We start from the raw sequence: 115343 nt of genomic DNA on the forward strand, positions 1-115343 counted from the left end.
CTTTACAGCAGGAGCAGGGATCATATCCGCGGGTGGACAAAGCGGAGAGATTCAAACTCGAAATAATAAAACAGACTGGAGCAATTATGATGAAACAAATGATTACTCTTTTGATGCTAGTAAAACACAGTTTACGAATTGGGATCGAGTGACACTTTATCATCATAGTCAATTAGTCTGGGGGATTGAACCTTAAGTTAATTAGATTAGTTAATTGGCGTCCAACTCGTTTGGACGCCTTTTAAATTTAGGATAATATAAGCTTTATTTTTACTAGATCATATTAAAAGTCTATCTTTTCATATTTAATGTTATATTATATAACATTAAATATGTGAGAGGTGTATGTATGTGTTAATTACATTTAAAAAATATCATTTATTAAAAGAGCAGGAAAAGTTTATGATAAATCTATAAAAAAAATTAGAATAGAAGGGGATAAAGATGATCAGGAACAGTTAATATCAAACCCTTATGGATTTTTTTATTTTGTTATTGAAAATGAAAATGCAGAAGTAATCCCAGTATATTCAAATTAATTTTAATTTCATTGTTGATATCTCTAGTGAGGCATTATTTCATCTTTTGTTTTATTTATCATATTTGGGATATGAAGCCTACAGCTATTTATGAATTGATTGATCAACTTCACCAGAAACATCAGCAAAAGTAACTTATTTAAATTATGATAAAATAATAGAAATGAAACCTCCAACAGAGTATCAGAATTCAAAGAACTATCTTCTAAGCATCAGATAGGTGGAATTTATAAATTAAATAAAAGAAAAAAAATGAGGCAATCTTTAAATTGGATAAGAAGTAGTTGAATAGGATTGAAGATTATATGACATCTTAACTTCTCTTTTAAGCATAATACCAAAAAAAGGTGGTTGAATAATGAAGTGTCACTTAAATGATATATCAGTTCATTATGAAGTTTACGGAACAGGAAAACCAATCATTATGCTTCACGGATATTCATTAGACTCACAAGTCATGAAAGGATGTATGGAACCTATTTTTAAAGATCATTCTAATGATTATCAAAGAATTTATTTAGATTTTCCAGGTATGGGGCAAACAGAAGCAAAGGACTGGATTAAAAATTCAGATCAGATGTTAGAGATTGTACTAGAGTTCATTGATAAGGTTATACCTAATCAAAATTTTCTAATAGTTGGTCAATCTTATGGTGGTTACATATCCAGAGGTGTTTTGAAAGAGAGAACAACGATGATAGATGGAATGATGCTGATCTGTCCACTGATTATTCCTGACAAAGACAAAAGAAATTTACCAGAACATAAAGTGATATACAAAAATAAGAAATTCATTGAGGAGTTTAAAACGAATAAATACTTTGAAGAGTTTCAAACTTTAGCTGTAGTGCAAGATACATATCATTTTGAAAGATTTAAGAATGAAATTTTAGCAGGAGTTCACCTAGCAAATACAGAGTTTATTGAAAAACTAAAAGATGAAGGATATGGATTTTCATTTGAAGTAGATCATTTGGTTGAATCTTACGAAAAACCTGTTTTAATTTTGTTGGGAAAGCAAGATTCTTTTACTGGATACCGAGATGCATTTCATTTAATGGAAAATTACCCAAGAGGTAGTTTTGTCGTATTAGATCGTGCTGGTCACAATTTACAAATAGAACAAAATAAATTATTCAACTCATTTGTGGAAGAATGGCTTAATAGAGTAAATGAAGGTTAAATGTTTTTCAAATGATAAATGATGCTAAAGTATATTTATATGATACTAGCTTAGAATGAATGAAGACATTGAACAGAATAAATCAAAGGAGTGGGATTATGAAACCAACAAAGTTGCCAAAGGAACAAAAGGATCAAATGATATCAAACATACAACACTATTTTTCGATGGAACGGTCTGAGGAGATAGGGAATCTAGCTGCAGAAAATTTTCTTGATTTTATTATGAAAGAGCTAGGTCCATACATATATAATCAAGCCATTAGTGATGCAAGAATGTTAATAAATGAAAAGATGGTACATATAGAAGATGATTTATATTCCTTAGAAAAGCAACTTAGATAAACTTCATTTTTTGAATGCTATTGGCTGTCATACCACGTTATGTGCTAATTCCACAACTTTAGATAAAGTACTCTTTGTTGCTCATAAAATTGAATGGGATCAAACAGGAACACCACCGTATATTCAGCATCTTTTAACTCAAATGGAGAAATCACTAGAACATGATGCATTTTCATATATTACATATTTGTGGGATCAAAGAAATTCACTAAAGGTTGTGCATCCTTGGTTAGCCGATGCATATTTTGAGTTAAAAGAAACACTCAAAAATCATCATGATCATTAGTTTTCTTTTTTTTATGAAAAGGAGATTTTTTGTTTTTTGAAGTAACTCTTATTTCAATTATGATGGCAACAATAAAAAATAATAATACAAGTATCCACAAATAAAATAAATATTCCATAATGACTCCTTATATTGAAAAAATTTCTATAAACAAAGTGTAACTTGAAATTAATTCAAAATCAAGTGTTTATTTGAATTTTTTTCAATTTTATTTTGAAGTTAGTACAATTCCTTTATACTTAATGTCAGAGGTGATTTATTCATGACTTTCGGTGCTAGATTAAAAAAAGCACGTAAAAATAAACAATTGATTCAAAGCCAAGTAGCAGAACTATTAGGCATCGATTTTACAACAATCTCAAAGTATGAGAACGATAAATCTGAACCAGATAATGAAATACTACAAAAATTAGCAGACTTATATGAGGTTTCCATTGATTGGCTTCTCACAGGAGAAACCAAAACAAAAGGAAATTTGGATAATAAAATTTATTTTAATGGTGAATATGTAAAGTTAACTGATGATGAGGCACAACATCTAAAAGATACACTTGAGATGTATCGTTTGTGGAAACAAAGTAAAACAGAAAAGTAACATTTATCAAATGAAACTTTTTTTGTTTTTGACCGTAAAATTAACAATCTAATCATTATTGAACATCTAAAAATAGGTAACTATTCATTAGGTGTTTTTTTCATCTATTGGAGGTAGATTTATGTATAAGCAAATCAATAAACAGATTGTTCAAACAAAAGAACGACTTCGAAAAAGAAGAAAACTTAAATTAAAATTAGATCAACTTGAACTTACGTTGCAAGATGAACATAGTAAATTAAAAAAGTATAAAAAGATATTAGAAAATGAAGAGCAGGACGTCAGTAAACTAGAATCCTTTAGTTTAACTTCTTTATTTTATACAGTATTGGGAACAAAAGATAAAAAGCTGCAGAAGGAAAAAGAAGAATATTTAGCTGCGAAGCTAAAATATGATGAATCTTATGAAACTGTTTCAGATGTAAAACAAGAAAAAATAGAACTACAAAAGTTATTAAGAAATTATAAAGATGTAGAAGCAGAATATGAGAGTATATTAAAATTAAAAAAACAATTGATACTTCAATCTGAAGATGAAAATACAAAAAAGCTTATTCACTTAACTGAGGCAAAATCTGAACTTCAAGAAGATCTCAGAGAATTAGAGGAAGCCATTCATGCGGGAAATAATGCAAAAAATAATTTGAATACTATGATTGAAGCGCTTAGAAGTGCTAAAAATTGGGGTACTTATGATATGATTGGTGGCGGATTAATTTCTACAGCAGCTAAACACTCTAAGATTGATAAAGCGAATCAGTATGCTCATCAAGTACAAAAATCTCTTCGGCTTTTTAAAAATGAGTTATTGGATGTAAAAATGGATCATCATTTAAATTTACAAATTCATTCGTTTGAGAAGTTTGCTGATTATTTTTTTGATGGGCTCATATTTGACTGGATTGTACAATCAAAAATTAATAATTCATTAAATAATGTAATGAAAATATCCAGACAAGTTTCTGATATTATACTGCAATTAAATAAACAGTCTACCAAAGTACAAAATGAGATCCAAACATTAAGTGAAAATATATTGGAAATTGTTACTGATATGGAATAAACATATATAAAGAATGGAAGTGAACAATGGATCATTTAGAAGTATTCAAAGACATTGTAGCCTCGGAAGAAGAGTTAAGAGAAATGATAGGATACCCTAGTGAAAGAGCAATAAAAAAGGTGATTTCTAAACTTGATTCACATTGTCGTCATTATTTAAGCTTATCTCCTTTTGCTTTATTATCGACTTCAGATATAAATGGAATATGTGATGTTTCTCCACGTGGTGATGCCCCTGGTTTTATTCATATCTTAGATGACAAACATATTGTTTTACCTGAACGGCAAGGGAACAAAAGAATAGATTCCATCAAGAATATCTTATCAAATCAACACGTTGGGCTAATATTTTTAATACCTGGATTAAAGGAAACACTAAGAATTAATGGGAAGGCGTGTGTGATTAAAGATCAAGAGATACTGAAACACATGGCAGTAAATGAACGAGTTCCGTTGATAGGGATTGGAATTGAAATAGAAGAATGTTTTGTGCATTGTGCTAAATCTTTGATCAGGTCTCAGTTATGGGATCAGAAAACATGGATTGATAAAGAGAATCTGCCTTCTATCCCACATATGATGGCTGCTCATGTGAATAAAAGCAGTATGACTCCTAAAATAATAGAAGAATCACTTCATGAGAGTTATACTAAACGTCTCTATTAATGATGAGTCAAGGTACATAGAAAATTGTTGACATAAGAGTAGGTATTGTAGTACTATGATAAACCCTAAAAAAGGAGGTTTAATCAATATGTATGACTACCAAAAGAAATTTACTACGAATAGACTAATTTTAAAAGTAATAGATGAATCCTATGCTGAAAAAGTAGTAGAGTACATAAATAAAAACAAAGATTTCTTAACTCCATGGAGTCCTCTAGTAAATGAAGAATTTTTTGCTGTACAGTTTCAAGCTCAGAAACTGAATGAGGACATCAAAAAAATGAATGATGGATCTATGTTGAAAGTATGGATCTTTAAAAAAGAAGATGAAAAAGAGGAAATTATAGGTTCAATTTCATTAAATAATATCGTTCGGGGTGTTTTTCAATCATGTCATTTAGGTTATCAATTGAGCCATAAAGAAATAAATCAAGGTTATATAACAGAAGCTATTAACAGAGTGATCGAGTACGCTTTTGACGAATTACAATTACATCGGATTGAAGCAAATATTATGCCTAGAAATGGAGCATCATTAAAAGTAGTTGAGAAACTAGGTTTTGAATCAGAAGGTTTAGCTAAGAAATATTTGAAAATCAATGGAAAATGGGAAGATCATATTCATATGGTAATTTTAAATGAAAAAATGGAGTGATCAAGTAAAAAGATTTTCAAACAGAGTTGAGAATTATGTAAAATATCGCCCTAGTTATCCCAAAAAAGTAATAGATTTTTTGTATAATGAACTAGGATTGAAGCAAATTTCAAAAATAGCAGATGTTGGTTCGGGAACAGGGATTTTTTCCAATCTTTTATTATATAGAGGATCAAAAGTATTTTCTATTGAACCTAATCAAGAGATGAGAGAGTCAGCCGAGAACGCTTTAGAAAATTACGATAATTATTTCTCTATCAATGGATCAGCAGAATTCACAACTTTACCTGATGATTCTGTTGATTTTATTGTTTCAGCTCAAGCTTTCCATTGGTTTGATTTGCAAAAAACGAAAGAAGAATTTAAAAGAATATTAAAACCGAACGGAAAAGTAGTTTTAATTTGGAATAATCGTTTAACAGAGGAAAGTGAATTTTCAATAGCGTACGAACGCATTTTGAAAAAATATGCAAATGATTACAATGAAGTGAATCATCAAAATATAGGACATCGAGAATTGAATTCTTTTTTCAATAACAGAGGGCATAAAACATTCACCTGTTCAAATTATCAGGTATTTAATTTTGAACAATTAAAGGGCAGACTTTTATCGTCTTCTTATTCACCAGTCCCAGGAGAAAGTAACTACGAAACTATTATGGAACAATTACGAGATGTTTTTCATTTATATAATCAAAATGGACAAGTGACTTTTCATTATAATACAGAAGTTTTATTACGGTGATGTCTAAGTCCTAAAATTTAACGCAAAAAAGCGGATAAAGGATATATCGTAGTATACCCTTCATCCACTTTTGTATTCTTATCTCACAAGTGATTATTCAGTTTTGCTTGTATCTACTATACGTCCTTCAACTTGTGGATTAATGCTGTCTTGAGCCATAAAGTATTCTTCAACTACAGAGTAAATCGTTAATCCTGTGTTGAAAGAATCATTATCTTCAAACATTGCATATCCGTCTCCACCTACTGCAAGAAAATCATTTGTAGCAAGCTTGTACGTTTTTGTTACATCAATATCTTCTCCGGCTACTTTTATATTTATTACACGTTCGCCAGCAGGTTTACTTGAATCATAAGTGAATGACATACCACTGATTTGTGGGAATTGTCCTTTTTGATCTTCAACCGCACTTACACCGTGTTCTAAAGCAGCAACAAGCTCTTCACCTGTAACATCTAATACAGCTAATGTGTTAGGGAAAGGAAGAAGTGTATTTAAATCTAATTTAGTAATTTCTCCAGCTGATAACTGAGTACGAATTCCCCCAGCATTCATAATTGCAACATCCGCTTCGTAACCAGCAATGGATTGTGTTTTTTCAACTAAAATATCTGTGATTAAGTTACCGATGTTTGTTTCACCAGCTCTTACTAAAGCTCGATCTCCATCTAAATCTACTTCTGAATTTGTAATCACAACATTCATAATTTCTTTGATTTCCTCAGAAATTTCTGTAACCATCTGTTCAATTTCTGGATCTGCTTCAACTGTTTCATCATATTCTTTTAACCCGCCGCTAAAAGCAACAAGTTCATCGTTATAATAATATAAATCAGCTCTACCTAAAGATTTTCCATACTCCCAATCTTGCACGATATATGTCCCATTCACAACTTCAGGAGTTTTAAGAGGTGTATGTGAATGTCCACCAATGATTAGGTCGATACCGTCAACTGCTTCAGCAATTTCTTTGTCTACCTCTAGACCCACATGGGAAACTGCAATAACATGATCTACTTCTTCTTTTAATTGTGGTACCATTTCTTTTGCAACTTCAACAGGCGATTTAAACGTTAGTCCTTCAACATTATCTGGATGAGTGACAATTGGTGTATCTTCAGTAACAAAACCGATAAATGCAAATTTCTTTCCACCAATTTCAGTATAGTAAACAGGATCAAGTAATTCAGATCCATCATCCGTAAATACATTTGAAGAAATAACAGGATATTCTAATTGTCCGGCTAAGTTTAATAGTTGTTCAAAACCAAAATCAAATTCATGATTTCCTGCTGCCATCGTTTCATAATCTAATTGATTCAATATTGGAAGAATAGATTCACCTTCGGTTTGGTTAACAAAGATTGTACCTTGGAATGTATCTCCAGCATCAATTAATAAGAAGTTTTCACTTTCTTCTCTCCACTCATTAATAAGTGTAGCCATTTTTGCATAACCAAATTCTTTGTTATAACCATCTTCCTCAATATGACCATGAACGTCATTTGTGTGACCAATCGTAATTTGTACAGTTGCTGCTTCACCTAAAGCATCAAAAAATACTTCACGAGTGACTGTATTGCTTTCATCTAATTCTAGCTCTAATCCAGCAGAATTTCCTAAAGCAATAAGTTCAGAACTGCTTAATTTTTTGTTAGGGTTTTTTACATCTGTAACGATGCCTTCATCTAACGCCCACTTTAAAGACGCTGAAGCCCAATGTTTGATTTTAGGGTCTGCCTCCAAATCACTAGCACCCTGAACTCTTGAGAATAAAGTGACTGCTTCTGCAAGAGATACTTTCTTGTTTAACCCAAGATTTCCATCTTTATATCCCTGAATGATTTCTTTATCCTTCATCCAGTCCATGTGAGGGATAGGTTGTAATGGCTCTGCATTAACACTTCCCATCATTAATGATAAAGATACAGCACCTGTTACGGCTAAAGTTCCTACTTTTTTAAACATTTCCATTCTCCTTTTTAGTAGATTTTTTGTAAAGCTATGGAAATTTGGTTCAAAAAATTAACCCCTAAAAAAATCTATAAAAAATATGATTTTTATATTTCCCATGAATATTATAACGCTAAATGGAAAGAATAAAAACATCTAAAATATTGGAAAAATACGTGATATAGTAAGGAATGCAAACGCAACCAATCTCATCTAAAAACGGAAATTAAGGGTAATAATTTTGATCATCAGAAAAGATGGTATATAGTTTATAAGTTGTTTTTAAAAAGTAAGTTGACAAAAGTAAGTTAGTTAATGTATTCTAAACTTAGTAGTGATTAGTTTAATATTTTTTTTAAATTAATATATATAGTTAAAAGGAGGTTGTGATCATATAATTTATATAGCTTTTGTATATAATTATCTTTAGTTCGAGATAATTGAAAGGTATGATTTAGAATGGAACATGATCGTAAATTATCTTTAAAACTTTTTATAGTTTTATCCCGTGCGACTAGAACAATAAGTGATTTAACGCATCAGGATATACAAAGTTATGGATTAAATCCAACAGAGTTTGCTGTACTAGACCTTTTGTATCACAAAGGCGAACAGCCTCTACAAAAAATTGGTGAGAAAATATTAATTGCGAGTGGAAGTATAACTTATGTCGTTGATAAATTGGAAGAAAAAGGATATTTAACTAGAAATCCAAATCCAAATGATAGAAGAATTATTTATGCGATCATAAGTGAAAATGGAAAGAAGCTCTTTGATGAGATTTTTCCAAAACATGAAAGTAAAATTGATGAAATCGTTAATGGTTTATCAGATGAGGAAAAAAAACAAGCCATTTATTTGTTAAAAAAATTAGGAATTTATGCAAAACACATAGAATAAAAATATACAATTATCTATTAAAATGAAGATTACTTTGAATTAAGTTCTATTACTTTTGAAGGGGAAAAAGTCCAATGGGAAGATGGAATGTTATTTATTAAAAAAATATCTCGAATTCGAGATAAATTTGAAGGGAGAAAATATTTATGAGAGAAAATAGAATTGGGATTGGATTATTAATCATTCGTTTAGTAGTTGGCCTGTTATTCATTGGCCATGGTTCACAAAAATTATTTGGTTTCTTTGGGGGGGCTGGTTTACAAGGCACTGGAGGTTTTTTTGAATCTATCGGATTATCGCCAGGAACTTTAATGGCTTTTATTGCTGGAGCAGGTGAATTGGTCGGTGGAATTCTTCTAGTATTAGGTTTTATAACACCTCTTGCTTCCGCAATGATTTTAGTCATTATGTTAGGTGCTATTGTTAAAGTACATGCTCCTGGTGGTTTATGGGCAACTCAAGGTGGAATAGAATATCCATTAGTTCTTTTAGCAACAGTAATAGGTATAGCATTCATTGGTTCAGGGAAGTATTCTCTTGACCATTACTTTTTCAAAAAAACGAAGAGGGTGACTTCTAATGATCAAAGTTTATCCTAAGGAATCTAGATTTTCTCGAGACCATGGTTGGTTACAATCAAATTTTAGTTTTTCATTTGCAGATTTTTATGATCCAGATAACTTGCAATTTGGTTCATTAAGAGTATTTAATGATGATTTCGTACGTCCTTCTCAAGGTTTTGGCAAACACCCTCATGAAGAAATGGAAATCGTTTCGATCGTATTGGACGGGGAGTTGAAACATGAAGACAGTGAAGGAAATTCAGCAGTCACTACTTTTGGTGGTATTCAAAGAATGAGTGCGGGAACTGGGATCTATCACTCTGAATTCAATCCTTCTTCAACACAAGAAGTAAACTTCTTTCAGTTATGGTTTTTGCCAAATAAAAAAGGTGTAGAACCAGAATATCAAAAAACAACTTATGAACCTTCAAAAATGAAAAACAATTTACTTCCTGTAGTTTCTAGTCAAGCTTCTGAGAATGTGGCTTACATCAATCAAGATGTAACAATTTACATGTCTGACTTGAATACTGGTAAGGAATTGACACATACACAGGAAGCTGGCAGAAAAATGTTCCTCTTTGTCATTGAAGGAGACGTAACATTAAATGATAACATTCATTTATCGAAACGTGACTCAGCTCGTATGACAGACGAGACATCAGTTGTGATTCAAGCAAATTCAGATGCAAGGTTCTTATTAATAGATTTAGTATAAATTGAATAAAAATGATATAGGACAGCAGATGTATTGCTGTCCTTTAGAATATTATTATTTGGAAGTTTTCCAGTATATGTATTTTGATTAGGGTTTGATCGATGATAAGTGCCAAAGTTGGTAGAAGAAGTGTATTAGTTTAATAACAATCCCAGTTTTTGAAAAAAGATTGATCAAACATAAAAAGTTTGATCATTTTAATTTCTTGAAATGTATAAGGGTGATTGAAAGAAATTGCGACTTCCTCAGGTGTTCAGTCAGAAAAAATAATTTTTGTGAATCTATTTCTGATGTTTATTGGATTTTCTTCTTAACACTTCATCCACAACCCAAAAAAGAATGGAATAAAAACCAGACAAGAAGTAAAAAGCCTTGTACAAACCTAAACTATTAAAGCTATGTCCTAGTCCAAAAATAATCGTAATAAAACCCCAAGCAAATAATAAATGGATAAACAACCCTGACAAAAGCCGTTTAAGACCACTGAATCTTTTTGTCACATAATCAGATAAGATTGAAACAGGAATCCCGTAAAATAAAAGTATAGATACGGTATAAATACTAATTACATAAAATCTCTAGAAAATCGTTTCCAAGAGTTAGTAGAGTATGCATTACTATAAACAAAACAGACAGTATAGATGTGATCAAGAAGGTCTTGGCTTTTCTTTTTAACATATTCTCCCCTCATTTCCATTATCCAGCTCAAACTGCTTAGCTGTTTAGTGAAGTAATCAGATTGATTTAAGAGTCTCTCCATAAAATGAATAACCAACCCCTTAAGGGTTTATTTATACAAGTATTTTCTAGAAATATTCATTAACATAGACATAAAAATCAAAAGGATACCAACTGCAGAAGAAATCCAAGGATAAATGATTGGAAAAAATATAGTAGGCCAACCTTTTAAAATGTCAGAGTAGTAACCCATGGACATAAGAGCTGTATTTGAAAAGTTAACTAATTTTACTCCTAATTTGTATTCAGAGCGATCTTGGTATCCAAATACTTCTTCACGCCACTCCCCTTTTTCATTAACATGAATAATACGCCATTGTCTATCCTCCATTTTTTCATTATTATCCGTTAACCTTTGTACAATTGCAGTTTTAATTTCATTTGATTTTAGATTTTTGACTGTTAAAATATCAATCCAAGAGAAATATCGACTACCCCGGTTTCGATTGGATAACCATATTTCAGACGAATCAGTGATTAACTTCCCATTGAGTTCAATTTGTAATTTTATTATTTCACCTGCTTCAACATGTTCATCTATATCCCAAGGTGTTAACGGAGCTAATCGCCCTGTATTTTCTTCTATTAACTTAATGTGATGATTATTAATAATTAATTCATTCGTTTGAATAATTGTAGGAAACCCTTGGACGTTGTCAGCATGTTTAATAACATAAGTACGATTTATGTCGTTATCGATATACATTTCTCGAAGCATTAAAAATATTGGATTAATAGATATAGTAATTAATAATAATCCTATAAGAAAGACGTAACGTGTCTTCATGTTTTATACTCCTTAATCCCTAAGCTAGGATTATTCATAGATAATTTGTTTTAAAGCTTTTTCTAGATTGTCGTGTTTAAAAGAAAATCCGTTGTTCAAAAATCGTTTAGGAATACACTTCCGACCAGTTAGTGCAAGTTCAGGAGCTGTTTTCAATACAAAAAATGAACCAAATTTCACCATTGGAGCTGGAACAGTTGGAGACCATCCTTTCCCTAATCCTTTTCGTAAGGTTTTCATAAATTCTTTATTTGTGACAGGATTAGGTCCAGTAACATTATATACTCCACAATATTGATTACTTTCAATAGCATGTAAGAACATTTCATTTAAATCATCAATATGAATCCAGCTTATATATTGTTTACCAGAACCTATGGTACCTCCTAGATTTAATTTCGTTAACTTAATGAGAGGTTCTAATGCACCTCCACCTTTTCCTAGAGCGAATCCAATACGAAAACAAATCTGCCGAGTTTTTTCATGATTAATTTCAAAAAAAGTCTCTTCCCATTTTTCGCAAACCTCAACTGAAAATCCTGTACCATGAGCTCCTCTTTCATCACATTCTTCTATCGTATCTCCATAAATAGCTAAAGAAGCAGCTTGTATAAACACATTGGGTGGATTACTGCATTTTTCTATGCTTTTATGCAAGATTTTTACTGAGTTAATTCTAGAAGATAATATACTTTCTTTATTTTTTTTAGTATAAATACAATCCACACTTTTTCCTGCTAAATTAATAATTGCGTAACTTCCTTCAATTTCTTTTTGCCAATCCTCTAGAGTTTGACCATCCCAATGAACATATTTAATATGACTATTAGTTTTTGAAGGCTGTCTAGTTAAAATAACAACTTCATACCCTTGCTTAACTAAATAATTTGCTAATGAAGTTCCTAAAAAACCAGATCCGCCAGGGATTACAATTTTTCGACTCATTAATTTCACCCCTTAAGCAACTATTCTAAAAATTTTTCTCTATTTTCCTTACTTGGAATCAAACACTGCTCACTCTTGCCAAACCATCGATATCTATTTTTTGCAATCCAATCATACACAACATCTCTTATTGATTTTGGTATAATGATGAAAGCAAAGAGGATGGGCCATAAGTTTTTTAATAGTAAACACAAGCGTAACGCTGCAGATGATTTGGTATATGTTTTGTTGCCTTGAATAAGGACAATGGTACTAATTTCTTTTGTGTTTAAGTTATATTGTTTAAGTAACTTTTGCCCAATATTAGATTGCAATGAAGCAAATTTGATGTTTCCTCTTACTCTTGGAAGAATAAATTGAACAACACCGTTACATAAATTGCAAACACCGTCAAAGAGTAAAATGGATGTTTTATTCATTGTAATTAGCTCCTTACTGTTCTAAGTATAGCTTGACGTTTTGATTTTGGTTAGTTCTAAATATTATAGTACTTGAAATAGGAGATTTTCACATGTATACTCGTTATTCAAATTCAATTGAAGTGGTTATTTTACTTCATGAAATATACGGAATAAATAAACATATTCAAGATACAGCCAATTTAATTGAAGAGTTAGGGTTTGATGTCATTTGTCCCAACCTGCTTAACTGTGGAAAAGTTTACAATTATGACGAAGAAATTGAAGCCTACCAAAACTTTAAAATGAATATTGGTTTTGAAAGAAGTACTGCTAAAGTGAAAGGTTTAATCAGTGAATCTTCATTAATATATGATAAAATTTATTTAGTTGGTTATAGTGTGGGGGGACAATTGCCTGGTTATGTAGTGAAAATCACTTGTGTGATCGAGTAGTTTGTTATTACGGCTCTCGTATTAGAGAATATTTGAACATAAAACCACAAATGCCAACCTTGCTATTTTTGCCTGAAACAGAAAAATCATTCCATGTAAGTGATCTTTACAATAAGCTCATTCAAAATGAAAGCGAACAAATTGAATTACGTACTTATAAAGCAAATCATGGTTTCGCAGATCCTTACTCAAAATATTATAACAAAGAAGCTTATAAACATTCATTTCATCGAATGGGTAACTTTTTAAAAGGAAGTGATAATTTTTTTTAAAAAAATAATAGATTACAATACAATCTAGGGTCATAGAAAATATCATAAAAAAATATATTCACTAATGAAAATGACATTCACAACTTTTTAAAAAGGGGAAATTAAACATGACAATTGAATTAATATCTATGTCCGCAGTTGATTATGAAAAATTTATCTCACATAGTATCAATCATTTTGCGAATGAAAAAGTCAGAGCGGGTACATGGCTTAAAGAGGAAGCAATGAATAAATCAAAAGAGGCTTTTGAGCGTTTACTACCTCAAGGATTAAATACAAATTTGCACTATTTACTTTCTATTGTAGATGAAGAACAAACGATAGGATGGTTATGGTATTTTTATGATGATAAAAATTTACAGAAAGAAGCATTTATTTATGACTTTTTTATATATGAAGAGTATCAAGGAAAAGGGTTTGGAAAGTCCTCACTTTTAGCGTTAGATATGCTAGCAAAAGATAAGGGTATAAAAAAGATCTCACTTCATGTTTTTGCTCATAATAAACGTGCAATACAACTATATGAAAAAATGGATTTCGAAGCTACAGATATCAGCATGTCAAAAATATTGTAGCCATGCATGAATGATTTTTTTAAGTTTATATAATTGAATTAAGCAGCAACATGGCAATGTTGACTGCTTTTTTGGAATATGCAAATGTTTACATTGAAAACGATACCAATAAGTGTTACTATGTACTATATTTACTCTTTTAAAACGATTACATTTATCAGCTACTATGAAAAGGGGAGAGGACTAGTATGGGGAAATTTAAGGGGAGAAGTTTATATTTATTCATGACGTTATCATTAGTTTTGATGCTTACTTTTAGCAATATGAATCTCAGTTTTGCAAACGCTAACAATAATAGAGTACAAGTATGGGTGACAACCGTGGATGAGCAAAAACTATTAGAACAGCAAGCAGATGTGTTTTTTGAAACAGATACAACCTTTAATCCAATAAATATTCAAGTCGATGAAAATATAAAATATCAAGAAATGGATGGTTTTGGAGCAGCAGTTTCTGGTTCAGCTGCGTATTTAATTAATCAATTAGATTCAGCTAAACAATATGAGCTTTTAAATGATTTATTCGGAAAAGATGGTGTGAATTTCAGTTTTGTTCGCCATACGATTGGAGCTTCAGATTTTTCATTATCTTCTTATACTTATGATGATATGTCACAAGGTCAAACGGATTTAAATTTAGATCAATTTTCAATTTTCCAAGAACAGGTTAATGTAATCCCTGTGCTGCAGGACATTAAAGGGATCAATCCACAAGTGAAAATCTTAGGTACTCCTTGGAGTGCACCAGCATGGATGAAGAATAATGAGCAGCTAAACGGAGGAACATTAAACCCTGAATATTACCAAGTTTATGCTGAATACTTAGCCAAATATGTACAGAGTTATGAGAATGAAGGTTTACCAATTTACGCGATAACAGTACAAAATGAACCGCATCATGAAACAAGTGGTTATCCAAGCATGTATATGAGTGCTCAAGAGCAAATCCATTTTATTAAAAATAATTTAGGTCCAACATTTGAAGCACAAAATTTGGAGACAAAAATATTAAGCTGGGATCACAACTGGAATGAATATGAGTATCCAATTCAAGTACTAGATGATCCAGTTGCGAAGGATTATGTAGATGGTAGTGCATTTCATTGTTATGGTGGAACGCCAGATAAGCAATCAGAAGTATACAATGCTCACCCTGACAAAGGAATTTGGTTTACGGAATGTTCTGGCGGTGAGTGGGATACTGATTTTGATGTGAATATGAAATGGAATATGTCCAATGTAGTGATTGGATCTATACGAAATTGGTCAAAATCCGTTCTGTTATGGAATCTCGCTTTAGATGAAAACTTTGGACCCATGAATGGTGGTTGTACGGATTGTCGTGGTGTCGTTACAATAGATTCAAATTCAGGAGAAGTCACCAAAAATGTTGAGTATTATGTACTAGGTCATGTTAGTAAATTTGTAGAACCAGGTGCTGTAAGAATAGAATCTAATTATGACGAAAGAATAGAGACAGTAGCTTTTAAAAATCCCGATGGATCAAAAGTTTTACTTGCACATAATAATTCAGATAATGAACAAACATTTAAAGTAAAGGCTGGAAGTAAAGGTTTTGAATATACGCTTCCTGTTGGTGCTGTAGCGACATTTGTTTGGGAAGGTAGTTACGATGTCAGCAAGATCAATGCCTTTGATAAAATTGAAGCAGAAGATTTTAATGCAATGAGAGGAATTGAAACTGAAACAAATGGCAATGTTGTAAATGTGGGTTGGACGGATCATGAAGATTTCATTATGTTTGAAAATGTGGACTTTGGTAATGGAGCCATAAGTGTTGATACAAGAGTAGCTTCTGCATCTGCAGGTGGAATATTAGAATTAAGAATTGGGAGTTTAACTGGAACGTTAATTAGCGAAGTCAATGTCAATAATACAGGTGGTTGGCAATCGTATGAGCTAGTTAATGGGGATCTATCTACTGCAATCGGAATCAATGATTTATATGTTATATTCAAAGGTGGAAATGGAATTGCAAATATTGATTGGATTCAGTTTCAACCATTCACTCAGCAAAATTTAATCAATGACAGTGGATTTGAAACAGGTGATTTATTCAACTGGAATGAGTGGCACCCAGACAATCAGCAGTTAGCCCATAGTATAGATAATGACGATCCATTAAACGGAAATTATAAATTAGTTCATTGGTCACCTGCAGATTATCAACAATTAACGAGTCAAATTTTAAATGTACCGAATGGCACCTATAAAGCATCGGTTTGGGTCAAATCAGGTGGAGGTCAAAACGAACTTCATTTATTTGCTAAAGGATATGGTGGGGAAGAGTTGCAAGCCGTTATTGGTTCTGAACCTGTAGGAACTTGGACTCAATATCTTATTGAAGACATTCAAGTAATTAATGGGGAAATCGAAATTGGAATTTGGTCAAATTCCCCAGGAAATAATTGGGCAGTATTTGATGATGTTGAGTTGATTCAGGAGTACAGATAGTGATTTAAAATTAAAAATAACTCCCTTCTTAACATACTAAGAAGGGAGTTTTTGGATGACATTTGGTTGCGCACATTATAATCCCTTTCTTTTCACTTTTTTTACGGCTTCCTTACTGCTTTTTACACCTAGTTTTTTTAAAATTTTATTCACTTGATTCTTTAATGTACTCTCTGATTTATATAATTTTTTTCCTATTTCCGTTTGTGTCATGCCTTTTTCTATATGTTGAAACACTTCTTTTTCTGCAGGTGTTAGTTTTTGAAGTTGTTCTTCTCTTTTTAAACGATGGAATTCTAGTTTGAATACTTCCATTGGATGTGAATGAGAAAAGGCAAAACGTATGACATGTGGGAGTTGTTCAAAGTCTGGTTTTGCTACATAATTAATTGCCCCTGCTGTAAATGCTTTTTTTATAATTTCCTCGTCATTTAATGAAGTGAGCATGATGATTTTAGCATCTGGATTTGACTCAGAGATCTCAACAGCTGTATAAATCCCGTCTAATTGATTTTTAGTTAAGTTAATATCTAATAAAACAATGTCAAATTCAGTATTAGTTACAAGCTGCAAAGCTTCATAATGTGATGTTGCTTTACCAGTCACTTGAAAATCTTTTTCATGGTTTAAAAATTCTGAGATCATTTGCAGCCAATCTATATCGTCCTCAACTAATAATATTTTAATTTTATTCATATCCAAAAACTCCATTCTCATTTTCAAACGATCATCTTATCTGGAAACATCAGCTTAACTTCTGTCCCCATATTTTCTTCACTTTGTAGTTCAATTGAACCACCACACTGCTGCATGACATTATAACAGTATGATAAACCTAGCCCATAATTATGTCTTTTATTTTTTGTAGTGAAGAACGGATCTAATACATATTTTAAATTTTCACTAGAAATGCCCTTACCGTTATCCTTTATAGAGACAACAATGTGTTTTCTGGTCTTGTAGCTGACTACAGTTAATGCCCCGCCTATAGGCATGGATTCTATGGCATTTTTCAAAATATTGTTAAATACTTCTTTGATATGTGTTCGATCACAAAAAAAATGGATACTTTTGATGAGTGATACATTTATTTTGATCTCTTTTTTTTCTAAATCCGACTTTAAATTCTCTAAACACTCTACGATTAATTCTTCCATAGAATTCTCTGTTTCTTTAAATTGTATGTCCTTCATTTGATCTTGGATGCGGTCAACCATTTCCTGCATATGATTTGATGCTCTATTAATGATGTTAAAATAAGTATCGATATCTTGGTTGGTTTCTTTTAATGATTTTTTTAAGTTTCTCGTAGTTAATGTGATTTTTCCTATTTCATTTTTTAACGTATGATTTAAAATAGCTGTACCGGAACTTACAGATTTTATAGTTGTATTTAAGTGATCTTTCTCAATGCTCACTTTCATACCTAGCACTCCATAACGGAAACTGAAAAAAAGAGCAGTGACTAATGAAAATATAATAAAAACACTAACATATGGAAAAAAATAAAAATTAGGATCATACACTCTCATGATGTTTATAAAGAAAAGAATTGACAATATTGTAGGTACTATGATGATAAAAGTGATGAATTTATTTTTGCTCTTTAATGGATGATTTTCATTTATAAATGTGAAGGTTAATAAAAAACATGAAATGATATAATAAGGTGCAACCCAGTACAATAACAATAATTGATTTAGCTTCAGTATAGGGAAGTCTGAAATCGTAAATAACGTCATTACAACGGGAAGTAAAAGAACAACCTTAAAAATAGAACGCCACTTTTTATTAAAAACTTCAGAGTAAACAATTGAAAAAATAAGTACGCCATATGGTGTTAATGTTTGATTAATAAAATCTAAAATATATTGAAAAACATTCAGGAAAATATAAAGGTTAGATGAATTACCTATTACGAGTGAGGGAAAAACCAAAGATCTTATCGTATCTGCTAGGCCACCTAAACTGGCAAATAACAAAAAGGCTGATGCCCAACGATTAGACTCATTCTTTGGGTTGATGATGACTAAAAATAAAGCAATGATAAATAATACAATAAAATAAAAAAACATTCAAATCACCCTTGGTTCATGAGTAATATACTTAGATTTATCATAACATGTTTTAGGTGAAAAAAAGAAAAGATCGGGTATCCCCGATCAAATTTTACAATGAATAATTTAAATTTCGCTTTGTTTTTTTCATGAGCATATTTACATATAAAAATAGAGGAAACCCAACAGCACTAATTAAGGCCAAGATACCAAATACAATTTCTGGTGACTCATAACCAAATGCTCCTAATAATACTCCACCTATTAAAGGTCCTACTGAGCTACCAAGTGAGCTGAATCCCATCGCTCCAAAATATGTTCCCTTCATAGAAGGATCAGCAATTTGATCAACAAACAGGTCTAACATCGTAAACATCATTACTTCACCAATCGTAAAGATGATCATTGATAATCCGATCAAATAGATAGACTCAAATAGTCCTACTCCAAACAATCCGATAGAAGTTGTCAGTGCGCCTAACATGATTGAAATAAGCGGTGAGAACTTTTTACCTATACGAGTAACTGGATATTGGACAACCAGCACTGTAATCGCATTTAAAACAATGAGAGAAGTATATAAGGCTACTCCATTTTCAAAATAAGTAGCATTTTTAAAAAATTGTGGCATGGTGGATCCAAATTGAGAATAACCCATAACTCCAAATATGAAGGCAATAACTGCCACTAGAAAGACTAGGTCTTGTCGTAATGTTTTTAAAGCTTTCATCATTGTTACTTTTTCTTTTCTTTCTATTTCTACTTTTTTATTTAAGTCTCTATGTTTTGGTAAAATATATAATAAGGAGATTGCATACAAGAAATATACGATCGCAGTGATGACAAAGGGTATGGTGGATTTAGAGCTTCCTATTAACAATCCTACTAGTGGTCCCAATGCTGCACCAACGTTAATCGCAGCATATCTTAAATTAAAAACAAGCAGTTTATTTTTCTGTTTTGTCACATCAGACAATAATGCCCTTGAGGATGGTTCAAAAAAGGAACTGCATAATCCATTAAGTGCGTTTAATATAAAAAACATAAATACATGTGTGGCTAAAGCAAAACCTAAAAATACAAAGGCCCATACTAAAATGGAGATGAGCATTACATTTTCTCGTCCGTATCGATCCGATAAATTTCCGCCTATGAAACTACCAGGAATTCTTGTAAATGCACTAACTCCTATGATTAGTCCTATCATTACAGGGCTTATACCATGAACCTCCGATAAATAAATAGCAAGAAAAGGCATGGTCATAAAGGTAGCTGCACGAGTAAAAAGAGTTCCAAATATAATACTTTTACTTACTGGGTTAATTGATTTAAATCTTTCTATCATGTAGTCGCCTTCTTCCGTTTTTAGATATTGAGAAATTATACATGAATCCGATCATTTAATCAAACAAATGTTCTTATAAACTAGTTAGATAATATTCTTGTTTATATTCTAACAACAAATGTTTCACTAGATAAAACTTAGTTTCATTTAGTGGATTGTTTATATTATACTGGATGTTAACAAATAAAACCACACTTTTTTAATGTAGTCATTATTTTTTGATAATTTCTCTGTTTACAATGCTTATAATAAAATTTTATCTAATGTATGTCGTTATAACATCGGCTCATAGATTTAACTAATCCTACAACTTTAGACTGAGTTAAAAAGTACATAACTGATGGATAAACTATATTTTTTTCAATTGGGAATTAATTTTTAGGAGGAGAATTTTAAATGAAACCAATTTTTGTGTATGGTTCATTAATGAAAAAAGCTATGTATGGTGCATACGAACATTTTTTAAAAGGAAATACGGAAAAAGAGGTAAGTGGGACAATAAAAGGAAAGATGTATGTGGTTACTGAATACCCTGCTGTCATTGAAGGGCAAAATGAAATTGTAGGAGAGTTAATGTATATAAATCCTCAAAAGTATTGGGCAGTATTAAAAAGTTTGGATATTTTTGAAGAGTATGTAGAAAGTAGACCTGATATAAGTTTATATTTACGAAAATCTAAAATAGTGAATACAGAACGAAATGAAAAAGTAGAAGCGTGGGTATATATTTGGAATCATAGTGTTGAAGATTTAATAAGAGTTGAAGATGGGGACTGGATTAAATATACAAGTCTTTAATAACCATCTCTTTACATTAAATAAAAAGAACCTTCTATAGTTGTATGTTGCCAAAAAATTTAATCGGTATTATAATCATGTACGAATAAATGAGATGATATAAATGAAAATATTTCTTACGATTGCCACAGGTATAATCTTGAAACAAGCATTACAAAGTTTATGTCTTCAATCACCATCAAAAATATAGATCATTAACAAATAGATGAAATTACTCACACAAGTGAGAGTGTTTTACATTCTGATAACATTTATAATTTAAAATAAAATATCATACAGAAAAAACTAAAGGAGTATAACAATGGCTGAAAAAAAGTTAGTATATTTTTTATGTACAGGCAATTCATGCAGATCTCAGATGGCAGATGGGTTTTTAAAAGCACTTGGAAGTGAAAAGTATGAGGTGAAAAGTGCTGGTTTGGAAGCACACGGATTAAATCCACGTGCTGTTCAAGTAATGAAAGATGCAGGCGTTGACATTAGCAGCAATAGTTCGGATGTCATTGATCCTGATATATTAAATAGAGCAGATTATGTCATCACATTGTGCGGACATGCAGATGAACATTGCCCTGTCATTTCAAGCAAAGATGTGATCAAATGGCACTGGGGATTTGATGATCCAGCAAAAGCAACCGGAACAGAAGAAGAAATTATGAATCAATTTAAAGAAGTAAGAGATGCGATTAAAAATAGAATCGCATCATTTGTGGAAACAGGCAAATAAAAATTGTAATCATATAAAATAGAGGAAATGATGTGAATATTGATCCAGAATAGGAACATCCTCCTCTATTTTTAAGAATTACAATATAGTGAGAATCTTATAATTCCGTTAAAATGAATGGACCATTTTTTGTTATCGCTAAGGTATGTTCATATTGTGTGGATAAGGAGCCGTCTGTTGTTCGGGCCGTCCATCCATCATCATCTAATTTACAATATGGATCCCCTATATTTAACATCGGTTCAATAGTTATAACCATGCCTTCCTCTAGATAGGCTCCTTGACCAGAGGGACCATAGTGTGGAATAAATGGATCTTCATGCATTTTTCTACCAATTCCATGTCCCGCAAATTCTTTCACAACACTATAGTTTTTTGATTCTGAAAATGTTTGAATAGCGTGAGATATGTCCCCAACACGATTTCCTACTTGAGATTGTTCAATACCTATATGAAGTGCTTCTAATGTTGTATCTAACAATTTTTGTGCATCTTCTGAAATATTGCCCACTGAATAACTCCAGGCTGAATCCGCTAACCATCCATTTAAATTAACAACAAAATCAATCGTTACAATATCTCCTTCTTTAAGAGGTGTTTCATTAGGAAATCCATGACAAATGACATCATTTACTGAACCACAAGTAGCATATGGATAACCTTGAAAACCTTTTTGCTCTGGTGTGGCTCCGTGATCATGCAAATATTTTTCAACAAAAGCATCTATTTCTAAGGTTGAAATACCAGGTTTAATTAATTTACTAACTTGTTGATGGCACTCCGCTAATAAGATCCCTGACTCCCTCATCAATAATATTTCATTTTTGTTCTTTAATCGAATCATCTTCAAAACTCCTTATCAAATTTTGGTTTTTGCATGAAGTTTGATTATATTATGAAAGGTTTGAATGAGATGTTCCATCATTGTGAAATACTTAACTTATTTAAATGGTTATCTATTTTATATTTAAATTAGAACTTATTTTTGAGATAAATATAAAATATGGTATGTTTAATAAATATAGGGGTGGTGTTAAAGATGAATATAACGATTTACATCAGTGATCATTGCATTGCCTGTGAAGAAGTGATCGACTTTTTTAATAAAAGGAAAATAAAATATGAGTTGATTAACGTAACACACGACCAAGACAGATTTGATGAAGTGCTCCGATTAGGGGGAATTGCCACACCTTTTATTCTATGGGATGAAAAAGTTATATACACGTTTGACCCGAATAAGTTTGAAACCATTTTGGAGGGAAAAGATGGATAAGTTATCGTATTTATCTCAAATAAGTGTATTTGATGAATTACCGAGGGAAGACTTGATGGAGCTTGATAAAATGGCTCCGATGTCCACCATTAAAAAAAATACAATTATACAAACACCTGAGAAATATCGTGAAGGTATGTATTTTATTAAGGAAGGTAAATTAAGGCTCTATAAAATTAATACTGAAGGGAAACAGTTTACTCTAGGTATTTTAGGTAAAGGAAATGTATTTGGAGAAATTGATTCTTTTTCTTTTGGTACAAAGGATGTTTTTATAGAAACAATAGAGGATACATTATTATGTTCTTTAAGTAAAACTCATTTCGAACAATTTATTGAGAAACATCCAAAATTGGCTTTAAGATTTTTAAGAGCTTTAAGTGATCGTTTAAGAGATCGAGATGCAATGCTGGAAAAACTCGCTTTTGGAGATATTCGTACTCGTATTTTACATTTATTGATTAAACTTTCAGAACAGTTTGGCATCAAAGATGGAGATTATTATAAAATTGATTTGCCTTTAACTCATCAAGAGTTAGCAAACATGATTGGGGCAACAAGAGAATCCGTCAGTGTATTATTAAAAGATTTAGTGAATGAAGAAATCATACGTACAGGAAGGAAATCTATTCATCTTAAAATGGAATTAGCAAAAGAACATTTAGAATTAAGTGGATAGTTCATTTATGTAAAGTATCTTACAGAATTTAATTGAAATACTCAATATAATATCAATATAAAATAAATTCACTTTAAAGGAGTGAGAGAAGTGGGAGCAGTCGTTTTAAATAAAGAAAACTTTGATCAAACCATTTCACAGGGAGTTACTTTAGTTGATTTTTGGGCTCCTTGGTGTGGTCCTTGTAAAATTCAATTACCTATAGTAGAACAATTAGCTGAAGAGCTCGAAGGGAAAGTAACTATAGGTAAAGTGAATGTGGATGAAAATTCTGAATTAGCTGCGTTATATTCAGTACAAAGCATCCCTACATTGTTAGTTTTCCAAAATGGTGAGGTCGTTGATAAAATGATCGGGTTACAGAGTAAGGATGTTTTAACTGAAAAACTTACTCAATCCATTGGTTAATATGAATAGAAATGAAGAGATTGTTGTATAAGTTATTATTTACACTTATAAAATAGCTCTTCATTTTTTTTTGAAACTAGATTTATTATAATTAAAATTCCAAATCTAAAGTTTCTTTTAACTTGATTGTTCCTTCTTTAGTAAGACGGACAGATCGATTAGTTGTTGATTTGACTATCCAATTTTGTTCTATGAAATGAGTGGCAATGGCTGCTCCTAACCATCCTGATATATGGTATCTTCTCTCGCTCCAATCTAAACAGGGCTTTGCAAAAACTCTACGACTTTTACCCACATTATGAATCATAATTCCTAGGTTTTTAAACCATTTTTCTCCTTCTGTTGTAACTTCATATTGATCATTTTTTAGAATGATTAAACTTTGATTTAACAGTGCTTCAGTGATACTCACTCCTAATTCACCAGCAAGATGATCATAACAGGTTCGAGCTGAACGTATTTGTTTTAAATGATCAGATTGCTTTAATGAACGGACTTGAACTGGAGGTGCTATGGCTCCTAACTTTTCAATAATCTCAGCAACTTGTTCATTTGCTAATTTATAATAGCGATGTCTTCCAAATTGTTCAACTTTTAATAGATTTCCTTCCACTAGTTTAGATAGATGAGAACTTATTGTAGGATGTGATACCTTTGCCTTATAAGCTAATTCACCTGCTGGAAGTGCTTGTCCTCCCATTAATGACTCTAAAATGATCGCTCTAGTTGGTTCTGAAATAAGTTTAGCAATATATGAGATATTCGGATATGCATTCATATTTCGATGATACCCTAAATAATGATGCGTTACAATACGATTATAAAAGAAAGGGAGGAAATTAGATGAATACGATTGATCTTGCAGTCATGAATTTACTAGAAACAAGAAGACGTTCTATCAAATTGTGGAATGCTCTTCCAAATGAATGGATAGATTGGAAACCAGATTATAAAGCCATGTCTTTTGGTGAAATGATCCGCCATGTTTGGGGTGGTAGTTATGGGTATCATATGATATTAAAAAATAATGGATCATTAAAAGAAGAACTGTCTAGACCTTATGATCAAGAACCAATTGTTTCTGTTCAAAAAGAAGTTGAGTTATCAATACCATATTTTGATGATTTTATTGACTATGTAAAGTCACTATCAACTGAAGAACTATCCACTAGAGTAATTGATCGTAGTGATGTAAATTATAAGCGATATTTAGGGGATATGCTCTTAAGGATAGCTTATCATGATTCAGTTCATGCTGGTCAATTTTTGCAATATTTAAGAATGTTAGGTTTAGAAAGACCATTAATATGGGACTGATGTTTTTTTAATATGCGCTCTTTCTAATTTGTTTACATTTATATAATTGTGTACGTTGTTTTTCAATTTCTTGATTCATTTCTTCAAACTCAAATACACCTTTATATTCATAGAAAATCTGATCTAAAATAGTATGAAATTGCAACTTGGTTTGTACATAGGTTCCTGTTAGGGAATCATGTTGTCTACTCAGATTACGAAGGTTTAGTGTTTGAATACTTTTCTTTTTGAAATAACACCTTCATGTGTAAAAAATAAGGGGAATGAATGGCAATTGTCAAATGATTTTATTGAACCAATCGAAGTAGGAAATCTCTCGGTTAGGTTGGGAGTTATAAGTATTAATGGAATTATTTGATGACTTACTGAAATGTTTAAATAGTGTTATTATAATTACGTTAAACGCGCGTTAATGAAAGTTTTTACAACTAAAATGTCCTTTTTTTATGAAAAAATATTTGAGGAGGGAATATTGTGAGTAATTTAAAGAAAATATTACTAGCATTAATGTTAGTATTAGGAACTGTATCTGTAACAACTATATTAAGTCAACCAGAACTAATTGATGCTAAGTCAGAAAAAAATGTATATCATTTCAATTCCAAATTAAATGAAAATATTATGAAAAAGCTCCCTGATTATGCAGTAAACTCTGCCAAGGAGAAGTTTAATACTGATAAACTAAATAAAGATAACACTATGATTCAAATGACATTAAAACTTACAGATGGTGAAAATGAAGAGTATAACGGAAATGCAAATGGGGCATTTAAGATTGATAAAAGAGCTTATGGTTTTAAATTTTCTGGTCCAGTAAAAGGAGTTACAAATCCTGAGACAAACCAAACATACTATTATGGTCATTTAACAGGAGAAGTACAAGGTGTAAATGTTAAAAAGAATGAGCCAACATATGATGAAATAGATGGTCAGAACGGAGGATTTATTGTTGTCTTTAATGCAGAAAATCCTGAAACTGAATTTTATATAGCCTCAACTGTAGGTATTGAAGAGAATGGTGGAACAACAATTTATGGTGACTTTGACGTTCATATGAAATGGGAAGAAGCAGTAAAAGCTTCAGGAGGTGTAATAAATTGGAACTAAAAAAAATAACATTAGTTTTAGTGATTGCATTTTTAACAATTAGCCTGAATTTCCCAACAGAAACATTTGCTTCACCATCAGGGACGTATTGGTATAAGGGTGCAGCTAATAATAAGGATTATTCTACTAATGGTAGTAATTATAGTTCATCAAGTCACGAAACATCTACTATGACAGTAAATGCATGGATGAGTAGCTCAACTGCTGAAGCTCGTGTTAATGTAAGAGGCTTTGCTCGTTATGAAAGTATTCAACGTATAACTGGTCAAAGTCAAGTGAAAGTTGACTATATTAAAGCAGGTTTAGCTGATGCAGATTCAAGAAGTACAATGTGGATCGATGGCCGTTCCCCAAGTGAAAGTAATAGCGCATGTATTCCTGAAGCTGTATATGATTTAGCAGCATTCACTTATTTAGCTGATGTAGTTAAAGTAATAACAAATGGGGTTTGTAGTTCAACAGAATATTTTTCAGCTGGTGAACCTTCTGGATATGATAATAAAGGAATAAAATTCTATGATACTTTTGGATTGCCTTTATCAGTTGGCGCAGACAATAGTTATGACGCATGGCACGTTGAAACTTATGCTAACGATCGTGCAGAGAGCGGCTATACTACAGGAGTTAATGCATGGTTTAAATTTTCTATTGGAGAGAGGAATTATTACAACTACACATTTAGACCTTATGTAAGTATAGGATATACAGTTAAACAAGATTTTATGTTTTCTTATCCAGTATATTCAGGTTATGCACAAGGTTACTATACAATTAATACTAACTAACATACTATAATAAGAAGAGCATGACTTCTTGATTTGTTAACAAAAATAATAAGGAGATTATAGTATGTATAAAATTTTCTTTTATCTAGTTCTGTTACTAGCCTTACCTTTTGTATTAGCTGCAGGAATTATTCCATTTTTGATTAGTTTATTTTTTGTTCTTCTTGCCATTATATTAGTTAAAATTATAACTAAAGAAAAATGAATTGAATTTAATGTTGAATAGAGATCTATTAAAAGATAGTAAAACAAATGGGGACTATTCAAAGTAGATTTTCCTACTGAAGATAGTTGTAGTTTTAAAAGAAAATCAATTGTAAAAAAGATTGATTAAAACTCATGAATTAGAAAGTGATATTCATGAGTTTTTTAACTTTTATATTCTACAATAGGGTGATATTGTTGAAGGTGATATTTGAAATAAAAGTAAAGGACAACCCTAGTAAGAGTAATACCTATTATAGAAAATGATCCATCTTTTTTATAAAAACCATGTAGTTAATATCCATTCCAGAATCCATTTTGATCAATCTTTCTTTCAAAATGGATTCTTTTTGTTTGCCATAGAATACGGGTCTGAATGAAATTTTAGATCAAACTATACTGTATTTTAAACTTACACCTACCAATAAACGGGGAATGAATTCATTGCTCCTGCAAAAAAATACGCTTATACAAATTTTGAACCATAATTTAATGAACCAAGTATGCTAATATTGATTCCATTAAAAAGATCAGCAGTTTCCTCCTAAAGATTACACCCATGACAGAAGCATAAAAAAACCTTTAAGGAATAATTCCTTCTATTCGATCATGTATTATTGATCAGCAGCAATATGGTATCATCAACCTCTAATTCTTTAAGTTTTTTTTAATTATGTAAATAATTACAAAATAGTAAATGAGATGGTATAATAAAAAAATATAAGGTTAAAATTTGAGAATGAATCAATTCTCATTAGAAAAAGGTGAGCAATATTATGGATAAAACTAGGAGGTCACTTCAAAATTTTTTTTATGAAAGAGAATGGAAAAATTGTGAGTTTAAAGTTTTACATAATGATAAACATCATTATATTAATATGGACTCCTTAATAGACTTAATAGTTGACCATACACATCCAGAAATGCAGCAAAAGGTATATGAAACAATGATTGATATTGAAGAAAAGGAAGGAAATATGTATGCCTTTTTGAAGCATTTATATAAAATTTATTTAATTTCACATTATCATGGGAAATCAAATCAATATTATATCGTTTTTTAGTAGTTTTTTAATTAAGTTCTTATAGGAAATTATATATTTTATCTGAGGAGTCACCTATCATTACTTGGATTAATGAATGATGACTTCTCTTTAGTTTTGTTAAAACGGATTTAAATTGTATTTTCTTTATAGTTATAAGTTATTAAATCTTTTTTTAGAATATTTTCTCTTTTTTAATCGTTTAAATTCTTTACCAATACTAGGCTTTAACTTTTTAGGTTTATGATTAGAACTATGCTCTACCTTAATGGTTCTATTGCTTTTACTTTTATTAATACTCCTTTTTCTCCGTTTGCCTATTGTATTCTTTTCTTGTTCTGAAGAATAATCTCTACCATAAGCTTTTCTATGCTCCAATATTTTATTAAAGAAGGTTTTATTTTTTAAAAGTGAAAATGGGATTATATCAGGTTTTGTATTTACTTCTAAAATCCAAGGGTGAAGCTTTTGGTCCAGTGCAATGTCTATACCGTTTTCTTTTATGTTGGGAAAAGTAATATTCATTTGTTTTGCTATTTCTATTCCAAGGTTGTTTAGTTTGTTTATTAAGGCTTCTTTTTCATTTTCATTTGCACAAGAATGATCTAATAGTTCATGAATATCACAAACCTTACCCCCACCACTAATATTTGTTACTATTTTTTTAGGATGAGATAATCTACCAAGAAATCCAGTTACTTCCCATTTCAAATGCTGATTTTGTTGTACCATGACTCTTATATCTGCATATCGGTCATTATATTTGATCAAATCGATGCCTTTTTGTACGATATGCAACCTTTTTGATTTTTTAATATGTTCATCTAGGTCTTTATATAATGTTGTATATTCATAGTAAAATTTTATATTAAGATCATTTTGAATTTCATAGATTGTTTTTTCATTTTGAGTGCTTTTTTGAATTTTCATTACACCTTTCCCGGAAGAGCCTCTACTTGGTTTAACATATACTACAATATGTTTTTCCAGCATCTCATTTAAACTCTCATAACTTACTTTTTCTGTATGGGGAATATATTTTTTTAAGTTTAGGTTATTTATCAATACTAATGTTTTTTTCCATTTGCATGAAACGTATTTTTTATTGTTTTGTTTTAAATCCATTATTAGAATGACATCTCCTTTATTTTGTAGATAAATTATTTAGACTTTAAAAAAAATCCATATAGTGAATTTTTTTGAAACTAAGAATAATTTATTGTACGTTGCAGCACGCATGATTGCATGTTTCATGGCCTATTTCAAATGAATTAATTTAATAAAATAAATTAACTGAATATTCAGAAAATACTGGAAATTAACATGGGATATAGTATACACTAAGGAGAGTAATAGCAATAATAAAAAAATTCATGCCCTTTAAATCAATGAAATATAAATATCTATGTTTATAGTACTTTTCTTTCAAGTTATTTTATATAGAAAAGAGGTGAAACTTTCAACAGTGTTTTGAAAACGATTTCATGTTTGGTAATATGATAAAAAGGAGAGGTAAAATGAAAAGAACATTTTATGTTTTACTAGCTGTGTTAATGGTCTCTGCTAGTCTTTTAGCTCCGAATCATTTAACTTTTGCAGAAATATCTGAAGATGACGTAGCAGTAGGCGAGGGGGGATACTCAACGGTAACTAAAGGAGGCCAGCTTTATAATTGGGTATATGAAAATGAACGCAGAACACCGCAAGATATAGATTATACGACAAGCAATTTTGATAACAAGCCGCTATCTACAAATGATTGGATTAGCTCCGTTGTATGGCTGCAATACTCAGGTGCACTTTATGCACACCCATTAGCGTTTAAAGCTGTAAATTCAGGATTTCAAATCAGTAATCCACCAAAAACGTTGAATGTGTTATTAGATGATGAAAATGAAGTTGAAAGAGAAATCAGGCCAGGTCATGTCGATTTGGAAGTGCAAGCAACTACCTTTTCACCTGCAGCCGCTTTAGCAGACAAAATCACAGATTGGTCTGCAGATATTGTAATGCCTAGTGCAGATGGTTCTAAAAATATGAAAGTAACGATTGGACATGGTAGCCCATATGCTTATTTTACTTTTGATGGAGCGGATCCTAAAATAGTGTTTAAAAATGCTGCTATGATTTTAAGAAATGACGGATCACACATACAATTATCTATTAATAATAACGGACAAACGAATGTTTATGGCATTTACGGTCCTTCTGGAACAACTTGGACAAATAATGGTTCAGAACTTGTTGCTGATTTGCCAGCAGGTAAACCATTTATATCCATAGCTGGGTTGCCTGATAGTAGCGTTGATACGTACAATTTGTTTATGGATCATGCATTTGCTTTTGTTACGGATACCAGGGTGGAATGGAATTATGATGAAGCAAGCAGTACCGTAACTACTGACTATATTATATCGACAACACCAATGGAAGGTTCAAACACAGATACGATCACAGCGATTTATCCTCATCAATGGAGAAATAATCCGCTTATTCATGCCTCTCAATATTTACATTCATATAATACAATCAGAGGAAAAATGAAAACGCTTTCTGGACAAGGTTTTTCAACACAATATGTGTACAATGGAATTTTGCCATATATGCCTGAATTAACAGACCCAAATGATATTGCAAGATTAGAAGGATACGTACAGGAATATTATGATTACGGAAAAACGCTGGATCCTAACTTTGTACAGTATGGGGTAGATGGTGGATTTTCAGGATATGACACGTATTGGATGGGGAAAAACTTAGGTAGAATTTCAAATGTTCTTCCAATCACTACACAACTAGATGATACATTTAAACAGTCTGAACTTGTACAATCGATTAAAGCTACGTTGGAGTGGTGGTTTACTCCTACAAAGTATAATGAAACGGGTGCAAAAGTAAATGACAATTATTTTTATTACGATGACCACTGGAAAACATTGATCGGCTACGCTACAAGTTATGGTTCTGCAAGTGAAATGAACGATCATCATTTTCATTACGGTTATTGGATTTACGCAGCTGCACAAATAGCTCTATTAGAACCAGATTCTCCAGATGCTTGGTATCAAAATGATCAATGGGGAGGTATGGTGAATCAATTAGTTCAAGACATTGCAACAACGGATCGTCAGTCAAATGATTACTTATTCCTGAGAAATTTTGACCCGTATGCAGGTCATTCCTGGGCTAATGGGGTAGGTTATTCTCCGAATAGCGGGGGACATAGCTGGGAGCATGCAGGGAATAATCAGGAATCTTCATCTGAAGCGATGAACGCATGGGCAGCTTTAATTTTATGGGGAATTGCAACAGGAGATACTGAAATAAGAGATGTTGGAATTTATATGTATACAACGGAAAGAGAAGCTATTAATAACTATTGGTTTGATTTATATGGTGACGTGTTTGATCTAGAGTATACAAACGATGGTGATACGGCCGTCATGGTATGGGGAGGGAAATATAACCATATCACTTGGTGGACTGAAGAACCGATTGAAGCTCATGGAATTCAAATGTTACCTGTTACGGGAGCTTCATTATACTTGGGATTAGATCCAAATTATGTGAAAAATAACTATGATAGAGCTTATGCAGAATTTCCAAATTATTTAGAGAAAAAAGCACAGTATGGTTGGCCAGGGTTAGATAATATCAATACATGGCAAGATATTATGCTTTCTTACTATGCTTTATATGATCCAGCCGAAGCGCTGTTAAGATGGAAAGATACAAATGAAGAGCTTGATCCTGCTATAGGAATTGAATTCGGGGAATCAAGAGCACGCACATACCACTGGATGAGATCCTTAGATGTATACGGTTTACCAAATTTCGATATCACGGCAAATACTCCCCTTTATGGTGTGCTTACTAAAGATGGGTTGAACACCTATGTTGCTTATAATGCAAGTAGTGCAGCTAATACAGTCACTTTCTCAGATTGTTATGAATTATCGGTTCCAGCAAACTCCATGGCTCAACAAACAGCAGTAAGTCCAGGTGGGGATTGTTCAGGTAACCCTATAGATGAAGAACCGCCTAGTACTCCTACAAATTTAACTTCAGTAGGAAGTACAGAGACAACTGTTGAATTAAACTGGGGAGCTTCCACAGATAATAGAGGAGTAACAGGTTACGATGTATACCAAGTAGTTAATGGAAATACATCCGTATTTGTAGGAACAACCGAAACAACAAGTTATACAGTAACGAATTTAGAATCAAATACAACCTATACATTTGAAGTAAAGGCGAAGGATGCGGCAGGAAATGAATCAGCTGCTAGCAATAGAGTAACAGTAAATACTGATCTTCCAGATACTGAGTCACCGACGGCTCCAGGAAATTTAGTTGAAGGAAACATAACAGATACAACAGTAGATTTAAGCTGGGATGCATCCATAGATAATAGAGGTGTAGTAGATTACGATGTATATGAAGTGATTAATGGAAATACCTCTGTTATTGTAGGAACAACGGCAACTACAAGTTTTACTGTAACAAATTTAGAATCAGATACAACCTATACATTTGAAGTGAAAGCGAAGGATGCAGCAGGAAATGAATCTTCTGCTAGTAATAGATTAACAGTAACAACTGATGTACCAGATACAGAGCCACCGACGGCTCCAGGAAATTTAATTGCAGCAAACATAACAGATACAACAGTAGATTTAAGTTGGGGCGCTTCTACAGATAACAGAGGTGTGGCAGGATATGATGTATATCAAGTAGTTGGTAACTCAAGTGTTTATGTAGGAACAACATTATCTGAAAGTTATACAGTAACGAACTTATTAGATAATACTACGTATACATTCGCAGTCAAAGCAAAGGATGCAGCAGGAAATGAATCATCAACAAGTAATCAGGTAACAATTACAACATTAGAAGGGGATACTGTGATAACGGAGCCAAACTATACGATAGAAATTATTGATGGAGATTCAGCAGTTACTATGAAATTCACACCAACTGGAGCGGCATCTAACTTTGTAGATCTTCATTATAAAGTGAATAACGGAGGGCAGATTAATGTAGGTACAATGAATAATAACGGTACATGGGAATACGTGATATCTGGAGTGAGTGAAGGTGATGTGATTGATTTCTTTTATACTTATACACTTGGTACCCCTGCTTATGATTCCCCTGAATATAGTTATACTGTGGGCTCATCTCCAGGAGGTGGAAATCCACCAGATACAACAGTACCAAGCACACCTTCAAACCTAACGGCATCAGGAATTACACAAACTTCAGTGGATTTAAGTTGGAATGCCTCCTCAGATAATGTAGGGGTAATAGCTTACGATATTTATCAAGGTTCAACAAATGTTGGTTCATCAACGTCTACATCGTATACAGTGACAGGACTTTCACCAAATACAACCTATACATTTGATGTAAGAGCAAGGGATGCCGCTGGTAATGAATCACCTAGTAGCATGATTACAATCACTACACTAGAATCCTCTCCAGGAGGAGGCACTACAATTATTGAAGATGATTATACGATAGAAATTATAGATATAGGCTTAGCAGTGACCTTTAAATTCACACCAACTGGAGCAACCTCTAACTTTGTGGACTTACATTATAAAGTGAACAATGGTGGACAAATCAATGTACGTACAATGAACAACAATGGAACCTGGGAATATGAAATCTCAGGAGTAAATCAAGGGGATGTAATTGAATTTTTCTATACGTACACATTAGGCACCCCTGCTTATGATTCCCCTAAGTATGTTTATACTGTGCAATAAATTGAGCGTTTATAGTGACTTATCTTTTAGTGGGGGATTTTATCCCCTGCTAAAAGTCAAATGAACAGAATTAAAAAAAGAGTAAACAAAAAAACACCATAAAAACTGGTGTTTTATTTTGATAAGTTGATATGTTTTAATTAAATTAACAATAATACAATGACTAGTAAAAGGAATAGAGATAATACGAGGATACCTCCCCCTCCAAAAAAGAATCGATAATTTTGTTGTGGATAATATTGTTGTTGTGGGTAATATTGTTGTTGTGGATTGTATTGATGATTTGGGTTGGAGATTTGTAAATATAAATTATCTTGATCAACATTCACTATCGTACCCTCAAATATATGTCCATGTATAGTTTGAATTCTAACGGGTTTGTTCATATGCTGCACGGCAATGTTATATGCTTTTTTTTTGTAATTCTGCATAAACTCAACCTCTTGTCTAGAGGCTTGTAAAATGGCTTGTTCTTGTCGGTACATATTAAATCCTCCTCACCTCAATATACTTATATGTATTTGTTTAAGTGTGGTGATATGATGAAAATTTTATATAGATGAAGGGAAGTATTCAAATGAAAATTGCGTTAGCAGGTGGAACTGGATTTATAGGGAAACATCTAAGTCGTTATTTTTTAGCTCAGAACCATCAAGTTTATGTATTAACACGTAAACCTGATTCTTATGACACTAATCACAACAACCACAAATATATTGGCTGGTCAGTTGATTCCTCAAGTTTATTAAGAGATAAACTTGAGGGGATGGATGTATTTATCAACTTAGCAGGTGAATCTATTAATCATGGGCGATGGACTGAGCAACAAAAGGAGAGAATCATTCAAACTCGAATACAAGTTACAGATAATCTCATGAAGTTATTTGGTGAATTAAATGATAAACCCAAATTATTTATCAATGCTTCAGCTGTTGGATACTATGGTTCATCATTAAATAAAACCTTTACAGAAAAAGATCTTTCTACAAGCGATGATTTTCTAGCTAAAACAGTCCAAAAATGGGAAAAACATGCTTCAATAGCAAAGAATTTAGGAATACGTACTGTATATGCTCGTTTCGGTATTGTATTAGACAAACAAGAGGGTGCTTTACCTAAGATGGTTTTACCTTATAAATTTTTTGTTGGAGGAAAGGTTGGTACTGGGAAACAATGGTTATCATGGATCTATATAAAGGACGTAGTGAATTTAGTGAATTTTATACTACATAATGAAGAAATTGAGGGTGCAGTGAATTTTACTACTCCTTTTCCATTACAAATGAATGAATTTGGAAAAACGATTGGAGAAGTACTTGGTCGTCCACATTACCTTCCAGCTCCTAGTTTTGCATTAAAAATGATTTTAGGTGAGATGAGTACATTAGTTTTAGACGGCCAAAAAGTACTGCCTAATAAAGCTCAACAATTGGGATTTAAGTTTGAATTTCCTACATTAAGAGAAACCTTAACGGATATTTATCGTATTAAGTAAGAGTGAGGCCGACAATCTTATAGCGATATCCATGTGGTTAACATCGAATTATTTACTTCTTGAACTGGAGGGTTTTTATGAAAAATAATATTGTTTATTTCAAAGATAATTTCTTTTCATCTGGGTTGACTGATATTTATGCAGAAAACAAGGAGAAAGTGGGGGAGTTGGACTTAAAAAGCTCTTTTTCAACAAGCATTGAAGTGTGTGATGAAAAAGGATTTACAGTCATAAAAGGGGGATTTCGTTTTTTTAGTAATAAGTGGGTTATAAGTGATTCTATAGGACATGAATTAGGCATTGTAAGAGCTAAGATATCATTCTTTTCAAAAAAGTATGTTTATGAAACTAGAAGTAATGAATACCATATCTATTCTCCTAGTTTTTCAAGGCAATATGAGATCACTGACGAAGCACAAAAGTTAGTAGCTCAATTTAATAAAATGAATGGATTTTTTGAATCTTCAGCTTATAAATTAACAAATAATTCTACTAAATTATCTACACCTGAACTCGTTGCTATTGTGATGGGGGTAAATGCAATAACTAAGAGACATAATTCAAGTACAGCAAGCTCGACTACATAAATTTATGATTCTAAACGATGTTTTGAATGACTTTTAATAATTGAAGAAAGTTTGTTTAGTTTATATTTATGATTTACTATATTGACTGTAAAATCCGCAGCTTCTTTAGGATTCATCAAAAAATCATAACCATTGTAATCAAGAAACAAGACTAAACATGCGAATGCTGTTCTTTTATTTGCATTTTGAAAGGCATGATTTTTTGATAAGCTCACAAATAAGGCAGCTGCTTTATCAAATATGGAAGGATATGCATCTTTTCCAAAAAGAGTATGTTGAGGTCTGAATATCGCTGATTCCAGTAAAGTATGATCTTTAATACCAACTTGTTCTTGTGGACTATATTGATTGATTAACAGTTCATTTACTGCAATAACTTCTGGTATGGATAGGAATTGAATATTGCACATTTTAACGGTCCTTCAATTCTATAAATGTTTCATCATATCGATCTACTATTTTCTGCATGGATTTAAGAAACTTTGGATTAAATCCCCTTGGTAAATCCACTTTATTTGTTTTTTTAATTATAATGGTTTCCTCCTTTTCATCTACTTCTACAGACACGTTATCACCTAAATTAGCATTAATTTTTTTTAAAGCATCTGTCATTGTAACACCAAGACTATTCCCTATTTTTGTTACTTTACGATCCATTTTTTTCTCTCCTCACAGATTGTTATTACCGTTATAACAATATTAACTTATTATGAAAAAAATGTAAATAAAGAATATTTGGAAATAAGTATTAATTTATAATATACATTTTCCTCAAGTCTTCTAGTTTTTCTTTAATGTTTTCCACCATCTTTTGAGGTTGAAGAACATGAGCATGTCTGCCCATACTGAAAAAATAATCTGCAAAGTACACTATGTCATTTTTATCCATGTCCATGTTTAATTCTCCGCCTCCATCATTAAATTTTTGAAGATGTTTATCTAAATAAGTGTCCATTTGGCATCTTCGAAACCCTTCTTTTGTAAACCGAACTTTCAAATGAACTAGTGAAGTTGAATCTTTATTGTTATCGTGATGATACCATTTAATAACATCAAAACTACTTAAGTCTACACTATTTTGCTCCTCTGTTTCTTCTAATGTTAATATACGATCGGCTCTAAACAAACGAACCTCTAATCTTTTAAAGCAGTATGCAGGACAATACCAAAAGCCGTTTTGAGAATACACTCCAATGGGCTGGATTTTACGACTACTAGTTTCATTTAAAGAATCATATGTAATTGTGATTACTTTTTGTTGGGTGGCTGCTTCTAATAATGACTGCAAATAAGGGGTTGATTGCTGTCTTGTAGGTGTCCAAAAAACCATTCTATTTTTCATACTATCAATTCTTGTTTTTATATCTTTAGCTAGATGATGATAAAACTTATTTAAAGCAGAAACGGAATCAGACTCAAACGGTAGATCTTTATAAAATTGTAATGATTGATAGGCAAAAAACATCGCAATTGCTTCTTTTTCAGTAAAAGTAATTGGAGGAAGCATTCGTTCCTTAAGTATTGTATATCCTCCAGCAGCTCCCACCTCTGAATACAAAGGCACACCGAGTTCCTGTAGATCCAACAAATCTCTTTGAATGGTTCTTAAAGAAACATTAAATTCCTCAGCTAACTGCTTTGCTGTAAATTGACGTTTATCATTGATATACATAATCAGTTCAACTAATCGTTTAGATTTATTCATTGTAATCTCCTATCCCCATAATCTTTACGTTTATATACAATACAATCATTTAAAAATATGAATCAATTTTCATTATAAACAATTTTTCATAAAACTACGACATGATTTGTCATAATTCAATGGTAAATTTAGTTTGTAAGATAAAACAATGATTTAGGAGGAGTTATAATGAAAAATCAAACCCCTACGCTAGAACCTACTTTTGTTAAAAAGGATGAATTTAAAATTGCAGGATTGCAGTGTCGTTCACAGATGAAGGAAAATGAAGATCAAAAAGAAATTGGTCAATTGTGGGAACAATTTATGGGATCTATGCCAAACATAAAAAATAAAACAAAAGCAAATACCACTTATGGTCTATGCTTTGATTTTGATCCACAGACTAATGAATACTCTTATGTAAGTGGAGTTGAGATTGATGATTCAAATATTTCACTGCCAGACAAAGTTGTTGTAAAAACAATCCCTGCAAGTCGTTATGCTGTATTTACGTATAAAGGAGATATGAACGGAGTGGGAGATGCTTTTAAGTATATATACGAAACATGGCTGCCTCAATCTGGGGAAAAACCTCTTGATGATTATTCTTTTGAACTTTATGATGAAAGATTTTTAGGGCCAAACGATAAAAATTCTGAAACGGATATCTACATTCCTCTTAAATAAATAAACATAGTGGGAGCTAATGGGTTAGTTCCCACAAAATTCATTCATTTCTTAAAAAACTTCTTCTTACAGCAAAAATGTGTTTTTTTAAAAATGGTTGTACTGACTTGCAGATCTACTCTATAATCCTCGCTAATGCCAGGTTTCTCAATAAATCCTCGAACTTGAGTTTCAATGTTCACTTCTCTACAAGGTGGACTAGGGTCGTCTGCTTGCATGGTTACAGTAACAATCGGTAAAAAAGAAAGGATTTCATTTTCTGCTATAGCTTCATCAAAAAGAATGGAAGCTGCTTTTCCATCAGGAGATATATTAATAGCTGATCCCCCTGGTACTTCTGGACCTTGGACTAAATTTAAAATAATCGTATTTGTATCCGTAACTAACTGAAAATCTATGCTGTCAACTGTTACAATTGCATCCCCATTCGGATCTAGTGCATTTAATATAGCATTCACATTTAAGTTAAAGATTTGATCAGGGCAAACGATCGCAGGTACAATCGTTTCAAAGGAACCTGAATTAGCTGGGATTGTTTGCACATCTATATTTTGTCTCTTACAATGATTAACCAAATTTTTCATCTCCCTTCTTTCATTTATTTTATTGTATGTCCTGAGAGATCATATTGTTTACAACATGAACAAAAATGGTCATTTATACATTTAAATACCATTTTATTTATTTTATTTTAATGTGAATTTTGTCTTTATCTGATATAGTTACTTGTGTAAGACAATATGTGATATAAAAACAGGGGGAAATCAATAGATGAATGAAATTAAAAATAAAAGTTCAAATTTATGGATCATCATGTCGTTTATTATAGCGGGATTAATAGCTTTATCCATCGTAACTGCATTGAATTCAAACACAACTGTTGCTAATGATGGACAAAGCTCTGAAAGCAATGAACAAGCAGCATCAGAATCCGATGTAGTGGCGATAGTTAATGATGAGCAAATCGATAAAAACAAGCTTTTTGATTTAATGGTTCAACAATTAGGGAAAGAAACATCTGGGGCTTTGGTTCAACAACTCATTGACCAAACTTTAGTTTCTCAAGAGTTAGCAAAAAAAGGATTAGTTGTGACAGACGAAGAATTAGCAAATGGTATATCTAAAGAAATTGAAAATTTTAAAGCTTCATTTGGTTCTGAAGAAGAAGTGGAAGCTTATTTACTTCAATATGGAATGTCTATGGAAGACTATGAAAAAATTGTAGAAGATATGGTTCCATTCCAACTTGAGATTGAAAAATTATTTGAATCAGAAATTGATGTAACAGATGAAGAAATTACAAAATATTATGAAGAAAATTTATCTTTTTATACAGAAAATGAGCAAGTGAAAGCCTCTCATATATTAGTGGAAACCAAAGAAGAAGCTGAAGCTATCATGCAACAAATTAATGATGGTGTAGATTTTGCAGAGCTAGCTAAAGAGCATTCAATCGATCCAGGAAGTGGTGCTAATGGAGGAGATTTAGGCTTCTTTGGACGTGATATGATGGTACCTGAATTTGAGGAAGCCGCTTTTAATTTATCCGTTGGTGAAATGAGTGAAATCGTACAAAGTGAATTTGGGTTCCATATCATTAAAGTAACTGATAAAAAAGAAGCAAAAACACCTACTCTTGAGGAAAAACAAGAAGAAATCAAAGAAGAGTTAATCAAAGTAAAAACTAGTGAACAATACCAATTATGGATTGAAGAAGTTAAAACAGAATCAGAAATTGAAGTTTTATTTAACTAAACAAAATATAATAAAAGTACCATTCACTTTTTATAAGAAGATGAATGGTACTTTTATTTTTGTTATAATATAAGAATTATAACTTTGAGAGGCTCCGATAGGAGCTTTTGTTGTTAAATACTATCATATGATCAAAATAAGGAGCTTTATTCATGATAAAACATATTGTATTTTTCAAACTAAAAGACGGGAGTCAAGAAAATATCACTAAAACGAAGGATGTACTATTAAGTATGAAAGGGAAAATACCAGTTGTACGCCACATAGAGGTTGGTATAGATGTTCTTCGCTCGGAACGTTCCTATGATCTATCCTTGATTATTGAAGTAGATTCACTTGAGGATCTTGATCAATATCAAATACATCCGGTTCATAAGGAGATCATTTCTTACATAGGGTCAGTAAAAGAATCTGTTGTTGTTGTAGATTATGAATTCTAATTTATGATAACAGAATTAAGTCAGAAACAATCTCTAAGACCCCTTATTCTCGTCTCCATTATGCTTGCTATGTTTATGTCAGCGATCGAAGCGACCATTGTTACTACAGCTTTACCAAGTATAGCAGCTGAGTTGGGTGGTTTTTCATTATATAGTTGGGTATTTGCAGTTTATTTATTTATGCAGGCTGTGACTGTTCCTATCTATGGTAAACTCGCTGATTTATATGGAAGAAAGCCTGTTTTTACATTTGGTGTCATTTGTTTTTTAATTGGCTCTATTTTATGTGGATTCGCTCCCAATATGTTGTTATTAATTGTTTTTCGATTTATACAAGGTTTGGGTGCCGGTGCTGTACAACCTATTGCTATAACGATTATTGGCGACATATATTCTATGGAAGAACGAGGGAAAATCCAAGGTTATTTGGCTAGTGTTTGGGGATTTTCAGCCATCATTGGACCTACTCTGGGTGGTTTTTTGGTAGAGTATATTAATTGGTCTTGGGTGTTTTGGATTAATATTCCTATTGGTATTATAGCCTTGTGTGGCATTTTAGTTTTTCTTAAAGAGGATTTTGAGAAGAAAAAACATAAAATTGATTATATCGGTACGATTCTTTTAGTTGTGTTTATTAGTGCATTAATGATCCTATTATTACGAGGTGGGGTTACCTGGCCTTGGCTATCTGGACCAGTATTTTTAATTGTGTTTTTGACTGCTTTTGCTTTTGTTTTGTTTATGCTTCAGGAAAAAACTACAGAAGAACCGATTATGCCAATGTGGATATGGAAGTATAGATTAATATTAGTTGCCAACGTGGTTTCTTTAATAACGGGTATTCTTTTAATGGGCATATCTAACTTTTTACCTACCTTTGTCCAAGGTGTTATGGAGAGGTCACCTAAAGAAGCTGGTTTTGTATTGGCTTTGATGTCCATTGGATGGCCGATAGCTTCAACCATTGCAAGTAAAACGATGATAAAATTTGGGTTTCAAAATGTTGCTAGGTTTGGAACTGTTTTTTTAATTTTAGGATCTAGTTTATTCTTGTTTATAAATCAACAAAATGGAGTCATATTTGGAGGTATTGGTGCTTTTCTAATTGGGATTGGAATGGGATTGACAAGTACAATATTCACAGTTTCGATTCAAAGTAGTGTGGAATGGAACAACAGAGGAGTAGTGACAGCCTCTAATATGTTTATGAGAATGATGGGTACCACAATCGGTGCTTCATTATTTGGTGGGATTATTAATACAAGGATGATTCAATATTTAGAAAAGGTTCAATTGTCAGAAGAAATAGACCTTAACCTTGATTTAACTAATCATATTTTAGATCCAGAAAAACGTAAAGAATTATCTAGTGGAGTGGTACAAGCATTGCAGGATGGCTTAACTTTTTCATTGCATACCGTTTATACTATTGTTTTTGTACTTGCGATTATCAGTTTTATACTCGTCAATTACATGCCTAAAGCACCCCAATACAATTCCACAAAAGTGACTAATAGATGAATCAAAGTTAGATATGGAAAAGGGATGATGAAGTTGGAATTAAAAGATGTCATGGAAGCACTAACTATTTTGTTAGTTATAGTTTTTACCTTTATATTTATCATTGGATGGGCAAAAATTAAAAGTAAGAAACGTAATAAAAAATAAGGAAGGGAGGATAGATTTTATGTATTATGTCAATCAAAATCAAATTGATAAAAGACTTGAATTTATCAATTGGCTTGTAGAAACTATACCGCAAACTTTAGACAATGAATCAGTGTCTGATAAAGCAATTCTATTCTTAGCACAAGAAAGAATTTTACATTTGGCATTAGAATCAGTTACGGACGTTGGAAGTTATATCATTGACGGGTTTTTGATGAGAGATGCAAGCAGTTATGAGGATATTATTGAGATATTGCATGGTGAAAAAGTATTTCCATCTCATCTATTAGAGACGTTATTAAATTTAGTGAAAATGAGGAAAAAAATAGTTCAGGAATACTTTCATTTAGATCGAAATGAGGTTTATCCTATATTACTTGAGCTACCGACAACTCTTTCAGAATTTTCACATAGTATATCAATTTATTTAAAACATGAACTCAATTCATAATAAAAACAGCTTTCTAAACTTTTGATACATAGTTGTTTAATAATTTACTTATTCTATTAAATACGTTAAAATGAGGGTAAGTAAAGGGTGATGTAGAATGAACCAAGAAGCTTCCACTCGTAACATGATACTTAATATGCTAAAACTTAAAAGTTCTTTAAGTGTCAGTGAAATGGCTAAGCAACTAAACATTACAGAAATGGCTGTCCGAAGACATTTAAATACTTTAGATCGTGATGAATTGATTACTTCAGATTTAATTAGGAAGTCAATGGGCAGACCTACACACGTTTATTCTCTAACCAAAAAAGCAGATGATTTATTCCCTAAAAACTATCATAAATTTACTTTAGACATTTTAGATGAGCTAGTAAGTGAATTTGGAAATGATGCAGTGGAAAAGCTTTTTGAAGGAAGAGAGAATAAACTCTTTTTAAAATATGATGATAGAATGTACGGTAAAGATCTAGAAAAGAAGGTTGAAGAATTAGTTGAGATTCAAAAAGAAACAGGTTACATGGCAGAGTTTGACATTAATGATGAAGGAAATTATATCTTAATGGAGTATAATTGTCCTATAGCCCAAGTGGCAAATCAATATCAACAAGCTTGCGAATGTGAGTTATCGTTATTTAAAAAATTATTAGAAACAGATGTAGAGCGTACCGAATGTATTGCAAAAGGTGGAAATAAATGCACTTATATTGTTCAAAATAATGAAAATTGAAACAAATATTTCATCGAGATTAAAAAAAATCATGGTTTAACTAAGTGAAGTGTTCAAATATGAATACTTCACTTTTTTTGTGTCAAAACAGAGTTTACTTTCTTATAATATAGAGTATGAAATGGGCAATCGTCTAAATCATGAGTTAACTCTAATTTCTAATTGAGGTGAAATTAATGATCATCAATATATGTTTGATTGTTATTGCATTGACATTAAGTATATTGGTTTTGATTATAACTATTGCTTTTTTCAATGTTAATCGTTTTGTAAAACAATTAAATCTTACTATTTTGAATATGAATAATCAGTTTGAACAAACAAAGTCTGATGCACTTGACTTGATTCACAACACTAAACGAATTACATCCGAGATAAAAACAAGTATCAATTCCTCTAAATCATTTGATAATAATTCAAATCAACTATTAGATTCTTTTAACCATATTGCATCATCATTACGGCAAATATCAGACTCTTTCACAAGTAATATTGAAAATACAATGACCAGTACTAAAGTGAAAAGAGAAACACAAGCAGTGAATTGGATCTACAATACTTTAGACATATGGAAAAAATGGAAAGCATAAATTCTTTTCAAAAATGTATTTTACCATTGTAATTTAAAGGAGAGGGATTATATGTCAGACAAAAACATTAATAGCAAGGATTTTTTATTAGGTATAGTTATAGGAGGTGTTTTAGGAGCTGTTGGCTTTAAATTTTTGGGAGGAGCCGATAAAGAAACAAATAACAATAATAATCATTCTTCAAATACAACATCAAGCAGTGAGTCACCTTCAGATGGAGTTGCTAACAATGTGACTGTAAAAGCAAGAGCAGTATCAAGTAATTTTAATGATGTAAGCTCAGTATTCCCAGTTAGTGACCAATCACAATTAAATACAAACACAACAGATTTTATGGAGAAAATTGAGGTATCAGATGATTCACAGACTAAAGATAGTGATAAAAACAATGTTAAAAAAGATTAATTAGAAATAGACATGTGCCTACACCTTATAGACCTAAGATTCGTATTGTATAAGTAAAGGTTAGGGAAAGGAGGGTGTAACATGTCCTGGTTTTCGCGTGATAATATGAAAAATCTTGATCATCTACAACAATCTTTTCATAAGGCATTAAAAGTAAGTGAAGACATGGTTGGGAAAATTAATCAATTATTTTTAGATGGACCTAAAACAGAAGTGTTTGATAAAGGAAATAAAGTGATCATCATTTTAGAAATGCCGGGTATTCAAAAACAAAAGAAAATTGATTTTTCAGTTCGATCTACAGGAAAAAATATGTATTTGAAAGGTTTTTTAAATCAGCAAGTTAAAGTAAGCAATTATGGACAATTTTATAGTGAGAGAAGAAATGAAGATTTCACAAGATATATTCCACTACCTTCTGCTGTTAAAAGAAGGCCTGTATCCATAAAATATAAAGATGGATTATTAAAAATGGTTTTCCAAAAAAAGAAAGATGCTTCTGAAAATAAGTGGTATGATTTCCACATTTAAATACGATTAAAAACAAATGTATGCTCAGTTTATCTAAAAAGATTAAAAAATGAAGTCCCGCATAATACGGGACAAATGAAATTGTTCTAACTCTTCTTGAAAAGGCTCCGTTAGGAGCTTTTATTTTATTTAAACGTATACCGCAGCTAGTAAAATAATAACTAATAGGATAAAAAGAACTAATACTATTGCAGCACCAGATGCAACACCATAACCTTTTCTACCACCATAAGCGCTCATATCTTTTCCCTCCTTTTTTATTGGGATAATATAATGTATTCAAAATTAATGAACTTTGGCATAGTTATCTATCCCTATTGTAAAAAAATAGACATTTATCCCGACTTTAAGTGCTTGTGAAGGGTTAACAATTAAATAAAAAACTTCTCGAAAAATAGCCCCTCCTAGTAGTGTGATACTAGACTAGACATAGCGTATAAAAAAATATAAATGAATTATGAGTTTGTATAAATGAAGAGAAGTAGATAAAAGGGTTATAATGAAACATTCATATATACCTAATGAATATCATCACTAAATAATGTAATTTCTTTAAATGTGTGCTTGTCATATATGACGTAATGAAGAGCGATTTCTAGTACTTTAGTGGAGAAGAAATTTTCCCACTAAAGTACTATTTAATAATTAGATTTCATTATACTGCGAAAGCAGCTGCTAAAATAATAACTAAAAGAATGAATAAAACTAATACTATACCAGCAGATCTGGCTATTCCGTATCCACCACCGCATGCGCTCATTTATGTCACCTCCTTTTAAACAAAGTTAAATCAAGTTCATAAAATTAGGAGATATTTTAAAAAGTATTACTTAGATGAGTCTGGTAATCTTCTAGAAAATTTACCTTACTGTAAATTAACTATCCGTTTATCTGAATTATTTGATTAGACATAGATACCAGCTGCTAAAATAATAACTAATAGAATAAATAGAACTAATACTATAACTGCGGTTCTTGCTAAACCGCTTCCGTATCCATAACCACCACACCCATATGCGCTCATTTGCCACACCTCCTTCTTTAAAGGATAATATACAATATGAATAAATCGCTTGACCTGTATAGACGAATACCCTAATTTAAAAAAATGGACGTTTGTCACTAGATCAACATTGAATCCAAGCTTTTATTTCTGTATGATGTTCTTATAGATGCTTATAGAGATACTATGGAGGATCATGATGTTAACTATAGATCAAGTATTAAAAATGTTGTCAGAACAAGGTTTTAGAATTACAGAACAACGTAAATCATTAATTGAACTTTTTGTTGAAAATGGAAGTTATTTAACAGCACAAGGTGTTTATAAATATATGTCTAATCAATATTCAGGGTTAAGTTTTGATACTGTTTATCGTAATTTACGACTCATGAAAGAAGTTGGTGTGATTGAACAGTTTGTATTTGAAGATGGGATTAAATTTAAAATACGTTGTGAAGATGAATCTCACCATCATCATTTAATATGTCTTGAGTGTGAGAAAACTTATTCTATACACTATTGTCCAGTACAATATGTACCGGAGTTGCCTGATCAGTTTCAAATTGTCAATCATAAGTTTGAATTGTATGGATTTTGTAAAGATTGCCAAAAGGAGGTATGATGATGTTGAAAAAGCTCTGGACGGCACCTATTCATTTTTATAGGAAATTTATTTCACCAATAAAACCTCCGACGTGTCGATTTTATCCTTCATGCTCACAATATGCATTAGAAGCTGTTGAAAAACATGGAGTAGTAAAGGGAACAGGACTAAGTGTAAAGAGAATTAGTAAATGCCATCCCTTTCATCCTGGTGGTGTTGATCATGTACCTGAAAAATAACGGACTTGACATTTATACGAATCATTATGTATATTTTAATAAATTAAAATCATTTCCTATGAATGGATAAGTACAGCTTATGCACAATTACAGAGAGCCGGAGATGCTGAAAACCGGTATTGATGCAATGTTGGAAAATGGTCCTGGAGGATTTGTCGTTGAGTGGTTTTATTTATGAAACGATGAGGCGATAACGGATTCCTACGTTAAAAGGTAGTCATTGACTTACTGAGCCTTTTGCTTGCAAAAGTAGAGGGGAAGTTGGGTGGTAACACGTGAGAGAGCTCTCGTCCCAAAAGGATTAGGGTTTTTTTGTTGTAATTAAATTTATCTTTAATTAGTATTACAGGAGGCACATTAATCTAAACAATAAAATTAAATCGATTCATTTTTAATATTTGAGGAGGAAATCAAAATGAGTGAACAAAAAAAGAGTTTCTACATCACAACACCGATCTATTATCCAAGTGATAAGTTACATATAGGGCATGCATATACGACAGTTGCTGGAGATGCAATGGCTCGTTATAAACGCTTGCGTGGATATGATGTTATGTATTTAACGGGTACGGATGAACACGGTCAAAAAATAGAAAAAAAAGCGAAGGAAAAAGGGGTTACACCGATTCAATTTACAGATGAAATCGTATCAGGAATTAGAGAACTTTGGAAAAAACTAGATATTTCCAATGACGATTTTATTCGTACAACCGAAGAGCGTCATAAAACAATAGTCCAGAAAATATTTGCTAAGTTTGTGGAACAAGATGATATTTATTTAGATCAATATGAAGGTTGGTATTGTACACCTTGTGAATCTTTCTTCCTTGAACGTCAATTAGTGGATGGAAAATGTCCAGACTGCGGTAGAGAAGTAGAGAAAATAAAGGAAGAAAGCTACTTTTTCAGAATGAGTAAGTATGCGGATCAACTGTTGAAATTTTATGAGGATAATCCAGAATTTATACAACCTGAATCAAGGAAAAACGAAATGATCAACAATTTTATTAAACCTGGACTTGAGGACTTAGCTGTTTCGCGTACGACCTTTGACTGGGGGATCAAAGTACCTAATAATCCAAAACATGTTGTTTATGTTTGGATTGACGCTCTTAGCAATTATATCACAGCGTTAGGTTATGGTTCTGAAAATCCAGAAAAGTATGAGAAGTTTTGGCCAGCAGATGTGCATTTAGTAGGTAAAGAGATTGTGCGTTTCCACACCATCTATTGGCCGATTATGTTGATGGCTTTGGATTTACCTTTACCGAAAAAGGTATTTGCACACGGTTGGTTATTGATGAAAGATGGAAAAATGTCAAAATCTAAAGGTAATGTAGTAGATCCAGTAACATTGATTGATCGTTATGGTTTAGATGCGTTACGTTATTATTTATTGAGAGAGGTGCCATTTGGATCAGATGGAACTTTTACACCTGAGAATTTTGTAGATCGAATTAATTTTGATTTGGCAAATGATTTGGGTAATTTATTAAATCGTACCATTGTTATGATAGATAAGTATTTTGTAGGAGTAATCCCAACCTATAAAGGTTATGTTACTGATTTTGATGAGCAGTTGGAAAACATTGTGAAAGAATCTGTTGAAGAAGTTGAGCAAGCCATGGAGAAGATGGAATTTTCAGTTGCTTTAGCGGCGATTTGGAAGATGATCAGTTTCACAAATAAATATATTGATTTAACTCAGCCTTGGTTGATTGCCAAGAATGAGGAGAAAAGAGAAGAACTTGCTTCTGTGATGGTACATTTAACAGAATCATTAAGAATTGTTGCTATCTTACTTCAACCATTTATGACACAATCTCCAAAATTAATTTTAAACCAGTTAGGAATTCAAAGCAAAGAATTAACAAGATGGGATAGTATTTATACATTTGGTCAAATACCACCGGGAACTATTGTTCAAAAAAATCATCCTATCTTTCCAAGACTAGAAGTTGAAAAGGAAGTAGAATACATCGCAAGTTCAATGAGCGGTGGAACTAAACCTACTCAGCCAGTGAAAGAAAATAAAAAAGAAGAAAAGAAAGAAAAAAGTGGAGAAGCAAAAGAAATTTCTATAGATGACTTTGCAAAGGTTGAACTTAGAGTGGCGCAAGTACTTGCTTGTGAACCTGTTAAAAAGGCAGATAAATTGTTAAAACTTCAATTAGATTTAGGTTATGAACAGCGTCAGGTTGTTTCTGGAATAGCAAAACATTACACATGTGATGAACTAGTAGGGAAAAAAGTGATCTGTGTAACTAATTTAAAACCAGTTAAACTTAGAGGGGAACTTTCACAAGGAATGATATTAGCTGCTTCAGAAGATGATCAATTAACATTAGCTACAATAGCTGAAGGTATGCCAAATGGAGCATTAGTTAAGTAAAATTTCATAAAAATAAAAACAATGTTTTTATTTTTACACTAAGGGTTGATTTTAATATCACTATGATACTAAAATCTATGTATGCACCCAAGCTATTTTAATGGCTTGGGTGTTTTGTATAAAATATGCTAAAAAGTCAAAGAAATAAACACTAAAATCCAATTTCATTCGTGTTATAATGATATGAATTTCATAAAATATAGGTTGAGAAGGGTGATTATGAATACTACTAAAGATATAAATAAATTAAAATCATTTACTTTTTTATTTTATATGGGAATGGGAATTATTGTTCCTTTCCTTCCTTTATATTTTGAAGAAGTGGGATATTCTAAAATTCAAATTGGAACACTACTGGGTATTGGTCCAATGGCAGGAATCGTGTCCAATATTTTATGGGGAGTCATTAGTGATTCATTCCAAACTGTTAAGAAAGTACTGACTATTCTTTTGTTTGGACAAATGGTGATGTTATTTTGGTTATGGCAGGTTGATCAATTCACGATTACTGTCATTGTCATTTTATTTTTCTTTTTCTTTCAAAATCCAGTTATCGCTTTAACGGACAGCCTTATACTCATCACCATACAAAAAACTAAATTCAGTTACGCAGGAATTAGAGTATGGGGTTCTTTAGGTTTTTCTTTTTCAGCACTGGTCATGGGATGGATATTGTCTAGAACTGGAATGGATAAAACGATATTTTTATTAATCATGACAACAATAGTTGCTTTTGTTCTTTCCTTTGGATTAAAGGATCGTAAAGGTTCTGTTAAAAAGATGAGATTTTCAGGAATTTTTAATATGCTTCAATCCAAAGACTTACTATGGTTCTTATTATTAGTTTTTATAATTTCTTTATCACATCGCACAAATGATCATTTTATATCTCTTTACTTAATAGAGCTGGGTACAGACGAAAAGTGGATCGGCTGGTCACCTACAGTTGCAGCTTTAAGTGAAATTCCTGTATTTTTATTTTTAAGCAAATATGGGCATCGATTTAAAGAGTTGCCATTGCTTGCGATAGCAGGATTTTCTTATGCGTTAAGATATATCCTAACTGCTTCCTTAGACAACCCTTATTTGATTATTGCTGTTCAAGCTCTCCATAGTATTTCTTTTGGTATATTTTTAATTACTGCTTTGCGTTATTTAACGGGATTAATACCAGAGGAATATCGTTCAACTGGTTTAGCCGTATTTACTGTGATTTGGGCAGGAATTGCAGGAATGAGCAGTGGTATGGTTGGAGGATGGATCTATAATCAGTATGGTGGAGAAATTCTTTATTATGTAGCCTCTCTTTTAGGTTTCATTTCAGGCATTGGATTTTTAAGCACCCATTTGTACAAATTAAGAATAAAAGCTTAAATAAAAACATTGACATATAAAAAGCCCACCATGTATAATTCAGAAAGTAAATAGTAATTATTACGATTAACAATTTAGTTTATGGGAGGGATTTTTTTGTTTAAGAAATTCAATTTATTATTTACTATTTTAATTATTCTGTCTATTTTATTAATTGGCTGCACATCCAATACTTCTGAAACTGATTTAGATAATACTTCAGAATCTAATAAAATTAACATTGTGACTACTTTTTACCCACTATATGATTTTGCAAAAAAAATAGGTGGAGAATATGTAGAAGTTCAAAATATAGTCCCAACTGGTGTTGAACCGCATGATTGGACACCAAAAACAAGGGATATGATACAGATCACTGAAGCGGATCTATTTATTTATAATGGTCTTGGTTTTGAGAGTTGGATTGAAAGCTTTTTTTCGAGCTTAGAAGCTGATGTAAGCATTGAGTGGGTTGAAGCGAGTTTAGGGGCACAAATTCTTGATGCAACTATAGAAGAGGAAAGTCATGAAGAAGAAGGCCATGAAGAAGAAAGCCATGAAGAAGGCCATGAAGAAGAAGGTCATGAAGAAGAAGGTCATGAAGAAGAAGGTCATGAAGATGAACATGATCATGGTGCCTATGATCCACATATTTGGTTAAGTCCAGTTCAAGCAAAAGTACTGGCAGAAAATATTAAACAAGGTTTAATAAAAGTAGATCCAGCGCATAAAGATGAATATGAGGAACGTTTTATAGAGCTTTCTAATCAATTGGATGAACTTCATTTAGAGTACAAAGAGGTTTTGGAAAATGCACCTAGGAATGAATTTGTTGTTTCACATCAAGCATTTGGATATTTAGCAAATGAATATAACCTTACACAAAAATCCATTATGGGAATTACACCAGAAGCTGAACCAACAATTCAAGATTATAAAAACATCTCTGTTTTTGTTGAGGAAAATAATATTCAATATATTTTATTTGAAGAATTAGTGTCTCCAAAGATTGCTGAGACTTTGTCTAAGGATTTAAACGTTGAAACACTTGTTCTTAATCCATTAGAAGGATTAACTGAAGAGCAAGAGAAAAATGGTGACGATTATTTTACAATTATGAAAAGGAATTTGACAAGCTTGGAGAAAGCTCTACAATAAAAGTAGATTCAATACATTTATTTGAAGGAGATCGATATGGAGCTTAACATTTGGGTAGCTTTTTGGGCAGGATTAGCCTCCTTTATATCCCCATGCTGTCTTCCTTTATACCCATCGTATATTTCTTATATTACTGGTATATCTGTAAGTAATTTAAAAACAAAACAAAATAAAGAAATTAGAATGAAAACAATGACTCATACTTTATTTTTTATTTTAGGTTTTTCTGTTGTTTATTATACGTTGGGATTATCAGCAGGTATACTTGCCGAAGTTTTTAGTGGGTATGATGAACTTATTAGTCAGATTGCTGGTTTACTGATTATAGTTATGGGATTATTTTTGCTTGGGGTTTTTAAACCTCAGCTATTAATGAAAGAAGTTAAGTTTAAGTGGGCAACTAAGCCAGCGGGTTACTTAGGTACTTTTCTGATTGGGATTGGTTTTGCTGCGGGCTGGTCACCATGTGTAGGTCCCATCTTAGGTGCTATTGTTGCCTTAGCTGCTACTGAACCTGGAATATGGTTTGAATTGATTACCGCATACACACTAGGATTTGCGATCCCTTTTTTCATTATGGCATTTTTTATAGGTTCTACAAAGTGGATTTTAAAACATTCAAATACGATCATGAAAATTGGTGGAGCTATGATGATTGTCATAGGTATTTTACTTTTTACGGGGCAAATGACTAAAATTACGATTTGGTTAAATAGTATTACCCCAAGCTGGTTACAATTTTAACTAAATACCCAGTAGTGAACTGCACTGCATTAAGGAACCTTATTAAAAACACTCAATTTTTGTTCATGAACCAATCCAAGTAGACTAAATAGAGGTGAACTAACTTGCTTGTAGGTGACAAAGCGTGTATGATACTTAAAGAGGAAACAAGTGAGGGGGAATCAGTTTGGCCACACCCAGTATGGAGGATTATCTCGAACGAATTTACATATTAATAGATGAAAAGGGTTATGCAAGAGTATCAGATATTGCAGAGGGGCTAGAGGTTCATCCATCATCAGTTACAAAAATGATACAGAAATTAGATAAAGATCAATATCTTATATATGAGAAATATAGAGGATTAATTTTGACCTCCAAAGGCAAAAAAATTGGAAAGCGATTGGTAGCTCGCCATCATTTACTTGAAAAATTTTTAAGCACGATTGGAGTTCAAGAAGAAAATATATATGATGATGTTGAAGGAATCGAGCATCATTTAAGTTGGGATTCAATTACATGTATTGAAGCACTTCTAGAATATTTTGATCGTAACCCTCAACAAGTTGAAAAATTAAATAAAATACGTGAAGAACTGAATACCGAAGAAGATTAAATATGAAAAGCTACCTCAACACTTATAATCAAAGTGGAATGAGTTAGCTTTTTTAGTACATTGCCTTTTCGCTATATCCATTATTGAAAATAATAATAGGTTCTAATAGGAGAGAGTTTTTTCTGTTTTTTTACACATCTGTTCTGTTTTTTATCTTTACAGCAACAGGAAGAATTGTGATGAGATGAATATTCATATGTGTTTACTAGCTTTGAAATTACAAGTAGGAAAAGTACTAAAAAAACGCTTATGAATATGAAGGCGAATAAGATGATAAATATAACCTCAGACATAAAAAAATCGAATGTTATCAAAAAGAATGCAGTTATGAATACAAAGGGAATACCAAATAATAATAGTAATAATGTAATCGCTATTCCTGCATATGAACTAGTCATTAAATCACCTTCTTTCTATTATAAACTGTGATATATCATATGTTTTTTTTATAGTGGTTGTACTAGACTAGTACCTATTAGAAGAAAAATAGGCGTAGTAGAAAGAATGTGTTCAATTAAGATTTATAACATCAAATATCTACAACAGGTTAGAGTGTTGATTTTAAAGATCACGTTCTTAACAAACCCTTCATCGCATACAACATAGATATGAATATTCCTTTGCTTAAGGAGTTGTCTGAATGAAGGTGAATGCAGTTTTTGAGGGTGGTGGTGTGAAAGCCATCGGTTTAGCCGGAGCCGTGAAATCAGTTGAAGATCATAATATAACTTTTAATCAAGTTGCAGGAACTTCATCAGGAGCCATTGTGGCATCATTAATAGCAGCAGGTTACACATCTGAAGAATTAAAGGAGTTAGTGATGTCTACTCCTTTTGCCTCTGTTGTGAAAAAAACTTGGGTGCACCACATTTTATATATTGGCCCTGCAGTTCGTGTATTTTTAAAAAAAGGACTATATTCTGGAGATCAGCTAGAGGAATGGATTGATCAGAAATTAAAATTAAAAGGAGTTCGAACATTTGGAGATCTAAAACCAAATCAGCTGCGTATCATTGCTTCTGATATTACAAGAGGAAGGATATTAGTGTTACCAGATGATATTAAACAGTATGGTTTAGATCCGAGTCGTTTAAGTATTTCAAAAGCCATTAGGATGAGTACTGCGATTCCTTTTTATTTTGATCCAATTAAATTAAAAAAACTTCGTGAAAAGCAAACATTTTATATTGTAGATGGTGGAATATTAAGTAATTATCCATTGTGGTTATTTGATAAAGAAGCTAGAGAAAGGGGGATTCAAATTAAAATTCCAACTTTAGGATTTAGGTTGGTAGGAAAGCACAGTAATGTCCCTAGAAAAATAGTAGGCCCAATCAGTATGTTTCAAGCCTTATTTTCAACTATGATGGATGCTCATGACGAAAAATTTATAGAAGATCATAAACGATTTAATACCATTAAAATACCTACATTAGGTGTAAGAACAACTGATTTTAAAATATCACAAGAAGCGTGTAATCGCTTGTTTGATTCTGGTTATCAAGCAGCTGAGAGATACTTAGACAGATGGTCATATTCAGAATATCTTAAACACTATGAACAATATTTTGAGTATCTATAACCTATAATGATGTGATATTTGAGATTTCAACAATTTAAAAATGATAATGTGATAGGACTTTAAAAAGGTCTTTTTTTTATTTGTGAAGATGTGATCCTATAGCCTCAGCCTCAACATATTTCCTTTCTTATGTTTTGTAATGATTAAAGACAATTGTTAAGATTTATGGTGAGTTTGTTTATTATTTATTTTTTCCTATTGATATAAAAAAATGTATGATTTAGTGTTGATACTGTAAACATGTTAATATTCTTTGCGAGTGATGATAGAAGAGATATTCAATTTACAAACACAACAGAAGGGTAGAGTAATTATGACAATAAATAATATAGACTTGAATTCATTTGTATCAGAATCTGTAATGGATATAAAATTTTCTGGAGTAATTTTAGTTAAAGATGAAAAAGAGGTTATCTTTGAAAATGCATATAGTTATTCTAACCGGTCTGAAGAAATTTTAAATACAGTAAATACTCGATTTGGAATAGCATCAGGATGTAAATTATTTACCGCTATAGCTATTAGTCAACTAGTTGATAAAGGGATATTGAATTATCATACGCTACTAAAAGATTGTTTGGATATCAAATTCCCTTACTTTGATGAGTCCATAAGCATTCACCACCTTTTAACTCATAGTTCAGGAATCCCTGATTATTTTGATGAGGATGTTATGGACAATTATGAAGATCTATGGAAATATAGACCGATGTATCAAGTAAAGGATTTAAAAGGATTTCTTCCTATGTTCCAAAATAAAAAAATGATGTTTATTCCTGGTGAAAGATTTCATTATAATAATGCTGGTTTTATAATATTAGGATTAATTATTGAACAGCATACGGGTATAGGCTTTACAGAATACATTGAAAAACATATTTTTCAGGTGTGTAATATGAATGATTCAGGTTACTTTTCATTAGATCATCTACCTAAAAATACAGCACTTGGTTATATAGAGAATGAGCAAGAGGGTACTTGGAGAACGAATATTTATTCCGTTCCTATAAAAGGTGGTGCTGATGGTGGTGCATTTATAACTTCTCCTGATATGATGAAATTATGGGAGGGGTTGTTTAGTTATCATTTGCTGAGTGAAAAGTGTACAAAACTTTTGTTAACTCCACACATTCGTGAAAAAGATGATGAGTTTTACGGATACGGTATATGGATAAGAAAAAGAAAGAATAAGATTTTTAAATTTCATGTAATGGGCTATGATCCAGGTGTGTCATTTCATTCAGCATTTTATCCAGATAGTGGTATAAAAATTGTTATCCCTTCAAATAAAGACTATGGTCCATACAAAATTACTAAGGTGATAGAAGATAAATTGTTATTTTATAAATGAATTGGATGAGTTGATATGATACATTGGATGTTTTTTAAAAATAAAGAAAACACTTAGGAATGATTCTAAGTGTTTTCTTGTTATATGAACTATTTTTATTCATTTTATTGAGGATAAACTCAATGATAAGGATACGTTTCTTCTTCGTCTTCTTTATCATTTTTGTTTTTATTACCATCAATCACTTTAAACTTGTGTTTTCTTCTTCTTCGTTTCTGTTTTTTTTGAAGTTTAACTACATTTTCGTATTTTCGATTTCGATATTTTTTTGGAGGGAATTTATATAGGTAAAATACGAGTCCAAAAACTAAAAGGGGAATAATAAAATTCCCAGGGTTTGTAAATGCTGAACTTACAATACCAATAGCAATGAGACCCAAAATTACATAAAATATAAATCTTTGACGTGAATTCATAAAAACGCCTCCGCTTCTATACAAATTACACAATCATTCTATTTTCAGTATTATTGTTTTTCTGGTCAATTTCTAACATATGTTTAAATGACGCAATGGAGACTTCTACTTGATCATCTGTTGGTTGCTTTGTTGTTAATTTTTGCAGCATAAGTCCTGGATAACCTAGGTAACGTAATACAGGAATCTCACGTAATGAATTTGTAAAACGTAAAACTTCATAGGAAACTCCAATTACAACTGGTAATAAAACAAGACGTTGAATGACACGTCCCCATAGTTCATTATATGGCCAATAAGAGTCATAAGGTACGAATAAGGCAAATATGGAATAAATGATAACACCTAAAATTACAGTAAATACCATAAAACTACTTCCACAACGATAGTGCAAAGTACTATATTTTTGAACATTTTTTACTGTTAATTCCTCATTGTTTTCATATGCACTAATCACCTTATGTTCTGCTCCATGATATTGAAATAATCTTTTTATGATTGGTGTGAAGGAAATAACATATATATAACCCAGCAGGAGCATCATTTTAATAATTCCCTCAATGAAAGTATGCAAAACTTCATTATCTGGAGCAAATCTTCCAAATAAACCAGCCTCAATAAAAACAGGTAGCAATGTAAAAACAAACTTTCCAAAAAGAAAGGATAATACACCAACGACAGCAACACCAAGAATCATGGTTAGAGAGTTAGAAAGTCCTTTTTTCTTTTCTTTCTCAATATCTTCTCCTTCTTCTTCGGCAAACACTTCAGCTGAAAAATTAAGATGAAGGGCTCCTTTAGCACTTGCTTCTACGATGCCTACCATTCCGCGTAATAAAGGAATCTTTTTTAAAGCTTGAACCCACTTCTTATCCCGTTTAGGTACAGAGAAGAAGTCAATCTCATTATTACTTTGTCTGCGAACAGCTGTTACATTTACGGTTTTTCCAGCAAACATTACACCTTCTATGACCGCCTGTCCTCCATATATACCACGATTTTCTTGTGACAAATAAGTCACCCTTCCTTTTTAAAAATAATAAAAGAAATTGTTCAAAAAAACCTTAGCAAAAAAGCTGATTTTCTTGACACCCTATAATAGATAAATAGGTAATAACCCTATTGTAGCGAATTATGAAATTTATTTCTACCATTCTTCTGTTAAAAATCTAAATAATGATAATTAATGATGGGAATAATTGTACAGAAGACGGATTAATGAAAGGAATTGTTGCATGAGTTCAGAGAAAAGAAACAACAAACGAACAAACCGTTTTTTATTTTCTTTAAATTTAGGTTTTTTTGCTGGATTGATATGGGGAGCAGTACATCAAGTTTTCTATTATTTTTCCTTCACAAAGATTACTTCTTCTTTTTTAGCTGAACCTTTTTTCAAACATAAATTTATAGATACATGGCCTGGGTTTTTTATAGGGTGGTTGTTTTTTATTTTGTTTTCCATTTTCTGTTCATTTTTGTATACTCTTTTATTCAGTAAAGTAAAAGGAGCATGGTTAGGCCTAGTGTATGGGCTTTTTTGGTGGGCAAATATATATTTGTGGGTTGGTCCGTTAACAGAAATGATGGAGTGGATAAATAAATTGGACTTGAATTCAATCATAACAGGGATTTGTCTCTTTTTATTGTGGGGCATTTTTATTGGATATACCGTTGCAATAGAATTTACAAATGAAAAGAAGAGAGAACCATTTCATAAATGAAAGAAAATGAATGGGATAGGTTTGGGTTAATGTTCTAAAAAAAGTTCTCATAACCTAGAAATGTATGTTAAAATGAGCGGGTAAACCTTTGAGTGTTGTCAAATATCCGAGATTCTTTATGACTCAAGAATATATAAATTTTTCGTTTAAAGAAAATCAGGATAGTTGGCTGAGTCTTTGACTCAGACAGAATCTAATGTTGCTTATTTACCTCTCCAAGAGGCTCCGATAGGAGCTTTTGTTATAGAAAATGCCAGTAGGTAGATACTCGAATTCATTTGTAAAGAAGGTGAATGTGAGTTTGAAAAAAATATTAATATTAAATGGGCCAAATATAAATATGCTTGGTATTCGAGAGCCTGGTGTATACGGATCACAATCGTTAGCAAATATTGAGGAAAATTTGAATACTATAGCGGAAACCTTACTCTTGGAGTTGACTTTTTTTCAATCTAATCATGAAGGTGAAATCATAGATCAAATACATAAGGCTTTTGGTAACATGAACGGGATACTGATTAATCCAGCAGCTTTTACACATTATAGCTATGCAATTAGGGATGCAATCAGCGCTGTAAATATTCCTACTGTTGAAGTGCATTTATCCAACATACATCAAAGAGAATCTTTCAGACATCAGTCAGTAACGGCTCCTGTAGTTATTGGTCAAATTTCAGGATTTGGAGCATATAGCTATGAATTAGGTTTAAGGGCTTTGCATAATAAATTAATTGAGAAAAGGTGAGTTAAAGATGGATAAATTAAGAATCCAGAGGTTAAGAGAAAAATTAAGTGAGTTAGAACTAGATGGTATATTGATAACAAACGAGTATAATCGTAGATATATGACAGGCTTTACTGGATCCGCTGGTTTTGTATTAGTTACAGCAAAACAAGCGATTTTATTTTCGGACTTTAGATATAAAACACAGGCACCAATACAAGCAAAACATTTCCAATTTGTAGAGTTAGAGCGTTCAATTCCATTAAACACAATTAAATCAAAATTAAATGAATTTGGTATTCAAAAATTAGGATTTGAACAAAATGATGTGAACTTTGGGTTCTACACTAAATTATCTCAATCATTTGGGGATACTACATTAGTTCCTACTGACTCCATAGTGGAGATATTAAGAGCTGAAAAGGACGATTCTGAATTAAAAATTATGCAGGAAGCAGCAAACATTGCAGATCATGCATTCTCTCATATAATTAACTTTATTAAACCTGGATTATCTGAGAAAGAAATTGCACTTGAGCTTGAAATTTTTATGAGAAAACAAGGGGCCGATTCGTCATCTTTTGATATCATTGTAGCTTCAGGGGAAAGGTCAGCACTTCCCCATGGGATAGCTAGCGATCGAATTGTGCAAAATAATGAATTTGTTAAATTAGATTTTGGTGCCATATTTAATGGATATTGTTCCGACATTACAAGAACGTTATTTGTAGGAACACCTACAGATAAACATAAGGAGATTTATAATATTGTATTGGAAGCACAGATGAACGCATTAAACAATCTGAAGGCTGGTGTGACAGGTAAACAAGGAGATGCTTTTGCTCGTGATGTTATTGCTAAGTATGGGTATGCAGATCATTTTGGTCATGGTTTAGGGCATGCTATAGGATTGGAAGTTCATGAATTCCCTAGATTAAGTCCTATGGCTAATGATATGATTAAAGCGAATATGGTACTCACAGTTGAGCCAGGAATTTATTTACCTGATTTTGGTGGAGTGCGAATTGAAGATGATGTTGTAATCACAGAGACAGGTATTCATAACTTAACACATGCTTCTAAAGAATTTATTACTATAACATAAGAATCTATGGTTAATGATTAAAGAAAGTAATTTTCAGGAGGGAAATAGATTATGGTATCAGTAAATGATTTTAAAACAGGATTAACAATTGAAGTAGATGGAGATATTTTCTCCGTATTAGAATTCCAGCATGTCAAACCAGGTAAAGGAGCAGCATTTGTTCGTTCCAAACTAAGAAATTTACGTAACGGAAACATTACTGAGAAGACATTCCGTGGTGGCGAAAATGTGAATCGTGCTCATGTTGAAACTAAAGAAATGCAATATTTATACGCAAGTAGCGATGAGTATACATTTATGGATTTAGAAACTTATGATCAATTTTCTTTGAATGCAGATCAATTAGAGTGGGAATTAAATTTTCTTCTGGAAAATGCAAATGTTAAAATCGTAAGTTATCAAGGGGAAATTTTAGGAATTAATTTACCTAATACAGTAGATCTTAAAGTTGTTGAAACTGAACCAGGTATTAAAGGAAATACAGCAACAGGAGCTACAAAAAACGCAAAGCTCGAAACAGGATTAAATGTGCAGGTCCCACTGTTTATTAATGAAGATGATACTTTAGTTATTAATACAACAGATGGTAAATACGTCTCTCGTGCCTAATCATAACTTTTGAAGTTATTTAAGATAACCATGGGAAAGGAGTGCCAGATTTGTCTTTAGTTGTAATGAAGTTTGGTGGGAGTTCTGTTGGAAGTGCAGAACGTATTAAAAAGGTTGCAGAACGCATTATCGAGAAAAAACGAGATGGTCATCAGTGTGTTGTAGTTGTATCTGCAATGGGTGATACGACTGATGAACTAGTAGATTTATGCAAACAATTGACTGATCATCCACCTGCTCGGGAAATGGATATGTTATTATCTACAGGTGAGCAGGTTTCTATGTCATTGTTGTCTATGTCCATTCAACATTTAGGCTATACAGCAATTTCATTAACGGGATGGCAAAGTGGGATGACTACAGATTGTAATCATGGAAATGCCAAAATAGTGAATATTAAACCAAACAGAATTTTTAAAGCGATAGAGGAAGAAAAGATTGTTATCGTTGCTGGATTTCAAGGTTTATCTGAAGATGGTGAAATTTCAACACTTGGAAGAGGTGGTTCAGATACAACCGCTGTCGCATTAGCTGCTGCAATAAACGCAGACCTTTGTGAGATTTATACAGACGTAGATGGAGTTTATTCTACTGATCCTCGTATTGTAAGAGTTGCTCAAAAACTTGACGAAATTTCTTATGAAGAAATGTTAGAATTGGCGCAACTCGGTGCAGCAGTTCTACATCCAAGAGCTGTTGAATATGCTAAAAATTATAATGTACCGTTAGTTGTACGCTCAAGTTTTAGTCATAGAGAAGGAACTTTGGTGATGGAGGGTAACGCAGTGGAAAAAAGTATGGTCGTTCGTGGTATTGCATATGACAAGAATGTTGCTAGAATCAGTGTTTTGGAAGTTGAAGATATTCCTGGAATATTAGCGACTGTGTTTGGCGCATTAGCAGATGCAGGTATCGACGTAGATATAATCGTACAGAGTGGAGTTCGAAATGGTGCTGCTGATTTTTCATTCAGTATTGCCAATACAGACGTAGAAAAAGCAATGATAGTAATGGAAGAATTAAGATCTACAGTTACTTTTAGAGAAGTAACCTATGAAACTGACCTTGTAAAAGTATCCATTGTTGGAGCTGGGATGGTAAGTAATCCTGGGGTGGCTGCTAAAATGTTTAGGGTCATTTCTGAACAAGGAGTTAGCATTAAATTAGTTAGTACTTCTGAAATTAAAACCTCTTGTGTCATTGATCGTGATAAGTTAACGGAAGTAATCTTGGCTCTTCATACTGCATACGGCTTAGATGCAAATCAACAAGCATTTGTAGGTGGCCCTAAAGAACGAAGGTAGATTTAACACCCCAAAAAGTGAAATGAAGTTATATAGTGTAATCCTATTAGGCACCCTGGCATTCTATCATTTAAAAAATTTAGTTGAAGATGTCAAATAAATAGTTTGTCATTTTAATCAATAAAGCGGTAATTCCAGCCGCCATTAATGGACCTACCGGGATGCCTCTTAAAAAGATAATACCAAATATGGACCCTATGACTAGACCTATGATCATCTGTGGGTCTAGTTTTAATAGCTCCAAACCTCTACCATTCATATGAGTTGCGATAGCCCCACCTATTATAGCTATGATTCCAGGCCAAGAGGTAAAGATGGCAATGATGTCTTTGTATGTAATTTTGTTGCTTGCAAATGGAACTAAAACAGCCATCGTTAAGAATAGCAAACCAAATTCCAACCCTCTTCGTTCTATGGCTGGAAGATATCTTTCTAAACTAATTAATTTAATAATTAATAACAAACAAGCAGCAATCGTGATAATATGGGACCTACCAATTAGTCCGATTAAAATAAGAATCACTAATAGAACATCACCGTTCATAGCCACATAAACTCCTATTCACTTTGACCAGTTATTTAACTTACTTAGTGTCGAAATTTTAACATGAATGTGCTGTGGTCTATTCAACCACTCACTATATCCTGGTTGGAGAATGTACTCCCATAAGCACTATTAGTGTATGAACAGCTTGTTTCTTTTAGAACAAAATTACATGGCAACCATAATGTTGTCACGTAAAATGGGAACAACTGAATATTCATTTTGCATTGTGCAAAAAATGACATCTTCTTCGAATCCCATCTTACATAACTTCTTCCCATTACTGCACTGTAAAATAGTACGCTGTAATTCATTTTTAGATTGCAAAAAGCTTAAATACATTGTCATACTGAAATCGCTAAGATGAATTTCTTCTTGAAGTTGTTTGAGTTCATGGATCATCATACCGGCGCACAATCCATCCTCTAATGAAAATTGATCTTGCGTCCCTGCACATAACAAGACGATGTCTCTTTTTAAGTTAAATGCTTTTCTTGCACAATTAGATGCATTTAATATCGTTCCCGCAATAACATGAGCTGCTTTATGTGATTTTTGTATCGCACGAGTACCGTTTGATGTGGTCATAATAATTCGTTTTCCTTGTATTTCATGATTTAAAAACTCTAAGGGAGAATTACCTAAATCAAATCCAGATATTTTTTTACAATACCGCTCACCACTAAGTAAATCGTTTTTACTCTCAAAGTTTTTAGCCTCATTTACAGTTTCTACAGGAATGATTCCATCACTTCCGCATTCTAGTGCCGTAACAATAGAACTAGTAGCTCTTAGAACATCAATAACAATTACCGTTTTATTTATAAAATTATCTGACCTTGCTTCGTTTACATTTGGAACAACCTCAATTTGCATCATTTCTCACCTCCAAAATGGTCTGCAAGTAGAGTTCGATCGATCTTTATTTATTTGCTAGATGGAAAGTATCTGATCGTAAACCTCTACGGATAGACTCAAGAGCAAAAACTTCTCCAGGTGAAATATTTCCTAAGTTGACCTTTGGTCCTAAGTTGTTAATGAAAAGGATCTGTTGAGATTTTAAAGGAGCTTCCCACATGATTTTTTCTGGTTGAGAGACACTGTTTATGATTTGAAAAATATCATCCTTATCGCATTCTCCATGCTCATCAAAAATCCCCACTTCGACACCTGATTCTCTCCCCTCTATTGTAACTAAACTTGCTCCTTTTTCTATATCTTGATGGACTGTGTGAATGAGTTCATTAAAGTTTATTTTCGCTCCTTTTATCTTTTTTCCATATTCCGTAAATACATTTAATCCTTCTTCTAGACCGAACTTTATTAAATCATCTCTAAATTGTCGACTTAATTCTATCGTTCCATCAGAAACTTCAATTCCATTAAATCCTAGAGACTTTATCATTTTAAAATATGAGTTAACACAGTTTTGACTAATGGCAACTTCCAAAAATGTACCCCCAGGTGTGATAGTAATATTATGTTTTTTTGCTAGTCCAATTTTATTTTCTAAAACTTGTTTTGGGTACAAAGGAGAGGTTCCGAACCCAAGTTTTATAATATCTATATATTCAGAAGTGGTATTTAGTAAATCCTCAAAAGCTAATAAACCCATTCCTTTATCAATGACCATGGTGATTCCAGTATTTCTAGGTTTATATGTTCTTTTACCTATGGGATCTTTTAATTTTTGCACCCAATCAATATCTGTGATGATACGCATTTCAATTCTCCTCACCGTATAAAAATGTATGTGACATGTGAGCAATATATGCAAAAATCTATAGTGATGTGCCCATTTTGATGTTCAGTTTTTTGAAATGTTACTTTAGTGATCTAAAAATTAGATAAAAGCATATAAATATAGTACAAGCCATTCTAGCAATAGGAATTTTTATAATATTTTCTATAAAAAGGCATGAAAACAAAAAGAAGAGACTGGGGGAAGCAAGGACATTGAATAAGTTTGTATTCAGTATGGTTGTCTTACGATTATTATCTGGAAGTATTGAGATTTTTGCAGCCTTCATTATGTTCCGATTAAATCAAGTTGAAAAGGCTTTGATGGTTAATACAGGTCTTGCTTTGGTGGGACCTATTATTTTGATTACAACAACCTCGATTGGACTTCTTGGCATTGCTGATAAATTATCTGTAAGCAAGTTATGTTGGATCTTCATTGGGGTAAGTTGTATTTTCATTGGTATTGTTAAAAAGTAAAGATAACTTGTCATATTTAGCGTGTCCTAGCATACATATGTTGTAAAGTTATGGACAACTTGGAGGGCGAAATAACCATGTTACAATCCATTATTCATATGCTGCCTGAAACTATACGGAATATTATAGAACGAATACCAAGCTCAATAATTCAAAATATAGAAGAAATTCGCATTAGAGAGAATAGACCATTAGAGATAGGATATTCAGGTAAGTATAGTTTTATTTCTAGCCAAGGACGAATGTTGAATTCATCTATGGAGGCTTATTTGCCCACACATCAGGATATTTTGAGACTTTTAAATATCGTAACGAATCATTCTATGTATACAATCGAAGAAGAGTTAAAAAGAGGGTACATCACTGTAAAAGGAGGTCATCGGATAGGATTATCTGGACGCACGATTTTGGAACACGGTTTTGTGAAACAAATTCGTGATGTGAGCAGCTTTAATATTCGTATTGCTAGAGAAGTGATTGGAGTAGGCAAGCAAGTATTACCTTTTATTATGGATGTCCAAAGGAAAACTGTCCATCATACATTAATCATATCGGCCCCTCAATTAGGAAAAACAACTCTTTTAAGGGATCTATCTAGAATGATCAGTTATGGAAGCTGGAATAATCAAGTAACGTGGGATGGTTTAAAAGTAGGAATTGTAGATGAACGATCTGAAATTGCAGCTTGTTATAAAGGAGTTCCTCATTTTGATGTAGGTCCTAGAACGGATGTTTTAGACAGCTGTCCAAAAGCAGAAGGTATGATGATGTTAATTAGATCAATGTCACCAGACGTACTCATTGTTGATGAGATTGGTAGAGAGGAAGATGTGAAGGCCATTCATGAGGCAGTTCACGCAGGTATACGAGTCATTACAACATCACATGCATTAAACTTGGAAGATATAAAAAACAGACCTGTTTTGAAGCATCTTTATGCACAAGGCATCTTTTCAAGATACATAGTGTTAAGCAGAAGATATGGGATAGGAACAGTAGAGGCAATTTTAGATTCTCAAGGGAAACAGCTTAACCAAAAAACAATAGAAGATGTGAGAGGTTAGTATGTTAAATCTCATTGGCGCAATATTTATTATCTTTTCAGGAACAATGATTGGTTTTTATCAAGCCAATCAATATATAAATCGCCCTAGACAAATTCGTCAGATGATTCATGCACTTCAACGTTTGGAAACTGAAATCCATTATGGGTATACTCCACTGCCAGATGCACTAGTCAAAATTTCAAATGTCATTCCAAATCCAATAGGATTTATATTTCACGAAATTAATAAACAATTAACAGATCATATAGGCGCAACGGTGATGATCGCTTGGCAAGAAAATTTTCAAAATTACTGGAAAAAAACATCTTTTAAAAATGCAGAGAAAGAAATGATTTTACAAGTGGGTTCAACACTTGGCATTTCAGATCGGGAGGATCAAATTAAACATTTACGTCTAGCTATTAGTCAGCTTCAAAGTGAAGAAGAAATGGCGAAAGAAGAGCAAAATCGATATGCAAAAATGTGGCGCAGTTTAGGGATGTTAATTGGAGTATTAGTCGTCATTATCATGCTTTAGGATGTGAAATAGATGAATGTAGATATTAATATGATCTTTCAAATAGCAGGTATTGGAATCATTATTTCAATGATTCATACGGTTCTAAAACAGATGGGTAAAGAAGATATTGCGCATTGGACGACATTGATTGGCTTTATAATCGTTTTGTTCATGGTCATTAGATTACTAGATGATTTATTTCAAGAAATTAAAACGATTTTTCTTTTTCAGTAGGTGAAGGCTTTGGAAATCATTCAAATTGTAGGACTTGGGATTATTGCGACCATTCTCACACTTGTCATCAAAGAGCAAAAACCTCTGTTTGCTTTTCTATTAACTGTATTTACAGGTGTTATTATTTTTCTTTTTTTAATAGGAAAGATCTCTTCTATCATTCAATTACTGGAAAAGTTAGCTGATCAATCAAATATAGATATGGTATTTTTAAAAACCATTTTAAAGATCATTGGGATAGCTTACATAGCAGAATTTGGATCACAAATTGTGAGAGATGCTGGACATGAATCTATAGCTTCAAAAATCGAGCTTGCAGGAAAAATTCTCATTTTATATATGGCTATCCCTATTATTACTGTCATTATTGAAACAGTTATAAAGCTATTACCTACTTGATTTGGGAGATGAAAAAATGGTCCGACTTATCGGATTTAGTCTTTTAGTTACTATTTTCAGTTTAATTGGAGGAGATTTCATATATGCTGATTCTCCAACAGACATCATTATAAAAGAAACAACAGAAAATTTAAATACAGATGAAGTAGAACAATATTGGAAAAATCTTCTTAAAGAATATGGAGGTTATTTTCCAGGAAATAATCCGAGTTTAATGGAAATGATTTTACCAGGAGGGGAAGGTTTTAGTCTCTCACAAGTATTTACGGGGTTTTTTAAGTATTTTTTACATGAAATTTTATACAATGGAAAGCTGTTAGTTACGATTGTCATCTTAGCAGTGTTTAGCATGATATTAGAAACATTGCAAAGCGCTTTTGAAAGAAATTCCGTAAGTAAAGTTGCTTATGCAATTTCATATATTGTACTTATTATTATCGTCATCAATAGTTTTAGTGTCGCAATCAGTTATGCAAAAACGGCGATAGAAAATATGATTCACTTTATGATCGCCATGATTCCACTGTTATTAACGTTATTAGTTTCGATGGGTAGCTTTGCTACAGCATCCATTATGCATCCATTGATCATTTTTATGATTCATACAACGGGAACTTTGATTTATACCGTCGTATTTCCTCTATTGTTTTTTTCTGCAGTTCTACATATAGTGAGCTCAATATCAGATAAATACAATGTGAGTCAATTAGCAGAGTTATTACGAAATATCAGTATAGGAATTTTTGGAGCATTAGTCACAGTATTTTTAGGTGTAATTTCAGTGCAAGGAGCTAGCAGTGCAGTGAGTGATGGGGTCACGATTCGTACAGCCAAATATGTCACAAGTAATTTTGTCCCTGTCATTGGAAGAATGTTTTCGGATGCGTCTGACACAGTCATTGGAGCTTCATTACTAGTGAAAAATGCAATTGGTTTAGTTGGGGTTGTTATTCTCATTTTTTTATGTGTGTTTCCAGCCATTAAGATTTTAACATTGGCTTTAATATACAACTTATCGGCAGCGATCATGCAGCCGCTAGGGGATAGTCCTATTGTTAAATGCCTTTTCACCATTGGTAAAAGTATGATTTATGTATTTGCAGCGCTTGCTGCTGTAGGTTTGATGTTCTTTTTAGCTATTACGATCATAATTACTGCTGGAAACGTTTCAGTCATGATGAGATAACGAAGGAAGGGAAGTAGATTGCTGCAATGGTTAAGTAATTGGTTAAGAGAAATTATTCTCGTTATACTTCTTGCAACTTTCGTAGATTTGATTTTACCGAGCAATAAAATGCAGAGATATGTAAAAGTAGTCATAAGTCTATTCATTCTAATGACGATTCTGTCTCCTATCGTTTCATTATTGAAGGTGGAATGGAATTTTGATCAATTGAATAATCAGTTTCAAATAGACGAAGTAAGCACGAATGAATATGGATCGATGTCAGAAATTTTACAAGATGGAGAACAATTAAAAAATCAGAATGAACAGGAAACAGCAAGGTTAATTCAAACTAAAATGGAGGATATGATCTACAAGCAATTAGAAGATCAAATGTCCGTAGCTGTTGAAAGTGTATCTGTAGTGGTTTCGTTTGAAGAGAATAATGAGTTGAAGCTAGATGAGATATTTATCATTTTAAAATCACAAAACAAACAACCTGAACAAACAATGGACGCAGCAGAAGTACAACCGATAGAACAAGTAGAACCTGTAGTTATTGATATACATATTGAAGCAAGTGACGCAGTTGAAGCCGACGCAAAAAAAGAACAAAAAGAAATAACTGAAGAAATGAAACAAACGGAAACTGAAATTACTACTTTCTTAATCGGCAAGTGGGACATTTCTTCAGATCAAATAAATGTAAAATATAAACCTACAATGGATGAGATTTAAAGGGGGTGGGTTAACTTTGGGAAAACTGCTAGGAATCATCGAAAAATGGGTAGGAGGTGAAAAAGGGGGGGAGAAAAGAATACAAACCTTTAGATGGCTGCTCATCATTGGTTTAATTGGTGTAATGTTAATGATCATGAATTCTTTTATTAACGTAAATAGTATAGATGATTCTCAAAGTGATCGTGCCTCTCCTGAGATTGCTAGTCTACCAGCTATAGGGGAAGAAAAATCAAAATTACCTTTTGATGAGTACGAAGAGCAATATGAGATGAGATTAAAAGAAATTCTAGAAAAAATTGTAGGTGTTGGAAATGTTGATGTGATGGTCACAATTGAATCAACAGAAGAAAATATCGTGTTTGAAAATAAAAAAGACTCACAACAAGTTACGAATGAAAAAGATACAAATGGTGCTACAAGGCATATTACGGATATATCTAGAAGTGGTGAAATTGTTCTCTTTGAGGTTGAAGGTAATAAAACACCAATCTATGTAAAGAAAATAAAACCACAAATTCGAGGTGTGATTATAGTAGCCAATGGTGCTGAGGATTTAACGGTGAAGCAATTGATATTAGATTCCGTTCGAAAAGGGTTAGAAGTACCGAGTCACCGTATCCAAATTAATCCTAGAAAACAGTCAGGGTAAAAAACACCCCAAAAAGTGAAGTATTAAAACACCCCAGAAAAGTGAAGGTCTAAATACAGGGGTTTTATATAGAGGAGATATGAATTAAATTTTAATTTAAAAAATTAGGAGGTCTAACAATGAGATCAAGAAGACAAACAATATGGCTTGTTTCTATGTTAAGTATTATGGTGGTGTTATCAGGTTATTATTTATTTTCAGAAGATGTAAATGAAATGGATACGTTAAATGAGTCTGTAATTAATGATATCAATGAGGGTGAATCTGAAATTGGGATGGATTCTACGAATATTACTGAAGATGTTGATGGTAATTCATTAGAATGGTTAGAGGAAGTAGTGTCAGAAGAATCGATGAATGAGGAAACCGTTGCAAAAACAGATGAAGAGGTTTTACAGCAAATTCAGACGGAAGGATTAGGAGGAGATTATTACACTGCTGCTAAAATGCAAAGATTAGAAGACATGGAAAAAGAAATGGAAACTTTATTAGCAGTAGTAGCTACTTCAGATAATATGGAAACTTATACAAAAGCTTATGATGATATCCAAGCTATGGAGGACAAAGGGACAAAGGTTGATTATATTGAAGAGCAGTTAATGCAGACCTATCCAGAAGCAATGGTGACTGAGAAGGATGATCAATGGAAAGTAGAGATACAAACAAGTAAACTTGAAAAAAGCGAAGCAGTCTCTATTATAGATCTAGTAGTAAGTGAATTAGAGGTAAAGCCTGGTCAGGTATCAGTGAAAGTAAGACCATAAAGAATAGGAAAAAGATAAGAATCCTCACTTACCCATTTTATTTGGTGTAATGGGGGTTTTTATTTATTTTAGTGTGTAAAAAATTAGACGGATTTCCTAAAAAATTAGCTTCAATTCCATATATTCACATATAAAAAATTTATGATGAATATGATGTTATGATGAATATGATAGTTTTGAATTCACTAGAAGGAGGATTAATATGAATGCATTTAAAGGTTATCGTTTATGTTTTTCAGTGATTTTAATGTTTTGCTTAGTTGCAACACCGCTCATTACACCAGTATCTTTAATCGTTGATGCAAATTCAGAGGTGCAAAACAAGGAAGCAGAAGGCCCGCTTATGTTCAGAATTGATAATGTATCTACAAAGGAACAACGAACTGAAATTGCTAGGACTGGTGTTGTCATTGAAGAAATTGGTGAAAATTATGTCATTGTTATCGCACATCCCACAGAAGTGAAAGATTTAAAGAAATTAAATTTCTCTCTAACTGAACAAATGACGAATGATCAATTTCAAGCTTTGGATTTCCCTAATTCAGATAGTGGCTATCACAATTATCAGGAGATGGTAGATGTGATTGATCAAGCCGCACTGGATCATCCAAATATTCTTGAGAAATTTAGTATTGGTCAATCATACGAAGGCAGGGAGTTATGGGCTGTTAAAATTAGTGATAATCCATCTGTGGATGAAGATGAAGCAGAAGTTTTATACACTGGTCTTCATCATGCTCGTGAACACTTAACCGTAGAAATGACATTGTATTTAATGAATCTATTTACGGATGAGTATGGTACGAATTCAGAAGTTACAAACTTAGTAGATAATAGAGAGATTTTTCTTGTATTTAACTTAAATCCAGACGGTGGAGAATATGATATAAGAAATGGGAGCTATGATTTCTGGCGTAAAAATCGTCAACTTAATAGTGGTTCTAGTTATGTAGGCACAGATTTAAATCGAAATTATGGATACAGATGGGGATGTTGTGGGGGATCAAGCGGTAACACAAGTAGTGATACATACCGTGGAACTAGTCCATTTTCTGCCCCAGAAACAAATGCATTAAGAAACTTTGTTGATAGTAGAATCATTGATGGTAAAATGCAAATTACAACAGCAGTAAGTTTCCATACGTATGGAGAATTAATATTATATCCATATGGTTACACTTATACGGATGTACCGAGTGATATGACACAGGATGATCATGATGTTATGGTAACGTTAGCCAATCAGATGGCGAATATGAATGGTTATACTCCTCAACAATCTAGTGAATTATATATAACAGATGGTGATATGACAGATTGGACATATGGAGAACATAAAATCATGTCATTTACGTATGAAATGTATCCTACATCTTCTAATCCAGGATTTTATCCGCCAGATGAAATTATTCAAAGAGAAACTGAACGAAACCGTGATGCTATACTATACTTAACTGATAAAGCAGATTGTCCTTATGATGTTATTGGCAAAGCTTCACAATATTGTGGAGGAGATGGTGGAGGAGAGACAGAAATCGTATTTGAAGATGATTTTGAAACGGATAAAGGTTGGACTTCAGATCCAAATGGAACTGATACAGCCACAACAGGTATGTGGGAAAGAGCAAATCCTGAAACAACTAGTTATAGCGGAACGAAACAGCAAGGAACAACAACAAGTGGAAGCTATGATCTTGTAACAGGAGGAAGTGCAGGCAGTTCTGTAGGTGCGAATGATATCGATAGTGGTGATACTACTATTGTTTCACCTGACATCACATTACCTACAGATGGAAATTTATCCGTATCGTTCTCTTATTATTTTAGCCATTATTCCAATGCCACCAGTGCAGATTATTTCAGATTAAGTGTAGTTCAAGAGAATGGATCTGTGGATACAATATTTGAAGACCTAGGAGCAGGGATTGATCAAGATGCAAACTGGTCTTTCCAATCTGTTGATTTGACTTCCTACGCAGGTCAAACCATTCAACTCCAATTTGAAGCAGCAGATGCAAGTAGTGGAAGTCTTGTTGAAGCTGGAGTAGACGATGTGAAAGTAGAAAAAGAAGTAGTTACTTCAAATGTAACTATAGATTAGTATTACAATAATAAAAAGCTGTTTCCTTTTTTAAAGGTAAGCAGCTTTTTTATGTGTTGGTAAGTATGATATGCACCTAAAATAATTCTTCATCTTTTTCAATTCTATATGTATCTAATACTTTGTCCTCATATTTTATAAAAATAAAAATATATTTTTATAAAGACTAGCTTAGTGTCCTAATCAACAACTTACACTTAGCTATGGGGGGATTTTTATGAAATTTCGTTTTATTTATGTTCTTACTTTTGCTTTATATCTACTTTATGTTTTGTTTAGTTCATTTCAATTGATTGTCAATAATGTAAGTTTTATAAGTTGGATCGTTTCAAGTACAGGTGGGGGATTGCTATTATATGTATTTTCAAAAATATATCATAAAAAATCTTATCAAGAAGATATGAGACAAAGTACAAATGGGGATGTTCTTTTTATTTGTCTTTGCCTCTTTCTTATTATCATCATCATACTGAAAATATTAACTAGGTTAAGTGGGGCGGTATATTGGTGAATTTATCAACAAGATCCCACAGAAGATTCTTTTTTTACATTAGAGATACTACACACACCTGTTCCTGGTAACTCTAATTGAACTTGTTTAGCACTTTCAAAATCTCCTGTTAAATAAGCAACAACAGATCGAGCTTGCTCATATCCAGTAGCTAATAAGAAAGTAGGTGCTCTACCATAACTTTTAGATCCTATAATATAAAAGTCCTCTTCAGGTTGTCGCAACTCTTTTTCCCCATGTGGTCTAACTGTTCCACAGCTATGAATATTAGGGTCAATCAATTCAGCTAAATCAGGTACAGACTCTAGGGAAGAATCGCTTGCATATCTTATTTCTCTTAGCATATTAAAATTTGGTCTTGAACCTGTATTTGAAATAATTTCATCAATCTCATTTATCGTATAATTTTGATCATTTTTTACACCTAAAACACTTAATTTATGATTTGTTCCATTTTGAACGGAGTGAATAAACATGGGTGTATGAACTATGATTTTTTCATTTTGTATAAGCTTTTGAATTTTCGTTCCTAGCTCACCTCGTGCTGGTAATTCATCATTTTCCTTTCCATCACTAACTGTTTTTTTTCTAAGAGCCCAAACTAGTTTTGTATTTTCATTTTTCTCTTGAAGTTTAGCAAGCTCTAAAAGAGCATTAATTGCTGAATGACCCCCGCCTATAACTAGTGTTGTCTTCCCTTCATATCGATTTCGATCCTTATCCAACACATCAGGGATGCCATAATAAATTTGGTTTTTTACTTTCTTTTCACCTTCTGCATGAATGCCTCCAGAACCGATAGGATTTGGATTCTGCCATGTTCCAGTAGCATCAATGACTGCTTTTGCTTCATACATTTTGTATTCATTACTTTCTTGAACATGAATCATAAATGGAATCTTCTCTCGTCCACTTGATTTTACTTTATCTAATCCTTTTCTACCAATAGATATCACCTTACTATTCAAATGAATATGTGGTTTAAACTCAGGTAGGTTAGATAATGGTTTTAAATATTTTGAAACAATCTCACCGCCTAAAGGTAACTCATCATCTAATGGAAGGGGGATTTCGTGTTTTAATAATAAATCCTTTGCTGCTTTATCTATGTTATATTTCCAAGGTGAAAATAAACGTACGTGATGATAATCTAAAAAATTTGTACCTACTTCATTTCCTAATTCAAATAAAATGAACGATTCATTTTGTTGTACTAAATGTGCTGCGGCTGCCAAACCAACAGGCCCTCCACCAATAATTGCAACTGGTAAATTGTTATTCATAGTCATGACCTCCATTCATATTTTAAAAGAGATAAATATATAATCAAAAAAAATTGATTTAATAAACAAAAAATTGATTTCTATTTTTTCAGATACTATATATAATTAGAAATAGTTACATCTGAGTTACAATCGCATCCGTCCAGCAGACTTTGCTTCTTCATCTGCAGCACAGCAAGCGTCAACATTTGTGGAGGGAGGTCCACCGCAACACTCTTTTGAAGCATGTTCACGTACATCTTTTTCCAAATGATTACTCACATTCATTCCTCCTATTCACTAATTATTTACAATTTAAAAAAAGGAAAATTTTATTAATCAAAAAAAATTGATATAAATTATGTTACCTTCCAATCCTATATTTGTCAATAATAAATCAAAAAAAATTGATTTAATATAATGATAAGAGAATTTTATCCCCTTTTCTTTTTATTTAGACCTCCCTTCAATCTCCTGTTTATACCTATAATGAATACAAGAATCAAATTGTTATTAAAGAATATCTTAAGGAGGGTCAAGAAGTGAAAAAAATATTATTAATACTTATGATGGTTACGTTTGTAAGTTCTATTGTATTAGCTGGTTGTAGTAGTAGTAGTGAATCAGGTACAGGGGAGACTTCAACAGATGGAGTTAAGGATAAAGCAATTGATGAGTCTGCCAAAGTAGAAGAAGATAATCAAGAAACAATTACACTTACTTTACGTCATACCCAAATAGGTGAAGGGAAACAGAGTCGTTTGGTGCTTTTGGAAGATGCAGTAGCGGATGCAGAGAGCAAATTGGAACATGTCACATATGAACTAGAAGCTGTTGATCATGAAGTTAATCGTTTTGATAAGTTACCAGCTGAAATGGCTGCAGGGAATCAACCAGATATTTTTGATTTATTTGGAGGAGCGGATACCATTAGATACGCTAAAGCAGATCGATTACTTTCTTTGAACAGTATTTTAGAAGAACTCGGTTTAATAGATCAATTTATTGAACTGAATGAATTTACGGTTGACGGTGAGGTTTATGGTCTCCCAATTGGAGGTTTTACGGAAGGGTATTTTTATAGTAAACCCATTTTTGAAGAACTTGGAGTGAAGCCTCCATCCACGTGGGATGAATTAGAAGACATTGCTTTAAAATCAAAAGAATCCGGTTATGTACCATTTGCAATGGCTGCACAAGGTGCATGGGTACCTATGATGACAATGAACACGCTTGTGGGTCACTCTGCAGGACCTGATTCCATTCAGGGTTTACTTAACGGAACACACAAATGGACAGATCCAGAAATGGTCTCAGCTTTTGAACTTCTGCAAGATTTCGTAAAAAAAGATTACTTTAAACGAGGTTCGCTAGGTTTAGATTATGGTGAGCAGCGTAATCAGTTAATTGCTGGTGAAGCAGTTATGATGTTCGATGGCAGCTGGACTAGTTCTGTCTTTACAGATCCGGAACAAGCAGGTGATATGATTGGAGATATTGGTTACTTCGGAATGCCAGGTGTACCAAATGGTGTTGGTGACCAAACAGCAGTAAACGCTGGTTTTTCAAATGGATACGGTTTTTCATCAACCATTGCAGACGATGACAAAAAATTAGAAGCAGTAAAACAATTTATTAAAAGTATGTACAACGAAGAAATGCAAAAAAGAGGTCTTATTGAAGATAATGTACTTCCATCAATGAAAGTTGCGGATTTATCAGGAGTAGACCCATTAATGTCAGAAATTATTGAAGTGATGAATTCCGCTGGGGGAGCTTTTCCAGCAATTGATGGGGTTATACAAGCAGAAGTGAATACAATATTGGGGGAAGGTATACAACGAATTCTTGGTGATGATGTTGATCCACTGGAAATGTTAGAAAAAGTGCAGCAAGTACAAGAAAAAGCCAATCAAGAAAGCTAAATTTAATCACCACCTTCAACAATTTGATAGAAGGTGGTTTTTATAAAACTTGTAACAATATGGAAAAGTTCTATTTCTTTTGAGGGTTAATATAGAATTGGAGTGGACTCTGATGAACAAAACATTAAAAAACCCCATAGTTTACATTTTATTTTTACTACCTACGATATTACTTTATTGTTTATTTATGGGTATGCCTGTCATTCAAGCCTTTTATTACGGTTTTACGGATTGGGATGGGTTAAATCCACCCATTTTTAATGGGATAGAAAATTTCAGAGAAGCCTTTACTGATTCAGATTTCTGGTTGTCAGTCTTAAACAATATTTACTTTATTTTATTTTCAATTGTAATACAGCTTCCTATAATTATCTTTCTATCGTTATTAATTAGCCAAGTAAAAAGATTTAAAGCTTTTTATAAAACTGCGGTATTCATTCCTTCTATTTTGTCTACAGCTGTTATTGGTATATTATGGGGGTTTATTTATGAACCGGATTCAGGTTTGTTAAATCAATTTTTAGCACTTTTTGGAGTTGAAAAAATATATTGGTTATCTGATAAAAGTACGGCTATGATCTCTATTTTAATTACAAATGCATGGCAATGGACGGGTTTTTATGTTGTATTAATTTTAGCAGCGATATTAGGAATACCAAAAGATTTGTTGGAGCAGGCAGAAATTGATGGGGCGACAAATTGGAATAAATCTACTAGAATTATTATACCTTTAATTCGTCCCATTATTATTGTAGTGATGTTATTGTCAATAGCAGGAGCTATGAAAGCGTTAGATATAGTGTGGGTGATGACCGAAGGTGGACCATTTGGAACAACAGACGTGATGGCAACTTATATGATTAAAGAAGCTTTTCGTGAATATCAGTATGGTTATGGAAATGCAATCGCGATCCTTATTTTTATATTTACACTTGTGATCACAGGATTATTTCAATGGAGCACAAAAAATAATGAGAGGATTGAATACTAATGAAAAAAATCCTTTCTCATATTATATTAATGTTGTATATACTTATAATAATCATACCTTTTATTTTTGTACTATTCTCCTCTTTAAAAGAAAACAATATTGAAATTGTAACAGACCCTTGGGGCATCCCTTCTTCTTTGCATTTTGACAACTATGTAATGGCTTGGAATAATGCAAAAATCGGTACTTATTTTTTTAATAGTTTTTATATTTCTGTCATTGCATCTGTTATCACTTTAGGATTTGGAGCTGCAACATCTTATGCACTTACTAGAATGAAGTTTATCAACCTTAGTAAATTCTTTTATACGTTTATTTTATTTGGTCTCGTAATTCCTACTGGGTCTTTGTTAGTACCACTTTATAAGTTAATTACGGATTTACATTTATATAATACACATTTAGCTTTAATCTTCCCATATGCAACCTTCGCTTTGCCTGTTTCTATTTATATCATCTGTGCTTTTATGCGAGCGATTCCAAGTGAATTAGAAGAAGCGGCTATGATAGACGGGTTAGGTGCATTAGGATTATTTACTAGAATTGTATTACCAATCTCTATACCTCCCCTTGTCACAGTATTTATTCTAAATTTTCTTGGAAACTGGAATGAGTTTGTTATGGCAAACTTTTATTTATCAAGTGAAAATTTAAGAACATTACCAGTTGGTATGGTAGGGTTCAGAGATGCTTTTAATACTAATTATGCTCAGTTATCTGCGGGAATTATGTTTAGTGTTGTACCCGTACTCATCATCTATAGTATTTTACAGGAAAAAATTATTGAAGGGGTAACTGCTGGCAGCGTGAAAGGATAGGGTGAATTTGAAATTAAGTCATAAAATATTAATCGCTTTTTTTGGATTCATCATTATCCCATTATTTTTAGTTGGTTTAACAGGTTACTATTTTTCATTGCAATTTATTGAGGAAAAGTATAGTGAACAAACAAAATTGACTTTAAATGCAGTCTCTCAAAACATTCGTTATATTGTTCAGGATATTAACAATTTTTCAGATTCTTGGATTGTAAGTAACGATATACAGTCACTATTTAAAGAGCCATTATTAAGTGAATTAAATCAAATTAAAGCAGAAAAAAGGATATTGCAAAGTTTATTGACCCATCCAAATGTACAAATGGCGACATTATATAACTTTGAGGAGGAAATAGTATCATCAGCTAAAAGTGAAAATTTACATTCAGTCTCTTTTGAAAAATTATTTAATTCCGAGGTTTATGAAAAAATGTTTGGTTACACAGGTAGACCGATTTGGATAACACCACACGATATTGAGACATTTTCAGTTCCAAGCAGTTTATATACTCATGTCCGTGTCGTGAAGGACTTTTATACACTTGAAAATTTAGGCATCATCATGATGCAGGTTGATCTTCGAGAGTTAACAAACATTTTTAATTCTTACGAACAAAATGGTCAAATTCCTGGACAACACTTTTTGATTGTGAATGATCAAGGAACGATTTTTTTCGACCAGAAGAATTTATATGAAGGTCAACATATTTTTGATTTGATACCTACGAAATTTTCTTTAAATGGAAAATTTATTAGCGAAAAAAGTGATTTTGATGGTGTGGAGAGTATCGTTTCTAGTTATCGGCTAAGATTAAATGATATGGTTGGTGGTGATTGGCATTTAATATCCGTCACTTCTTGGGCATTTTTAACAGAAGAAACAAATTCAATATTAAAATGGATAGCATTTATCACTTCTTTTTGTATTATCAGTGCTCTGCTATACAATTTGTTTTTTGTTAGAGGTATTGTTCAATCTATCATTCGAATTATAAAAGCGATGCGCCAAGTAGAAAAGGGAAACTTAAAGGTGATAGTTGAAGAGAAGGGGAACGATGAAAGAACGGTTTTAGCAAGGGGATTTAATCATTTAAATCAAAGAATTCAGTTCTTAATAGAGGAAGTGAAACAGGAGCAATACAGAAAAAACAAAGCTGAGTTGATGTTGATGCAAGCACAGATTAAACCTCATTTTTTATTTAATACTTTAGAATCAATTAATGCGTTAGCTATTCAGAATGAAGGTAAAAAAGTAAGTCATATGGTACAGCGTTTAGGGAATATTTTACGGATTAGTTTTCAAGAAATGGAAGAAATCCAAATAAAACAAGAGATTGAACATGTCAGAAGTTATCTGGAAATCCAAAAATTCCGCTTTATTGATCATTTTGATTATGAATTTGATATCTCTGAAAAGATTTTTGATTCTAGAATTTTAAAACTAACTTTACAACCTTTCGTAGAGAATAGCATACAGCATGGTTTTGAACGAGCAGAACAAAAAGGGAAGATTCGGATTGTAGGGAGAATAGAGAAAAATTACATCGCTATTTATATTGAAGATAATGGCAAAGGTATTCCAAATGAGATTTTAGAAAAGTTCCAATATGGAAAAGACTTGAAGTTAAATCAACATCCCTATGTCATACATGGTTTAGGTATCAAAAATGTTGCGGAGCGTGTTCGTATTCATTATGGAATTCCATATGGGATTTTCATTTGCAGTGATGAGAATGGAACAACAATCAAGTGTGTTATACCTCTGGATAAGGATGTGATGACATGAAATTGAAATCGTTGATTGTTGATGATGAAATTCATATTGTAAAAAACTTGCAAACGGTTCTTCCTTGGGAAGAGATGGGATTTATCTCAGTAGAAACCGCAGTAAATGGGCAAGAAGCAATAGATATTGTCACTAGGCAAAGTAAAATTGATCTTATATTATGCGATATCAAAATGCCTGTGATGGATGGACTTACTTTTATTAAACAGCTTAGAGAACATAATAACGATTGTGAAATTATATTATTAACGGGGTTTCAAGAGTTTCAATATGCCCAAAAGGCGATTGAATACCAAGTAAGGGAATATATTTTGAAACCGATCGATTATTTAAAACTGGAAGATACTATTTATCGTATGACAAAGCAAATTAAACTGCGCAAACAGTCAATCATGAAGCAACAAAAGTTTGATAGTATATCAGATTTAGCTTATGAGAAAGTATTTTATGATATGATAATGAATTATTCTTCGTCCCCAATGTATACATTAGGACTAAATGAAGATATAAACATTATACAATCTAAACAATATCAATTTTGTTTAATACATATTGAGAATTATTTTAAAAAATCAATGGAATGGAGTAAGAACGAAAAAACGTTATGGAATTTTGCGGTTAGAAATGTATTATATGAAACGTTGGTAGAATTTATAGATCGCCCCATTGTATTACAAACCCGGGATGGGGAATGGAGTGTTATATTTGAGTGTGATTTAAAAACATTTAAACATATTGATGATATAAAGTATTACGTGGAGCATCTTGAAGAAGTAATCCAAAAATACTTAAAATTAAAAATCAATACGGCGGTTTGGGATAAAACGGTTACGATGTCCTTACTTTCAGAAACATATCAAAAATTACAATCAGTTTTAGTGTTTCGTTCAAATAAATTATATATGAAACAAGAGAGTGAATCACACTCTACTTCTCAATTTTCCTTGTGGTATGTTGTAAAAGAGCTAATTACGGGGTTAAAACAATCAGATCGAAACAAAGTAGAGGTAGGTTTAGAACATTTAATAGAAGAAATTAATAGCGTAACGAAACATTCGTATCAAACAGCTCAACAGGTTTTACATTTTATGATTTTGCATTTAATCAGAGAAATGAATGAGCTGGAAATTATTCACTCTGTAGAAGAACAAAAATATTGGAAGATGCTTAAACATAGCAGTTCAATTAATGATCTGTTACAAGCGATAAATGAACTTGTTTACTTTTGCTTGGATAAAATATGTAATAAAAAAAGCAGTGATGTATTGATGATTTCAGCAGGTGATTATATTCAACATCATATATCAACCGATTTAAGTGTTGATGAATTATCGAGTCACTTAAAAATCAGTCCTAGTTATTTTAGCCTTTTATTCAAACAACATTTTCAAATGACTTTCATAGAGTATGTTACCAAACAAAGAATGGATCTAGCGAAGTCATTGTTAATCATGACAGATCATAGCATTACAAAAATTGGTAAGATGATCGGATATGTTGAAAGAAGATATTTTACAAAAGTGTTTCAAAAAAATGAAGGTTTATCACCTTCAGAATATAGATTGAAATTTCGAGATGAAGGTGTGAAATTATAATTGATTTGAGAAATAAATTTCAACAATTGATTTGAGATACGATTTCAAGAACGGAGGTATCAATTTGGATATCCAAAACTTGAGTTTAGAACAAAAAATTGGACAAATGTTGATGTGTGGTTTTGATGGATTACTGCCCTCCAAAGAGATTGAGTGTTTAATTCATAAATATCACTTAGGTGGAATTATTTATTTTCGAAGGAATGTATCTTCTATTGATCAAGTTCATCAATTATCAGTTTCACTTCAACAATTGGCTGAAAAAAATAGTGACATTCCTTTATTTATTAGTTCAGATCAAGAAGGAGGAATGGTAAATCGTATAGACCAAGGTGTTACCCTCATTCCAGGCAATATGGCATTGGGAGCAACGGGAAATTCAGATTTAGCTTATCAAGCCGCATATATTTCAGGTACAGAATTGCGTGCAATGGGAATTAACATGAATTTGGCACCTTGCCTCGATGTGAATAACAATCTAGATAATCCAGTCATAGGCGTAAGATCCTTCGGAGATGATGGAAAATTTGTTGGAAATATGGGTACTGCGATGGTTGACGGATATCAAGCTGCTAATGTTTCTGCTGTTGTTAAACATTTTCCTGGCCATGGAGATACACAAGTCGACTCTCATTTATTTTTACCAGAAATTACACATGATTTAAATAGATTGAAAGAAATCGAGTTAGTCCCTTTTAAACAAGCAATTAAACATGGGGTTGATGCTGTCATGACGGCTCATATCATGTTTCCTTCTTTGGAATCAGAACGAAAACCTTCTACCCTTTCTAGTAATATTGTTACCGGTTTATTGAGAAAAAAATTGAACTTTAATGGTGTAGTTGTTACGGATTGCTTAGAGATGAACGCCATTTCAGAAAAGTTTGGTATTGCTGAAGGAGCAGTGTTAGCAGTTGAAGCTGGTGCAGATATTATTTTAGTTAGTCACTTATTTGAAAGACAGGTTATCGCGTATAATGCAGTTTTAAAATCCGTTCAAGAAGGTAGAATCTCTGAGCATAGAATTAATGAATCTGCAAATAGAATTATTAAATTAAAAGAGAAACGTGATATTGGAAAGTATGATATCCATTTTGAATCATCGAAAATAGGATTAGATTCACATCAAAAAATAGTACAAAAGATAACTCAGAAATGTGTAACTCTTGTAAAAGACAATACTCATCAACTACCTTTGGATATTAGTCAAAAAACGTTAGTGATATGGCCAGAGGATAGACTTACAAGTCCCGTAGATGATGTAGGAAAACAGGAGACTAGTTTAGGAGAGATACTAAATTTGAGTATAACGAGTTTAGTAGAAGAAAAAATCCACTCTAACGTTACCAATGAGAAAATTCATCAAATATTAAATATAAGTTCAACTTTTAAACAAATCGTAGTAGCAACTTATGATGTTAAGTCTTTCCCGAAACAAATAGAATTGATTAAAATGTTGTCAGAACTTTGTGAAAAGGGGAAATTTAAACTAATTACTGTTGCAATCAGAACGCCTTATGATATACAAGCTTATCCTGAGGTTAAAACATTTTTAGCGTGTTACGAGAATCGGCCGATGATGATTGAAGCCTTAGCAAAAGTATTACTTGGAGAAGAACAAGCGGTAGGAAAATGTCCCGTAAAACTTTAATTTGTATTGATTATCATCCTGCATCAAATTTTTTATGAAAGAAAGTGCATCTCAGTAATTGCTGAAATGCACTTTCTTTCATGTTATTATCTTCTTTAAATGTGTCCTTTCTAGGTGTTATCCCCAATTGTGTCTGAAAAATCCAAAATTTTAATCAAAATGTGTAAATGTTGTGATATAATAATATGTGAAAAAAAGAACTTTTAAATAAACAACGTAATTTAATCCTACCTAAGATAAACAGAATTTAAAGATAGTTATGTACTTTTAAGGAAACTAACTATACTCACAATGATTTCCACATAAATGTTATAAATAACCTACAATAATAGAATTTCAATCTAACAACTATTCGAAAATTAAACCTAAATCATAATTATATCTTCTAAATCATGTATGAATGAATCTGTACTTTGTGTAAGCACTTACAATTATAATTAATATATATGGTTTACACCTAAAACATTTACATGCTATGCGCCGAATATAATTTCTATCTCATCCATGTGATAAACTTCTGTATCAGTACATCGTGTACTGGCTAAATGCATCAGTACGTTTTATACTAGTCCATTCTCATACCCATCTAACCAACTCTAGTGATGACCAGTAAAGGTGGAGACCATAGTAGGTTTAACTATGTGAATACAATCACAAATTGTGATTGATATATATTTCAATTTACAAGGGGGAAGATGTTAGACATGCACATCGTGGTTTGCGTAAAACAAGTACCTGACACTAGAATCATTAAAGTAAATCCAAAAACAAATACGTTAGACAGAAGAGGAATACCAGCTATACTTAATCCTTTTGATTCTCATGCCGTTGAAGCAGGTGTTCGATTGAAAGAAAAAGTTGGAGGTACCGTATCCGTATTATCAATGGGACCTCCAAATGCTGTAAAGATGATTAGAAAATGTGTAGAAATTGGTGCAGATGAAGGGTATTTGATCTCTGATCGTTTTTTCGCTGGGGCAGATACGTTAGCAACAAGTTATGCACTATATAAAGCGTTTGAAAAAATGCTAGAAGAAAAGCCAGTGGATATCATTATATGTGGAAAACAAACAATTGATGGGGATACGGGTCAAGTTGGACCTGGGATTGCAAGAAGATTGGATATTCCCCCAATAACGAATGTAATTGAAATCAAAGAAGTAGATGAGAAGGCAAAAAAAGTAGTGGTTAAAAGAAAGTTAGAAGATGGATATGAAATGATTGAATCCAGTTTACCTTGTTTATTAACAGTGGAAAAAGATATTAACCCAGTATCTTATTCACCACTGCCAAATATGATAAAAGCAGCTCGTTATGAACCGACGATATGGAAAGTTGATGATTTAAACGATGTAGATAAAAAACAGCTAGGTTTAAAAGGATCACCAACAATCGTAGCAAAAATGTTTGCCCCTCCAAAACTTGAAGGCGGGAAAAAAATAGAAGGAAACGCCGAACAGCAATCGAAACAAATTGTATCTTTATTACTTGAAAAACCTGAGCTTTTCGAGAAAAAGAGGGGGAGAGCCTGATGGAAAACAACAGAGGTGTATGGGTATACATGGAACAAAAGGAAGGACGGATTGTAAATGTCTCTTTAGAATTATTAGGGGCAGGCAGGAAACTTGCAGATAAACTGAATGTTCCCTTATCTGGTGTTCTCTTAGGAGATAAAGTCAAACATTTATGTCCAACTATATTCGAATATGGAGCAGATGAAGTGTATGTGATGGATGACCCTATTCTCAAGAACTACCGTACAGAATCTTTTATGAAGGGTGTTAACCACTTTGCTGAAAAATACCATCCTGAAATTTTTCTATTTGGGGCGACGCCAAACGGGAAAGATTTAGCAAGTGCCGTTGCAACAGATTTATGTACGGGATTAACAGCAGATACAACGATGTTGGATGTAGAAGTGGAAACGAGATTACTAGAAGCAAGTCGTCCTGCTTTTGGTGGGAATATTATGGCTACGATCTTATGTAAAAAACATCGACCTCAAATGGCCACTGTAAGACCGAAAGTAATGAAAGCACTGCAACCAGAAATGGGGAGTAAAGGGAAAATCATTGAAGAACCATTGGATGTAGAAGAAGAAAATTTGCGCACGAAAGTATTGGAAATTGTAAAGGATACAAAGAAAAAATTAAAGTTGGATGAAGCAGATATTATCGTTGCTGGTGGAAAAGGGCTTGTGGATGAGAAAGGTTTTGCCTTAATCCATGAGTTAGCAGAAGTTTTAGGAGGAAGTGTAGGTGCAAGTCGTGATGTGGTTGAGGCTGGTTGGATCGGCCATGATCATCAAATAGGTCAGACTGGTATCACTGTAACACCGAAAATTTATTTTGCCATTGGCATTTCTGGAGCCGTACAACATGTTGTTGGAATGAAAAATTCAGAACTCATAATAGCCATTAATAAAGATGCAAATGCACCAATCTTTGATGCTTCCACTTATTCCGTTGTTGGAGATGCACTAGAAATTTTACCTATTTTAATAGAAGAATTCAAAATTGCTTTAAAACAAGAGGAAGAGGAAGGGGAAGTAAAACATGCCTGAAAAATTTGATGTAATCGTTGTAGGTGCTGGACCATCGGGTACTTCCTGTGCTTATAAATGTGCTCAAGCAGGATTAAAGGTATTACAAATTGAACGTGGAGAATATCCTGGATCAAAAAATGTAATGGGTGGCGTGCTTTATCGTAAACAAATGGAAGCAGTCATTCCTGAGTTTTGGAAAGATGCTCCGGTAGAAAGAGCCATTGTGGAACAAAGAGCCTGGTTATTAGATAAAGATTCGATGGTTACAACAAGTGTGAAAAATAATAGTTGGGAAGAAGAACCATGTAACAACTATACCATTTTACGAGCCAAATTTGATCAATGGTTTGCAAATAAAGCGGTGGAAGCGGGTTCTTTGCTTATTAATGAAACTGTAGTGCTTGAATGTATCGTGGAAGAAGGAAAAGTAGTGGGGGTAAGGACGGATCGTCCTGATGGAGATGTTTATGCGGATGTGGTTGTACTTGCAGATGGTGTGAATTCACTACTGTCTAAAAAGTTAGGATACCATAACGAACTAAAACCAGAAGAAGTAGCACTGACCGTCATGGAAGTATTAAATCTTCCTAAAGAAGTCATTAATGATCGCTTCAATGTAACAGATAATCAGGGGGTTACAATAGAATTATTTGGAGATGCAACAAAAGGGAATTTAGGAACAGCCTTTATTTATACAAATAAAGAAAGTTTAAATCTTGGAGTGGGTACAACGCTTTCAAGTATGATTAAAGCCAAAATGAAACCTTATGAATTAATAGAGTATGTCAAAAACCATCCAATGGTCAGTCCACTTATTAAAGGAGCTGAGTCAGCTGAATATTTAGCTCATTTGATTCCTGAAGGTGGATATTACTCGATTCCTAAGCTGTATGGCAATGGAGTGTTATTAGTTGGAGATGCGGCACAAATGGTAAATGGGATTCATCGTGAAGGTTCTAATATGGCGATGGCTTCTGGTACTCTTGCGGCAGAAACGATTATAGCGGCAAAAGAAAAAGGAGATTTTTCAGAAGATACGTTATCCAGTTATAAAACAGCTATACTTGATAGCTTTATAGGTAAAGATTTGAAAAAGTATAAAGATGCGAATCATACCTTTGAAGAACAACCACAATATTTTAAAGATTATATACCAATGATTAATCGTGCTGCAAGTGGCTTTTTAACTGTTGACGGTACTTCTAAGAGAGATAAACAAAGAGAGGCTTTAAAAACATTTACCAAAGAAAAAGGGACGTTTACAGTTGTTAAAGACCTATATCGTGCATGGAAGGTGATGAAATAAATATGGAAGAGAACAAAAATGCTCAAACGATTGAAGAAAAGCAATATTTGATCCGATTTAAGGCAGATACAGAATCCCATTTACATGTATTGGATCATGATGTTTGTATAGAAAAATGTCCGGATAAACTTTGTACCATATTTTGTCCGGCTGAAGTCTATAAGTGGGAAGACATTCGCATGCATGTAGGATATGAAGGCTGTCATGAGTGTGGAAGTTGTAGAATTGGTTGTCCACATGAAAATATCAAATGGGAATATCCAAAAGGCGGACATGGGATTATATTTAGATTAGGCTAAAAGTAGTTATTAAATATTGAATAAGTATTAAAGGTAGGCATTGCTTATAAGTGATGCCTTTTTTCTTCTGTAATGTACATTGTAGTTAAATAAACATATATTCTGGAATTTGTTTATAATATTTATTTCTCATGTTAATATAGCTATTATAGTATTCGGAAAGGATGGGACTTAATGGATAAGATGCTGGACAAGTTATCAATAAAAGGTTTAATAGAACAGAGTATTAATACAGATGCAAAAATCATAGCTTTAACGAAATTATTAGCTGATCAAGGTGTAATAAGTTTAGAAGAATTTAACGAAGAACATAAAAAAGTGATGAAAAAATTTGATATTTTAATGGAAGAATGGAATAATTCAGAAAATTAATCTCGTAAAAAATCCATTAGAGAAAATAAAGAGAACAACAATTAACAAGATACAGGAGTGAAAAATTTTATATGAATAGTCCTATTAAAAACCATGTTGGTGCTGTATTTATCCATGTTTCGGATATGCAGCGAGCAATTAGATTCTATAGTAAATTATTAGGATTACCTGTGAAGGAAACGGCACATGAAGGAAATATTTATGATTTAGTTACAATTGGTGGTGCAGGAATAATATTAGATGGTCATAGAAAAGATGTACCAAATCAAAGTGACAAACCGATTTTATTTTTTGACACAGACAATATACATGCTTCTTATGAGCATGTGAAAAGTTTAAGCATTGAAATTACAAGCGAAATTGAAGTTCATGAGAATATTTCTTTTTTTACATTTAAAGATTTGGATGGAAATGTTTTGATGGTGAACGAGGATAAACGAAAAATCAATATTTGATAAGGGATTGATAGAGCACAAGGTCATAACAATCCCACACTCAATTTAAATACATTAATGAATTATTTTTTTGATCAAACAAATGAATAAAAAAAAGACTGCAATTAAAAAGATAATTATACTAGGTAAGATTGCTATAAAGAAAGTGAATTGTAGAAGTTCATTAGTAAGACTAGGGTTTCTTGCAACTGCTCTCACAAGACCACTTGCTGCAATTCCTAAACCAATTGCAATCCCTGCTAATGCAATGAATGCACCTAAGCATAAACCCCAAGCCCCTCTACATTTATCCATCTTTTCACCTCCTAAGTGATTTTAAAAATCCACTTTAAAATTTTATTTTTTAATGGATAGATAGAAATTACTATTATTGATCTTATTCCTATTTAATTTTATGTTTTGGAGTAATAGTTGGTTTGTACGATCGCCCTTTTTCTAAAAAATAATAGATAAATAAATCACTCTATGATTGAATAATTTTCCAAATTAGTATATAATTATAATTGTTAGAGATAACTATCTAATATTTAGTTGTTTTTAGTTTAAAATTATCTATCAATGAGGGGGTGTATTTATTAAAGATAAAAAAAATGATATTTAAAATAATAGGAAAGGAGAATTTAGAGAAAGAAATTATTATAGAAAAGATGAAACTAGATATCCTTAAAAATAAAAAAGATTGATTTATTACTAATATTTATTGTTATCCATTTCTTTCTTATTAGTGAAAATTAATATTTGAAAAGCTTTTCAATAAAGACAAATTGAAAGAGGTTATTTAATAATTTAAATCTTGATTAACATCATAAGATTTTCATAAACAAACAATATATTGACAGGTTCAATATGAGGTCATCTTAAAATAATTTTTACCTTTAACCTTTTTGTACCTTCAATTTTATGAAATTTATCTTAATAATTCAGGCATAATAAAATTTTTTATAGGGAGAGAATCTAAAATGAAAAAAATTTTGTCATGTTTGTTAGTGATCTCATTATTAATTGGTCAAGGAGCTGTTTCGTACGCATCTATTAACTTGGATGAGTTTGATAAAGATATTTTGGTTAAGGATGTAACAAAACTAAAAGGAAAAGAAATTAAGCGCTTACAAGATTTAGGATTTACATTACAAGATATAAACGAAATGACTATTGAAGAGTATACATTACAAGAAGGATTATATGGTGAAGTAATAGGAACACAAAAAAAATGGTTTGAAGTAGATGCAAAAAATAATAAGGTTAAAGAAGTTAGTGAAAAAAATGCAAAAGACAACATAAAAAAATGGAAAGAAGAAAAAGAATTGCAAAATATAGATTTTTCAACTTTAAATGATCTTATATCTGATTCAGAGCAAACTTCCTGGATGTCAGTTACAACTTATGTTACCAAGTATGTAGACTCAAACGGAGATGCAACTGGACAATACCGTTTTAAACATGACTTCGAATGGCTTACAACACCATATTTCGCTTTGAGAGACGTAGTTGGAATTTCTTACTCAGATGCTTTTACGTATAATCAAAATTCGGAATTTTTTAAATATACTTATGACCGTTATTCTGTATTTGGGAGTTACAAAGATACTAAGCATGTTACTAGTAATTCTGCCACCAAAAAGTCTAGTGAAGGGATTGCTTTTGAGTATGATTTATTAGCTAACGACTCAATTTACCAAGCACGTAACAATAGAGGATATATGTACTTCAATGCGACTTTAGCTAACAGCAATTTTACAACTGGAAATGTATTCGGTCATTATGCCCATACAGAGGTAGGGATTGGTAGTTTAGGTATAAGTCTAGCAACTGGACAAATGAATATATCAGGTGCTACTAAGGTAAGTAATATGGATGATACAGGAATTAGCTTTAGTACTCAATAATAACTTCTAATCTTATAAATGTATCTCTGAAAAAAGACGATTTTCCTCGTGTTAGGAGGGTAAATCGTCTTTTTAATGAATCCATACTAGTGACTCATTACTTTTAAAATATTAAAGTTTTTTATCATCCACTTGATCTAACCATGTTTCAATTTCATTTATTACAGACTGAACACAACCGTCTTTAAAAGGGGAAATTAAATTTGCTTCCTTCACAAGTTCTATGAAAGACTTACTTCCTCCTAATTTACATAAGTGTAAATAATCTTGCCATGCTTGTGAAGGGTTCTCTTGTGCTCTTTTCCAAAATTGTAAAGCACAAATTTGTGCTAAAGTATAATCAATATAGTAAAAAGGAATATTGAATATATGAGCTTGTTTCTGCCAAAATCCACCGTTTTCTAAATAATGATTATCATCATATATTCGGTGAGGTAAGTATACTTTTTCAATTTCTCTCCATTTAGCTTTTCTTTGTTCAGGACTAGCTTCTGGATTGTCATGTACAAAATGTTGGAACTCATCAACCGCTACACCATAAGGTATAAACAAAATAGCTCCGCTTAAATGAGTGAATTTATATTTTTCTGTGTTCTCTTCAAAAAATAATGTCATCCAAGGCCATGTTAAAAATTCCATGCTCATGGAATGAATTTCACACGCTTCTGCTGTAGGCCATTTATATTCAGGTAGATTTATAGAACGACTCATATAAACTTGAAAGGCATGTCCTGCCTCATGTGTTAATACATCGATGTCATCTGATGTACCGTTAAAATTAGAAAATATAAAAGGAGTTTTATACTTATTAATATAGGTGCAGTATCCGCCACCAGCTTTTCCTTTTTTACTTACTAAATCCATTAGCTTATTGTTAGACATAAATTGGAAAAATTCATTTGTTTCAGGAGATAGTTCATTATACATTGTTTTACCGTTATTTATGATCCAATCTGCATCTCCTTTAGGTGCAGCATTCCCAGACTTAAAGTTGAAATTCTCATCATAGTTGTAAAGAGTAGTTACTTCAATACGATCTTGTTGTCTCTCACGAAGTTTAGTTGCTAAAGGTACAATAATCTCTCGAACTTGTTTTCTGAAATTGGCTACCATTTTAGCATCATAATCTGTTCTCGTCATTCGGTTATATCCTAATGGAGTAAATGAATCATAGCCTAAAGTTTTTGCAATTTTGGTGCGAACTTTCACTAACTGATCAAAAATATGATCAAACTGTCCTTCATTTTTAACAAAAAAGTCCGTTCGTGCATTTTCCGCTTTTTTTCTTATTATACGATCAGGGGATTGGCTATACGCATTTAACTGTTGTAAGTTAAGTTCATTCCCTTCAAAATTAATTTTTGCTGATGCGATTAATTTTGTGTATTCACTAGATAATTTATTTTCTTTTTGCAAGTCCTCGATGATGTCAGGTGAAAAAGTTTTTAAAGTGAGTTCTGCTAAATCAAAGAGTTGTTTTCCCCATTTTTCTTCTAGCTGATCGCGAAATTTTGAATGTACAAGTGCTTTGTAGAACTGATTCGTTATGTTCTCCATAACCGGTGTGTTTTCATCCATAAAGTCTTGCTCTTTTTTATAAAATTCATCATTTGTATTCACAGTATGCCTTATGTAAACTAGTTGAGTCATAGAATCAAATGAATTGCGAATTTCATTAATTTTATACATGGTTTGAATTTGTTGATCTGCAGTTTTAGCTGAATTAAAGTCTTCTAATAAAGCATGAAATTGTTGTTCTATTTTTTCTATGTCTGGTCTAACGTACTCCATTTCATTAAATTTCGTATTATTTTTCACTTCCATAACATCCACCCATTCTAATTTTATTTAAATCTAATACATATATATTCGATAAAAGTATACAATTCCTCTTCCATTATAGAATCTTTCAATACTATTTAGCAACAACTTCCATATAATATGTCATAATAGAAAAATACTGTATACTAAAATAAGGAGGGATAACGAATGTTAAAAAAAGGGTTTGATCCCAACTTTTTAGGAAATGATTACATTATCCCGATTCCAAGGTTAATTGATCAAACAAAGTTAGATGCATTAAATTGTGGTGAGCTTTTTCAATATACACATTTTTCTTTAGTAATGAATAAAAGGCGTAGATTTCTAATTTATGGTGCTAATAATATAGACAAAAATACGATGAAAAATATTAGACGCAAGGATGATTGGCATTTTTGTAATCAGATGGGTGTAGAGAATCAGATTGGAAACGAGTTTTATAGAAATAACCCTTGGGATCGAGGACACATGGTTCGAAGAAGAGATGTTTGTTGGGGAAGTTTAGAAGAAGCAAAACAAGCTAATTTTGATTCTTTTTGCTGGGGAAATATCGTTTTACAACACGGTGAAATTAATCAAGGGATTTGGAATCAAATTGAAAATTGGATTTTAGAACATGAGGATAATTACTTGAAAAAACTATCTATTTTTACAGGTCCTATTTTTACCGATCATGATAGGGAATATTGTGGTGAAGATCGAAAGTTAGGCTGTGGGATTCAAATACCAGCAGGATTCTGGAAGGTTATGTTTTATGTAAATAAAAAAAAGGAATTACGTTGTTTAGCTTTCGTGGTTAAACAAGATGATTTTTGGTTTAATGAATATGGTAAGTTATTTAAAACTATTGAAAATTATCAAGTACCCCTAAATATGATTAGCCAAATTTCCGGAGTAGAATTTGAAGAAGTATTGTATGATACGAATCCATTGTTCTTTTGGGCAAACCAGTTTACTTTTGGGAAAAATATTCATACGCCAGAGCTTTATAAAATTAGAGGCAAACAGGACTTAATAATTGAACGTGAGCATTAGAGAATAAACAGATTAAAATTAAGTAGAATGATAATTAGGAACGAGGTTTATATGCAAACAAATATGACATACTTAGCAGGTCAAAAAGTGATTTTAAGAGATTTAACAGAAAAAGATCTACAGATGATATACTATTGGATATATGAAGCTGAAGATAGAGAGCACTTAAAATGGAACGGTCCTTATTACACTAGACCTGAGAAGACTTTTGATCAATTTTTGGAAGATTATAAGTATGATTTAATAAAAGTTGGTACTTCTCAACCGAGAGATATATTAGTCATAGAAGTTGATGGTAAGTTAATTGGTACAGTAGGCTGGTATTGGGAGGATGAATGTACAAATTGGCTTAATAATGGAATTGTTATTTATGACTCTAAATATTGGTCTGGAGGATATGGGACAGAAGCTTTTTCCTTATGGACGGATTACATTTTTGAGAAGATGGATGTCGTAAGAATAGGTATTTCTACTTGGTCAGGAAATGAAAGAATGATTCGCTTGGCTAATAAGATAGGTATGGTAGAGGAAGGAAGAATTAGAAAAGCTAGAATTGTAAACGGGGAGTATTGTGATTCCGTTAAGATGGGGATTTTAAGAGAGGAGTGGGTAGAGTTAAAATCCAAAGCTTAATTCTCTAGTGTTTGTTCCATGGCATCAGCTATCTGAACAGACTCATGTTTTTTAGTTTCTCTTAATCCCATAATAGCATTTTTCCTTCTCCCAATCGGATGGTTTTGACCCAATTTGAATTTACATTGTATATCTTTGATGAGAATTTCAAACCCCACAATATGTTTTACTAAATTTTTGTTATAGTCTGAGGAAAAGTCAGCTTTCCAAGGTGTTTTAAAATAAGATTCGTATGTACTTACCATTGATTCTAGCTGTTTGATGACTTGCTCTTCTTGATCTTGAATTATGAAGGTTCCATAAATATGTACAGCCATATAGTTCCAAGTAGGTACAGTGTTTTCCTCTCCATACCACTGAGGAGAAATATAAGCATGAGGTCCTTGAAAAACAATTAAAACCTCCTGTCCATCTAACTCTTTCCACTGTTGATTCGATTTTGCCATATGACCGTAACACTTCAAATCTTTTTGATCTATCAAAAAAGGTAAATGTGAAGCAGTGATTCGGTCATGATCAGAAACTAACATTCCAAAACTATTTTTCTTTAAAAACTTAAAAATTTGTTCTTTATCTTCTACTTCAAAAGCTTTTGGAATATACATGAAACACTCTCCTAATTACAGGTTTAATTTATGTAAATATAACAAATGTATGGGTATTGTTCAACAATAAAAATGTTTGTAAATAAACTAAATCCTAAGCCCCATTAGGGCTTAGGATTATGATGGATGATGACTTTTATAATCAAATATGATTAGGGGTTAAATAAGATAGTTTTTTTTAAAACTGTCTCTAATCTATCGCTTGTTCTATGAAAGTTGATGATGTACTTTGTACGATCTTGACATCATCTACTGCAGCTTCTACCAAGCTAGGACTGCTAGCATCTGCCGCTTCAAATTGAAGCTGAACATCTTCTCCAGCATAAGCAGAAAGGTCAATTGATGTTTCCGACCATACTGCATCCTGATCGCTGGAAGTTCCTAATTCTTCAAATATTGTTACAGTACTTCCACCAGAGCGAACGAGATTTAAGCGGAAGTAGTCAGCACTAGTAGCATTAGAGTAATGACTTAAGTAGTAAGAGAAAGATAATGTGAGTGATCCCTCAGCAGGAAGTGAAATTGTTGGTGATACTATAGTAGTATCTCCATTATCAATATCATTCGCACCTACAGAGCTACCTGCACTTCCTTCAGTTACAAGATCATAACTTCCACTTGGTGTAGTTCCTTGTTGTTTCGTTCCGCTATAACTTGTGGATTCAGGATTAGCACGTTCCCACATACCTGTTGTAGCAGTGTCGTTTCCGTTAGGGTCTGAAGTCCAACCTTTATCCGTTTCAAAATCATCTTCAAAGACTACAGTTGGATCTGGGCCGGGACCAGGGACATCCCCCCCTACTGCAGCCAATGCATTAACTCTTCCATGTGTCCAGTCGCTACCTGTACCTGGAATTGGATCTGCAGTACTTTCGATTCTATCGCGGATTTCAACATGTGATAATCCTTGTGATGCAAGTAGACCTGCTAAACCAGCCGTATGTGGTGCAGCCATCGATGTTCCACTAATCGTATTATATCCACCATTATTCCACGTAGAAATAATATCTACACCAGGAGCAGCCACATCTACCCAAGATCCATAAGTAGAAAACCATGCTTTATTGTCGTTGGAGTCTGTAGCAGCCACTGCCAATGAATTTGTATAGTAGGCTGGGTAATGTGGACTAGTACTTCCTGCATTACCAGCAGCACATACGACAACAACTCCAGCATTCCACGCATAGTTAACAGCATTTTCTACTGCTGCAGAAGGAGCAGTGCTTCCAAGACTTAAGTTAATTACATCTGCACCATTATCTGCAGCATAAGTAATTCCATCAGCAACACCTTGATTTGTACCTGAACCAGCATTGTTCAGCACGCGTACAGACATGATACTAACATTTGGAGCCATACCAGCAACTCCTATACCATTGTTTGTAATTGCACCGACTGTTCCAGCTACATGTGTACCATGACCATTCCCATCAGAAGGATCATTATCATTATCGATGAAGTCATAACCTGCGATTACTTTCCCTTGTAAATCTTCATGATTTGCTTGAACTCCTGTGTCAATAACAGCAACGACAACTGATGAGCTACCTTGTTCGATGTCCCAAGCATCCTCAGCATCCATGATTTGAGGACCATATTGGTCACTTGCATAAAGTGGATCATTTGGAGTAAATAGAGCGTAGTATTCAATAATAGGTTCTGCATATTCTACATCGGCTCTGTTTTTATATTGTTCTAAAGCTTTCTCTACTGATTTTCCTTTTACTTTAATAACTTCAAAACCGATTTGTTTATTCTTCTTTAGGACCTCTGCTTTTGCTTCTTTATGAATTTGTTGCTGCATACTTTTGGAAGTTTTATCTTTGAACTTTACTATGATAGTACTGTCTTGTGAAGTAGACTCTGCTGAACTAGTAATTGAAAAAGATAGAATTAGTGCAATTGCCATAAAAACAGAAAATAATCGTTTTAATCTCATTGCTCACCCTCCGATAATTTTTTTGTTACAAAAGTCATCACCAGATTGCATTTAACTATCAAATTATCCCCTAAGTCATACTTTACAGAATATTCTGAATTTTGTAAATATATAACATAAAAGTTTATATTATCAATTTTTTTAAAATGGAAACATTTCCTTTGTTTATCATGAATAACCATTATAGTTTAATTAAAAAATTCTCATGTTAATAGAGCATCTAACTAACACATAACCATTTTAACACGTTAAATTGGTAATAAAAATAAAAAATGAAACTTATTTCTATTTTTATCTTTTTCCTATATAATAGAATTGTAGAAATGAATTTAATATATCTGTATTGGAAGCGCATACAGGATAAATATAACCTTTGTATCCAATGGAATTAAGGAGGAATTTTTGTGGGGAAAACAGTGATTTTAAGTGCAGCTCGTACACCTTTTGGAAAATTTGGGGGAGGTTTAAGCTCTTTAAAAGCCGTTGAGTTAGGGGGTATAGCTGTAAAGGAAGCGCTAGTTCGTGCTGGTGTCAATCCTGAAAATGTAGATGAAGTTATTTTGGGCTCTGTATTGCAAGGGGGCCAAGGGCAAATCCCTTCAAGACAAGCTGCTAGATTAGCAGATATACCTTGGGATGTTAAAACGGAAACGATAAATAAAGTTTGTGCGTCAGGTTTAAGAAGTATTACGTTGGGCGATCAAATCATCCGTTCTGGTGATGAAGAAGTGATCGTAGCTGGTGGGATGGAATCTATGAGTAATGCACCTTATTTTATGGATAAAGCACGTTGGGGTTTAAGAATGGGTGATAACAGTGTGAAAGATATGATGATTCATGATGGTTTAACTTGTAGTTTTTTTGATGTGCATATGGGTGTTTATGGTAATGGGGTTGCCGAAGAATACAGAATTCCCCGTGAAGAACAGGATGAATGGGCTTATAGAAGTCATCAAAAAGCTTTTGAAGCTATTGAGGCAGGGAAATTAGCTGAAGAGATTGTATCTGTTGAAGTCCCTGGTAGAAAAGGTCAAATTCAGATTGTAGAACAGGACGAAGCTCCTAGAAAGGACACAAGCTTAGAAAAGCTTTCATCATTAAAACCTGTATTTGGAAAAGAAGGGACGATTACAGCTGGAAATGCACCCGGAGTGAATGATGGTGCAGCAGCACTTGTATTAATGGATGAAGAACGTGCTAAACGTGAAGATAAACAGCCCCTTGCTACGATATTAGGGCATGCAGAAATCGCTGTAGAAGCAAAGGATTTTCCTAAAACACCTGGTCTTGTGATTAATAAATTATTACAAAAAACAGGTAAAACAACAGATGATATTAAACTGTTTGAAATAAATGAAGCCTTTGCAGCAGTCGCCTTAGCGAGTAAACAAATTGCCTCTTTGGACGCAAAAAAAATTAATGTCAATGGAGGAGCCGTTGCACTTGGACATCCCATAGGAGCAAGCGGGGCAAGAATAGTTACAACTCTAATTCATGAATTGAAAAGGCGAGGTGGAGGATTAGGTATTGCAGCGATTTGTAGTGGTGGAGGACAAGGAGATGCAATCTTGATCGAAGTGTAAATGGAGGGTTTATATGAATATACAAAAAATATTGGTGATTGGTGCAGGGCAAATGGGTGCTGGTATTGCACAGGTTTGTGCAATGTCAGGGTTTGATGTAGTCTTAAATGATATTAATCAAGAAAGTATAGATCGAGGAATGAAAACCATTCATAAAAATTTATCACGTCAAGTAGAAAAAGAGCGTTTAACCAATGAACAGAAACAGTCCGTTTTAGAGCGAATCACTCCTAATTTAGCTTTAAATGAGGTAAGTGGAGTTGATCTGGTAATTGAAGCTGCAGTTGAAAATATGGAGGTAAAGTCAAATCTTTTTGCAAAATTAGACTCCATCACATCAGAACACACCATTCTTGCAACAAATACTTCTTCACTTCCTATTACTGAGATCGCAGCAGCAACAAAACGACCTGAAAAAGTGATCGGCATGCACTTTATGAATCCAGTACCCGTGATGAAGTTAGTGGAAATCATTCGAGGATTAGCAACGAGTGATGAAGTATATGAAATTATTGAAGATTTAACAAAAAAACTGAACAAAGTACCCGTAGAAGTCAATGATTTTCCAGGTTTTGTTTCTAACCGTATTTTAATGCCGATGATTAATGAAGCAATATATACAGTTTATGAGGGAGTTGCAACACCGGAAGCGGTTGATGAGGTGATGAAGTTAGGAATGAATCATCCCATGGGTCCGTTAACACTAGCAGATTTTATTGGTTTAGATACTTGTTTGTATATTATGGAAATTCTGCATGATGGTTTTGGTGACGATAAATACCGTGCATGCCCGTTGTTAAGAAAATATGTTAAAGCAGGCTGGTTAGGAAGGAAATCAGGTAGAGGATTTTTTATTTATGAATCATAACAAATGTTGATTTAAGAAGAGATTGTTCAATAAAAAATATTTGCAATAAAAAAGGGTTGCTTTCTGGATGCAATTAAAATTGAAAATTTGGTTAGATGATACAACATCTTTTCAATTTTAAAGGCGAATGCTATACTCCTCAAGCAAACCTTTTCTCTTGTATTATCTTTTTTAAATTTAATTTAAAATATGTAGAAAGTGAATATTAGGGGGAATGAATATTGAACCTTAGATTTACGCCTGAACAAGAAATACTGAGAAAAATGATTATAGATTTTGCAGAGGATGAGATTACTCCTTTTATAGATCGTTTAGAAAACGGGGAATTTCCAAAAGAGATTATTAATAAAATGTCTAAACTTGGACTGATGGGAATTACAATACCTGAACATTTAGGTGGAGCAGAAATGGATTTTACTTCATACATTATTGCGATCCATGAAATATCCAAGGTTAGTGCTACCATAGGTGTCATTTTATCTGTCCATACTTCCGTTGGAACAAATCCAATTCTTTATTATGGAACAAAAGAGCAGATGTCAAAGTATATACCTAAATTAGCTTCAGGGTCTTATTTGGGAGCTTTTTGTTTAACAGAATCAAACTCGGGATCAGATGCAGCCAGTCTCAAAACAAAAGCTATAAAACAAGGTGATTATTATATTTTGAATGGTTCAAAGATGTTTGTTACAAATGGTGGAGAAGCAGACACCTATATATGTTTTGCTAGAACAGATCAAAGTCAATCAGGAAGTCGTGGCATTTCTGCATTTATAGTTGAAAAAAATACTGAGGGATTAGTGTTCGGTAAAGATGAAAAGAAAATGGGTTTACATGGTTCGAGAACGGTTCAATTAATATTTGAAAATATGAAAGTCCCCGCTGAAAATTTATTAGGTGAAGAAGGACAGGGGTTTAAAATTGCATTGGCAAACTTAGAAGTTGGTCGAATTGGCATTGCTGCACAGGCGTTAGGTATTGCAGAAGCAGCATGTGAGCAAGCAATCAAGTACGCAAAAGAGCGTCAGCAATTTGGAAAACCGATTGCCCACCAACAAGGGATAGCATTTAAACTAGCAGAAATGGAGACACTTGTAGAGACTGCTAGATTACTAGTTTATCGAGCCGCTTTTTTAAAGACGAAAGGATTACCGTGTAGAAAAGAAGCTTCAATGGCTAAACTATATGCATCTAAGGCAGCAATGAAAGTTACAACGGAAGCAATACAAGTATTTGGTGGGTATGGTTACACAAAGGATTATCCAGTTGAACGTTTTTTTAGAGATGCAAAAGTGACCCAATTATATGAAGGAACTAGTGAAATTCAAAAAATTGTGATTAGTAAAGAACTCTAACTGAATATTGACTTTTTGAACACTCATTAATCACTGAAAGGTAGATGGTTATGAATTTTAAATTAACAGAAGAGCATTCCATGATTCAAGACATGATTCGAGATTTTGCTAAGAATGAAGTGGCACTCTCCGCTGCTGAACGTGATGAAGAGGAACGTTTTGATCGTGAAATTTTTGATAAAATGGCTGAATTAGGACTAACAGGAATCCCTTGGCCAGAGCAATATGGAGGGATAGGTAGTGATTATTTAGCATACTGTATAGTTGTAGAAGAGCTCTCTCGTGTTTGTGCTTCAACTGGAGTTACGTTATCTGCCCATACATCATTGGCTGGTTGGCCTATTTATACGTTTGGAACAGAAGAACAAAAGCAGAAATATTTAAAACCAATGGCATTAGGGGAATCGATTGGTGCATATGGATTAACAGAGTCTGGATCTGGTTCAGATGCAGGAGGTATGAAAACAACTGCAGTACGAGATGGGGATGACTATATACTGAATGGATCAAAGATTTTTATAACGAATGGAGGCATAGCTGACTATTATGTTGTTTTTGCTCTTACAGATCCTTCAAGTAAACATAATGGAACTAGTGCATTCATTGTTGAGAAAGATTTTAAAGGATTTTTGGTAGGTAAAAAGGAAAGTAAACTTGGTATTCGTTCATCGCCTACTACAGAAATCATCTTTGAAGATTGTCGTGTTCCAATGGAAAATAGATTAGGAGCAGAAGGCGAAGGATTTAAAATTGCGATGAGGACATTAGATGGAGGACGTAACGGAATAGCAGCACAAGCGGTAGGTATTGCGCAAGGTGCACTTGATGCGGCAATAGCTTATGCAAAAGAAAGACATCAATTTGGTAAACCGATCATCCATCAGCAAGGAATTAGCTTTAAGTTAGCAGAGATGGCTACTAGTATTGAAGCCGCAAGATTATTAACTTATCAAGCAGCTTGGTTGGAATCAGAAGGTTTGCCTTACGGAAAAGAGTCTGCCATGTCTAAGTTGTTTGCTGGAGATACTGCAATGAAAGTAACAACAGAAGCTGTTCAAGTTTTTGGAGGATATGGGTATACAAAGGATTATCCTGTAGAACGTTATATGAGAGATGCTAAAATTACCCAGATATATGAAGGGACGCAAGAAATTCAAAAACTAGTGATTGGAAGAATGCTAACAAAATAACTTGAATCAGATAAGTTAAACATAGGCATTATCCTTAGAACATAATGAGATTACTGAAGGGGGTATTTCTTTTGAATATTGAAGAAATATATCGTCCACAAAACCATATTCGATTCGTCACTGCATCTAGTCTGTTTGACGGACATGATGCATCCATTAACATTATGAGGAGAATTTTACAGGCAAGTGGTGCAGAAGTTATTCATTTAGGTCATAACCGGTCGGTGGAGGAAGTAGTGAATGCAGCGATTCAAGAAGATGTGCAAGGTATCGCAATCTCTTCTTACCAAGGGGGCCATGTAGAATATTTTAAGTATATGTATGATTTATTAAACGAAAAAGGTGCATCACATATTCGGATTTATGGTGGTGGGGGTGGCGTTATTATCCCTCGTGAAATTGAAGAATTACATGAATACGGAATATCGGGTATTTTTACACCTGAGGATGGTAGAACATTAGGTTTACAGGGCATGATCAACAAAATGTTAGAGGAATGTGATTTTTTAACCATTAATCAAAATATTTTAGAAGATATAACTAAATTAAGAAATGGCGAACCTGTTTCTATTGCTAGAATGATTACTGCTGCTGAAATGAGTGTGAATCATGATTTTAAACCAGCAACTGAAGTGATGAACAAGATCAAACAAATGACTCGCAATGTCCCTGTAATTGGTATAACTGGGACAGGTGGAGCAGGAAAAAGTTCACTTACAGATGAGCTGATTCGTAGATTTATCAATGAAATTCCAAATAAAAAAGTAGCTATTTTATCTGTTGATCCAACAAAACAAAAAACGGGTGGAGCCTTATTAGGTGATCGTATTCGGATGAATGCTATATTTTCATCGCGTATCTACATGAGAAGTTTGGCTACGAGAGGGTCAAAATCTGAACTATCTTTAGCTATTCATGATGCTTTAGATGTAGTAAAAGCAGCAGATTTTGATGTTATTGTTGTAGAAACTAGTGGTATTGGACAAGGAGATGCGGAAATCTCTGAAATATGTGATGTTAGCTTATACGTAATGACAAGTGAGTTCGGAGCACCTTCTCAACTTGAAAAAATCGATATGTTGGATTTTGCAGATTTAATTGTGATTAATAAGTTTGAGAGAAAAGGTTCGGAGGACGCAAAAAATCAAGTTCAAAAGCAATTTCAAAGAAGCCATATGTTATTTGAGCAAGAACTAGATGAAATGCCTGTTTATGGAACAATAGCAAGTCAATTTAATGATGCAGGAACAAATTCCTTGTTTGTTGCTCTAATTGAAAAACTAAATGAAAAATTGGGATTGAATTGGACGACTTCATTAACTAAAGAGAAAGAAATCAAAAAACAAAACATCATTATTCCCAATAAACAAAGACATTATTTACGAGAAATTTCCGACACCGTCAGGAGATATCATCGACATGCAGAAGAGCAGGAAAATATAGCTCGTTTGTTATATCAAATTGAAGGTACGATCAATATATTGAAGCAAAAAGATGATGAAATGTTACCTGCTTTGCAAGTTTATTTACAGGACTACCACCAAAGATTGTCACCATCTTCTAGACGTATTTTAGAACAATGGGAGGATCAAAAGCAAAAATATAGCTCTCAACAATTTATATCCAAGGTACGTGATAAAGAAATTGTCACTGATTTAACGACAACAAGTTTATCAGGATTACAAATTCCCAAAGTTTCTTTACCAAAGTTCAAAGATTATGGGGAAATTATTCGTTGGGTTTATAAAGAAAATGTGCCTGGCTCCTTTCCATATACTGCAGGAGTGTTTCCCTTTAAACGTGAAGGTGAAGATCCAAAACGCCAGTTTGCAGGTGAAGGGACACCTGAACGAACGAATCGTCGTTTTCATTATTTATCAAAGGATGATACAGCAAAACGTTTAAGTACTGCTTTTGATTCTGTTACTTTATATGGAGAAGATCCACATGTTCGTCCTGATATTTATGGAAAAGTTGGAGAAAGTGGAGTGAGTATTTGTACACTTGATGATATGAATAAGTTATATGATGGATTTGATTTATGTGCTCCAACCACCTCTGTATCGATGACAATTAACGGACCTGCTCCTATTATATTGGCCATGTTTTTAAATACTGCTATACAACAACAAATACAGAAAGTGCAAGAGGAATTGGGACGGCCTTTAACAGAAGATGAACAAATGGATGTGAAAAATAATACCTTACAATCTGTAAGAGGAACTGTGCAAGCAGATATTTTAAAAGAAGATCAAGGACAAAACACTTGCATTTTTTCAACAGAGTTTGCTTTAAGATTGATGGGAGATATACAGGCATACTTTATTGAAAAGAATGTTCGTAATTATTATTCTGTATCCATTTCTGGTTACCATATTGCAGAAGCGGGTGCCAATCCGATTTCACAACTGGCATTTACATTGTCTAATGGGTTTACCTATGTTGAATACTATTTAAGTCGAGGTATGGATATTGATGACTTTGCTCCGAACCTTTCTTTCTTTTTCAGCAATGGTCTTGATCCAGAATATACAGTGATTGGTCGAGTAGCTCGTCGTATCTGGGCAACTGTGATGAGTGATAAATATGGAGCAAATGAGCGAAGCCAAAAACTCAAATATCATGTACAAACTTCAGGCAGATCTTTACATGCTCAGGAAATTGATTTTAATGACATTAGAACAACACTTCAAGCTTTAATGGCATTGCAGGACAATTGTAATTCCCTACACACCAATGCTTATGATGAAGCAATAACTACGCCTACAGAAGAATCAGTTCGACGTGCAATGGCGATTCAAATGATTATAACCAAAGAACATGGACTAACAAAGAATGAAAACCCAATGCAAGGATCGTTTATTATAGAAGAACTTACAGATTTAGTTGAGGAAGCTGTCTTACAAGAATTTGAACGAATTAATGATCGTGGTGGAGTATTAGGTGCAATGGAAACTCAATATCAGCGAGGAAAAATACAAGAAGAATCTATGTTTTATGAAATGAAAAAACATTCTGGTGAATTGCCGATCATAGGTGTGAATACTTATGTCAATCCAAATCCACCTTCTGATGAAGATGTGAATAATATGGAATTAGCAAGGGCAACAGAGGAAGAAAAAGAAACCCAAATTCAAAATTTAAAAAACTTCCAGGAGCGAAATAAGGAGCATATAAATGCTGCTTTAAAACGTTTAAAAGCAAAAGCTATTCATGGAGAAAATATCTTTGAAGAATTAATGGAAACAGTAAAAGTAGCGAGTTTAGGACAAATTACAAAAGCTTTGTATGAAGTCGGTGGGCAGTATCGACGGAATATGTAGATAAAGAGTCATATTTCAAATTATTCAAATTATAGAAAAATATTGAAGACATTTAGGTGTAATAAACTTCTAATTATAAATTAGAAGTTTTATTTTTTCTAGACATATAAAGTCTTTTTTTCTAATTTATTACTTTGTAAGCGCTAATAAAAAAAATGTTTTTTTTATGAAAATTTTAGAAGGAAATTGTTAGAAAACATAGAATACTTGGTATTTATATTTATCTAAATTTTTGAATTAATATTACTATTCATTTGTTTTAAAAGAAGTTTTACATTCATTCATAAAATTAGAAAAAAAAGGAAGTGGGAATATTTGAATGTGTGATCAGATGAAAACATTAAAGTTATATCCATTAACACATCCTCAGAAACGAATATGGTATATTGAACAAATATACCCAAACACCTCTATGTATAATATTGGTGGACCCGTTAAAATAAATGGTTTAATTGATTTTCAATTATTGGAAAGAGCGATTCATACTCTAATTCGTGCACATGATGGGTTAAGGATGAAATTAATCGAAACTGACGGAGAAATTAGTCAATATGTTAGTGGATATGAAGAACAAGCTTTAAAATTTAAGGATTTTTCTATTTTTGAAAATCCGGAGCTCCATTTTAATCAGTGGGTGGAAGATCAGGCTCTTGAACCATTTATTTTAAATGAAAATTTATTTGAGTTTAGTTTGTTTAGCATTTCAGATTCAGAAAATGGGTACCTAATAAAACTTCATCATTTGATAGCTGACGGTTGGTCCATAAATATCATCACTCAACAGATTAGAGAAATTTATATGAAGTTGCTTCATGGAGAATCCATTACAAATGAACATTCAAATTCTTACTTGGAGTATATTAATCAAGAACAAACCTATTTTAAATCAGATCGATTTATTAAAAATAAAAAGTTTTGGAATGATTTATATAAAACCTTACCAGAAGAGTTTTTAAACAAAAATTCAGATTTTACTAAAGGGAAAAGAACAACATTTCAAATGGCACCTCAGCTTTCCTCAAAAATCAAAAACTTTGCAAAAAACAATAATGTATCGCTAAATTCATTTTTTATATTCTCAACCCTTATATATCAATATAAAATTACACATCAAAGAGATCTCATTATAGGTACACCTGTTTTAAACCGATCAGGTCAAAAGGAAAAAAGTATCATAGGCATGTTTACGAGTACAATGCCTTTTAGATTTCAAATCGATGAGAAGGTTTCTATATTAGATGCATTAAAATCTATGAATCGTGAATTGATGAGATGTTATTTCCATCAAAAATATCCCTATGATGTATTAATGAGAGATCTGCAGCTACAGAAAAATGGATACCATCAACTATTTGATACAAGTGTAAATTATTATAATACTAAATTAGAAACTCAATTTAATGATTCCCAAGTAGAAAATATGGAATTTTATAGTGGACATCAAGTGTATTCTTTACAACTAGTTATTAAAGACTGGTTAGATTCTGGAAGATTAATGGTTGAATTTGATTATAAAACAAGTGAATACGATGAAGAAAAGATTAAAAAAATCTATAATCGATTAACTATTTTAATAAATCAGATTTTAGTAGATTGTAATGAAAAAGTTGTGAATGTGAACCTCCTATCAAATGAAGAAAAGAAGAAGTTTATTACTGACTTTAATGCGACTGAGTCCCCATATCCAAAACATAAATCTATCATTCAATTGTTTGAAGAGCAGGTACAGAAAACTCCGAATCATATAGCGATTTGTTTTAATAAGAGACAATATTCTTATAATCAGTTAAATCAAAAAGTAAACCAACTCGCTAGGTTACTATTAAATAAAGGTTTGCAAAAAGAATCAATTGTAGCATTACTTACACATCACTCTATTGAAAGTGTAATTAGTATGTTAGCGGTGTTGAAAGCTGGTGGAGCTTACATGCCGATAGACCCTGGTTATCCTGAAGAACGAATCACTTATATGCTTATGGATTCAGGTTGCAAATTGTTACTTGTTAATTTTGAATATAGTACACGATTTAATGGGAAGGTTATTAACCTTTGCGACGGTGAAATCTTTAACGGAGATACTTCAAATATTGATACTAAACACTCTTTATCTGATTTAGCTTATGTTATTTATACCTCTGGTTCTACTGGTAAACCAAAAGGAGTAATGATTGAACAACAAGGGCTAGTGAATTATATATGGTGGGCAAAACAAATGTACGTAAAAGATAAATGTGAAGTTTTCCCTCTTTATTCATCCTTAGCATTTGATTTGACGATAACATCTATTTTTACTCCTCTAATCAGTGGAGGAAAGATTATTGTGTATAGAAATGATGAAGATGAGTACGTTTTATATAAAATTCTTAATGAAAATCAAGCTACAGTAGTAAAACTTACCCCTTCACATTTATCTTTATTAAAAGATATGGACAAAACTAACAGTTCGATTCAAAGATTTATCGTTGGAGGAGAGGACTTAAGTGTAAGTCTATCGAGAAAAATTATTGAAAGTTTTGGTGGAAACGTTGAAATCTTTAATGAGTATGGTCCAACTGAAACCGTTGTAGGTTGTATGATTCATAAATATAACATTGAAAAAGATACAAAATCTTCTGTACCCATAGGCAAACCGGCTCATAATGTAAATATTTATATATTAGACCCTAACTTGAATCCTGTACCCGCAAATGAAGTAGGTGAAATGTACATTTCTGGAGATGGTGTCGCAAGGGGATACTTAAATCGTGAGGATTTAACAAAAGATAGATTTAAATGTAATCCATTTCATTCGGGTAAAAGGATGTACAAAACTGGTGATATGGCAAGATTTAATGATGTGGGACAAATCGAATATTTAGGGAGATCCGATCACCAAGTAAAAGTGAATGGTTATCGAATAGAACTAGGTGAAATTGAGAAACAATTACTATATGTTCCCTTTATTAAAGAAGCTGTAGTCCTAAATCTTAAACATGAAAATGAGAGCAATGTTCTTTGTGCCTATTTCGTAAGCATCCAAGAAAATATAACTTCTAATGATTTAAGAAATAAGTTAACGGGACAATTACCAGATTATATGATACCTGCTTATTTTGTTCAGTTGAATGAAATTCCATTAACTGCAAATGGGAAAGTAAACAGAACTTTGCTTCCAGACCCTGAGATAGCGCATATTAAAAATACAAATTTTATCCCTTATCGAAATGAAACAGAACAGCAACTTGTTACTAGCTTAGGCGAAGTTTTAAATATAGATAAAATCAGTATGAATGATAACTTCTATCACCTTGGTGGAGATTCAATTAAAGCCATCCAAACAGTTTCAAAACTAAAGAATCAACACTTCTCCATAAAAGTAAAAGATATTCTTTCCAATCCTATATTAGAGCAGATGGTCAAATATATGAAAAAGGAAATTGAAAATCTAGTAGATCAATCAACAGTGAACGGAATGATCAAAAATATACCTATTGTATGTTGGTTTTTATCTCATAACTTTAATCAATTTAACCATTACAATCAATCAGTATTGTTAGATTTGAAACAAGAGATAAGTGCTGACAAACTAGAACAAATCATAAATGAATTACTTGTACATCATGATTCCTTAAGAATAAATGTTAATTCTAGAAATCAAATGTTTTACAGAAAAAAGGAAGAATTGATTCTAACGAATATTGAGGAGTTTGATTTATCGAACTATTCATACGATGTACAGCAGGTGAAAATGGCTGAAATAGGAGATCAGGTAAAATCTGGATTTAATCTTGAGAAAGATGTTTTATTGAAAGCTGTTTTATTCAATTTAGGAGTACAGGGTAATCGAATGTTGTTAACTGCTCATCATTTAGTAATGGATGGTGTTTCATGGAGAATCATTTTAGAAGATATCAAAACTTTGTTGAACAATATAAGTTTAAAAAACAGTTTACCTCTTCCTTCTAAAACATATTCCTTACAAGCCTGGGCAGAAATGTTATGGGAAGTAAAGGATGAATTTCTGAAGGAAAAACAGTACTGGGTATCTATTCTTAAGAATGAACATGTAGTACCTGTAGATTTTCATTTAGGAGAGTTTAATTATGGGAGTTCAGTTTCGTTATCCTTTAATTTAGATGTGGATCATACGACTCAATTATTAACGATTGCAAATGATACTTATCGTACAAAAGTGATGGATTTATTGATGATAGCTCTATCTAAAGCTATATTTGACACCTTTAACCTAAGCGACACTGTGATTGAACTTGAAGGACATGGGAGAGATATTGATCATTTGGATATTTCTAGAACAGTAGGCTGGTTTACGAGTTTGTACCCATTTAAACTATCAAAAAGTCATACAAATCTAAGTGATCATATTAAAACAATGAAAGAGCAGATTCGAAATATTCCTAATAAAGGTTTAGGGTTTGGCATACTGAAATATTTGTCACAAGAAATTATCGATCAACAAGAGTACAACCGTATTCGGTTTAATTATCTAGGTGATTTTGAACAGTCTTTACATAACGATTTCTTTTCATTATCTTCAGAAGATTCAGGATCTGAGAATAGTCCAAGTAACAAGCTAACTGCTTTAATAGACATCAATGGATTCGTTTTCAATAGAAAATTAAACATGAGATTTCAGTATTGCAAAAATCAATTTAAAGATGAAACCATACAAATATTTATGAATTTGTATATGAATCATCTGAAAGATGTCATACAACACTGCATGAAAACCGAAAGCTCACAGTATACTCCTTCAGATTTTGAAACGATCGAATTATCACAAGATGAACTAGACGAGCTACTAACATGAAACATAAACGTTATACAAACACGATAAGAACTAATACACATGGGAGGTGATTTTTATGTCAACGGTGATTTACTTTGGTGTGGATTTAGCAGGACATGTGAACCCAACACTTGGGTTAATGAAAAAACTTGTGGATACAGGAGAGGAGGTTTTTTATTATTGTACAGATGAGTACCGAGAGAAAATTGAAGAAACAGGAGCAAAGTTTAAAAGTTATCGAGACTTAGCTCATTTTGGTACTTATGATGGGGACGGGATTGAAACTTTCCTTGTTTTTGCTGATTTTATACTAAGCAAAAGTAAAATTATTTTGGATAACTTACTAGATGAAATTGTAGAAATTCAGCCTGATTATATCATTCATGATGCATTCTGTTATTGGGGAAAAGAAGTCTCTAATATATTAAATATTCCTGGTATTTCAGTTTTTGATAGCTTTGCATTTATTGATGAAATGGCAGATATAGACCCATCGTTTTTTATGGAAAACATACTTAGAGCTGGAGAAGATCCGCTTTATAAAAAATATAAGGGTAATACAAATATGTATAAGAAACTCATTCAAAAAGTGTCTAAAAGCATAGCTAGAAAACATAACTTACAAGATACGAATGTAATCAATGATATTTTTTTAAGCAAACAAGGTTTAAATATTTTATTCACTTCAAAACAACTACAAATTTATTCCGAAGCTTTTGATGATAGTTATTTATTTACAGGTTATTCTATTTATCATCGAAATGATGAAGTCAATTTTTCTTTTGAAAAATTGGAGGATAAACCTCTTGTTTATATTTCGTTAGGTACGATATTCAATGATAGATTAGATATGTATAAAAGCTTTATCAAAGCCTTTAGTGATGAAGATATACAGGTAATAATGTCCGTAGGACAGAAAGTAAATATAGAAGAATTGGGATATATTCCTCAAAATTTCACTGTGAAAAATGTTGTTCCTCAGCTTGAAGTCTTAAAACAGGCAGATGTTTTTATAACCCACGGCGGAGCAAATAGTGTACATGAAAGTATAAATTTCCTTGTGCCGATGGTTGTATTGCCACAAAACTTTGATCAATTTATGGGAGCTATGGCAGTGGAAAGAGTTGGGACAGGTATTTATATCAGAAATCAAGAGGAAGGTATTTCTAATATAAAGATAGCTGTGAATAAAGTTTTAACAGAAACTATTTATATGGAAAATTGCAGAGAGATTAAGGATTCGTTTAAAAAGGCAGGAGGGTTAGAAAACGCAGTTGATGAAATTTTTAAATTTGTAGGAAATAAGAGGGGGATTTATGAGAACACTTAAAATTTTTATCATATTAGTATCTCTAATGATACTTCTTATTCAAAGCAGTGTTATGGCATCTGCGATCTTTTCCGATGAACTGAGAAATGAGATAGAGGAATTCATTAATGAAAGTATGGATCAATCTGATATTCCAGGACTTTCAGTAGTGATTGTAAAAAAGGATGAAACCGTGTATCAACAAGGATTTGGTTATGCGGATGTAGAGAATCACATACCTGTAACTGATAATACATTGTTTGAATTAGGTTCTACAAGTAAAGCTTTTACAGCACTAGCCATATTGCAGTTGGAAGAACAAGGTTTGATTAGCTTAGAGGATTCTGTTACAGAGTACATCCCTTGGTTAAGCTTCAAATACAAAGGGAAGAAGGAGAATATTACTTTAAATCAGCTTTTATATCATACGAGTGGTATCCCTTTTCAGTCGATTAAAGAAATACCTGTATCAGAAAGTGATATTGCATTAGAAATGACAGTAAGAACGTTGATAGGAGAGACCTTGGATTTTAAACCTGGGGAACAATTTTTATATGCAACGATAAATTATGATGTGTTAGGTTTAGTCATACAAGAGGTTACAGGATTATCCTATGAAAATTATATGAAAAAAGAGCTGTTAGAGCCTTTACATCTAAACGATACCTATTTGTTTAGAGAGGAAGCTGGCTCTCAATTGGCGATAGGATATAAACCCAGTCTATTACGTAATGAAGCGTATGATGCTCCGATGTACAGAGGAAATACACCAGCAGGATATTTAATTTCAAATGCAAATGATATGGCGAAGTGGTTAAAAATACAACTTGGTTCAGGTTCAAATACAGTTGCTTTAAGAGAAGTTGTTGAAAAATCACATGTACCAGACCGAACCGTATCTCCAAGTCCTGATGGTTCATCTTATGCAGCAGGGTGGGCTGTATTTCAAAAAGGATCTGGAGAAATTTCACACGGGGGGAATAACCCAAATTATGCTTCTTTCATTACTTTTAGACCTGCAGATGGAATTGGAATTGCAGTATTAGGCAACCTTAATTCTAGTGATATTCAGTTTATTAGTGAAGGAATTATGAATTTGATCTTCAATAAAAAATTAGAAAGTATGGGAACAGATTTTTATCAAAGTATGGATAACGTCTCTTCAGCGGTTATTTTTATCACAATCCCAATTTTGCTGCTTGTTATATGGTTTATTGGTATAGCTATAAAACAGGTTTTAATAAAAAAAAGGAAGTTTGAAGGAAGTATTGCGAAGCTTTTTACTAGTTTAGTGCTCTTCAGTATCTTTATAGCTGGTTTCTCCTATTGTTTATATCAAATTCCTAACGTTTTATATTGGGGTTTAAATTGGGATTTTGTAAAGGTGTGGGCACCGATTAGTCTCACTATTGCAGTATTGTGTATATTCACTTCTGGAATACTATTTAGTTTGTATTACATGTTAACTTTATTCTTTCCAAAACAGGATGATAAAGGAATGCTTGTGTTAATTATGTTAAGTATCGTTAGTGGTTTTGGAAATGCACTTATTATTTTTATGGTCAATGAAGCTCTAAATCGGGGTGAAGGTTTTCAAAGCGGGTTATTTACTTATTTTGCTTTTGGAATTTTACTTTATGTTTTTGGTCAAAAATTAGTCCGCACCAAATTGATTAAAATAGCAAATCAAATGGTTTATCAAAAAAGGACAGAATTAATAGATAAACTGCTTAACACATCCTATCAAAACATAGATGCTATGGAACAAGGTAAAATTGAAGCCTCATTAAATAATGATACAGAAACAATCAGTGATTTTTCTAATATTGTCATTACAGGTGCAACGAGTTTGGTAACTTTAATTTGTTGTTTTGTTTATATGGGCATTATTAGTTTTTATGGATTATTAGCATCTATATTATTTATTTTTATCGCAGCTGGGCTTCACTTTTTCTTTGGGAGACAAGCGAATAAATTGTGGGAACAAACAAGAGATATACAAAACGTGTTTTTTAAATTTATCCGTAACTTAAATGATGGTTTTAAAGAGCTGAGATTGAATCGTGAGAAAAGAACGGATTTTAAACTGGATATGCAGAAAAGTAATCAAATGTACAAGGAAAAACGGATTCAAGGAGATGTTAAGTTTGCAAACGTCAATGTGGTTGGAGAATTGCTCTTCACCTTTGTAATCGGTGCGGTAGCCTTTATGTTCCCTATTCTTTTTATGGATTTAAAAGTGGATTCATTAAGAAGTTACGTGTTTGTTCTTTTATATATGACGGGTCCAGTTCATGGCATCTTAGGAACGATACCTAATATTTTTAGAGTTCGAATTAGCTGGAATCGTATTCAACAATTATCAAAGGAGTTGGATGTTATTCATGTGAAACAAAATCAATCCATATTTGATCCTCATGAAATCGATGACAATGTAGTCGAACTTCAACTTCGGGAGGTTGAATATACTTATCAAACAAATGAGGGTGAGACATTTAAGGTGGGGCCGATCAGTACTGCATTCAAATCAGGAGAAGTTACTTTTATAACAGGTGGGAATGGCAGTGGCAAATCTACACTTGCAAAAATAGCTACAGGATTATATGAGGTGGAACTTGGTGAGATCACGATCAATGGTATACAGGTGAGTTCGGAAAAACTAGGTGAGAAATATTCTGCTATATTTAGTGACTTTCATTTGTTTGAAAAACTATACGGTATTCAGTATGAAATGAAGAATAATGAAATCAATGAATATTTAGATCTGATGTTATTAAAGGAAAAGGTTCGTATTGAAAATGGAGTATTGAATACGGTCAAACTATCCACTGGACAAAGAAAGAGATTAGCGTTAATCATCAGTTATTTAGAGGATCGACCGATTTATCTTTTTGATGAGTGGGCGGCAGATCAAGACCCAGAATTTAGAGAATTTTTTTACAATACATTGTTACCTGAGTTAAAAAATAGAGGGAAATGTGTCATTGTGATTACACATGATGATCGATACTTTGAAACTGCTGATAAATTGATAAAAATGGAAATGGGGAAAATCGTTCAATCAGAAAGGCTTCAATTTAGTGAGTCAAGTTAATAAAAAACTAAACAATTAACATAGAATGGAGGGAAAATGTTGAGTGGGAATAAAAAAATTGATAAAGAGAATATTGACAATATTTTAGCGTTATCTCCTACACAGGAAGGGATGTTATTTCACTATTTAAAAAATAAAGAGAAAAATGAATATTTTCAACAGTTAAGCTTACATTTATCAGGGGAAATCTGTGTAGAAAGGATTCAAAAATCATGGCAACATGTAACGGAGACAAACGAAATGTTGCGAACGATTTTTAGATGGGCAAAATTAAAACACTCTGTACAAATTGTATTAAAATATGTAGAAGTTCCTTTTAGAGTTGTAGATTATTCAAATTATACAGTAAAGGAACAAGCGCAACTGCTTCAAGAATTAAAAGAGCAGGATAAACAAAAGGGTGTGGATATTGAAACATCCCCATTTAGAGTGATTGTTTGTTTGTTAGCTGAAAATCGTTGTGAGATGATCATTACTTGGCATCATATACTGTTTGATGGGTGGAGTAATAGTATTCTAATCAATGAATTTATGAATGCTTACAAAGATTTTTATGTTGGTCATCAGCCTTTACAATATAACAAAACCAAATTTAAAGAGTTTATCTCATGGCACAAAAATCAGGAAAAATACAAACAAAAGTTATATTGGGAAAGTTATTTCATTGATTTTGAGCAATATTCATCTTTACCCTATGATGTTGAGCATGTTCAGGTGAGTAGCCAAAATGATATTGTATTCACTTCTTTAACTACTTTAGAAACCGAAAAAATAAATAATTTCACAAAGCAAAACGACATCACACTAGCCTCACTTTTTTACACAGCATGGGGGATTTTGCTGCAAAAATATAATCAAACAAATGATGTTATTTTTGGGACAACGGTGTCAGGAAGAACTCATTTCACAAAAGCGATTGAGGATGAGATGGTAGGTTTGTTTATTCATACTATACCGTTACGCGTACATTCAAAATATAGTGATACAGTAAAAGATGTGATTCATTTTGTAGATCGATCCTTGCAACTGAGAAGTGAATATGAAAATACGTCTCTAGTTGATATAGAACAATATGCTGGATTCAATACTGAACAACCTCTATTTCAATCTATTGTTGTATTGGAAAATTACCCACTTGATATAAGTAATCAAAAAGATAGTTTGTTAAAGATTGATGGATACGACATAGTTGAAACGACTAATTTTGATCTGACATTAGGTCTAAAAACGTTCAGTGATTTATTTGAGATAGAATTTTCTTATGATACGAATAAATTTTCAAAGCAAATGATTCAAAGAATGGGAGGGCATTTCACTTTCATATTAAAACAAATCATCCATCATCCAGAATTAAAACTTAGTGAGTTAGAACTTGTTACATCAATTGAAAAAGAGCAGATTCTTAATTCTTTTAACCCCTTAATAGTTAAAGATAGTAAGATAGATTTGATTCATTTGATGTTTGAAAAACAAGTAGAAAAATCACCAAATCAAATTGCTGTTGTTTTTGATGGTATACAGTATACCTATAAAGAGATTAATGAAAAAGCAAATCAATTGGCTAGATATTTAAGAAAAAAAGGGATTTCATCCAATGATCGAGTTGCCATAACAATTGAAAGATCGGCTTATTTAATCATCTCTACATTGGGGGTTTTAAAAGTTGGGGCAACCTATATTCCAATAGATGAAAACTTCTCTAGTGAAAGAATTTCTTATATTTTAAA

112 protein-coding genes, 5 pseudogenes and 1 other annotated feature (1 of these 118 running past the window's edge) are annotated in these 115343 nt (G+C 32.6%); of the genes and pseudogenes, 86 read left to right on the top strand and 31 right to left on the bottom strand.

Annotated elements, in window-relative coordinates:
• The 9 genes and pseudogenes from ERL59_RS00700 to ERL59_RS00740 all read left to right on the top strand — a co-directional run.
• Positions 1–196, top strand: a pseudogene (locus ERL59_RS00700) (cellulase family glycosylhydrolase); the annotation flags it as partial.
• Positions 197–897: 701 nt separating this feature from the next.
• Complete coding sequence (locus ERL59_RS00705) at positions 898–1722, top strand: alpha/beta fold hydrolase (protein WP_160643488.1); 825 nt, start codon at positions 898–900, stop codon at positions 1720–1722.
• Between the two features lie 98 nt (positions 1723–1820).
• Positions 1821–2066 carry a DUF2164 domain-containing protein gene (locus ERL59_RS00710; RefSeq protein WP_160643491.1) on the top strand — a complete coding sequence of 82 codons (246 nt, stop codon included), beginning with the start codon at positions 1821–1823 and terminating at the stop codon, positions 2064–2066.
• Between the two features lie 10 nt (positions 2067–2076).
• A pseudogene (locus tag ERL59_RS00715) lies at positions 2077–2352 on the top strand (HAD family hydrolase); the annotation flags it as partial.
• Positions 2353–2614: 262 nt separating this feature from the next.
• Complete coding sequence (locus ERL59_RS00720; RefSeq protein WP_160643496.1) at positions 2615–2947, top strand: helix-turn-helix domain-containing protein; 333 nt, start codon at positions 2615–2617, stop codon at positions 2945–2947.
• Positions 2948–3068: 121 nt separating this feature from the next.
• Positions 3069–4010, top strand: coding sequence for a hypothetical protein (locus ERL59_RS00725; RefSeq protein ID WP_160643498.1), 942 nt, complete (start codon positions 3069–3071; stop codon positions 4008–4010).
• Positions 4011–4036: 26 nt separating this feature from the next.
• Positions 4037–4675 carry a pyridoxamine 5'-phosphate oxidase family protein gene (locus ERL59_RS00730; RefSeq protein WP_160643500.1) on the top strand — a complete coding sequence of 213 codons (639 nt, stop codon included), beginning with the start codon at positions 4037–4039 and terminating at the stop codon, positions 4673–4675.
• An 88-nt stretch (positions 4676–4763) separates the two neighbouring features.
• On the top strand, positions 4764–5330 hold the full coding sequence (locus ERL59_RS00735) for a GNAT family N-acetyltransferase (RefSeq protein WP_160643502.1): 567 nt from the start codon (positions 4764–4766) through the stop codon (positions 5328–5330).
• The gene (locus tag ERL59_RS00740; protein ID WP_201763437.1) at positions 5314–6075 is read left to right on the top strand and encodes a class I SAM-dependent methyltransferase; all 762 of its coding nucleotides are present in this window, start codon (positions 5314–5316) and stop codon (positions 6073–6075) included. Before ERL59_RS00735 ends, ERL59_RS00740 begins: the two co-directional genes overlap by 17 nt.
• Positions 6076–6168: 93 nt before the next feature.
• Here ERL59_RS00740 and ERL59_RS00745 read toward each other — a convergent pair whose 3' ends face one another.
• Positions 6169–8049 (bottom strand): bifunctional metallophosphatase/5'-nucleotidase, encoded by a 1881-nt coding sequence (locus ERL59_RS00745; RefSeq protein ID WP_407925662.1) that lies wholly within the window; start codon positions 8047–8049, stop codon positions 6169–6171.
• 438 nt (positions 8050–8487) lie between these two features.
• On the opposite strand from ERL59_RS00745, the gene ERL59_RS00750 reads away from it, so the two are divergent.
• The 3 genes from ERL59_RS00750 to ERL59_RS00760 all read left to right on the top strand — a co-directional run bounded on the left by ERL59_RS00750 (position 8488) and on the right by ERL59_RS00760 (position 10209).
• Positions 8488–8928 (top strand): MarR family winged helix-turn-helix transcriptional regulator, encoded by a 441-nt coding sequence (locus ERL59_RS00750; RefSeq protein ID WP_160643506.1) that lies wholly within the window; start codon positions 8488–8490, stop codon positions 8926–8928.
• Between the two features lie 146 nt (positions 8929–9074).
• Positions 9075–9527, top strand: a complete 453-nt coding sequence (locus ERL59_RS00755; protein ID WP_160643508.1) for a DoxX family protein — start codon at positions 9075–9077, stop codon at positions 9525–9527.
• Positions 9508–10209 (top strand): pirin family protein, encoded by a 702-nt coding sequence (locus ERL59_RS00760; RefSeq protein ID WP_160643510.1) that lies wholly within the window; start codon positions 9508–9510, stop codon positions 10207–10209. Before ERL59_RS00755 ends, ERL59_RS00760 begins: the two co-directional genes overlap by 20 nt.
• Before the next feature lie 787 nt (positions 10210–10996).
• On the opposite strand, the gene ERL59_RS00765 is transcribed toward ERL59_RS00760, so the two are convergent.
• Genes ERL59_RS00765 through ERL59_RS00775 form a run of 3 tightly spaced genes read right to left on the bottom strand, consistent with a single transcriptional unit; the run spans position 10997 to position 13098 of the window.
• Positions 10997–11734 (bottom strand): hypothetical protein, encoded by a 738-nt coding sequence (locus ERL59_RS00765; protein ID WP_160643512.1) that lies wholly within the window; start codon positions 11732–11734, stop codon positions 10997–10999.
• A gap of 30 nt (positions 11735–11764) precedes the next feature.
• Positions 11765–12679: a TIGR01777 family oxidoreductase gene (locus tag ERL59_RS00770; RefSeq protein ID WP_160643514.1), complete on the bottom strand. Its 915-nt coding sequence runs from the start codon at positions 12677–12679 to the stop codon at positions 11765–11767.
• 20 nt (positions 12680–12699) lie between these two features.
• Positions 12700–13098 (bottom strand): thiol-disulfide oxidoreductase DCC family protein, encoded by a 399-nt coding sequence (locus ERL59_RS00775; RefSeq protein ID WP_160643516.1) that lies wholly within the window; start codon positions 13096–13098, stop codon positions 12700–12702.
• Positions 13099–13190: 92 nt separating this feature from the next.
• Between ERL59_RS00775 and ERL59_RS20940 the strand changes: the two are divergent.
• The 3 genes and pseudogenes from ERL59_RS20940 (at position 13191) to ERL59_RS00795 (ending at position 16853) form a co-directional block, all read left to right on the top strand.
• Positions 13191–13804, top strand: a pseudogene (locus ERL59_RS20940) (dienelactone hydrolase family protein).
• 107 nt (positions 13805–13911) lie between these two features.
• The gene (locus ERL59_RS00790) at positions 13912–14379 is read left to right on the top strand and encodes a GNAT family N-acetyltransferase (protein ID WP_235929751.1); all 468 of its coding nucleotides are present in this window, start codon (positions 13912–13914) and stop codon (positions 14377–14379) included.
• A gap of 188 nt (positions 14380–14567) precedes the next feature.
• The gene (locus ERL59_RS00795) at positions 14568–16853 is read left to right on the top strand and encodes a carbohydrate-binding protein (protein ID WP_160643522.1); all 2286 of its coding nucleotides are present in this window, start codon (positions 14568–14570) and stop codon (positions 16851–16853) included.
• A gap of 75 nt (positions 16854–16928) precedes the next feature.
• On the opposite strand, the gene ERL59_RS00800 is transcribed toward ERL59_RS00795, so the two are convergent.
• From ERL59_RS00800 to ERL59_RS00810, 3 genes are all read right to left on the bottom strand, one after another.
• Positions 16929–17549, bottom strand: a complete 621-nt coding sequence (locus ERL59_RS00800; protein ID WP_160643524.1) for a response regulator transcription factor — start codon at positions 17547–17549, stop codon at positions 16929–16931.
• 23 nt (positions 17550–17572) lie between these two features.
• Positions 17573–18928, bottom strand: a complete 1356-nt coding sequence (locus tag ERL59_RS00805) for a sensor histidine kinase (RefSeq protein WP_160643526.1) — start codon at positions 18926–18928, stop codon at positions 17573–17575.
• 94 nt (positions 18929–19022) lie between these two features.
• On the bottom strand, positions 19023–20255 hold the full coding sequence (locus ERL59_RS00810) for an MDR family MFS transporter (protein ID WP_160643528.1): 1233 nt from the start codon (positions 20253–20255) through the stop codon (positions 19023–19025).
• A 396-nt stretch (positions 20256–20651) separates the two neighbouring features.
• On the opposite strand from ERL59_RS00810, the gene ERL59_RS00815 reads away from it, so the two are divergent.
• Together ERL59_RS00815 and arsC are read left to right on the top strand one after the other, a co-directional pair.
• Entirely contained in the window at positions 20652–21053 is a 402-nt protein-coding gene (locus ERL59_RS00815; protein ID WP_160643530.1) for a gamma-glutamylcyclotransferase family protein, read from the top strand.
• Positions 21054–21354: 301 nt separating this feature from the next.
• Positions 21355–21780 (top strand): arsenate reductase (thioredoxin), encoded by a 426-nt coding sequence (gene arsC / locus ERL59_RS00820; protein ID WP_160643532.1) that lies wholly within the window; start codon positions 21355–21357, stop codon positions 21778–21780.
• A 97-nt stretch (positions 21781–21877) separates the two neighbouring features.
• Here the strand turns inward: arsC and map are convergent, their stop codons facing one another.
• Complete coding sequence (gene map, locus ERL59_RS00825; protein ID WP_160643534.1) at positions 21878–22624, bottom strand: type I methionyl aminopeptidase; 747 nt, start codon at positions 22622–22624, stop codon at positions 21878–21880.
• A gap of 195 nt (positions 22625–22819) precedes the next feature.
• Here map and ERL59_RS00830 point away from each other — a divergent pair, with 195 nt between their 5' ends.
• The 3 genes from ERL59_RS00830 (at position 22820) to trxA (ending at position 24143) form a co-directional block, all read left to right on the top strand.
• Positions 22820–23056, top strand: coding sequence for a glutaredoxin family protein (locus tag ERL59_RS00830; RefSeq protein WP_160643536.1), 237 nt, complete (start codon positions 22820–22822; stop codon positions 23054–23056).
• The gene (locus ERL59_RS00835; protein WP_160643538.1) at positions 23049–23735 is read left to right on the top strand and encodes a Crp/Fnr family transcriptional regulator; all 687 of its coding nucleotides are present in this window, start codon (positions 23049–23051) and stop codon (positions 23733–23735) included. Before ERL59_RS00830 ends, ERL59_RS00835 begins: the two co-directional genes overlap by 8 nt.
• Positions 23736–23825: 90 nt before the next feature.
• The gene (trxA, locus tag ERL59_RS00840; RefSeq protein ID WP_160643540.1) at positions 23826–24143 is read left to right on the top strand and encodes a thioredoxin; all 318 of its coding nucleotides are present in this window, start codon (positions 23826–23828) and stop codon (positions 24141–24143) included.
• Between the two features lie 91 nt (positions 24144–24234).
• Here the strand turns inward: trxA and ERL59_RS00845 are convergent, their stop codons facing one another.
• Positions 24235–24921 (bottom strand): ArsR/SmtB family transcription factor, encoded by a 687-nt coding sequence (locus ERL59_RS00845; RefSeq protein ID WP_160643542.1) that lies wholly within the window; start codon positions 24919–24921, stop codon positions 24235–24237.
• A 65-nt stretch (positions 24922–24986) separates the two neighbouring features.
• Here ERL59_RS00845 and ERL59_RS00850 point away from each other — a divergent pair, with 65 nt between their 5' ends.
• Entirely contained in the window at positions 24987–25460 is a 474-nt protein-coding gene (locus ERL59_RS00850) for a DinB family protein (protein ID WP_160643544.1), read from the top strand.
• A 91-nt stretch (positions 25461–25551) separates the two neighbouring features.
• Here the strand turns inward: ERL59_RS00850 and ERL59_RS20945 are convergent.
• Positions 25552–25674: pseudogene (locus tag ERL59_RS20945) on the bottom strand (IS110 family transposase); the annotation flags it as partial.
• A gap of 260 nt (positions 25675–25934) precedes the next feature.
• Between ERL59_RS20945 and ERL59_RS00855 the strand changes: the two are divergent.
• The 4 genes from ERL59_RS00855 (at position 25935) to ERL59_RS00870 (ending at position 28620) form a co-directional block, all read left to right on the top strand.
• Positions 25935–26567: a hypothetical protein gene (locus ERL59_RS00855; RefSeq protein WP_160643546.1), complete on the top strand. Its 633-nt coding sequence runs from the start codon at positions 25935–25937 to the stop codon at positions 26565–26567.
• Positions 26558–27352, top strand: a complete 795-nt coding sequence (locus ERL59_RS00860) for a hypothetical protein (RefSeq protein WP_160643549.1) — start codon at positions 26558–26560, stop codon at positions 27350–27352. Before ERL59_RS00855 ends, ERL59_RS00860 begins: the two co-directional genes overlap by 10 nt.
• A gap of 64 nt (positions 27353–27416) precedes the next feature.
• A complete protein-coding gene (locus ERL59_RS00865) occupies positions 27417–27557 on the top strand; it encodes a hypothetical protein (RefSeq protein WP_160643551.1) in 141 nt (46 codons plus the stop codon).
• A 775-nt stretch (positions 27558–28332) separates the two neighbouring features.
• Positions 28333–28620 (top strand): hypothetical protein, encoded by a 288-nt coding sequence (locus ERL59_RS00870; RefSeq protein ID WP_160643553.1) that lies wholly within the window; start codon positions 28333–28335, stop codon positions 28618–28620.
• A gap of 132 nt (positions 28621–28752) precedes the next feature.
• Here ERL59_RS00870 and ERL59_RS00875 read toward each other — a convergent pair whose 3' ends face one another.
• Positions 28753–29724 carry a YheC/YheD family protein gene (locus ERL59_RS00875; protein ID WP_160643555.1) on the bottom strand — a complete coding sequence of 324 codons (972 nt, stop codon included), beginning with the start codon at positions 29722–29724 and terminating at the stop codon, positions 28753–28755.
• Between the two features lie 392 nt (positions 29725–30116).
• Here ERL59_RS00875 and ERL59_RS00880 point away from each other — a divergent pair, with 392 nt between their 5' ends.
• Positions 30117–34370, top strand: coding sequence for a glycosyl hydrolase (locus ERL59_RS00880; RefSeq protein ID WP_160643557.1), 4254 nt, complete (start codon positions 30117–30119; stop codon positions 34368–34370).
• A 140-nt stretch (positions 34371–34510) separates the two neighbouring features.
• Here ERL59_RS00880 and ERL59_RS00885 read toward each other — a convergent pair whose 3' ends face one another.
• Entirely contained in the window at positions 34511–34855 is a 345-nt protein-coding gene (locus ERL59_RS00885) for a hypothetical protein (protein WP_235929752.1), read from the bottom strand.
• A gap of 92 nt (positions 34856–34947) precedes the next feature.
• Here ERL59_RS00885 and ERL59_RS00890 point away from each other — a divergent pair, with 92 nt between their 5' ends.
• Both ERL59_RS00890 and ERL59_RS00895 read left to right on the top strand, forming a co-directional pair.
• The gene (locus ERL59_RS00890) at positions 34948–35865 is read left to right on the top strand and encodes a TIGR01777 family oxidoreductase (RefSeq protein ID WP_160643559.1); all 918 of its coding nucleotides are present in this window, start codon (positions 34948–34950) and stop codon (positions 35863–35865) included.
• A 77-nt stretch (positions 35866–35942) separates the two neighbouring features.
• Positions 35943–36452, top strand: coding sequence for a hypothetical protein (locus tag ERL59_RS00895; protein WP_160643561.1), 510 nt, complete (start codon positions 35943–35945; stop codon positions 36450–36452).
• A 2-nt stretch (positions 36453–36454) separates the two neighbouring features.
• On the opposite strand, the gene ERL59_RS00900 is transcribed toward ERL59_RS00895, so the two are convergent.
• The 3 genes from ERL59_RS00900 to ERL59_RS00910 all read right to left on the bottom strand — a co-directional run bounded on the left by ERL59_RS00900 (position 36455) and on the right by ERL59_RS00910 (position 38157).
• Positions 36455–36862: a type II toxin-antitoxin system death-on-curing family toxin gene (locus ERL59_RS00900; RefSeq protein ID WP_160643563.1), complete on the bottom strand. Its 408-nt coding sequence runs from the start codon at positions 36860–36862 to the stop codon at positions 36455–36457.
• 1 nt (position 36863) lies between these two features.
• Positions 36864–37109 (bottom strand): AbrB/MazE/SpoVT family DNA-binding domain-containing protein, encoded by a 246-nt coding sequence (locus ERL59_RS00905; RefSeq protein ID WP_160643565.1) that lies wholly within the window; start codon positions 37107–37109, stop codon positions 36864–36866.
• Between the two features lie 91 nt (positions 37110–37200).
• On the bottom strand, positions 37201–38157 hold the full coding sequence (locus ERL59_RS00910) for a helix-turn-helix transcriptional regulator (protein WP_160643567.1): 957 nt from the start codon (positions 38155–38157) through the stop codon (positions 37201–37203).
• Positions 38158–38325: 168 nt separating this feature from the next.
• Here ERL59_RS00910 and ERL59_RS00915 point away from each other — a divergent pair, with 168 nt between their 5' ends.
• Positions 38326–38823: a GyrI-like domain-containing protein gene (locus tag ERL59_RS00915; RefSeq protein ID WP_160643569.1), complete on the top strand. Its 498-nt coding sequence runs from the start codon at positions 38326–38328 to the stop codon at positions 38821–38823.
• A gap of 44 nt (positions 38824–38867) precedes the next feature.
• On the opposite strand, the gene ERL59_RS00920 is transcribed toward ERL59_RS00915, so the two are convergent.
• Positions 38868–39398: a hypothetical protein gene (locus ERL59_RS00920; RefSeq protein WP_160643571.1), complete on the bottom strand. Its 531-nt coding sequence runs from the start codon at positions 39396–39398 to the stop codon at positions 38868–38870.
• 196 nt (positions 39399–39594) lie between these two features.
• Here ERL59_RS00920 and ERL59_RS00925 point away from each other — a divergent pair, with 196 nt between their 5' ends.
• The 8 genes from ERL59_RS00925 to ERL59_RS00960 all read left to right on the top strand — a co-directional run bounded on the left by ERL59_RS00925 (position 39595) and on the right by ERL59_RS00960 (position 45390).
• Positions 39595–40578, top strand: coding sequence for a peptidylprolyl isomerase (locus ERL59_RS00925; protein WP_160643573.1), 984 nt, complete (start codon positions 39595–39597; stop codon positions 40576–40578).
• A gap of 152 nt (positions 40579–40730) precedes the next feature.
• Positions 40731–41018, top strand: coding sequence for a Dabb family protein (locus ERL59_RS00930; RefSeq protein WP_160643575.1), 288 nt, complete (start codon positions 40731–40733; stop codon positions 41016–41018).
• Positions 41019–41021: 3 nt separating this feature from the next.
• The gene (locus ERL59_RS00935; protein ID WP_160643577.1) at positions 41022–42539 is read left to right on the top strand and encodes an MDR family MFS transporter; all 1518 of its coding nucleotides are present in this window, start codon (positions 41022–41024) and stop codon (positions 42537–42539) included.
• Positions 42540–42705: 166 nt separating this feature from the next.
• Positions 42706–43137, top strand: a complete 432-nt coding sequence (locus ERL59_RS00940; RefSeq protein WP_160643579.1) for a DUF86 domain-containing protein — start codon at positions 42706–42708, stop codon at positions 43135–43137.
• A gap of 97 nt (positions 43138–43234) precedes the next feature.
• A complete protein-coding gene (locus tag ERL59_RS00945; RefSeq protein WP_160643581.1) occupies positions 43235–43864 on the top strand; it encodes a helix-turn-helix transcriptional regulator in 630 nt (209 codons plus the stop codon).
• A gap of 176 nt (positions 43865–44040) precedes the next feature.
• Positions 44041–44454, top strand: a complete 414-nt coding sequence (locus tag ERL59_RS00950) for a hypothetical protein (RefSeq protein ID WP_160643583.1) — start codon at positions 44041–44043, stop codon at positions 44452–44454.
• 51 nt (positions 44455–44505) lie between these two features.
• Positions 44506–44859, top strand: a complete 354-nt coding sequence (locus ERL59_RS00955) for a hypothetical protein (protein WP_160643585.1) — start codon at positions 44506–44508, stop codon at positions 44857–44859.
• Between the two features lie 81 nt (positions 44860–44940).
• Positions 44941–45390, top strand: coding sequence for an Hsp20/alpha crystallin family protein (locus ERL59_RS00960; protein WP_160643587.1), 450 nt, complete (start codon positions 44941–44943; stop codon positions 45388–45390).
• Between the two features lie 129 nt (positions 45391–45519).
• Here ERL59_RS00960 and ERL59_RS00965 read toward each other — a convergent pair whose 3' ends face one another.
• The 3 genes from ERL59_RS00965 to ERL59_RS00970 form a co-directional block, all read right to left on the bottom strand.
• Positions 45520–45630, bottom strand: a complete 111-nt coding sequence (locus ERL59_RS00965) for a sporulation protein YjcZ (protein ID WP_160643589.1) — start codon at positions 45628–45630, stop codon at positions 45520–45522.
• Positions 45631–46045: 415 nt separating this feature from the next.
• Positions 46046–46150, bottom strand: coding sequence for a YjcZ family sporulation protein (locus ERL59_RS20915; protein WP_210767452.1), 105 nt, complete (start codon positions 46148–46150; stop codon positions 46046–46048).
• Between the two features lie 144 nt (positions 46151–46294).
• Positions 46295–46414: a sporulation protein YjcZ gene (locus ERL59_RS00970; protein WP_160643591.1), complete on the bottom strand. Its 120-nt coding sequence runs from the start codon at positions 46412–46414 to the stop codon at positions 46295–46297.
• A 178-nt stretch (positions 46415–46592) separates the two neighbouring features.
• Here ERL59_RS00970 and ERL59_RS00975 point away from each other — a divergent pair, with 178 nt between their 5' ends.
• The 9 genes from ERL59_RS00975 (at position 46593) to ERL59_RS01015 (ending at position 56411) form a co-directional block, all read left to right on the top strand.
• On the top strand, positions 46593–47015 hold the full coding sequence (locus ERL59_RS00975; RefSeq protein WP_160643593.1) for a Fur family transcriptional regulator: 423 nt from the start codon (positions 46593–46595) through the stop codon (positions 47013–47015).
• A gap of 2 nt (positions 47016–47017) precedes the next feature.
• Positions 47018–47236 (top strand): membrane protein insertion efficiency factor YidD, encoded by a 219-nt coding sequence (yidD, locus tag ERL59_RS00980; RefSeq protein ID WP_407925663.1) that lies wholly within the window; start codon positions 47018–47020, stop codon positions 47234–47236.
• Between the two features lie 49 nt (positions 47237–47285).
• Positions 47286–47534: a binding site (T-box leader), on the top strand.
• A 117-nt stretch (positions 47535–47651) separates the two neighbouring features.
• Positions 47652–49628, top strand: coding sequence for a methionine--tRNA ligase (metG, locus tag ERL59_RS00985; RefSeq protein ID WP_160643597.1), 1977 nt, complete (start codon positions 47652–47654; stop codon positions 49626–49628).
• 219 nt (positions 49629–49847) lie between these two features.
• A complete protein-coding gene (locus ERL59_RS00990) occupies positions 49848–51002 on the top strand; it encodes an MFS transporter (RefSeq protein ID WP_160643599.1) in 1155 nt (384 codons plus the stop codon).
• Positions 51003–51098: 96 nt separating this feature from the next.
• On the top strand, positions 51099–52139 hold the full coding sequence (locus tag ERL59_RS00995) for a metal ABC transporter solute-binding protein, Zn/Mn family (protein WP_235929753.1): 1041 nt from the start codon (positions 51099–51101) through the stop codon (positions 52137–52139).
• Positions 52140–52175: 36 nt separating this feature from the next.
• Positions 52176–52883 (top strand): cytochrome c biogenesis CcdA family protein, encoded by a 708-nt coding sequence (locus ERL59_RS01000; protein WP_160643603.1) that lies wholly within the window; start codon positions 52176–52178, stop codon positions 52881–52883.
• Between the two features lie 166 nt (positions 52884–53049).
• Complete coding sequence (gene mntR / locus ERL59_RS01005) at positions 53050–53478, top strand: transcriptional regulator MntR (protein WP_160643605.1); 429 nt, start codon at positions 53050–53052, stop codon at positions 53476–53478.
• Between the two features lie 640 nt (positions 53479–54118).
• Entirely contained in the window at positions 54119–55060 is a 942-nt protein-coding gene (locus ERL59_RS01010; protein ID WP_160643607.1) for a patatin-like phospholipase family protein, read from the top strand.
• 313 nt (positions 55061–55373) lie between these two features.
• Complete coding sequence (locus ERL59_RS01015; protein ID WP_160643609.1) at positions 55374–56411, top strand: serine hydrolase domain-containing protein; 1038 nt, start codon at positions 55374–55376, stop codon at positions 56409–56411.
• A gap of 119 nt (positions 56412–56530) precedes the next feature.
• On the opposite strand, the gene ERL59_RS01020 is transcribed toward ERL59_RS01015, so the two are convergent.
• Together ERL59_RS01020 and ERL59_RS01025 are read right to left on the bottom strand one after the other, a co-directional pair.
• Positions 56531–56827 carry a TMEM8 family protein gene (locus ERL59_RS01020; protein ID WP_160643611.1) on the bottom strand — a complete coding sequence of 99 codons (297 nt, stop codon included), beginning with the start codon at positions 56825–56827 and terminating at the stop codon, positions 56531–56533.
• 25 nt (positions 56828–56852) lie between these two features.
• Positions 56853–57839 (bottom strand): DUF1385 domain-containing protein, encoded by a 987-nt coding sequence (locus ERL59_RS01025; RefSeq protein ID WP_160643613.1) that lies wholly within the window; start codon positions 57837–57839, stop codon positions 56853–56855.
• 223 nt (positions 57840–58062) lie between these two features.
• On the opposite strand from ERL59_RS01025, the gene ERL59_RS01030 reads away from it, so the two are divergent.
• The 5 genes from ERL59_RS01030 (at position 58063) to ERL59_RS01050 (ending at position 62290) form a co-directional block, all read left to right on the top strand.
• The gene (locus ERL59_RS01030) at positions 58063–58548 is read left to right on the top strand and encodes a YqhR family membrane protein (RefSeq protein ID WP_160643615.1); all 486 of its coding nucleotides are present in this window, start codon (positions 58063–58065) and stop codon (positions 58546–58548) included.
• A gap of 301 nt (positions 58549–58849) precedes the next feature.
• Entirely contained in the window at positions 58850–59293 is a 444-nt protein-coding gene (gene aroQ / locus ERL59_RS01035) for a type II 3-dehydroquinate dehydratase (RefSeq protein WP_160643617.1), read from the top strand.
• 7 nt (positions 59294–59300) lie between these two features.
• On the top strand, positions 59301–60377 hold the full coding sequence (locus tag ERL59_RS01040; protein WP_160643619.1) for a M24 family metallopeptidase: 1077 nt from the start codon (positions 59301–59303) through the stop codon (positions 60375–60377).
• A gap of 51 nt (positions 60378–60428) precedes the next feature.
• Positions 60429–60986, top strand: coding sequence for an elongation factor P (gene efp, locus ERL59_RS01045; protein ID WP_160643621.1), 558 nt, complete (start codon positions 60429–60431; stop codon positions 60984–60986).
• Positions 60987–61036: 50 nt separating this feature from the next.
• Positions 61037–62290: an aspartate kinase gene (locus ERL59_RS01050; protein WP_160643623.1), complete on the top strand. Its 1254-nt coding sequence runs from the start codon at positions 61037–61039 to the stop codon at positions 62288–62290.
• Positions 62291–62369: 79 nt separating this feature from the next.
• On the opposite strand, the gene ERL59_RS01055 is transcribed toward ERL59_RS01050, so the two are convergent.
• The 3 genes from ERL59_RS01055 to comA form a co-directional block, all read right to left on the bottom strand.
• On the bottom strand, positions 62370–62834 hold the full coding sequence (locus ERL59_RS01055) for a DUF441 domain-containing protein (RefSeq protein ID WP_160643625.1): 465 nt from the start codon (positions 62832–62834) through the stop codon (positions 62370–62372).
• Positions 62835–63002: 168 nt separating this feature from the next.
• On the bottom strand, positions 63003–63713 hold the full coding sequence (comB, locus tag ERL59_RS01060) for a 2-phosphosulfolactate phosphatase (protein WP_235929754.1): 711 nt from the start codon (positions 63711–63713) through the stop codon (positions 63003–63005).
• A gap of 43 nt (positions 63714–63756) precedes the next feature.
• Positions 63757–64557, bottom strand: coding sequence for a phosphosulfolactate synthase (comA, locus tag ERL59_RS01065; RefSeq protein ID WP_160643627.1), 801 nt, complete (start codon positions 64555–64557; stop codon positions 63757–63759).
• 233 nt (positions 64558–64790) lie between these two features.
• On the opposite strand from comA, the gene ERL59_RS01070 reads away from it, so the two are divergent.
• From ERL59_RS01070 to ERL59_RS01120, 11 genes are all read left to right on the top strand, one after another.
• Positions 64791–65054, top strand: a complete 264-nt coding sequence (locus tag ERL59_RS01070; RefSeq protein ID WP_407925664.1) for a YqhV family protein — start codon at positions 64791–64793, stop codon at positions 65052–65054.
• A 77-nt stretch (positions 65055–65131) separates the two neighbouring features.
• Positions 65132–66118 (top strand): stage III sporulation protein AA, encoded by a 987-nt coding sequence (gene spoIIIAA, locus ERL59_RS01075; protein WP_160643629.1) that lies wholly within the window; start codon positions 65132–65134, stop codon positions 66116–66118.
• 1 nt (position 66119) lies between these two features.
• On the top strand, positions 66120–66638 hold the full coding sequence (gene spoIIIAB / locus ERL59_RS01080; RefSeq protein WP_160643631.1) for a stage III sporulation protein SpoIIIAB: 519 nt from the start codon (positions 66120–66122) through the stop codon (positions 66636–66638).
• 12 nt (positions 66639–66650) lie between these two features.
• Positions 66651–66854 (top strand): stage III sporulation protein AC, encoded by a 204-nt coding sequence (gene spoIIIAC, locus ERL59_RS01085; protein ID WP_160643633.1) that lies wholly within the window; start codon positions 66651–66653, stop codon positions 66852–66854.
• Between the two features lie 9 nt (positions 66855–66863).
• Entirely contained in the window at positions 66864–67253 is a 390-nt protein-coding gene (gene spoIIIAD / locus ERL59_RS01090; protein ID WP_160643635.1) for a stage III sporulation protein AD, read from the top strand.
• A 16-nt stretch (positions 67254–67269) separates the two neighbouring features.
• Positions 67270–68439, top strand: a complete 1170-nt coding sequence (gene spoIIIAE / locus ERL59_RS01095; protein WP_160643637.1) for a stage III sporulation protein AE — start codon at positions 67270–67272, stop codon at positions 68437–68439.
• 18 nt (positions 68440–68457) lie between these two features.
• A complete protein-coding gene (gene spoIIIAF, locus ERL59_RS01100; RefSeq protein WP_160643639.1) occupies positions 68458–69156 on the top strand; it encodes a stage III sporulation protein AF in 699 nt (232 codons plus the stop codon).
• 16 nt (positions 69157–69172) lie between these two features.
• Positions 69173–69808, top strand: a complete 636-nt coding sequence (gene spoIIIAG, locus ERL59_RS01105; RefSeq protein ID WP_235929755.1) for a stage III sporulation protein AG — start codon at positions 69173–69175, stop codon at positions 69806–69808.
• Between the two features lie 119 nt (positions 69809–69927).
• Positions 69928–70572 carry a SpoIIIAH-like family protein gene (locus ERL59_RS01110; protein WP_160643644.1) on the top strand — a complete coding sequence of 215 codons (645 nt, stop codon included), beginning with the start codon at positions 69928–69930 and terminating at the stop codon, positions 70570–70572.
• 202 nt (positions 70573–70774) lie between these two features.
• On the top strand, positions 70775–72673 hold the full coding sequence (locus ERL59_RS01115; RefSeq protein WP_160643646.1) for a M14 family metallopeptidase: 1899 nt from the start codon (positions 70775–70777) through the stop codon (positions 72671–72673).
• A 217-nt stretch (positions 72674–72890) separates the two neighbouring features.
• Entirely contained in the window at positions 72891–73184 is a 294-nt protein-coding gene (locus ERL59_RS01120; protein WP_160643648.1) for a hypothetical protein, read from the top strand.
• Positions 73185–73189: 5 nt separating this feature from the next.
• On the opposite strand, the gene ERL59_RS01125 is transcribed toward ERL59_RS01120, so the two are convergent.
• Complete coding sequence (locus tag ERL59_RS01125) at positions 73190–74467, bottom strand: NAD(P)-binding domain-containing protein (protein ID WP_160643650.1); 1278 nt, start codon at positions 74465–74467, stop codon at positions 73190–73192.
• A gap of 126 nt (positions 74468–74593) precedes the next feature.
• On the bottom strand, positions 74594–74728 hold the full coding sequence (locus tag ERL59_RS21225; RefSeq protein ID WP_268894479.1) for a hypothetical protein: 135 nt from the start codon (positions 74726–74728) through the stop codon (positions 74594–74596).
• 260 nt (positions 74729–74988) lie between these two features.
• Between ERL59_RS21225 and ERL59_RS01130 the strand changes: the two genes are divergently transcribed.
• From ERL59_RS01130 to ERL59_RS01185, 12 genes are all read left to right on the top strand, one after another.
• The gene (locus ERL59_RS01130; RefSeq protein WP_160643652.1) at positions 74989–76371 is read left to right on the top strand and encodes an ABC transporter substrate-binding protein; all 1383 of its coding nucleotides are present in this window, start codon (positions 74989–74991) and stop codon (positions 76369–76371) included.
• Between the two features lie 112 nt (positions 76372–76483).
• Positions 76484–77362: a carbohydrate ABC transporter permease gene (locus ERL59_RS01135; protein ID WP_160643655.1), complete on the top strand. Its 879-nt coding sequence runs from the start codon at positions 76484–76486 to the stop codon at positions 77360–77362.
• A complete protein-coding gene (locus tag ERL59_RS01140; protein WP_160643657.1) occupies positions 77362–78180 on the top strand; it encodes a carbohydrate ABC transporter permease in 819 nt (272 codons plus the stop codon). Before ERL59_RS01135 ends, ERL59_RS01140 begins: the two co-directional genes overlap by 1 nt.
• Positions 78181–78187: 7 nt before the next feature.
• On the top strand, positions 78188–79966 hold the full coding sequence (locus ERL59_RS01145; RefSeq protein WP_160643659.1) for a cache domain-containing sensor histidine kinase: 1779 nt from the start codon (positions 78188–78190) through the stop codon (positions 79964–79966).
• The gene (locus ERL59_RS01150; protein WP_160643661.1) at positions 79963–81561 is read left to right on the top strand and encodes a response regulator; all 1599 of its coding nucleotides are present in this window, start codon (positions 79963–79965) and stop codon (positions 81559–81561) included. The genes ERL59_RS01145 and ERL59_RS01150 overlap by 4 nt, the downstream gene beginning before the upstream one ends.
• A 64-nt stretch (positions 81562–81625) precedes the next feature.
• Entirely contained in the window at positions 81626–83212 is a 1587-nt protein-coding gene (gene nagZ / locus ERL59_RS01155) for a beta-N-acetylhexosaminidase (protein ID WP_235929756.1), read from the top strand.
• A 704-nt stretch (positions 83213–83916) separates the two neighbouring features.
• A complete protein-coding gene (locus ERL59_RS01160) occupies positions 83917–84744 on the top strand; it encodes an electron transfer flavoprotein subunit beta/FixA family protein (protein ID WP_160643663.1) in 828 nt (275 codons plus the stop codon).
• Complete coding sequence (locus ERL59_RS01165; RefSeq protein WP_201763438.1) at positions 84744–85775, top strand: electron transfer flavoprotein subunit alpha/FixB family protein; 1032 nt, start codon at positions 84744–84746, stop codon at positions 85773–85775. Before ERL59_RS01160 ends, ERL59_RS01165 begins: the two co-directional genes overlap by 1 nt.
• Positions 85768–87063, top strand: a complete 1296-nt coding sequence (locus tag ERL59_RS01170) for an FAD-dependent oxidoreductase (RefSeq protein WP_160643665.1) — start codon at positions 85768–85770, stop codon at positions 87061–87063. Before ERL59_RS01165 ends, ERL59_RS01170 begins: the two co-directional genes overlap by 8 nt.
• Positions 87045–87362, top strand: coding sequence for a ferredoxin family protein (locus tag ERL59_RS01175; protein ID WP_160643667.1), 318 nt, complete (start codon positions 87045–87047; stop codon positions 87360–87362). The genes ERL59_RS01170 and ERL59_RS01175 overlap by 19 nt, the downstream gene beginning before the upstream one ends.
• Before the next feature lie 174 nt (positions 87363–87536).
• Positions 87537–87734, top strand: a complete 198-nt coding sequence (locus ERL59_RS01180) for a hypothetical protein (protein WP_160643668.1) — start codon at positions 87537–87539, stop codon at positions 87732–87734.
• Positions 87735–87805: 71 nt separating this feature from the next.
• Entirely contained in the window at positions 87806–88189 is a 384-nt protein-coding gene (locus ERL59_RS01185) for a VOC family protein (RefSeq protein WP_160643669.1), read from the top strand.
• 54 nt (positions 88190–88243) lie between these two features.
• Here ERL59_RS01185 and ERL59_RS01190 read toward each other — a convergent pair whose 3' ends face one another.
• Positions 88244–88483, bottom strand: a complete 240-nt coding sequence (locus tag ERL59_RS01190; RefSeq protein ID WP_160643670.1) for an ATP synthase subunit c family protein — start codon at positions 88481–88483, stop codon at positions 88244–88246.
• A gap of 665 nt (positions 88484–89148) precedes the next feature.
• Here ERL59_RS01190 and ERL59_RS01195 point away from each other — a divergent pair.
• Positions 89149–90075 (top strand): hypothetical protein, encoded by a 927-nt coding sequence (locus ERL59_RS01195; protein ID WP_160643671.1) that lies wholly within the window; start codon positions 89149–89151, stop codon positions 90073–90075.
• A gap of 111 nt (positions 90076–90186) precedes the next feature.
• Here ERL59_RS01195 and ERL59_RS01200 read toward each other — a convergent pair whose 3' ends face one another.
• Positions 90187–91899 (bottom strand): M3 family oligoendopeptidase, encoded by a 1713-nt coding sequence (locus ERL59_RS01200; RefSeq protein ID WP_160643672.1) that lies wholly within the window; start codon positions 91897–91899, stop codon positions 90187–90189.
• A 165-nt stretch (positions 91900–92064) separates the two neighbouring features.
• On the opposite strand from ERL59_RS01200, the gene ERL59_RS01205 reads away from it, so the two are divergent.
• Positions 92065–92931 carry a DNA/RNA non-specific endonuclease gene (locus ERL59_RS01205; RefSeq protein WP_160643673.1) on the top strand — a complete coding sequence of 289 codons (867 nt, stop codon included), beginning with the start codon at positions 92065–92067 and terminating at the stop codon, positions 92929–92931.
• 51 nt (positions 92932–92982) lie between these two features.
• Complete coding sequence (locus ERL59_RS01210) at positions 92983–93564, top strand: GNAT family N-acetyltransferase (RefSeq protein WP_235929757.1); 582 nt, start codon at positions 92983–92985, stop codon at positions 93562–93564.
• On the opposite strand, the gene ERL59_RS01215 is transcribed toward ERL59_RS01210, so the two are convergent.
• The 3 genes and pseudogenes from ERL59_RS01215 to ERL59_RS01220 form a co-directional block, all read right to left on the bottom strand.
• Positions 93561–94169 (bottom strand): FMN-binding negative transcriptional regulator, encoded by a 609-nt coding sequence (locus tag ERL59_RS01215; protein WP_160643674.1) that lies wholly within the window; start codon positions 94167–94169, stop codon positions 93561–93563. The two genes, ERL59_RS01210 and ERL59_RS01215, sit on opposite strands and share 4 nt — an antisense overlap.
• A 190-nt stretch (positions 94170–94359) precedes the next feature.
• Positions 94360–94980 (bottom strand): choice-of-anchor J domain-containing protein, encoded by a 621-nt coding sequence (locus tag ERL59_RS21500; protein ID WP_407925665.1) that lies wholly within the window; start codon positions 94978–94980, stop codon positions 94360–94362.
• Positions 94969–96108: pseudogene (locus ERL59_RS01220) on the bottom strand (S8 family serine peptidase); the annotation flags it as partial. The pseudogene ERL59_RS01220 and the gene ERL59_RS21500, both read right to left, overlap by 12 nt.
• 404 nt (positions 96109–96512) lie before the next feature.
• Between ERL59_RS01220 and ERL59_RS01225 the strand changes: the two are divergent.
• The 9 genes from ERL59_RS01225 to ERL59_RS01265 all read left to right on the top strand — a co-directional run.
• The gene (locus ERL59_RS01225; protein ID WP_160643675.1) at positions 96513–97691 is read left to right on the top strand and encodes an acetyl-CoA C-acetyltransferase; all 1179 of its coding nucleotides are present in this window, start codon (positions 96513–96515) and stop codon (positions 97689–97691) included.
• A gap of 13 nt (positions 97692–97704) precedes the next feature.
• Positions 97705–98559 (top strand): 3-hydroxybutyryl-CoA dehydrogenase, encoded by an 855-nt coding sequence (locus tag ERL59_RS01230; RefSeq protein ID WP_160643676.1) that lies wholly within the window; start codon positions 97705–97707, stop codon positions 98557–98559.
• A gap of 221 nt (positions 98560–98780) precedes the next feature.
• Positions 98781–99914 (top strand): acyl-CoA dehydrogenase, encoded by a 1134-nt coding sequence (locus ERL59_RS01235; protein WP_160643677.1) that lies wholly within the window; start codon positions 98781–98783, stop codon positions 99912–99914.
• 50 nt (positions 99915–99964) lie between these two features.
• Positions 99965–101104 carry an acyl-CoA dehydrogenase gene (locus tag ERL59_RS01240; RefSeq protein WP_160643678.1) on the top strand — a complete coding sequence of 380 codons (1140 nt, stop codon included), beginning with the start codon at positions 99965–99967 and terminating at the stop codon, positions 101102–101104.
• Between the two features lie 77 nt (positions 101105–101181).
• Positions 101182–104427 carry a fused isobutyryl-CoA mutase/GTPase IcmF gene (icmF, locus tag ERL59_RS01245; RefSeq protein WP_160643810.1) on the top strand — a complete coding sequence of 1082 codons (3246 nt, stop codon included), beginning with the start codon at positions 101182–101184 and terminating at the stop codon, positions 104425–104427.
• Between the two features lie 319 nt (positions 104428–104746).
• The gene (locus tag ERL59_RS01250) at positions 104747–109234 is read left to right on the top strand and encodes a non-ribosomal peptide synthetase (protein ID WP_160643680.1); all 4488 of its coding nucleotides are present in this window, start codon (positions 104747–104749) and stop codon (positions 109232–109234) included.
• A gap of 55 nt (positions 109235–109289) precedes the next feature.
• Positions 109290–110543, top strand: a complete 1254-nt coding sequence (locus tag ERL59_RS01255; RefSeq protein ID WP_160643682.1) for a macrolide family glycosyltransferase — start codon at positions 109290–109292, stop codon at positions 110541–110543.
• Positions 110530–113616: a cyclic peptide export ABC transporter gene (locus ERL59_RS01260; protein WP_160643684.1), complete on the top strand. Its 3087-nt coding sequence runs from the start codon at positions 110530–110532 to the stop codon at positions 113614–113616. The genes ERL59_RS01255 and ERL59_RS01260 overlap by 14 nt, the downstream gene beginning before the upstream one ends.
• A gap of 39 nt (positions 113617–113655) precedes the next feature.
• Positions 113656–115343 carry the 5' portion of a non-ribosomal peptide synthetase gene (locus ERL59_RS01265; protein ID WP_160643686.1) on the top strand. Its footprint extends 2080 nt past the window's final position, so only the first 1688 of its 3768 coding nucleotides appear in the window; the start codon lies at positions 113656–113658; its stop codon lies off the right edge, out of view.

This window comes from Chengkuizengella marina (genome assembly GCF_009910845.1).
Taxonomy (GTDB): Bacteria; Bacillota; Bacilli; order Paenibacillales; family KCTC-33759; genus Chengkuizengella; species Chengkuizengella marina.

Bases quoted from the DNA above. Each gene is read 5' to 3' on its own strand.
- ERL59_RS00790 (WP_235929751.1), top strand. From the start codon at position 13,912: ATGACAATTGAATTAATATCTATGTCCGCAGTTGATTATGAAAAATTT.
- ERL59_RS00910 (WP_160643567.1), bottom strand. From the start codon at position 38,157: ATGAATAAATCTAAACGATTAGTTGAACTGATTATGTATATCAATGAT.
- ERL59_RS00835 (WP_160643538.1), top strand. From the start codon at position 23,049: ATGGATAAGTTATCGTATTTATCTCAAATAAGTGTATTTGATGAATTA.
- ERL59_RS01205 (WP_160643673.1), top strand. From the start codon at position 92,065: ATGTTAAAAAAAGGGTTTGATCCCAACTTTTTAGGAAATGATTACATT.
- ERL59_RS00850 (WP_160643544.1), top strand. From the start codon at position 24,987: ATGAATACGATTGATCTTGCAGTCATGAATTTACTAGAAACAAGAAGA.
- ERL59_RS00965 (WP_160643589.1), bottom strand. From the start codon at position 45,630: ATGAGCGCTTATGGTGGTAGAAAAGGTTATGGTGTTGCATCTGGTGCT.
- ERL59_RS00885 (WP_235929752.1), bottom strand. From the start codon at position 34,855: ATGTACCGACAAGAACAAGCCATTTTACAAGCCTCTAGACAAGAGGTT.
- spoIIIAB (WP_160643631.1), top strand. From the start codon at position 66,120: ATGTTAAATCTCATTGGCGCAATATTTATTATCTTTTCAGGAACAATG.
- ERL59_RS01180 (WP_160643668.1), top strand. From the start codon at position 87,537: ATGGATAAGATGCTGGACAAGTTATCAATAAAAGGTTTAATAGAACAG.
- ERL59_RS00750 (WP_160643506.1), top strand. From the start codon at position 8,488: ATGGAACATGATCGTAAATTATCTTTAAAACTTTTTATAGTTTTATCC.
- ERL59_RS00875 (WP_160643555.1), bottom strand. From the start codon at position 29,724: ATGGATTTAAAACAAAACAATAAAAAATACGTTTCATGCAAATGGAAA.
- ERL59_RS00930 (WP_160643575.1), top strand. From the start codon at position 40,731: ATGATAAAACATATTGTATTTTTCAAACTAAAAGACGGGAGTCAAGAA.
- ERL59_RS00770 (WP_160643514.1), bottom strand. From the start codon at position 12,679: ATGAGTCGAAAAATTGTAATCCCTGGCGGATCTGGTTTTTTAGGAACT.
- ERL59_RS00720 (WP_160643496.1), top strand. From the start codon at position 2,615: ATGACTTTCGGTGCTAGATTAAAAAAAGCACGTAAAAATAAACAATTG.
- ERL59_RS00900 (WP_160643563.1), bottom strand. From the start codon at position 36,862: ATGTGCAATATTCAATTCCTATCCATACCAGAAGTTATTGCAGTAAAT.
- ERL59_RS01015 (WP_160643609.1), top strand. From the start codon at position 55,374: ATGACAATAAATAATATAGACTTGAATTCATTTGTATCAGAATCTGTA.
- ERL59_RS01195 (WP_160643671.1), top strand. From the start codon at position 89,149: ATGAAAAAAATTTTGTCATGTTTGTTAGTGATCTCATTATTAATTGGT.
- ERL59_RS00735 (WP_160643502.1), top strand. From the start codon at position 4,764: ATGTATGACTACCAAAAGAAATTTACTACGAATAGACTAATTTTAAAA.
- ERL59_RS00740 (WP_201763437.1), top strand. From the start codon at position 5,314: ATGAAAAAATGGAGTGATCAAGTAAAAAGATTTTCAAACAGAGTTGAG.
- ERL59_RS01120 (WP_160643648.1), top strand. From the start codon at position 72,891: ATGAAATTTCGTTTTATTTATGTTCTTACTTTTGCTTTATATCTACTT.
- ERL59_RS00880 (WP_160643557.1), top strand. From the start codon at position 30,117: ATGAAAAGAACATTTTATGTTTTACTAGCTGTGTTAATGGTCTCTGCT.
- ERL59_RS00705 (WP_160643488.1), top strand. From the start codon at position 898: ATGAAGTGTCACTTAAATGATATATCAGTTCATTATGAAGTTTACGGA.
- ERL59_RS20915 (WP_210767452.1), bottom strand. From the start codon at position 46,150: ATGAGCGCATGCGGTGGTGGATACGGAATAGCCAGATCTGCTGGTATA.
- yidD (WP_407925663.1), top strand. From the start codon at position 47,018: ATGTTGAAAAAGCTCTGGACGGCACCTATTCATTTTTATAGGAAATTT.
- ERL59_RS01165 (WP_201763438.1), top strand. From the start codon at position 84,744: ATGGAAAACAACAGAGGTGTATGGGTATACATGGAACAAAAGGAAGGA.
- ERL59_RS00805 (WP_160643526.1), bottom strand. From the start codon at position 18,928: ATGTTTTTTTATTTTATTGTATTATTTATCATTGCTTTATTTTTAGTC.
- ERL59_RS01150 (WP_160643661.1), top strand. From the start codon at position 79,963: ATGAAATTGAAATCGTTGATTGTTGATGATGAAATTCATATTGTAAAA.
- ERL59_RS00760 (WP_160643510.1), top strand. From the start codon at position 9,508: ATGATCAAAGTTTATCCTAAGGAATCTAGATTTTCTCGAGACCATGGT.
- ERL59_RS00730 (WP_160643500.1), top strand. From the start codon at position 4,037: ATGGATCATTTAGAAGTATTCAAAGACATTGTAGCCTCGGAAGAAGAG.
- ERL59_RS01260 (WP_160643684.1), top strand. From the start codon at position 110,530: ATGAGAACACTTAAAATTTTTATCATATTAGTATCTCTAATGATACTT.
- ERL59_RS00895 (WP_160643561.1), top strand. From the start codon at position 35,943: ATGAAAAATAATATTGTTTATTTCAAAGATAATTTCTTTTCATCTGGG.
- ERL59_RS01110 (WP_160643644.1), top strand. From the start codon at position 69,928: ATGAGATCAAGAAGACAAACAATATGGCTTGTTTCTATGTTAAGTATT.
- ERL59_RS00745 (WP_407925662.1), bottom strand. From the start codon at position 8,049: ATGGAAATGTTTAAAAAAGTAGGAACTTTAGCCGTAACAGGTGCTGTA.
- ERL59_RS01160 (WP_160643663.1), top strand. From the start codon at position 83,917: ATGCACATCGTGGTTTGCGTAAAACAAGTACCTGACACTAGAATCATT.
- ERL59_RS00970 (WP_160643591.1), bottom strand. From the start codon at position 46,414: ATGAGCGCATATGGGTGTGGTGGTTATGGATACGGAAGCGGTTTAGCA.
- ERL59_RS00925 (WP_160643573.1), top strand. From the start codon at position 39,595: ATGAATGAAATTAAAAATAAAAGTTCAAATTTATGGATCATCATGTCG.
- ERL59_RS00890 (WP_160643559.1), top strand. From the start codon at position 34,948: ATGAAAATTGCGTTAGCAGGTGGAACTGGATTTATAGGGAAACATCTA.
- ERL59_RS00945 (WP_160643581.1), top strand. From the start codon at position 43,235: ATGAACCAAGAAGCTTCCACTCGTAACATGATACTTAATATGCTAAAA.
- map (WP_160643534.1), bottom strand. From the start codon at position 22,624: ATGATTCGATTAAAGAACAAAAATGAAATATTATTGATGAGGGAGTCA.
- ERL59_RS00975 (WP_160643593.1), top strand. From the start codon at position 46,593: ATGTTAACTATAGATCAAGTATTAAAAATGTTGTCAGAACAAGGTTTT.
- ERL59_RS01040 (WP_160643619.1), top strand. From the start codon at position 59,301: ATGGATAAATTAAGAATCCAGAGGTTAAGAGAAAAATTAAGTGAGTTA.
- spoIIIAC (WP_160643633.1), top strand. From the start codon at position 66,651: ATGAATGTAGATATTAATATGATCTTTCAAATAGCAGGTATTGGAATC.
- efp (WP_160643621.1), top strand. From the start codon at position 60,429: ATGGTATCAGTAAATGATTTTAAAACAGGATTAACAATTGAAGTAGAT.
- ERL59_RS00950 (WP_160643583.1), top strand. From the start codon at position 44,041: ATGATCATCAATATATGTTTGATTGTTATTGCATTGACATTAAGTATA.
- ERL59_RS00865 (WP_160643551.1), top strand. From the start codon at position 27,417: ATGTATAAAATTTTCTTTTATCTAGTTCTGTTACTAGCCTTACCTTTT.
- ERL59_RS01240 (WP_160643678.1), top strand. From the start codon at position 99,965: ATGAATTTTAAATTAACAGAAGAGCATTCCATGATTCAAGACATGATT.
- ERL59_RS01175 (WP_160643667.1), top strand. From the start codon at position 87,045: ATGGAAGGTGATGAAATAAATATGGAAGAGAACAAAAATGCTCAAACG.
- ERL59_RS00795 (WP_160643522.1), top strand. From the start codon at position 14,568: ATGGGGAAATTTAAGGGGAGAAGTTTATATTTATTCATGACGTTATCA.
- ERL59_RS00755 (WP_160643508.1), top strand. From the start codon at position 9,075: ATGAGAGAAAATAGAATTGGGATTGGATTATTAATCATTCGTTTAGTA.
- ERL59_RS01125 (WP_160643650.1), bottom strand. From the start codon at position 74,467: ATGAATAACAATTTACCAGTTGCAATTATTGGTGGAGGGCCTGTTGGT.
- ERL59_RS00725 (WP_160643498.1), top strand. From the start codon at position 3,069: ATGTATAAGCAAATCAATAAACAGATTGTTCAAACAAAAGAACGACTT.
- ERL59_RS00960 (WP_160643587.1), top strand. From the start codon at position 44,941: ATGTCCTGGTTTTCGCGTGATAATATGAAAAATCTTGATCATCTACAA.
- ERL59_RS00710 (WP_160643491.1), top strand. From the start codon at position 1,821: ATGAAACCAACAAAGTTGCCAAAGGAACAAAAGGATCAAATGATATCA.
- ERL59_RS01000 (WP_160643603.1), top strand. From the start codon at position 52,176: ATGGAGCTTAACATTTGGGTAGCTTTTTGGGCAGGATTAGCCTCCTTT.
- ERL59_RS00810 (WP_160643528.1), bottom strand. From the start codon at position 20,255: ATGATAGAAAGATTTAAATCAATTAACCCAGTAAGTAAAAGTATTATA.
- ERL59_RS01255 (WP_160643682.1), top strand. From the start codon at position 109,290: ATGTCAACGGTGATTTACTTTGGTGTGGATTTAGCAGGACATGTGAAC.
- comB (WP_235929754.1), bottom strand. From the start codon at position 63,713: ATGATGCAAATTGAGGTTGTTCCAAATGTAAACGAAGCAAGGTCAGAT.
- ERL59_RS00915 (WP_160643569.1), top strand. From the start codon at position 38,326: ATGAAAAATCAAACCCCTACGCTAGAACCTACTTTTGTTAAAAAGGAT.
- ERL59_RS00905 (WP_160643565.1), bottom strand. From the start codon at position 37,109: ATGGATCGTAAAGTAACAAAAATAGGGAATAGTCTTGGTGTTACAATG.
- ERL59_RS01190 (WP_160643670.1), bottom strand. From the start codon at position 88,483: ATGGATAAATGTAGAGGGGCTTGGGGTTTATGCTTAGGTGCATTCATT.
- ERL59_RS01010 (WP_160643607.1), top strand. From the start codon at position 54,119: ATGAAGGTGAATGCAGTTTTTGAGGGTGGTGGTGTGAAAGCCATCGGT.
- ERL59_RS01210 (WP_235929757.1), top strand. From the start codon at position 92,983: ATGCAAACAAATATGACATACTTAGCAGGTCAAAAAGTGATTTTAAGA.
- metG (WP_160643597.1), top strand. From the start codon at position 47,652: ATGAGTGAACAAAAAAAGAGTTTCTACATCACAACACCGATCTATTAT.
- ERL59_RS00830 (WP_160643536.1), top strand. From the start codon at position 22,820: ATGAATATAACGATTTACATCAGTGATCATTGCATTGCCTGTGAAGAA.
- ERL59_RS01030 (WP_160643615.1), top strand. From the start codon at position 58,063: ATGAGTTCAGAGAAAAGAAACAACAAACGAACAAACCGTTTTTTATTT.
- ERL59_RS00870 (WP_160643553.1), top strand. From the start codon at position 28,333: ATGGATAAAACTAGGAGGTCACTTCAAAATTTTTTTTATGAAAGAGAA.
- ERL59_RS01140 (WP_160643657.1), top strand. From the start codon at position 77,362: ATGAAAAAAATCCTTTCTCATATTATATTAATGTTGTATATACTTATA.
- spoIIIAA (WP_160643629.1), top strand. From the start codon at position 65,132: ATGTTACAATCCATTATTCATATGCTGCCTGAAACTATACGGAATATT.
- ERL59_RS01215 (WP_160643674.1), bottom strand. From the start codon at position 94,169: ATGTATATTCCAAAAGCTTTTGAAGTAGAAGATAAAGAACAAATTTTT.
- ERL59_RS00990 (WP_160643599.1), top strand. From the start codon at position 49,848: ATGAATACTACTAAAGATATAAATAAATTAAAATCATTTACTTTTTTA.
- spoIIIAE (WP_160643637.1), top strand. From the start codon at position 67,270: ATGGTCCGACTTATCGGATTTAGTCTTTTAGTTACTATTTTCAGTTTA.
- ERL59_RS01135 (WP_160643655.1), top strand. From the start codon at position 76,484: ATGAACAAAACATTAAAAAACCCCATAGTTTACATTTTATTTTTACTA.
- ERL59_RS00940 (WP_160643579.1), top strand. From the start codon at position 42,706: ATGTATTATGTCAATCAAAATCAAATTGATAAAAGACTTGAATTTATC.
- ERL59_RS01200 (WP_160643672.1), bottom strand. From the start codon at position 91,899: ATGGAAGTGAAAAATAATACGAAATTTAATGAAATGGAGTACGTTAGA.
- ERL59_RS00845 (WP_160643542.1), bottom strand. From the start codon at position 24,921: ATGAATGCATATCCGAATATCTCATATATTGCTAAACTTATTTCAGAA.
- ERL59_RS01185 (WP_160643669.1), top strand. From the start codon at position 87,806: ATGAATAGTCCTATTAAAAACCATGTTGGTGCTGTATTTATCCATGTT.
- ERL59_RS01230 (WP_160643676.1), top strand. From the start codon at position 97,705: ATGAATATACAAAAAATATTGGTGATTGGTGCAGGGCAAATGGGTGCT.
- ERL59_RS01170 (WP_160643665.1), top strand. From the start codon at position 85,768: ATGCCTGAAAAATTTGATGTAATCGTTGTAGGTGCTGGACCATCGGGT.
- ERL59_RS00955 (WP_160643585.1), top strand. From the start codon at position 44,506: ATGTCAGACAAAAACATTAATAGCAAGGATTTTTTATTAGGTATAGTT.
- arsC (WP_160643532.1), top strand. From the start codon at position 21,355: ATGGCTGAAAAAAAGTTAGTATATTTTTTATGTACAGGCAATTCATGC.
- ERL59_RS00800 (WP_160643524.1), bottom strand. From the start codon at position 17,549: ATGAATAAAATTAAAATATTATTAGTTGAGGACGATATAGATTGGCTG.
- ERL59_RS00765 (WP_160643512.1), bottom strand. From the start codon at position 11,734: ATGAAGACACGTTACGTCTTTCTTATAGGATTATTATTAATTACTATA.
- ERL59_RS01115 (WP_160643646.1), top strand. From the start codon at position 70,775: ATGAATGCATTTAAAGGTTATCGTTTATGTTTTTCAGTGATTTTAATG.
- ERL59_RS00815 (WP_160643530.1), top strand. From the start codon at position 20,652: ATGAAACCAATTTTTGTGTATGGTTCATTAATGAAAAAAGCTATGTAT.
- comA (WP_160643627.1), bottom strand. From the start codon at position 64,557: ATGCGTATCATCACAGATATTGATTGGGTGCAAAAATTAAAAGATCCC.
- ERL59_RS01055 (WP_160643625.1), bottom strand. From the start codon at position 62,834: ATGAACGGTGATGTTCTATTAGTGATTCTTATTTTAATCGGACTAATT.
- ERL59_RS00775 (WP_160643516.1), bottom strand. From the start codon at position 13,098: ATGAATAAAACATCCATTTTACTCTTTGACGGTGTTTGCAATTTATGT.
- ERL59_RS01250 (WP_160643680.1), top strand. From the start codon at position 104,747: ATGTGTGATCAGATGAAAACATTAAAGTTATATCCATTAACACATCCT.
- ERL59_RS00935 (WP_160643577.1), top strand. From the start codon at position 41,022: ATGATAACAGAATTAAGTCAGAAACAATCTCTAAGACCCCTTATTCTC.
- ERL59_RS01020 (WP_160643611.1), bottom strand. From the start codon at position 56,827: ATGAATTCACGTCAAAGATTTATATTTTATGTAATTTTGGGTCTCATT.